This is a genomic window from Paenibacillus sp. JZ16 (assembly GCF_015326965.1).
GTDB lineage: Bacteria > Bacillota > Bacilli > Paenibacillales > Paenibacillaceae > Paenibacillus_AQ.
In genome coordinates this window covers 3,950,858-4,066,200 of sequence record NZ_CP017659.1, presented here as the reverse complement: position 1 = coordinate 4,066,200, position 115,343 = coordinate 3,950,858, and the positions used below count along the sequence as shown (strand labels likewise).

Sequence of the window (115,343 nt, the reverse complement as noted above, 5' to 3'; positions counted from 1 at the left end):
GATGGCAGCGCCGAACAGATTTTGTGCCTCCTGGTCGTACAGCTGATGGTTGGTTGTCGGATAAGAGTCTCCTCCCGCGCGGTACAGAACAACCTCCGCAATCTGGTTCTCGATCGGATTGAATACGGCCGTGCCGATACCACGGGAGGGATCTCCTTCGTTCACAATGGTGCTCCACGCCGCTTGGATGTCTTCTGGCACCTTATAATGCCGCGTGCTATAACCAAGGGATATGTGCAGCCTCTCGGCCTCGGGTGTCGCATAACCGAGGTTCTGGAGCCAATCCGATAGCTTGGAACCGCGCCCGCTTGCATCCACGACGATATCCGCATTCATATGAAGGAGCGCCGGCTCTTCGACGCTTCTGTCCCGGAACACCACACCGGTAACGGTGTTCTTGTCTGCGTCAAACAGCAATTGTTGGGCCGTCAGTTTCGGTAGAAGGGTGACGTTGGGCAATTTGGCTACTCTGCTACGCAGCGTCCACTCCAGCAGGGATCGGCTGCATCCCGCATTGGGCTCATCGGGCATTTCCAGCGTGCCGAAGCGGTTGGTCATTTTAACGGACTTATGCGCCCGGGGGTGGGCCCCGTGCTGAACCAGCTCCTCGGTTATGCCGGGGAACCATCGTTCAACAATCATCTTGCCGCGCTCAAGGAAACGGTGCGGATGATAGGCCTGCGGCGTACCCGCCCGAGTCTCCGGTCCTGCTGGAAACTCATCCCGATCCGTGATGATTACCTCTTCGTAATGCTTGGATAACACGGTTGCAGCGAATAGTCCGGCTATGCCTCCACCTAGAATGAGCGCTTTGCCTTTTGTTTTCATTCGAAGACCTCCAATATAGATTGATTTAGTCAGTCAATAATAAACGAAAAACATCCTCTGAATTTCAAATTTGGATAAAGAAGCAGGACAAATAGCGGTGAACGTCCTTAACGAATGGAGCGATGTCTCCTTTCTACTCTATATTTATGATTGATTAGGTCAGTCAATCATAAGATAAAGGTATTTATTGGATATGTCAATCCTGATTTACGTATAAGAAGCGCGAATTGCCTATAACTCCCCTTGTGTTCGCTTCGGAATTTTGGGACAATAAGGAGTGGACTATGAATAGAAAGAGGACCAATCAATGAACAAACCATCCATTTATGGATTAACATTAGATCAGTTGACGGCTTGGCTAGGCGAGCGTGGACATAAAAAGTTTCGGGCAACACAGGTATGGGAGTGGCTGTATCGGAAGCGGGTCACCGCTTTTTCCGATATGACGGATGTGCATCCGGAATGCTTGCAGCTGCTCGCGGAGCATTATACGATACTGACCTTGGAGGAGCACACCAAGCAGGAGTCTCTGGACGGAACGGTTAAGTTCCTGTTCAAGCTGGTGGACGGCAATCTGATTGAGACCGTATTAATGCGGCATAAATTCGGTTTGTCGGTCTGTGTGACTACTCAAGTCGGCTGTAACATTGGCTGCAGCTTCTGCGCCAGCGGTTTGCTGAAGAAGAGCCGGGATTTGTCCGCAGCGGAAATTGTGGAGCAGGTCATGCAGGTTCAGCTTCACTTGGATCAACAAGGCAAAAGCGAGCGGGTCAGCCATCTCGTGGTGATGGGGATCGGGGAGCCGTTTGATAATTATGAGAACATGTCGGATTTCATTCGCGTGATCAAGGATCATAAGGGGCTTGCCATTGGTCCCCGTCATATTACGGTATCGACCAGCGGGCTGGCTAACAAAATCGTCGAGTTCGCGGACAGCGATCTGGGCGTGAATCTCGCCATCTCCCTTCATGCGCCGAATGATGAGATTCGGACCCGCATTATGAAGATTAACAAAGCGATTCCGATCGAGAAGCTGATGGCAGCGATTGATTATTATCTGGAAAAAACGAATCGCCGTATCACGCTGGAGTACATTCTGCTGAAGGATGTGAACGATCAGCGGGAGCATGCGCTTGAGCTGGCAGAGCTTGTTGGCGAGCGACGCAATCTGGCGAATGTGAACCTCATTCCGTACAACCCGGTGGATGAGCACAGCCAATATCAGCGCAGCACAAAAGAATCGATTACCTCTTTTTACGATACTTTGAAAAAACAAGGCATCAGCTGCAGCGTTCGTCTGGAGCATGGAACCGACATCGATGCAGCCTGCGGGCAGCTGCGAAGCAAGCAGATCAAGAAAGCGCAGTAACAAGAATAACGCGCAATCCCAGGGGAATTTAACCGCTATGTGGATTGACCAGCTGTAAGGGCGTACCCATTCATATGGGTATGCTCTTCTTAATGAAATCCGAAGCGTTATATAAAAATTGAATCGAGAGGAAGGATGCTTTAACATGCTGGAGACACATCCAACCGTCAAAAAGCTGCAATTCAAGGACCTCGGCCAACCGGTTCTGATGCTAAACGCACCACAGGCCTTTCAAGAGGTCATCAATTCCCTGCAAGGGGAAGTTCATACGGAGCCTAAGCAAGTGCCTTACGATTTTGTGCAAGCCTTCGGGACAAGCAATGAAGAATTGCAGCGCTTAGCCAAGATCGCAGCCAGCTCTGTGACTGACAATGGCCTGCTGTGGCTGTGTTACCCCAAGAAGTCGTCCAAAACCTACAAGAATTCCGATTGCAGCCGGGAGAGTATTACGGGCATTCTTGCTGACGAAGGCTATGAGCCCGTTCGGCAAATCGCTATCGATGAGGATTGGTCCGCCTTGCGTTACCGTAAAGTGGAGTTGATCAAGTCCATGACCAGATCGTTCGCAGCAACCGCGAAGGGGAAGGAACGGACCGGTCAAGAGGACGATAAATAATTGCAAGTTCGATAGGCATACGGGAGATCGATTTTAGTGAAATTTACAGCCTGAATCAAAGAAAAATGACCCTTCGAGGGTCATTTTGTGTTCTTAATACGTCTTCTTCTTTGTTCGGTGGTCATGTCTGGATTTCCAGTCATGGTGTTTGGACTTCCAGTCGCGGTGCTTGGATTTGCGCTTACGCTGGTTGGCGTCTTTGTTAATGGCTTTGCTGCCACTGCCGCCGCCTACGGCGTGCTGCTGTCTGGTGCCGCGGCTCTCGATCGCGGAGTTGGTGCCGCCTGTGCTGTATTTGCCGGCGCCGCTTGCGATCTGCGTTGCAGACGCGTTTTGGCCTCCCTTCGGAAGCTTTACGACCTGCTTGTTAATGACGAATACCACTTCTTTTTGATTTTTTTTATGCTTGCTATGTTTCGAGTGATGTTTCGGATGATGTTTGGAGAAATGGTCCTTGTCCTTGGGGTCTTTTAATCCGAGATTTTTAGCGATTCCCCCGGCTCCGACGCTTTGTTGTTGGTACGTGTGCGGGGATTTAATGGCCGCATTGTTGCCTGCTGCGCTGCTTTTACTGGCGCCACTGGCGATTTGAGTGGTATTGGGGGCATTGGTGAATTGATCGTTCACCACAAAGACGAATCGCCCCACACCACCAAGAGGCGATGTTACGGAGAAACGTTGCTTGCCCTTCTCTACTGTGATGGTCAGATGTTCCTTCTGGGACACGCGCTTCATCTCCTCTTTTCAATGGAGTCTTATTTTATCGTAAGTGAATTCGATGCAGCTCGTAAGAGGTATGCGCTGATAGAATAGAAAATGGGGGAAGGGCCCTGAGTGCTGATAGGCAACCATTTTGCGAATAGAAAGAGTGTAAGAAGACACTCACTGTTGTGTATAATAATCAGAGTGATAGAAAGGATGGGAATATGCTGACAATCAAAGAATATAGCGTTGAACTGGTGAAGGATCCTTTTGGAATCCTGGCAGGCAAACGCTTTGAGTTTGTATGCGATTTGGACGTGCCGGAGGACGACGAGCTCTATTCGGAGCATGGCGTCTATCTGAGAGTGATTTATCTGGAAGACGAGGAGTCTTCGCGCATTGTAAAATACGACTTCTATGAGCGGACAACCGACCAGTACCTGGACTTCGATATGGAGCCCGAGGAAGAGGAAGAACTCATGACTTTTTGCAAAGAGTATTTGCAGGAAGCGTAAATAGAGCCGGAAGATGAGAACAGGCAAGTCCGGAGTGACTTGGGCATTTCTGTGCAAATCTAAACGGATGGAATCTTATTCCAAAGTAATGGGAAATATTGCCCAAATAGTCCTTGCAAACTACGAATGACTTTGGTAAAGTTATACACAACTTATAAACGAACGGAGGGTTACGTATGTTGGATTATTCCCGATTGAGATCTTTTCGCGGCTAATGATATAGCGCTAAAGAGACCTGCACAGATGCAGGGTAATCGGGATGGGTCCGTCTTTTTTACGTAACCCATTTTTATGATATGTCTATAGAAGTACACGTTTTTTCATTTGCGGGATAACGGTGTTCTCACCTTCCTGTTTTATTTGAATGTGTATTTCGAGTAGGCATTCCAGGAACGGTGGACAGCTAAGACCCGTTCCGGTTACCCAGCACAGGCAGCTCGTTGCCTGTGCTTTTTTGTTGTAATGACGGCCTTGATGCAATGAAAAATGGAAGGGGATTGATTCCTTATGACAATAGCAAAACCAAATGATGATTATACACAAGTGATCCAAGAGATGCTGGAGATTGCCGGAAAACACGGGGTAAATTTGATTCCGGAGGGAATAGAGATGAATGAATCCGGCATGGATTTCCTTGTTGGATTCGCAGAGGAAGCAGGGACTGGAGCACGGTGGATTCTGCGTAAACCGAGACGATCGGATGTGCTGGATAGAGCAGATAACGAAGCTCGAGTCCTGAAGCTGATTCAATCCCATCTTCCGGTTGATGTACCGGATTGGCGGATTTACACGCCGGAACTCATTGCCTACCCGCTGCTAAGCGGGGAGCCTGCCGCTTCCGTCAGCATGGAAGGATATGCATGGAATATGGATCATGAGAATCCGGGCGAGGGGTTTATCCGCTCACTGGCTGAGGCGCTGGTTGCCTTGCATGGCGTCGATCACGATGCAGCCCGAGCAGCAGGTCTGCAGGTAAAGAGTCCCCAAGAGGTTCGTGATGAGACGGCGCGAAATATGGAAGACATCAAGAGCCGTCTGGGTGTTTCCGATGCGCTGTGGGAGAGGTGGCAAAAATGGCTGGAGGAGGATTCCTATTGGCCAACGCATTCTGCCCTCATCCATGGCGATCTTCACCCCCCGCATATCCTGATTGATGAGCGCGTGCAGGTGACCGGACTTTTGGATTGGACGGAGTCCGAGGTAGCAAGTCCCGCCAAAGACTTCGTGTTATACTACGCTATTTATGGCGAGCATAATCTCCGTGTCCTGTTGGACCGGTATGAACAAGCCGGAGGGAAGATATGGCCGCGCATGTTCGATCATATTGTCGAACAGCATGCCGCGTATCCCGTGCTGATCGCCCAGTTCGCTCTCCTGACAGGTCAGGAAGAGTATATGACGATGGCGCGGAATGCCTTGGGTTTGACGGAGTAAGCCTCGCAGGAGGATGCAGCAAGGGGGTATTCCCGTTTGATAAGACTGCAAAGGCACAGAATACAGCGCTGAGAAAACAAAGAGCCAACCGATGCATACATTCGGTTGGCTCTTTGCATGATATAAATTAACAGAATTCAACATTATTTTGGATGAGCTGTAGGACATATAATAAAATCATGGTGAAATAAGGAGTAGGGTTAGCGGATTTTTATTACATTCGTAACGCAATTTACATACCTGTAAACCTCTTGGCAGTGTAAATATGTTATCCTAGACATACTAAACTTACATACATCATTCATTAGGGAGGGGATTGACCGTGAATATTGAGGTACGTTTATGCCCGAAGGAACAGTCATTTATTCTGCATAACATATATCCGCTGTACTTGCATGACATTGCTGAGATATGGGGGGTCCGTCCTAACCGGTTCGGTGTATTTGAAAAAGAGGATGTGCCGACCTTAAGCGAGCAGAGCAAGCAGCTCGATGTGTGGTGGGAGCAGCCATCGGTTCTTTTTCCTTATCTGATCTCCGTAGATGGTATTGCGGCAGGGCTGGCTCTGGTGGCGACCACGCCATACATCCCATCGCCGAATATCCAGTACTACTTGAATGATTTTTTTGTGCTTCGGACTTTTCGAAGACAAGGTGTAGCCCAACGAGCGGCTGAGCTTGTGTTCGATCATTTCCAAGGTGCATGGGAGCTGCAAACGAATCCGACCGAGCGCAATATGAGTACCCAGATTTTTTGGCGAAAAACGTTGAACACGTACACGGGCGGACGATATACGGAGCATGATGGCGTCCATCCGGAGAAGGGGGATATGCTGGTCTTCCGTTTTAATAACAAATGAGATGGAGTCTCCAGCCTTTCTTTATAGGTGAAATCGGCTTGACAGCTGGATGCCGCCGGGAGTAAACTGAGTTAAATTTTCGAACATGCTAGGATGAGGACGCCAGGATCGCAAATGGAAGCTGAGCCAGAGAACTGCTGGGTGGTGCGAAGCAGTCAGCGGCGATGCATGGCCATCACCTCGGAGCAGATCCGTCGATCGTTTATAACTTGAGGCGTATCCGGGTATTCCCTGCCGTTATCATGGGGCATCATTGATGGATGATGACGAGAGTGCGTATCGGCTTGTCCGGTGCGAATCAGGGTGGTAACGCGGAGACAAGGCTCCGTCCCTACAGGGGACGGAGCTTTTTTGTGTTTCTTTGGGCTGACGGAGACGCTGAAAGGCGGCGGTTCCGTGCGATCGGTCCACCACTTGTTAGAGAGAGGGAGGCTGAATCATGTTAATGAAGTTGATGCCTCAGGACGAGGTGCTGTACCAGGAAGATTTTATTCAGGATGAGGTGTCATACAATCTGATTCATCTCCTTGCCGGGTCGCCGCAGAACTTGGGGCTGAAATCGCCGGATGGACGCATGATCTTTGCGCAGTCTCCTCGTGGGAACGCATGGTTATGGATTTCCCGGAAGGTTTCCGGAGATAGGCGGCAGCACCTGCTCCAAGCGCTGGTTAGCGAGCTTAAGGAGGTGACCCTGCCTGGGGTGACCGGGGAGCCGGATGTGGCAGTGCAGTTTGCAAGCTGTTACGCTAAGAAACGTCATGAGACCTACCGTCATCATATGACGATGGAGTCTTATCATGCCCCCGCCGTGAAGCCCCCTCACTTCGTCGAGGGCGACATCAGGCAGGCCGCTGCTGAAGATACGCAGCAGGTGGCCCAGTTTCTGGTCGGATTCTCGGAGGATGCTTATGGGGTCCGCGCGAATGCGGCAAGCCAGATCGAGACAGCGCAGCGACTCATTCAGCAGGGGGGGTTAAATTTATGGATAGCCGGCGGCAAAGCGGTCTCGATGGCCAATGTTGCACACCGGTCACCACGGCACGGTCGCATCAACGCTGTATACACGCCGAGGGCTGAACGGAAAAAAGGCTATGCCGGCGCCCTGGTTGCAGAACTCGGACTTCGCTTGCTGCAGGACGGTTTGGTGCCCATGCTGTATGCCGATCAAGCCAACCCGGTCTCCAATCGATTGTATCAACATATCGGGTTTAGCCGGTGCGGGACGATTAGCGACTTCAAGTTTGTTAACAATGAATAACGAATAATGAATCTGCTAAAGCGGCACGGCTTGGACAAAGCCGGGGAAGACGAAGGGCATCAATAAATGTTATTCTATAAAGGTAGCTAAAAAATGCATAGCCCGATTGGATAGTACATGATCCCGGAGCCAGACAATACCCACATCCGACTGGAAATCAGCGCTCGTAATGGACAGTGTCCGAATGTTGGGAATCGTAAATGAGGACATCACCGACTCGGGTAAAATGGTGGCGCCGATGCCTTCCGCTACCAATGCAACGATAATGGCAACGCTGGAGCATTCGCATATGACACGCGGTTCAAGTTCGCCGCGCTTAAATTCTTGTATTACCCGCTCATGCATCCCGATCGTCTGATCGGTTTTTAAGGACAAGAACGGATATTCCGCGAGCTCGCGCATCGAGATTTCCGAATGGGAGGATACACTTTCCCAGCTGCTTGGAAGGACCGCGACGAACGGGTCGGAGGGCAAAGGCTGAACGGCATAACGCTCAGGCCCGAAGCTGGATTCGAAAGGGAGCCGGGTCACCGCGAGCTCGATATTGCGCTTGTCGAGCTGATCCGCCAGCAGGGAGTGATCGCCTTCCCGGATCTTGAAGGTGACCTCGGGATATTGCTGCCGAAAGATATGGATGCGCTGCGGCAGGAGCGAGATACAGGAGACGACGGCACCGATGGAGAGCATGCCGCGGATTCCCGCATGGATCTCCTTTACCTCGGTTAGCGTTTCATTGAACTGGTTCAGCAGGGACGCCGCTCTGTTCTGAAGCAGCTCGCCTGCGTGGGTGAGCTGAAGCTGCTTGCCGCTGCGTTCAAACAGCAGAACCCCGAGCTCTTCCTCCATTAGTTTCAGCTGACGGCTTAATGGAGGCTGCTCCATATTGAGCTGTTTTGCTGCACGCGTGATCTGCCCTTCCTGTGCAATCGTCAGGAAATATCGCAGCTGTCGAATATCCATGTTCATACCCCCTATCCATACCTTTAAGGTATGGTATCCCTATAAATCAGATATTTTTAATATAGGGTATCCATTGATATGATTCAACTAATAACGTTCGCAAAATAAGGAGATGTGTGCACATGACTTACACGATACCCGTGGAATTAACGACGACCCCGAAGACAAAGCCGAGCCACCATAAACAGGCTTTCGGCACGGTATTTACGGACCACATGTTTATTCTCGATTATGACGCAAGTCAAGGCTGGCACGATCCGCGCGTCGTTCCGTATCAGCCGATCGAACTGGACCCTGCCGCCAAGGTATTTCACTACGGGCAGACCGTGTTTGAAGGCTTGAAGGCTTACTTGACGGAAGATGAGCGGATTCTCATGTTCCGCCCGAACAAAAATATTCAGCGGCTGAACCTGTCCAACCAGCGATTGAGCATTCCGGCATTGGACGAGGAGCTCGTTATGGAAGCGCTCAAGCAGCTCGTGCTCGTGGATCGCGACTGGATTCCTTCCGAGCCTGGCACATCGCTCTATATCCGTCCATTTGTGATCGCCACCGAGCCTGTGCTTGGCGTAGCGCCATCGCTGCAATACAAGTTCATGATTATCCTATCGGTAGTCGGTTCGTATTACGCGGAAGGCATCAATCCGGTCAGCATTTACGTGGAACCTAAATACGTGCGTGCTGTAGCCGGCGGCGTAGGCAATGCCAAGACAGCTGGCAACTATGCGGCAGGTTTGAAGGCACAGGATGAAGCAACGCTGAAGGGATACTCGCAGGTGCTGTGGCTCGATGGCGTACATCGCAAATATATCGAGGAAGTCGGCAGCATGAACGTGTTCTTCAAGCTGGGTGATACGGTCGTAACCCCGGCACTGAATGGCAGCATCCTGGATGGAGTTACCCGGAACTCCGTCATCCAGCTGCTTCAGCATTGGAACATCCCGGTAGAAGAACGGGCCATCTCCATTGATGAAATCGTGGAGGCCCATCGCAGCGGATTGTTGACCGAAGCTTTTGGCACCGGCACGGCAGCGGTCATTTCACCGATTGGCTCCCTGGAATGGCAGGATGAGCAATTGAAGATTGGTGAGGGAGCAACGGGCGAACTCTCCAAACGCGTATATGACGCCATCACGGGCATCCAGCTCGGAACGGTTAAGGATCCGTTCGGCTGGACGGTGGAGCTTGCATTATCTTAATGATCCTTTCTTTAAAGACCCTGTCTCAGGCATACTGAGGCAGGTCTTTTTTTTAGTAATAGGAAGTATACCCTTCAAGTGACTTACCCTGCCTATTTTCGCAAGAGAACATCCGGGTGAGTGCGGCCTGTGTTCTGAGAAATACGTCCATAAACGTTTTAAGTATAATAAGCGCTCATGTTACGATAAGGGTAAATTGTTGATACGTTGATGTCCGAAGGCATGGAGGTGCTTTTTTAGTGAATCGTCCGCAGAGTGTCGTTCCTGATGCTATAGATTTTACGAACGCTGCCTTTCCTTTTACAGCGTCGACCACGCACGGCATATTTGCCGGAGCCCAGCGCCTGCATTGGCATCATGCTTTGGAGCTCAATTATATTCAGAGCGGGACCGGATTTATTCTGATCAACGGGATGAAGCTCCAGTTTCAGCAGGGGGATATTATTTTCATCAACAGCAATGATCTTCACCGGGCGTATGAGACTGAGAACCTGGTGATGGATGTCATTATGTTCGAGCCTTCATTATTATCCATCGACCTCAAGTTCGATCCGGATCTGATGGCTCCATTCCGTTCGCTCGGAAACATGGAGAGGCAGTCCCCCGTGCACGATGAATTGGCTCACCTGCTGGGGCGCATGATGGAGGAGTATCAAGCCCGAGGTACCGCATATATGAGCCTGATCCGCTCGGATCTTATTCGTTTCCTGAGTTTGGCGAACCGCCATCTCTCGATTCCGGCTCAAGCGAACAGGCCGATCAAGGGCAGGGGAATGCATGCGTTAAAAGAAGTCCTGCGCACGATGGAGCTTCAGCTGGACTACAGCTGGACGCTGCAGGAGCTGTCGGACTTAACGCATCTGAGCCCTTCCCGGTTCAGCGCTCTGTTCCAGCAGGCGGTCGGCACTTCACCGCACCATTATCTGATTCAGCTGCGTTTGACGCATGCCGTGCACTTGCTAGAGACGACGGACCAGAAAATTATCGAGATTGCGGAATCCTGCGGGTTTCGGAATCTGTCTAATTTCAATCGTCTGTTCAAGCAGCATGTCGGCGCATCGCCAAGCGAAATTCGGGAGCGTGCTTATGCCGGTACTCCTATAATCCCCTCCACTTCAAAAACCAAGAAACAGTAAGATAGTATCACTCCTTGATCGTATAACAGTAGATGGATGCCAGTGGAAGCGGTATCTTAAATATATACCACCACATGACGCCGCTGTATGGCGGGTAGGAGTGAAATGCATGAGTTTGTATCTGGGTGTAGATGCCGGCGGTAGTAAGACACACGCCGTGATCTGCGATGAACAAGGGAACATTCTTGGCAAGGGAGCGTCTGGGAACGGCAATCACCAGATTCACCGTGAACATGCGGCCCGTAATATTGAGGAAGCCTGCAATGCGGCTCTTCAAGAGGCTGGAGCTGCCAAAGAAGATATCAGTTATGCTTATTTCGGCTTGGCCGGAGCAGATCGGGAAGCCGATTATGAGATCCTGCGTCCGATGATCGGGGCTCTCGGTTATCCTAAGCATGATATCGCATGCGATACCATGATCGGGATGAGGGCTGGAACGAGCCGCCCGTATGGCGCTGCATTGATCTGCGGTACGGGCTTCAACAGCGCGGCCCGAAATCGTGCGGGAGAAGAGCTGCAGTATGGAGGCTTTGGCTTCTTGTATGGAGACGGCTACGCGGGCGGTTCCGGATTTGCCACGCTGGCTTTCCGGGCAGTCATTCGGGCCTGGGATGAGCGGGGACCGGCAACCTTATTGACATCGCTCGTACTGGAGCAAATGGGATACACGTCTGTAGAACCGATGTATGAGGATGTCCTCTACGGCAAGACGAAGGTTCCGCCAAGCCTCGTGAAGACCCTGTTCCAGGCGGCTGAAGCAGGTGACGAGGTAGCCACCCGAATTCTTGAGAATGAAGGCGAAGAGCTGGCCAATGCGGTATGTACGCTGATCCGGCGGCTGGACATGACGGATGAAGCCTTTGACATTGTCTATATCGGCAGTGTGCTGAACAGGCCGAACAGCTCGATCCTGACGGATGCGATCGAGCGGATCGTTGCGGTCCGGGCACCGCATGCAACCTGTGTAAGACTGACATCCGATCCGGTTTCCGGCGCGCTTCTTTGCGCGATGGACGTTGACGGTCATGCCATTGATGCACAGGCGGAGGCCAAACTGAAAGCATTTACGTTTGAGCAGGCAACCACAGCCTGATCAATTTATCATTGGATAAGAACCTGATAAATACGGATTGATATCATACCTTGGAGGCGATTAACGTGGCAGCAGGATTAAAGATAGCGGTCATCGGGGGAGGTTCCTCCTATACCCCGGAAATTGTTGAAGGTTTCATTCGCAATTATGAGCAAATGCCGATTCGCGAACTGTGGTTTGTTGACATTGAAGAAGGCAAGCATAAGCTGGAGATTGTAGGCAATCTGGCTAAACGCATGGTGAAAGAGTCGGGCCTGCCGATCGAGGTTCATCTGACGCTGGATCGCAGACAAGCGATTGCGGGTGCCGATTTTGTGACGACCCAGATGCGTGTCGGTCTGCTCGCGGCACGTAAACAGGATGAGCATATTCCGATTAAACACGGCGTCATCGGGCAGGAGACGACGGGCCCGGGCGGCATGCTGAAGGCGCTGCGCACGGTTCCGGTGATTCTGGACATTTGCCGTGATATCGAGGAGCTGGCACCGAATGCATGGATGCTGAACTTCACGAATCCGGCGGGTATCGTCACGGAGGCGGTTGCTAAGCACAGTAAGGTGAAATCGGTCGGTCTGTGCAACTCGCCGATTAACTTTCAGAAGTTCCTGGCGGCGGAGTATGGCGTGTCGGAGAAGGACGTTCTGGCCGAGTTTGTCGGGATCAACCATCTGCACTGGGTGACGTCCGCTATCGTTAACGGGGAAGAGAAGATGCCGGAGCTGCTGGATGGCGGCAAATCGTATACGGCGAAGAACGTGCCGACCTTCGGCTGGGATGCGGATTTTATCCGCTCGCTTGGAGCGATCCCGACGTATTATCTTAAATATTTCTACATGACCGATACGATGTTTGCGGATATGAAGGCATCGCTGGAGAAGAACGGAACTCGAGCGGACGTGGTCAGCCGCGTTGAGCAGGAGCTGTTTGAGCTCTACAAGGATGAGAATTTGGCCGTGAAACCGAAGCAGCTTGAGCAGCGGGGCGGTGCTTATTACTCTGAAGCGGCAGTTAATCTGATGACGTCCATCTTCAATGACCGCCATGATATCCAGACATTGAATGTCGCAAACGGCAATATCTACGACTTCCTGCCTGCGGATGCCAGCATCGAGATCAACTGCGTAGTAACAGGCCAGGGGCCCATCCCGCTTGCACCGCAGAACGTGCCTTCCCATGTGAAAGGGCTAATGCATGCGGTGAAAGTATATGAACAATTGACGATCGAAGCGGCCATTACCGGTGATCGCGGCATTGCGCTGCAAGCGCTGGTTCACCATCCGCTGGTGCCTTCCGTAAGTGTAGCGAAGCAGCTGCTGGGTGAAATGCTGGAGGCGAACAAAAAGTACTTGCCGGCTTTTTTTAAGCCGGAGGCTGTGCTGTAAGGCGGAATGAAACCCAAACGGTGCGATTTTGATATAGAGCCATGCAAAACCCCTCTTCGAAATTGAAGAGGGTTTTATTGAAGTTATCAGAAAGTATAACTTCGAAGCTTGTGACTTCCTGATATCGCATGGAAAACTTCCTCTAACTGCGTAAATCTGTCATCTGTGAAAGTGCGTCCATAGAGGTTTTTTACAGGAGTCTTGAAATCATGAATAACATGAATTTTCGGTTTGGATCTTCATTCCTGTCACATCTCGATGCCCTCGCCCGTCATACCCGTATAAAACCGAAAGGGATGATGACGGATGCTAGAATATGACGTAGCCGTTGTAGGTGGAGGCGTAGCCGGTTTAACAGCTGCAATCTATGCGGCAAGAGCCGGGAAGCAGACGATACTCGTTGAAAAGCAGGAGCGTTTAGGTGGTCGGGCCATGACCTATAAGAAGAAGGGAGCCTACTTCAATCTGGGCGGGCATGCCTTATATCATGGAGATGCCCTTTCAACCTTTCGCGAATTAGGGCTCCAATTGCCGGGTGGCCAACCTTCGATTGACGGGTACGGGATTTGGAAAGGGAAACTAAGTCCGTTACCCATGGGCGTGAAATCCCTATTCACCACCCCTCTATTATCCTGGAAGGGCAAGATGGAGCTCGGCGCCTGGCTTGCGAAATTAGGTAAACTGGATACGCAGCTGTACGACAACATGAGTCTGCGCGAATGGATTGAGGGTAACGTGCAGGATCCGATGGTACGAAATTTATTCTATTCGCTATTGCGTACAGCGAGTTATGTGGTAGCCCCTGACCTGCAGGCTGCCGGTCCTGTACTGCAGCAGCTTAAGCATGCGCTTAAGGGAGTGTTGTATCTGGATCGGGGCTGGGGGGCCATGGTCGATGAATTAAAACAAAAGGCTCTGGAACAGGGAGTTCAAATCATAACGAAGAATAAAGTCATTTCGGTTGAGCATCACGATGGAAAGGTACGGCACGTCCTTTGCGGCGATGGCATGAAAATAGAAGCAAACCATATTATTCTTACCACACCGCCAGCTGTGGCTCATGAACTGGTGCCCCATGCAGAAGAAACCGCCCTTCATACTTGGAAGGAGCAGGCGGTCGAAGTGACAGCGGCTTGCTTGGATGTAGCTCTGCGTCGTCTTCCGGAACCGAAGCAGCAGTTTGTGTACGGCCTCGATCAAACCGTCTTTCTCTCGAATCAATCCCGAGCGGCTTACCTGAGTGATGATGGCGCACAAGTCATAACCTTGCTTAAGTATCAGGGCAAGGAGAAGGATGCAAGAAGGGATCTGCAGGAATTAGAAGAAACCTTAGACTTGGTACAGCCGGGTTGGCGCAACGAGCTCGTGGAGAAACAATACCTTCCTAACATCACGGTCTGCCACGATTTTATGCATGTGAAACGTCAGGAGAACCCGGGTCCAGCCGTCCCTGAAATCGGCGGGTTGTATGTAGCGGGAGAATGGGCAGCGCATGGCGAACTCTTGGTTGATGCTGCAACTGCAAGCGCCAAGCGGGCTGTACAGCATATACTCTCGCTTGAAAGTGAGGAAAGGACCCCGAATGAGCACAGAGTTATTGTATAAAAGCTATCGATCCGCTCTGTTCTCGTTAGCTTACCGGATGCTGGGAAGTGTGATGGATGCGGAAGATATCGTACAGGAGGCCTTCATCAGCTATAACCAATTGCCCCATCCGCAGGACATTCGCAATGAGAGAGCGTTTCTGTACAAAATCGTAACGAATCGCTGCTTGGATTTGCTGCGCTCTTCTGCCAAAAAGCGCGAGCTGTACGTCGGTCCCTGGCTGCCGGAACCCTTGATCGAGAATATGGCGTCAGAGACGGACCCTTCGCTTATCGTAGAGCAGCAAGAGTCCATTTCTACAGCATACCTGCTGCTCCTTCAGCAGCTTAACGCGGTGGAAAGAGCTGTTTTTCTTCTCCGCGAGATTTTTCATTATTCCTATGACGAAATTGCTGAAATTCTGGGAAAAAGCAGTGCCAATTGCCGTCAAATCTTCCGCCGCGCTAAGAGCAGCATTCATTTTGATCCTGATCAGAGACCCTCGATCTCGGTGGCGGAGGCGCAGATCAAGGATTTTGTGGACTCCCTCTTACGGGGGAATACGAGTAAGCTGCTGGAGCTGTTAAGCGAAAATGTCGTTCTCTACTCGGACGGTGGCGGTAAAGTCAGAGCTGCGCAAATTCCTGTGGTTGGAGTCCATAAAGTGATCCAATTGCATCTGAACCTGCTTAAAATGTATGAAGGACAATATGCGTACTCTTATCTTACCGTCAATGGTCTGCCGGGAATGCGGATCCGGTTGGATAACGGTGTCCAATTCATTTATTCTTTTGCTTTTAAGAACCATCGGATCGAAACGATTTATACCGTGGCAAATCCGGATAAACTCAGGCATATACAGTTGCCGTGATGCAAAAAAACAGGGCCGATTTAAGATCATAGGATCTTAAACCGGCCCTGCTGCATAGTAATCCGTTATACGCCGGAATAAGCCATGAAGCCGCCGTCTACGGGAATCACCGTTCCGGTGACGAACCCGGAGGTCTGATCATCCACAAGCCAGAGCAGGGTGCCGAGCAGATCCTCCGGCACGCCGAACCGTCTCATGGGGGTATGGGAGATGATTTTATGAGAGCGCTCGGTTAATGAACCGTCGCTATGGGTCAGCAGATTGCGGTTCTGCTCGGTCAGGAAAAAGCCTGGCGCGATCGCGTTCACGCGAATGCCGGATTCCGCGAGATGTACGGACAGCCACTGCGTGAAGTTGTTGATGGCCGCTTTGGCTGCACTGTAAGCCGGGACCTTGGTCATCGGGCTGGGTGCGCTCATGGACGAGATATTCAGCACGACGGCCCCGGGACGTCCCAGCATCCCTTCTGCAAAGACTTGCGTCGGTATCAGCGTGCCGATGAAGTTCAAATCGAATACGCTGCGGAAGCCAGGTACGCTTAACCCGAAAAAGGTTGTCAGATCCGGCTGCCCCACATCCTCCGGACGGAAAATTTCGTTGGTTGTATTCGCGTCTTTCCGGTTACCGCCGGCTCCGTTAATGAGGATATCGCAAGGTCCGAAAGACTCGCGCACAGCCTTTTCCGCTTGCCGGACGCTTTCCACATCCGTTACATCGCAGGAAACGGCAATCGCTGTACCGCCGGCTGCCGTAATTTCATCCGCCACCTGCTGCCCTTTCTCGGCCGTACGATTCAGGACGGCGACCTTGGCACCTTGCCGGCCCAGCTCCAAAGCCATTGCCCGGCACAGCACCCCGGAGCCGCCCGTAATAACAACCGTCTTCCCGTTTAATGACGGATGAATGGGAAGGGATGACGTCACTTGTGGCGTGGATTCATGAGAAACTCCGCTTGGTCCGGGTTCAGATGTACCCGTTGCATGGATATTTACCTCACTCATTGAACAGCCTCCTTCAGCTGAGCTGCGCGTCCCGCACGCTCCCGGCTGTAAGCGTCCCACAGCCCCCAGAGATACATAATGCCGAGGGCGCGGTCATACAGACCGTAACCCGGACGGCACTGCTCACCCCAGATATGCCGCCCGTGATCGGGTCTTACATATCCGGTGAAACCGTTGTCATGATAGGCTTGCACAATGCCGGAAATATCAACGGTACCGTCCTCGGTACGGTGGGACGTTTCAATGAAGTCGCCGTTATCAAAGACGCGTACATTCCGGATGTGCGCAAATGGAATCCGGTCATGGAACTCATGGATCATGGAGACGATGTCATTATCCGGATTGGCGCCAAGCGAACCGCTGCACAGGGTCAAGCTGTTCGCCGGACTATCGTATAGCTTGAGGAATCTCCGCAGATTCTCCTGGCTGGTAATGACCCGTGGCAGACCGAAGATCGGCCAAGGCGGATCATCCGGGTGAATAGCCATTCGGATGCCGTTCTTCTCGGCAGCCGGGATGACGGCGCTTAAGAAATATTCGAGGTTGCGCCACAGATCGTCCTCGGTAACGCCGCGGTATGCTTCGAACAGGGAGGTCAGATGCGCCAAGCGCTCCGGTTCCCAGCCTGGCATCGTAAGCGTGCTGTTTCGGTTGATCGTCTGTACCAGCTCCATCGGATCAATGCCGTGGATCTTGGCCTTCTCAAAGAAGAGAGCCGTCGATCCATCGGCAGTCTGCTTATGGAGATCGGTTCTAGCCCAGTCAAACACCGGCATGAAATTGTAGCAGATGACCTTGACGCCGACCTGGCCCAATTTCTCAATCGTCCGGATGTAGTTGGCTATGTACTGATCCCGCGAGGGCAGCCCAAGCTTGATATCCTCATGCACATTGACGCTTTCGACGACGTCAATATGAAGGCCGTACGCTTTTGCCTGGTCCGCGATTTCTTCAATTCGCTCCATCGGCCATTCCTCGCCGACAGGAATATCGTGAAGTGCCCATACGATGCCCTCCACGCCGGGGATTTGTCTAATCTGATCCAGCGAGACCGTATCGTTGCCCTCGCCAAACCACCTGAATACCATGCGCATTTCTTCACCGCCTTTACAAGTTTAAGGAGTTAACGCAAAGCTGCTGGGAATTTTGCAAGTTACGAGTGCACCGCCAAGATGGAAGCCTGCGAACGGCTAAGTCTATCCGCCTGGATTGCTTTATTTAAAATAATCGGGATGCTTCTCTTTCAGCACGGCCAGATTGGAGATGATCAGGCTGAGATGCGCCTGCATTTCCCGTTCGGCATGATCGGCGTCATGACGTGAAATCGCGTCCGCGATCTCCCGATGCTGCTCGTACAGGTTGGTCCAATTCGGATCGGCGGACAACCATAACATCCGGCTCCGGTTCAGATGAGCGTTCATCTGCTGCAGCACGTTCCATGTGCCGACCTTACGGCAGCCTTCGAACAAAATACGATGAAAGGCCTCATCCAGATCAAACATATGCTTGCCGTCATGCTTCTCGATGCTCTCGCGCTGCTCGGACAGATTGTGCTCCAGCTCGGCGAATTTATCCTCGGGAAAGCTTTCGCAGGCAAGCCGGACCACGGCTTTCTCCAGCTGCTCGCGCATGAAGCGCGCTTCCTCGACCAACTCCGAATCGATGAGCGAGACACGCGTGCCGCGCTGGGGAAGCACCACAACAAGATCCTCCTGGGCCAAACGGACAAAGCTTTCCCGTACCGGCGTCCGGCTGACCTCGAAGGATAGGGAAACCTCCTTCTCGGATAGAGCCGTTCCCGGCGGCAGCTCCAGACTGACAATTTGCTGCTTAAGCTTGGAGTACACGATATTTCCGGCCGATCCTGGCTGTAATCGCAAAGATTCTACCACTGCATCACCTCCTAATGTATTCCATACTACCATACTTGTATGGTAGTATGGAACTGAAAATCGAAATAAGAATCGGAGGGCGATCACATGAGCCGTTTGGACACGGAAAACCTGCTCCTAAACAGCAACAGCGCAAAGAAACTCTTTTATGATTATGCGGAAGGGATGCCGATATTCGATTACCACAACCATTTAAACCCGAAGGATATCGCGATCAACCGGCAGTTCGACAACCTGACGGAGCTTTGGCTGGAGGGGGATCACTACAAGTGGAGGGCGATGCGCTGGCTTGGCGTCGACGAAGAGCTGATTACAGGCGGTGCCAGCGCCGAAGCCAAGTTCATGGCCTGGGCGGAATGCGTTCCGCGCTTGGTGGGCAATCCGCTCTATCATTGGACCCATCTGGAGTTGACCCGTTATTTCGGGATTCAAGAGCGGTTGACCGCTGATAATGCTAAGGAGATCTGGGAAGCTTGCAATGAGCAGCTGAAGGCTCCTGCCTTGCGGGCAGGCGGAATTCTGGAGAAATTCAAGGTCAAAGTGGCCTGCACGACAGATGATCCCGTTGATTCGCTGGAGTATCATCGGGCCATTCGGGATCATGGGGAATTGTCGACCATCGTTGCCCCTGCATTCCGGCCGGATCGGGTGCTGGATGTCACGAACCCGGATTTCACCACCTATGCACAGAACCTGGGAACAACGGCCGGTATAGCCGTGGATACCTATCAGGGATTGCTGGATGCCCTGCAGGAGCGGATTCAATATTTCCATGATCATGGCTGTCGCCTGTCGGATCACGGCTTTGGCGCGTTTCCTTTCGAACAAGCCGATGAACAAGAGGTTGCGGACATTTACGGCAAAGCGATCAGTGGGGGCAGCCTCACACCGCTTGAGGATCGGAAATATCGCACCTATACCCTGCTCAAGCTCGGAGAAATGTATCACGCCAAGGGCTGGACCATGCAACTGCACATTGGGGCGATCCGGAACAATAATGCGCGCATGTTCTCGAAGATCGGCAAGGACAGCGGGTATGACTCGATTCTCGATTTCCATCTGGCGGAAAGCCTGAACGGTTTTCTAAGCAGGCTCGACAGGAACGATCAGCTGCCGAAAACCATTGTGTACAGCCTGTATTCCTCGCATTACGAAATGATCGCTACCACGATCGGGAATTTCCAGTCGGCTGGCGTCGAGGGCAAGCTTCAGCTCGGTTCCGCTTGGTGGTTCCACGATCAAAAGGAAGGGATGCTGAAGCAGCTCACCGCGTTGTCTTCCATGGGGCTGATTAGCACCTTTGTCGGCATGCTGACCGATTCCAGGAGTTTTATGTCGTTCCCGAGGCATGAATATTTCCGCAGAGTGCTGTGCCGCCTGTTCGGGGACTGGATCAAGGAAGGGGAATTGCCCGCCGATTATGAATATATCGGTGCCATTATCCAGGACATTTGCTACCACAATGCCGAGCGCTATTTTCAAATCCATTGACAATTGCATGCGGAGCATGAACAATAGACTTACTATATGAAAGCGTTTGCTGATGGTCAGATAGAAGATATGTGACAGCAGATGTGTTTGAACAGGCGAGGGGGACATACCGTGCAAAGGAACCGGGCGATATTAGTGGATGACGAGGTGTTTACGCGCAAAGGGCTCCTGAAGCTGATTGATTGGGAAGCCTGCGGCTTTCAAATTGTAGATGAGGCGGATAACGGGGAAGATGCGCTGGAACTGATTGAACGGCTTCAACCGGATGTGGTCATCACCGATATCCGCATGCCGGTGCTGGATGGACTCGAGCTGATCAGGCATGTCGTCACGAAGGACATCGTCAAGCCGTATTTCATTATTGTAAGCGGATACGATGATTTCAATTATGCCCAGCAGGCCGTCCGCTATGGCGTGCATGATTTCATTCTGAAACCGATTGATGAGACGGAATTCAGCCATGCGCTGGTTCGGCTCAGCGAGCGGCTAAAATCAGACCGCGAGGCTCGCTTGAGAGAAGAGAGGCTGTTGTCCGGGGCCCTGATGGAATCACTCATTATAGGAGAAGCCGATGAGGCGCTGCTGCAGGAATGGGAGCAACGCCTCGAGCTTCAGCCGGAGAGTCGCCTGTTCTACGTCTTTGTCGAACGGAATGACTACCAGCAGGCTTCGGCGGCGAACGGCAATGACGATGGCAGAGCAGAATTCAAGGACAGGGTGGAGGCGGCTCTCCTTGCGATCTCGAATGGAGAACAGCCCTTCTACCTGCATGAGCACCGCAATCGAATCGGCATTATCGTTCCGGGCAGCATCCTGCACTCGTTCCAGGGGTGTCAGCGGGGATTTGCCAGACGCCTTCAGCAATCGCTTGCCGATTCGGGCCACGAACGAATCTTTGTTTATTTTGGTCAACCGGTGTTGCAGCTGTCCCGCATTCAGGAGGCATACGAAACGGCCAAAGAATCACTCCTGTACAAATATATCTATGATGAGAGCGGCATTGTGATCCATGAGGAGGCCTCCCAGCACGGCCTTAACTACATCGGGCTGGAAGAGGGGCTTTACGAGCAGTTTCTGGAGCAGATCGAGGAGCTGCATTTCGAGAAGTTGGAAGTGACGATTCGCCTGCTGTTCGAATCCTTCCGGGAGAAGTTGTATGCTCCCGAAGCGGTGAAGACGGCAATCAACCAATGCGTGCTGGGCGTGGTCCGGGTGCTCGGCAGCATGGACGGGGATCAGAGCCGGCTATCCAGTTTGGAGCCGATGACCGAATGGCATGACTGCAACTTGTCGCTTCAGGGGCTGAAGCGGTTGTTCACGGAATTCGCCATTGAGAGCGCGAACTATATCGCGCACCTTCGCAAGGAGCAGCACAAGGGCGGAATCCAGAAGATCCGGGCTTATATCGAGGCCCATTATCATGAGAATATCAGCCTGAAGGGCATCGCAGGGAAGTTCTATATGAACCCGGTGTATTTGGGACAGCTTTTCAAAAAGGCGTATGGCATTTACTTTAATGACTTCCTGCTGCAGCTGCGCGTGAACGAAGCGAAGCGATTGCTGCGCCAGACGGATCTGCGCATCTATGAGGTGGCGGAACGGGTCGGCTTCAGCAACCCGGACTATTTCGTCACGCAATTCGAGAAGCTGGAGCGAATGACGCCAAGCGAGTACCGGAGCCGCTTGATGAAGGAGGACGCGTCCCAAGGGGCGAATCGATGAAGCCAAGCTTGAATAATGTCCGTCTGCGGGACAAGATGCTGCTGATGTATTTCCTGGCCGTATTTTTGCCAATCCTGGTCACCAACCTCATCTTCTACAACGTGACATCCGGCAGCGTGAGGGAGCAGCGGATCCAGGATATAACGGTGGCGCTTGAGCAGATGAAGAATGAGTTCCGTCGTGAAGTCGAGGACGCGCTGGAGATCTCCTCCGTCTTCTACACGGACATTCAGTTGAACGAGATTATGGAGACGGTGTACGATCATCCGGCCGATTATATCGAGGCTTATGATACCTATCTCCGCCGCATTTTGAATTCGGGCAGCGCCGTGTACAATTCGGTCAGCGAGATTACGGTGTATGTGGACAATCCGACCCTGCTGTATTCCGGCGGCATTAATTATATTAGCGACCAGGTGAAGGAAGAGGCCTGGTACAAGGCAATTGCGGGCAAAAACGTAACCCAGCCGATTGTGATGCGTACGGGCAAGAATGGCCAATTGGACAGCTTCAGCATCATCCGAAGCATGAATTATTTCAGTTCCCAGGATGATCATACCAAGTATCTCAAGATTGATATGCGGATGCCCTCGATTCGGCAGATCATGAGTAATCTGAATGTGCAGGGCAAAGTGTACCTGCTGAGCGGTGCCGGAAATATCGAATACACCACGGATCCGAAGGTTGATATTATGCAGGGTTCCGTGCCGTACAGCAGCATCGTGCATGGCGACAGGTTTCTGGAGTTTCACACCGATACGTTCACGACCAACAATCTAAACACCTGGACGATCATGGCGGTGACGCCAGAGGATGTGGTGCTGCGCGACGTGCATCAGTCCTTGCGATTCGTCATTGTGCTGACCTGCCTGAACTTTCTGCTTCCGACCTTGGTGATTGTCTGGATAAGCCGTTCCCTGAACGTGCGTCTGATACGGATACTCAAGCATATGAAGAAGGTCAAGAACCAGAATTACGACACGATCCAAGAGGCTGAGGCATATGACGAGATCGGTCAGCTGACGGGTGAATTCAACCGGATGACCCTGCAGCTTAAGAGCTTGATCAATGACGTGTACGTGGCGGATATCCAGAAGAAGAATTTGGAGCTTCAGCGGCGGCATGCGCAATTGAACGCTCTGCAGAGCCAGATTAATCCGCACTTTCTCTTTAACGCCTTGGAGACCATCCGCATGCGCAGTCTGATGAAGGATGAGGATGAGACGGCAAAAATCATTCATAATATGGCTAAGATCTTCCGCAATTCCCTAGTTTGGAAAAAAGACATGGTGACACTCAAGGAAGAGGTGGAGTTTATTCACTGTTTCCTTGAAATCCAGAAATACCGGTTTGGCGACAAAATCGATTACTCGGTTCACGCCCCTGCAGAGGAAGGACATTTGCAAATACCGAAGATGGCCATCGTTACTTTTGTGGAGAATGCCAGCATTCATGGCATTGAGCCGCTCAAGCACGGGGGTCGCATTGAAGTTCAGGTTGTGCGCGAGGGCCAAAGCCTTATCTGCAGCATTCAGGATAACGGGGCAGGCATGTCCGCTGAGCAGGTGGAACGCATCTACCGCTACCTGGATACCGAGGATGAGATGGGCGAGCGGATCGGCATTCAGAACGTGATTTACCGGCTGAAGCTGTATTACGGAAGCCGGTTCCAGTTTGAAATCGACAGCTCGCCTGGACAAGGCACCCGGATAAGACTGTCCATCCCCATCGAAACCTAACAGGGCAAATCCTGCTTGGCACTCCGGTTCGGAGTGACTACAGCAGGATTTGTTCGTTAATCAGGAGGAGAGGTGCGGCGAAGGCCGCAGAGCTGCCATTTTTCACGACCATGGATACGGTTCTATAGTTTTCAAAGTATCACCTAAAGATTGACGGGTGAAAATCGCTCCTGAGCTCTCTTATAATGAAAGTGCTTACAAATTAACGAGACCGAAAGGGGTAGGTCAAGAGCATGAACAAGAAATTTTGGGTAAGCTGTCTGACCGTGGTTATGATGGTATCGCTTCTGGCGGCTTGCGGCGGCGGTAAAGAGGCAGCGGATAACGCACCGGCCGCCGGCGGCGAAGGCGTGAAGAAAGAAGAGAAGGTCACCTTCACCTATTTCAACTCCGCAGCAGGTAAAGACAAAAATACGAACGAAACCACCATCGGTAAAATTTTCGAAGACCAAACCGGCGTGAATTTTAAAATGGAGCATTTGGTAGGAGACGAGAACACCAAGGTGGGAACATTCATTGCCAGCAACGATTATCCCGATGTGATTGTGCCGGGGAGCTCGATCGATAAGCTGGTCGGGGCGGGCGCCTTCATTCCGCTCAATGACCTGATCGATAAGTACGGCCCTAACATCAAGCGTGTGTACGAGCCGTATTACAATCTGATGAAAGCCGATGACGGCAACATTTACTTCCTCCCGTTAAGTGCGGTTGTAGGAGAGTACACGTCGGCTCCCAATATCGAGCAAGGAGCCTTCTGGATTCAGCGCCGCGTCCTGAAGGAAGCGGGTTACCCGAAAATCAAGACCTTCGACGAGTACCTGAACCTGATTCGCGATTACGTGAAGAAGCATCCGGAGGAAGGCTTGACCGGATATCTGGCACTGACGACGCAGGATAAATTTTTTGCCCTGACCAATGCCCCGATGCACTTGGCCGGTTATCCGAACGATGGCGGCATCATCATCGACATGGAGACTCACGTAGCGAATGATTACGCTGACGACGACATTACGAAGCGTTACCTGCAGGAGCTGAACAAGCTGAATGCGGAAGGCCTGTTCGATAAATCCTCTTTCGTGGACAATTATGATCAATACCTTGCCAAGCTGACTTCCGGTAAGGTGCTCGGCTTCTTCGACTATAGATGGCAGGTAGGCCAGGCGATGAACAACTTGCGCGAAACAGCCAATAAATCGGGTAACGACGATCTCGAATATATGGCGCTGCCGATCGTATACGACGAGAATACCAAGGATCAATATCTGGATCCGCCATCCTTTGTGAACAACCGCGGCGTAGGGATTTCCGTCAGCGCGAAGGATCCGGAACGCATTGTGAAGTATTTCAACAACCTGCTGACGGACGAGAACCAAATTCTGTCGAACTGGGGCATCAAGGACGAGACGTATTCCGTAGATGAGAACGGCCGCTTCTACCGTACGGAAGAGCAGATTGCACAGACCAATACGGAAGCCTTCCGCGAGTCCTTCGGCTTCAAGTACTTTGAATACAACTGGCCTCGTTACGGCAACGGTTCTACGCTTTCTGACGGTAATTCCGTGGGTGCAGGACGCCAGCCTGAGGTTGCGAAAATGTCTTACTCCGAACCGGACAAGAAATTGCTTGAAGCATACGACATCGATTCCTTCTCGCAGCTGTTTGCGGCACCGGACGACCGTCCATGGTATCCGGCTTGGAGCATTCCGATCGATCAGGGGTCACCGGCCCAAATCTTCACGCAGAAGAAAAGCGATTTGCAGCGTAAATACTTTCCGAAACTGGTTCTTGCCAACCCTGCGGAGTTTGACGGCATATGGAACGAATACGTGGGCGAGTTCAGCAAGCTGGACGTGAAGGGATATGAGGATCTGATCACTGAGGAAGTAGCCAAGAAAATCGCAAATGCCCAAGGACAATAATAGATAAGAGGAGAACAGGGGCGGACCACTCGATAAGTTTGTATTCGCCCCTCCTCCTCTATAACCATTGTACGGGCTGGATAGGAAGGAGAAGAAACCGTGGATAAGGCGAACCCGATTGGACCTGCAGAGACGACGGCGCTACGTGAAACGCCGGCGGTATCGAAAGGTTTCTTCAATAAACAACGGAAAAACAATACTGGTTTGAACAATAAACCGCCATCAGGCGAAAAAAGCTTCTTCCAGAAGCTGCTGCAGCAGAAGGCGCTGGTCTTCATGTCGATCCCTTTTTTGATATGGTTGTTTGTCTTTAAGTACCTGCCGCTATGGGGCTGGACCATCGCGTTTCAGGATTTTAAACCGGCCAAGAAGATATTCGATCAGGAATGGGTAGGCTTGCAGCATTTTACCTTTCTGTTTCAGGACGAACACTTCCTCCGGGTCATGCGCAACACGCTCGCTATGAGTTTTATCAACCTTGTCTTAGGTTTTGTTACGGCGATTGTGTTAGCGATCCTGCTCAATGAGCTGCGTAATTTGATGTTCAAACGGGTCGTGCAGACGATCAGTTATTTGCCCCATTTCATCTCTTGGGTTGTGGCAGCGAGCATTATTTCGACGGCTCTGTCCGCAGACGGCGGGATTATCAATGAACTCCTCATGTGGTTCGGGATTATTAAGGAACCGATCTTATGGCTTGGGGAAGGGGAATATTTCTGGGGAATACTCGGTGTTTCGGAAGTATGGAAGAATGTCGGCTGGAACACCATTATATATTTGGCAGCCATGACGATGATCGATCCCTCGCAGTACGAGGCGGCGGAAATCGATGGCGCCGGACGCTTTCAACGGATCTGGAACATTACCTTGCCGGGTCTAAAGCCAGTATTCATCATCCTGCTGATCATGAATATCGGCAACCTGCTCGAATCCGGCTTTGAACCGCAATATTTGCTTGGTAACGGCATGAACGTGGATTATTCCGAGAACCTGGATATTTTCGTGCTGAAATACGGTATTCAGATGGGCAACTTCTCGCTCTCGATTGCAGCCGGCATGTTCAAGACGGTCGTCAGCTTCATACTCTTGTTCACGGCCAACCATATCGCGAAGAGACTGGGCGAAGATCGATTGTTCTAAGCGAAAGCTTGCGAGGACCGTTCTCTATCAGAAAACGTACAGGAGGATTCATATGGCGAAGATTTCAGATTCACCACGGGCCCACGCCCGGTTCAAGTCTCCCGCGGACCGGTTATTCGATACCTTTAACATTATGTTCATGATCTGTCTCATGATTGTCACGTTGTACCCGTTCATTAATACGCTCGCGGTTTCCTTCAACCATGCGACGGATTCGGTAAAAGGCGGCATTTATTTATGGCCGCGGGATTTCACGTGGGAGAATTATAAATATGTATTTAACGAGGCCACGATATTCCACGCTACCTTCATCTCGGTTTTGCGTACGTTGATCGGTACGATCACTTCCGTATTCTGCTGTGCTATGGTGGCCTATACCATCAGCCGTCCGGAATATGTGCTGCGCAAATTCGTATCGATTGCCTTCATCTTGACGATGTATTTCAGCGGCGGTTTGATTCCGAACTTCCTGTTGATTCGCGAATTGGGCATGCTGGGGACCTTCTCGGTGTACATCATTCCGGGTCTGATCGGCGTGTTTAACGTTATCGTCATCCGTTCCTTCATTGAAGGACTGCCGGAGGGAATTCTGGAATCGGCCCGGATCGACGGCGCCGGTGAATTCACGACGTTCATGAAAATCGTGCTTCCGCTATGCGTGCCCGTACTTGCTACGGTATCGCTGTTTACGGCGGTATCCCAGTGGAACTCCTGGTTTGACGTATTCTTGTATAACTCTTCATACAGCGAGCTTAGCACCCTGCAGTATGAGTTGATGAAAATACTCCAGAATTCCAACTCCTCGCTGAATTCGGGCAACGACTATGCAAGCCAGTTTGCAAGCTCGGAAAGCGGCGCGAACCAGGTCACCCCGACCTCTATACGGGCAACGATGACCATTGTGGCCAGCGTGCCGATCATTCTGGTGTATCCGTTCCTGCAAAAATACTTCGTGCAAGGGATGACCCTTGGCGGGGTGAAAGGGTAAGCCTGCTGGAGTCGCCAAATAAGTACATCGTGTGCACGGCTCCGTGCATGGTCTGGAGCATGCTTGGATGGCTGCTATCGACCAACCGATGTCGTTGCATCATGATCATAAACCATCAATCTTGCTATGATCTCTAAATTCAAGGAGGGATTGCGTATGTCTAACACGCAGCGAAGTGAACCCAGGCTGAAGGAAATGTTCGCGGATGACTTTCTCATTGGAGCAGCCGTGAACCCGCGGACGATCGAAACGCAGGAGGAATTGCTATCCTATCATTTCAACAGCATCACGGCGGAAAATGAAATGAAGTTTGTCAGCGTGCACCCGGCGGAGGATACGTATACGTTCGAGGATGCGGACCGGCTTGCCGCTTTCGCCCGCAAGCATGGAATGAAGATGCGCGGCCATACACTGGTATGGCATAACCAAACAACCGATTGGCTGTTCGAAGACAAGAACGGGAACCTGGTGGATAAAGCCACGCTGTACCAACGGTTAAAGTCGCATACCGACACGGTCGTAAAGCGGTACAAGGGCGATATTTACGCCTGGGACGTTGTCAACGAAGTAATTGCGGATGAAGGCGCCGAACTTCTCCGTCCGTCCAAGTGGCTGGACATTGCGGGTCCGGAGTTCATCTCCAAGGCATTCGAGTATGCTCATGAAGCCGACCCGGCGGCGTTGTTGTTCTATAACGATTACAATGAGTCCCACCCGCACAAGCGGGACAAAATCCATACGCTGGTCAAGTCGCTGCTGGATCAAGGAACGCCGATCCATGGCATAGGATTGCAGGCGCACTGGAATCTGTACGATCCGGCTCTTGATGATATCCGCTCCGCGATCGAGAAGTATGCATCGCTCGGCCTGCAGCTTCAACTCACCGAGCTCGATGTATCGATGTTCCGGTTTGAAGACAAGCGGAAGGATCTGACCGAAGCACCGGAAGAACTTCTGGAGGCTCAAGCCAAGCGGTATGAGGCGATGTTTGGCATTCTGAAGGAGTACCGGGATCATATTACGTCCGTTACCTTCTGGGGAGCTGCCGACGATTACACTTGGCTGGACAATTTCCCGGTACGGGGGCGGAAGAATTGGCCCTTCCTGTTCGATGAGCGGCATCAGCCGAAACCGGCGTTTCATCGCTTGGTGGAGCATATGGTCAAGGTGTAATCCGTCTTGGACGGATCAAGTTCATCCTAATCAAATAGAAAGCAATATATGCGATTAAGGCTCCCATCAGCTTGTCATGTTGCCGGTCCTTGTGGCCGGCATCTGTATTTTGGCTTTGACGGAAAGCCGAGGTTTAAGACAACGGCAATCCGAAGAGATGGCACTGACTTTTGGCCAAAGAAGGAGGAACTGACATTGAACAGCACTTTATATAAAGCGTGGCTGCAGTATGCGCCCATCAAGGACCGGGAGCTTGCCTCCGGATACAGCAGACTGCTCGGCACGATTGTAGCAGACCTGCAGCAGTCGCGGGTTGCGAACGCCGCCATGGAGGAACTGAAGAGGGCGTGCCAATCCATGCTGGGTATTGTCCCGGTCATCACGTCCGAGGCCCCGTCTTCATTTTACTTCGAGGTGCGCATCTCGACATCAGCCGAACCCGGCGTGGGAGAAATAGATGGAGTCGACTTAGGCGAGGACAGGAGCCGGATGGCAGCCCAGCTAGGCGCAGAAGGCTTTCAGCTGGAGCATTCAATACAAGGGCAGCAGGAAAAGCTGGTACTGACCGGTGGATCGGGCAAAGGTGTATTATATGGGGTGTTTCATTTATTGAGATTGCTGGCCTCCCACCAACCGTTAACCGGTTTGAAGATGACCGAGCTACCAGTGAATGGACTGCGGATGATCAATCAATGGGACAATGCCGACGGCTCGGTGGAACGCGGGTACTCGGGCCACTCGATTTTTTACGAAAACGGACGGTTCACCGAAAATCTGGATCGCGTAAGAGACTACGCCCGCTTATTGGCTTCCGTGGGATTGAATGCCATCTCCATTAATAACGTCAATGTGCATGAGATCGAGACGAAGTTCATTACCGCGGAATATTTGCCGACGATTGCGAAGGTCGCGGATATCTTCCGGGAATATGGCATTTCATTGTACTTGAGCATTAACTTTGCGGCTCCGCTGCATATCGGCGGCGTATCGACCTCCGATCCGCTGAGCGAAGAGGTTCGACAGTGGTGGAAGGATACGGCGGATGAGATTTATGATCATATCCCGGACTTCGGCGGCTTCCTGGTGAAGGCGGATTCGGAGCATCGCCCCGGCCCGTTTGCCTATGGAAGGGACCATGCCGATGGCGCCAATATGCTCGCTGAGGCCTTGGAGCCGCATGGCGGGCTCGTCATCTGGCGCTGCTTCGTATACAACTGCATGCAGGATTGGCGCGATCGCAGCACAGACCGAGCGCGGGCGGCCTATGATCATTTTACCCCGCTGGACGGCAGGTTTAAGGACAATGTGCTGCTGCAGATTAAGAACGGGCCCATGGACTTTCAAGTGCGGGAACCGGTGTCGCCGCTGTTCGGCAGCATGAAAGAGACCAATCAAGTGCTGGAGTTTCAGGTCGCCCAGGAATATACGGGGCAGCAGCGCCACGTATGCTATTTGGTGCCGCAGTGGAAAGAGGTGCTGGATTTCGATACCTATGCGAATGGGTCGGGGTCCGAGGTGAAGAAGATCGTGAACGGTTCGCTGCACGACATGAAATACAGCGGGATCGCCGCCGTTTCCAACATCGGAAATGATGAGAACTGGACGGGGCACACCTTGGCACAGGCGAATCTGTATGGCTTCGGACGTCTGGTCTGGGATCCGGAATTGTCCTCCGAGGGGATCGCGGATGAATGGACGAGGCTGACCTTCGGCAATGACGACACGGTGGTCCACACAGTATGTGACATGCTGATGCAATCGTGGCCGATCTATGAAAGCTATACCGCCCCGCTCGGGGTGGGCTGGATGATTACGCCGCATACGCATTACGGTCCGGATGTGGACGGCTATGAATATTCAAGGTGGGGCACGTACCATTTCGCCGATCGGGACGGGATGGGCGTCGATCGCACGGTGACATCGGGTACAGGCTATACCGCGCAGTATTTCGGGCCGAATAAGGCCCGATATGATTCACTGGCGGATTGTCCTGACGAGCTGCTGCTGTTCTTCCATCATGTGCCGTATTCCCATGTGCTGAAATCCGGCAAAACGGTGATTCAGCATATCTATGACTCACATTTTGGCGGGGCGGAAGCAGCGGCAGGACTGCTTGAGGCCTGGACCTCATTGGAAGGAAAGGTCGATCCGGAGCGCTTCGTTCAAGTGAAGGAGCGGCTCACGGATCAAGCCGAGCATGCGAAGCATTGGCGGGATGTGATCAACACGTATTTCTTCCGTAAATCTGGTGTGCCGGATGAACAGGGGCGGACGATATATTAAGTTCATTTTATAACTGAATACGAAAATATAGGGGGGTGCCCCATCAGATTTCGGAACTGATGGGGCATCTTTTTTCTTGGCTGAATACTGTTCGAATGCTGAATCTTTTGTGAGCATGCACTTTTGATGACATACTTCCCAGGTAAAAAATAGTGCCCTGTGCAAAGTTTTATATGGTAAAATCTTGTAAAAAAACTCCAAAGGAGGAGGAGTACATGATTAGATACTTCTGCTTGTTGATATTGTTGATCCTGGTCTTCGGAGGCTGCAGTGGAAGCGATGAGCCTAAAGAGAAGTTTACCGCAGAAGATATGGGAATCGTGCGGTTAGACAATGGCCAGAAGGTATACTACGGCATGAATCGTGCGGAAGCTGAAGAAGTGCTTGGGAAAGGCCAAGAGCATGCCAGGGGCGTATTTGATTACGATTCCGGCATCGCGGTGTTCTACAGAGATGATGCCGTTGTCGCGATCAGGATGGAGGAAGAATCGAAAGGTCATTATCAAACAACGCGCGGTGCTGAAATAGGAATGCAAATAGACGAGATCAAACAACGATATGGGGAGCAATATGAGCCATCACAGTCCGATGATATCCTGGATTACTTCTATGACTATAAAAAAGGAAAGTTCCTCGAGAAAAATGCGCCCGAGACAGAAGAAGAGGCGCGGAATATTTTTATCTTTTCATCCATGTTTCATGATGGGTACGCGGACACCCTTTTGTTTCTTGATAGTTACTACGCGTCCTCTGGCAAGTGATTCAGGACAGGGCGATAATCTTTGTGTGCAAAAACCAGGATCTACAGAACGGCATGCTGTTAAAGAGATGGACTTCATTTCAGAAGCTGGGCTTTATAGGGTGGGGGGCTATATGATATACTGAGAATAGGGTTAGAATAAGATGAAGTAGTGATCAAGGGGGGAATGGGTATGACAGTCGAGAAACATGTACATGATGCATGCGCAGTAACCAGTGAACGGAAGAGCCATCATTCCGATAAAACAAAAAGCAACCTCGTCAGCCGGTTGAACCGAATTGAAGGACAGATTCGCGGCGTGAAAGGCTTAATTGAGAAGGATACGTACTGTGACGATGTATTAAACCAGATCTCCTCGATTCAGTCGGCCTTGAACGGCGTCAGCAAATTGCTGCTTGAGCATCATATGAAGAGCTGTGTGGTGGAGCGCCTGCAGGAAGGCGACGATGAGGTTATAACCGAGTTGTTAACAACCATGAACAAGTTAATGAAATAATGGAATTCTGACTGGAGACGGTCTGGTTATGATGAGTTTCCATGGAGCTGCCACCTTCTAAAGGTGGCAGTAAGTGTTTATTCAGGGTGAAGAATACCGCACGGTTATGCGGTTAAATCATAGCGACGACTTATTTTTTCAAAAAAAATGAGAAAACCCATTGACTATATATAGGGTAGGGGGGTATACTAGCATCAAGAAACGAGAACAACCCGAAACTAATTCCGGGCACGCTTTTAGAAGGGCTGCTCAAAATAATTCATAACCCAAAGGAGAGATTGAACATGGAACAGGTAACAATAAAAGTTGAAGGTATGTCTTGCATGCATTGCGTGAATTCCATTGAGGGAGCTTTAAAGAATGAGAACATCGAGGGACATGTGGATTTGAAGGCAGGCACGGTCTCCGTGAAATATGACGCAGGCAAAATCAACTTGGATAAAATCAAAGAAATTATCGAGGAACAAGGATATAACGTAGTTTAATCAAACGGCACGAGGATGAAGAGGGGTGAGGAGAAGATGGGAGCAGGAACAATGGAACAGAAGAAAACGTCGCTGCAGTTAACGGGTATGACATGTGCCGCCTGTGCGAATCGGATTGAGAAGGGTCTAAGTAAAATGGAGGGCGTCCAGGAAGCGAATGTGAATTTTGCGCTGGAAAAAGCGTCGGTTACATTTGATCCGAATGTGGTTTCCGTCCAGCAGATGGAAGAGAAAATTGAAAAGCTGGGTTACGGAACGGCAAAGGAAACCGTGGACCTGCAGCTGATTGGCATGTACTGCGCCGCCTGTGCTACGAAAATCGAGAAAGTGGTAAGCAAGATGCCAGGTGTTAATCAGGCCAACGTCAATTTTGCGCTGGAGACGGCCCGGGTGGAATTCAATCCCGCAGAGGTAAGCCTTAGCGATATTCAACAGCGTGTGGAGAAGCTCGGGTATCAGGCGGTTTCCAAACAGGAGACGCTTGATCAGGAAGGTCACCGCAAGGAGGCCATCACCAAGCAAAAGCGGAAGCTGCTCCTGTCGGCGATTCTGTCGCTGCCGCTGCTCTGGGCCATGGTGAGCCATTTCTCCTTCACCTCCTGGATCTGGATGCCGGATCTGTTCATGAACCCTTGGTTCCAGCTGATCCTGGCCACGCCAGTACAGTTTTTTATCGGAAAACAGTTCTACGTGGGAGCCTATAAGGCTCTCCGCAACAAAAGCGCCAATATGGACGTTCTGGTCGCGCTCGGTACCTCGGCAGCTTATTTCTACAGTCTGTATTTAACGATCGATTGGGCCGCTGCCGGAGCAAATGCACACCATGGGCCCGAAATGTACTATGAAACGAGTGCGGTGCTGATCACGCTGGTCATTATGGGGAAACTGTTTGAATCCCTGGCCAAAGGCCGTACCTCGGAGGCTATCAAAACCCTGATGGGGCTTCAAGCCAAAACGGCGCTGGTCGTTCGTGACGGTCAGGAGATGACTATCCCGGTGGAACAGGTCCTGGTGGGTGATCTTGTATTGGTGAAGCCGGGTGAGAAAATCCCGGTGGACGGTAAAGTGGTCGAGGGCACGTCGGCGGTAGATGAGTCGATGCTGACAGGTGAAAGCATTCCGGTTGAGAAAAAAGCGGGCGACGCCGTCATCGGCGCCACCATAAACAAGAACGGGCGCTTGACGCTTGAAGCGACGAAAGTGGGTAAAGAGACCGCTCTAGCGCAAATTATCAAGGTGGTTGAGGAAGCCCAAGGTTCCAAGGCTCCGATTCAGCGGGTCGCTGATGTCATCTCCGGCATCTTCGTTCCGATCGTGGTGGGCATTGCGATTGTTGCCTTCCTCGTATGGTACTTCTGGGTAACGCCTGGTAATTTCGCGCAATCGTTAGAAATTGCCATCGCGATTCTGGTTATTGCTTGTCCGTGTGCGTTGGGTCTGGCTACACCGACCTCGATCATGGCCGGGTCGGGCCGCGCTGCAGAACTGGGCGTTCTGTTCAAGGGCGGGGAGCATCTGGAGTCTACCCATAAAATCAACACGATTATTCTGGATAAAACAGGAACGGTAACAAAAGGGAAACCTGAGTTAACCGATGTGGAAGTTCATAACTTTGATCAAGAGCTGTTCCTTCGTCTGGTCGGATCAGCTGAGAAGAGTTCCGAGCATCCGCTTGCCGAAGCGATTGTGGCCGGGATTGAAGCAAAAGGAACGCGGCTTCCGGCTGCGGAGTATTTTGAAGCCATTCCAGGCTACGGCATCCGTGCCAGCGTGGAAGGACATGAGGTGCTGGTAGGCACACGTAAGCTGATGGCACAGCATAACGTGCCGATTGATTCGATCCTCGGCAGAATGTCGGAGCTTGAAACCGAGGGCAAGACTGCTATGCTGACGGCTGTAGACGGCCAATATGCAGGTCTTGTGGCTGTGGCAGATACGATCAAGGAGACGTCCCGTGCTGCCGTAGCGAGATTGAAAGAAATGGGCATTGAGGTCATTATGATTACCGGGGACAATGAACGCACGGCACAGGCCATCGCGAAGCAGGTTGGCATCGACCATGTGCGTGCCGAGGTTCTGCCGGAAGGCAAAGCGGATGAAGTGAAAAAGCTCCAGCAGCAGGGCAAGAAGGTCGCCATGGTGGGCGACGGCATTAACGATGCGCCGGCCCTTGCGGTTGCCGATATCGGCATGGCCATCGGCACAGGTACGGATGTGGCCATGGAAGCCGCTGACGTGACGCTGATGAAGGGCGACCTGAACAGCATTCCGGATGCCATCTACATGAGCCGCAAGACGATGAGCAATATCCGTCAGAACCTGTTCTGGGCGCTGGGTTATAACTCGCTTGGCATTCCGATTGCCGCCATCGGGCTTCTGGCACCTTGGGTGGCTGGGGCCGCCATGGCACTGAGCTCTGTATCGGTCGTGCTGAATGCCCTTCGCCTGCAGCGGATGAAGGTATAACGAACGCTGGCAGACCTTTTATATAGAGTATGATTGGTAATCGAGCAAGAGAACGATATTTGGGTAACTTGATGGGAGTGTAGACATTTGGCCATGCAAAAATTTGCAGTGACACCCGGCTTTGAAGTGGGCGGAACGCTGTTCCGCCCGGATCAGCTGGCCGTATTGGGCTCCATCGTGGGCGATGACGCCCGTATTGAGATGACTACCTTTAAGCAGCTCTACGTGGAGATGGATGCAGAGCGGGTGGAAGAAGCCAAGGTGAAGCTGGAAGCTGCCGGACTTCAGGTTCATCCCGCCGGCTTTGTCTCCAAGAGCCTGATCACCTGCAACTTTTGCCGGGGAGCGGAGGATTCGGGACTGGATGTTGCTAAGATGCTGGATGAAGCAATCGCCGATCATCCTGTACCCAATCCGCTAAAGATCGGTTACGCAGGATGCGCGCTAGGCACCAGCGAACCGCTGCTGAAAGATATTGCCGTGATGAAGATGAGAAATACCTATGATATCTATGTTGGTGGAGAGCCGAGAGGGTTGAAAGCTGCTCTGGCGAAGCCGCTGCACACGGATTTAGCGCCGGATCAGCTGGCTCCGATCATCCTGAAGCTGATCGCCGTCTATCAGGAGAACGGCAAGAAGAAAGAGAAGTTCTCCCGCTTCGTGGATCGCATGACGCTCGAGCAGCTGCGTCAACTCACGCTGGATGCACGGATGGATACGGCAGGGTAAACGTAAGGCTTAACAGGCATCACCTTTCGGGTGAATAGGATACGCCGAAACGAGGATGGATATACTTTCAAGAGCACCTGAGGGTGCTCTTTTTTCTATGTAGATTAGAACACGCTAACCACTGGAATCCCTGCTTGGATCGATCTCGCGAGATCAACTCTGAACGCATTTTGTCTTCTCTAATTGCGACACGGGAGTTTTTATGTTGTTCTTTTATGGATGAGGGCAGTGGGAATAACAACCATATTGGGCATTTTTAACGTGGTTGACGATCGATGTGAAAGGGTATACAATTTATATTGTTAAAAGCTTTTAACTATTTGAATTTGTAATATATTTGTAAGGACTTCGTTGTGCATCGAGGTGATGAAACTGGATAAGAGGGAACAATTATCTAACATGGTTGCCCGTCAGATGATGACGCTTGTGGCGAACTATGCCAAGATTCTGGACAATGATTTAACCGGCCCGCAGTACTACGTGCTTCAGACTTTGGCTTATGAAGGGCAGCAGACCAGCTCATATTTTGCCAATGCCTTGAATGTTACGCTTTCGGCTGTGACCAACTTGAGCAACAAGCTGGTCAGTAAGGGTTATATCGAACGGGTGGCGTCAAGCGAGGACAGGCGTCAGGTCTATCTTAAGATTACGGAGCAGGGCCGTGAAGTTGAAGCCCGGATGATTGCGAAGTACCGTGAATTGAATGAAGGCTTATGGTCGGATTTCTCGGATCAGGAGATGGATGTGTTAATCGCTTCATACGAGAAGATGATTGAACATTTGCAGCTTAAGATCGGGCAGTCCAAAGAAGATAGCCGAACCAACGACTAAATATTCAGGAGGGTTTCCCATGGGGAGATTAGACAATAAAGTAGCAATCATTACAGGTGCAGCAGGTGGGATGGGTAAAGCTGACGCTCTTTTGTTTGTGCAGGAGGGAGCCAAGGTTGCGATTACGGACCTACAGGAAGACAAGATCAAAGACGTTGTAGCGGAGATTGAAGCCCTTGGCGGCGAAGCGATTGGATTCAAGCACAATGTAGCTTCCGAGGAAGACTGGGTTCGTGTCGTGGACGAGACCGTTCAAAAATTCGGCAAGATCGACATTCTGGTCAACAATGCCGGTGTCTCCAATGCAACACCGTTCATGGATTTGACGGTAGAGGGCTGGGAGAAGACGATGTCGATTAACGTTACGAGCATATTCCTCGGTCAGAAATATGTCATTCCGCACATGATCGAAGCCGGCGGCGGTTCCATCGTCAACATCTCCTCCATTGCCGGCCTGACAGGGGGCAGCGGCGCCGGTCCTTACACGGCAAGCAAAGGCGCGGTACGCATGCTGACCAAAGCCACGGCCGTGGACTTTGCGAAGCATAACATCCGCTGCAATTCGGTTCACCCTGGCTACATCGAAACGCCAATGACCGTGGATCTGTTCAAGGATGAGCAAATGATGCAGTGGTTCCAATCCCAGACTCCGCTTCCACGTCTGGGCAAAGCGGAAGATATCGCACGCGGCGTATTGTTCCTTGCTTCGGATGAGTCTTCCTATATTACAGGCGTTGAGCTGCCGATTGACGGCGGATATTTCGCGAAGTAAGTCATGCTTTCCATTGACCTGTATTTATAAGCTATAGACAACAGAAACGATAGGGATACAAACTCGGTTAGAACTCATTTTATATTTTTATCAAGGGGAGTGTTGTTTCATGTCCGATAACAAACAGATCGCTGTCATTACCGGCGCAGCCAGCGGGATCGGCAGAGCCAGCAGCTTGAAACTGGCAGAGAACGGTGCAGCGGTAGTGCTCGTTGATTTCAACAAGGAAGCCGGCGAAGAAACGCTGCGTTTGATCAAGGAGCAGGGCGGAGAGGGCATCTTCGTGCAAGCGGACGTGACGAAAACTGAAGATGTCCAGAACTACGTAAACAGGGCGGTCGAAGCTTACGGCCGAATCGATTTCTTCTTCAACAATGCAGGCATCGTGCAGAAGTTTTCGATGCTGGATGATATCGACGAGGACGAATTTGACCGTCAAATGTCCGTGAACGTTAAGGGTGCTTTCCTCGGCATGAAGTATGTGTTGAAAGTCATGAAGGAGCAGGGCAGCGGACATATCGTGAACACCGCTTCCACGGCAGGTATCCGCAGCGAGCACAGTGCAGCCGCTTATTCGGCAAGCAAGCATGCGGTGGTGGGCTTGACGAAGGGAGCAGCGCTGGAATACGTGAAGCAGGGCATTCGCGTGAACGCGATTTGTCCGGGAGGCGTTCAGACGCCGCTTACGGCAGCGGTAGCCAAGTCCTTCATGGAAGGGGGCTACGTGCCTGAGGAAGTGGGCAACATGCGGATGGGACGCCCGGCTGAGGCGGATGAAATCGCGAACGTGGTTGCTTTCCTGGCTTCCCCAGGCTCCAGCTACATGACAGGCTCGCTGGTTACGATTGATGGCGGATTGACGCTGTAATATATATAAAAGACCAGTCAAGCACCGGAATACCGGGTTTGACTGGTCTTTTTGGTATAGCATTTATTTGATGCCGACGACATCCGCCAGCAGCTCATAAGAACGCAGGCGCGCCTCATGATCATAGATGGCGGCCGCGACAATGATTTCGTCCGCATTCGTTGACTGCTGGAACTGCTCCAGCTGCGCGCGGACGGTTGCGGGACTGCCGATGGCAGAGAAGCTCAGCTGGCGCTTCACGATGGCCTGCTCCTGCAGGTTCCATAGATCATCCATGCTGTCCACCGGCGGACTCAGCTGGCCGGTGCGGCCGCGGATGATATTCAGGAACTGCTGGTACGGCGAGGTAGCCAGGCGCTGTGCTTCCTCATCGGTATCGGCACAGATCACGTTCACGCCGATCATAGCATAAGGCTTGCTCAGCTCGGATGAAGGACGGAAGCTGGTGCGGTACAGGTCGAGCGCGGCCATCAGATAATCCGGGGCAAAGTGGCTCGCAAAAGAGAACGGAAGCCCCAGCTGTCCTGCCAGCTGCGCACTGAAACCGCTGGAGCCGAGCAGCCAGATCGGTACATGCAGACCTTCGCCGGGAATCGCCCGGATGCGCATGGACGAGCCTGAGGTGGGCTGGAAGTAATTCCGCAGCTCGCCGAGGCGATCCGGGAAGTCCTGCCCGTCGCTGCCGGGACCGCGGCGAAGCGCCCGAGATGTGAGCTGATCCGATCCCGGCGCACGACCTAAGCCGAGATCGATCCGGCCGGGATAGAGCGATTCCAGGGTGCCGAACTGCTCGGCTATGACCAAGGGAGCGTGGTTCGGCAGCATAATGCCGCCGGCTCCGACGCGGATCTTGCTCGTGCCCCCGGCGACATGGCCAATGACGACCGAAGTGGCCGAGCTGGCGATTCCCGGCATATTGTGGTGTTCGGCAAGCCAGTAGCGGTTATACCCCCACTTCTCGGCATGCTGGGCCAGATCGAGCGTATTTTGCAGCGACTGTGCAGCGGTGCTGCCCGCTGTAATCGGGGCGAGATCCAGAATGGAAATAGGGATATCGCGAAGCGTTTTGGGCGCTGTATGATCAAGATGGGGTTCTGTCATATGGAATGACCTCCTTATTCGTGCACTGCACGGTAAGTTGTTATATAGGGAGAAGACAACCGTCTAAGTGGATGCCGGAAAAAAAGAAACCTATTTATCGATAGTTGGTATCCCTATATAACGAACATTATATACCTACTTAATCCATAAGAAAAATATACATCGAAGAACCTTCAGAGAAGACAGACCGCATTAAGAGGAAATTTTTCTTGCGATTATCGAATGGTTCAGCTTCGCTGAAAACGTAGGGCTTCGATAATCTAAAGAAAAATATACATCGCTGAATCTCCACAGAAGCCAGACCGCATTAAGAGGAAATTTTTCTTGCGATTATCGAATGGTTCAGCATCGCTGAAAACATAGGGCTTCGATAATCTAAAGAAAAATATACATCGCTGAACCTCCACAGAAGCCAGACGTATCTTCATTTACTATATGCTTCCTAAGCCTTTTCAAGTAAAAAAGATTACCCTCACTTGTGAGGGGCCGTTCGAATAGAAGGGATATTCCGGTCCAGCGGCCATGTTTGGCAAGGACAGCATAACAGACCATAGAAAATAACAAGAGGAAAGGCAGCCGGATCGCCGGCTGCCTTTATATGTCGCTACGAATGGATGGTCTCGGATGACAGCCTATAGGATCGCACCCTATTCGTACTGCAGCTTTCTTTACTCCATGACTGCATCGGCTGGCGGCTCGATTCGCTCCATCCCGTTCATGTAAGGTCGGAGCGCCTTCGGTATGAGAATCGAGCCATCGGCCTGCTGGTGGTTCTCCAGCAGCGGGATAAGAATTCGCGGCGAAGCCACGGCCGTATTGTTCAGGGTGTGGCAGTAGCGCAGCTTGCCTTCCGCGTCCCGGTAGCGGATGTTCGAGCGACGCGCCTGAAAGTCGAGCAGATTCGACGACGAGTGGGTCTCCCCATAAGCACCGCGGCTTGGCATCCACGTCTCGATGTCATATTGCTTGTACGTTTTCTGCGACATATCCCCGGTACAGACGGCAACGACACGGTAAGGCAATTCGAGCTTTTGCAGCAGCTCCTCGGCATTGGCCGTGATTTCTTGTAGAAGCTGCTCCGAGGCTTCCTCGCAGGCTTCGCAGAGAACGACCTGTTCCACCTTGGCGAACTGATGCACCCGGTACAGGCCGTGGACGTCCCGGCCGCCCGAGCCGACCTCGCTTCGGAAACACAGCGATGCTGCCGCCAGGCGAATCGGCTGTGCCACATCGACGACTTCACCGCTATAGAACGATACGAGCGGCACCTCCGAGGTACCGACGAGCCACTTATCTTGCTCCGTAATTTGAAAAGCCTGATCCTGACCAAGCGGGAAAAAGGCGGTATTCTCCATGGCCTCCGTCCTTACGGTTAACGGTACGTCCATAAGGGTGAAACCCTTGGCGACCAGCATATCCACCGCAAGCTGCTGAACGGCCCGATGCAGCATTGCGCCGATGCCGGTCAGATAGTAGCTGCGCGTGCCGGCGGTTTTGACGCCGCGGGGGATGTCGATCATCCGGTGTTGCTCGCCGAGCGTGACATGATCCCTGTATTCATAATCAAACACGGGCGGCTCGCCAACACGTCTGATCTCCACATTGTCCTCATCCGAAGCTCCGACCGGCGTATCCGGCGAAACGATATTGGGCACAAGGATGAGCAGCTGGGCGTAATCCGCATCGACCTTCCGGTACAACGCTTCCTGCTTGTCAAGCTCCATATTGATATCCTTGACCTGCTGTTTCGTCCGCTCGGCTTCTTCCTGTTTGCCTTGCCGCACGAGCGTGCTGATCTCCTGCGAGATGGCATTGCGCCGCTGCCGCAATCCCTCCACGGTCAGCAGCAGCGTCCGACGCTGGTCATCCAGCCGGACAAGTTCGGCAACCGACAGGGCAATGCCTTTCTGGTCAGCTACTCGCTGCAGTTCTTCCTGATTCTCTGTGCTTTCCCGGATCCATTTCATATCTAGCATGATCACCGCGCTCCTTTTTCTGAAAAAAATAAAAAAGCGTCCTAGTCCATATGGGACGAGGGACGCTTATGCGCTCGCGGTGCCACCCAAATTGATTGAACCGTAACCTTATCACGAAACAGGCGGGTCCGTGTTCAATCCACTTTGATTCCGCGGTAACGGGCGGGTCCGGTTAACTTAGGGGGATGGCTGATCGGTTGAAGGATCGGATCCCCTTGACGAGAACGCCTCGGAGTTGGAAGCTCTTCATCGGCCTGATGTTGATATTGTTGTTCAGTATACCGCATGAGATGTCTTTTATACAAGGGGCTCTTCGGATTTTTGTGCTTCTGTTACATCGTGGCCGCTTTGTTCGCACTTCCCTGCTTCCATCCGGCAGGATGCTCCGCATCCCAGCGGAAGGTCCATGCGGCTGCGCCGAGGATAAGGATCGTGAAGCCTGCGAGGATCAGCAGGGGCATCCAGATGCCGGAGATATTGCCTTGCGGAGAAACGGCAGTGGACATGGCATCGACCAGGTAGTGGAACGGCTGCAGTTTCCCCAGGATGACCACCCATGCAGGCGCATGTTCTAAAGTATAGAAGGCTTCACTTGTCAGCAGCATGGGAAAACTCATCAGGTTCGAGATCATGTTGACATTGCCCTCATCCCTGGACAGGTTGGCTGCCAGAAAACCGAGTGCGGTAAAACAAACGGTGCCGATCAGAAGGACAAGCAGCATCAGCGTGAGCCCAGTCAGGCTTAGCTTCACTCCGAGCCTAAATAGACTCATGAGAATGACACACACGCTGACGAGCAGTGCCAGCACGGTTCGCGCCCCCGTCATTGCGGTAATGAACGAGACGGTACGAAAAGGTGTCACCCGCAGCAGCTTATAGATGCCGCGGTTGCGCTGGGCCATGACATTAAACGCGGTAACCATCGTGGCCCCAAACAAAATGTTGGTTGTCAGCACGCCCGCGAGGAGTCGGTGAGAATAGGCGGCGTCGTTGAAATATAGTCCCAATCCGATCAGCATGGCAATGGGAAAAACGATGTTCCAGACCAGGGTATGGGTGTCGCGGAACATGCTCCGCAGCATGGTGGTCATTATGATTCGCATAGATATTCCTCCTAAGGTTTTTATTCAATCGGTCGTTATTCCTGTTCATCAGTCAGTTGGATATACAGTTGTTCGAGGCTATCTGTTTGGTAATAGCTGAGGAGCTCATCCGGCGTGCCGGAAGCTTTCACCCGCCCATCACAGATGAGCACCAGCCGGGAAGCGAGTTTATGAACCTCCTCCATGTCATGCGAAGTGAAGACGATCGAGGTGCCCTTGTCTGCCAGGGAACGGATCAGCTCCCGGATATCCCGGCGTGCCCGCGGATCCAGTGCAGCGGTGGGCTCATCAAGGAACAGCAGCTTGGGTGTATGGACTAGCGCAATGGCAATGGCGAGTCGTTTCTGTTGGCCTCCCGAGAGACGAAGCGCATCGGTTTTGGCAGCATCCGCAAGCCCGCAGCTGCTAAGGTGGTCGATGAGCACCGCATCCTTGAGCCGCTTTCCATAGAAAGCAGCGAACATTCGCAGATTCTCAAGGGCCGTAAATCCCGGAAAGAAGGGAGTGGATTGCAGCTGAAGCCCGATATGCGGGGCAGGATCCTTGGTCCAGTAGGTGACCGTGCCGATATCGGGTCGGCGCAAGCCCAGCACCAAATCCAGTGTCGTTGATTTCCCCGCGCCGTTCGGACCGATGATTGCAAGCACTTCACCTTCCCGTATATCCAGAGCCACATCATGTACGACCGTTCGCTGACCATAAGTTTTTCTTAAACCTTTCGCTTGAATGAGAGTAGGTAACATCATCTCGTGTTCACGCTCCTTATTAACCAATATTATATATCCAATGTTGGATATTGATCGGAAATGAAAGCCGCAGCTGATGCTGAGGCTTATTCTTGAACGAGTGTTATGATCTTGTTGAGAAAGGCGATGTCTTGTTCCAGGATCGAGATCGCATTGTCGAAGGTGGCCAGGGCGATTTTGGATAAGCCGTACTGCCCCTTGATTTCTTTACCTGAACGCCACTGTGCAAGCGATTCTTCCACCTGCTTGAGGTTCTGCTGCAGCAGTTCAACCGCTTCCTGCTTCGGAACGCTCTCGATCCAGACCAAACCGAGTGAGAAGTCGGATTTGACGGTGTGGGGAGGAAGCGTCAAGGTTTCACGGATCATCTTCTGAAATAACTTCTCGCCTTCATCCGTAATACTGTAAATTTTGCGAAGTCTCGCACCGGTCCGCTCTTCAGCAGTGGCTGCAATCAGACCGTCGCTTTCCATCTTGTTAAGTGCATAATAGATGGAGCCGGACAGTATATTCGTCCATATGTCCATACGGCTGGCCTGAATAAGCTGCTGAATTTCGTAGCCGTGCATCGGACGCTGGCGCAGGAATGAGAGCAGGATGAGGTTGGTCATGTTGGGTCACTTCCTTAGGATGTGTATGTGAAGAAGAACTTCATAACTGGATATCCAACGTTGGATATATATTGATAGTTATTATAGAGTCGATGGAATGAATTGTCAATAACCTGCGGAAAAATAGGTAAATGTCCCAAATGGATTGAATGAAAGCGATTTAACGTTTAGTCTAGTAGTGTGAACTAGTATGGCAGTTGGATGAGGAGGCTATAACGTCGATGAATTACAGACAATTGGGAAATACGGAGCTTCACATTAGCGAGGTCAGCTTCGGCACATGGGCGATCGGAGGCTCATGGGGGCAGACCGATGATCAGGAAGCCTTGAAGGGATTGGACCGTGCCATCGGCGAGGGCGTGAACTTCTTCGATACCGCCGACGTTTATGGCGATGGGCATGCCGAGGATTTGCTCGCGCGCGCAACCAAAGGGAGGGAAGATTCCGTGCATGTCGCCACCAAGTTTTGCCGAGCGGGTGATATTCACGATCTTCAGACCTATTCCGAAGCGTCGATCCGTCGTTATTGCGAGAACAGCCTGAAGCGGCTGCAGCGTGAACGGATTGATCTCTATCAGGTTCACTGCCCTCCCTTCGCGGTGTTGAAGGACGGGCGAGTGTTTGAAGTGCTGGACAAGCTGCAGGCCGAGGGGAAAATCCGGCATTACGGCGTCAGCGTGGAGACGGTGGAGGAAGGTTTGTTTTGCCTGGGGGTACCTGGCGTAAGGTCGCTGCAGGTTATCTTCAACCTGTTCCGCCAAAAACCGCTGGCCCAGCTGCTCCCGAAAGCCAAAGCGTCGGGCGTCGGCATTTTGGTGCGCTTGCCGCTTGCCAGCGGTCTGTTAACCGGGAAATTTACGGAGACCACCACCTTCAACGAAGGGGATCACCGGAATTTCAATGCGAACGGGGAGCAGTTTAACGTGGGCGAGACCTTTGCCGGCCTGCGGTTCGAAAAAGGGGTTGAGCTCGCCAGAGAGCTCGCTTGGATTGCCGAGGGCCGAGGCGACATGGCCCGTGCATCCATGCGATGGATTCTGGACTGTCCCGAGGTCACCGCCGTGATTCCCGGCTTCCGCAACGTTCGCCAGATCGAAGACAATCTGGGCACGCTGGACGTGCCTTCGTTCAGTATGGAGGAGAAAGAGCGCCTTGCGCTTTTTTATCAGGAGCAGGTAGCCATGCACATCCGCGGTGCCTATTAAGCCGAAATCCGAGGTAAATCGTAGAGAAGCTCCCCGATCATTCGGGGGCTTTTTGTGTAGGAGGAGGGCTTTGTACAGAACGAATGCAGCTGCCGCAGTGCTGCTTTAAAGCATATCCTATGCTTGATCATGGTAATGATACTATAATATAGGCAAAGAATTCTGAATCGGAATGTGTTCAGCAGGAGGATTGCCGTTTTGAATGACTTGTTGAAGCGGGAGCATGACATCATCAAGGTTTGCTTGTTAGCAGGAAAAATTATGTTGCAAAGCGGTGCGGAAACCTATCGGGTCGAGGATACGATGATGCGGATCGCTGCGGCTTTCGGCGTAGAGAACAGCCACAGCTATATGACTCCGACCGGGATTATCTTCTCGGTGGAGGAGCCTCAGCATATTACGCGGCTCATTCGTATTTCGGATCGGACAACCAATCTCGATAAGATCCATCAGGTCAACAGCGTGTCTCGGAGCATAAGCCTCGGTGAGCTGACGATTGAAGAGGCACACAGGGCGCTTGAGAAAATCGAGCATGAACAGGCGATTTATCCGACATGGCTGTTGATTCTCCTGTCCGCGATCGCAAGCGGCTGCTTTCTCATTATGTTTCGCGGCATCTGGCCGGATTTCGTACCGGCGGCCATAGCGGGCGGTCTTGGCTTCTCCTGCTTTGTATTCATGCATCGGGTCATACCGGTGCGATTCTTTGCCGAATTCTCTGGAGCGCTGGTCATCGGCATAACCTCCGTATGGATGGTCAGATACGGACTCGGCCATCAGCTGGATACGATCATTATCAGTTCCGTGATGCCGCTGGTACCGGGCTTGCTGATCACGAATGCTATCCGCGATCTGATGGCGGGGCATTTGATATCCGGCTTGTCCAAAGGCGCGGAGGCATTTGTTACGTCCTTTGCCATCGGTGCAGGTATTGCATTTACGTTGTCATTCTAAGAGATGAGTGAGTGGAGGTGAAGATGGTGGCAACCTTTTATATACAGCAGCTCATCACGAGTTTCGTTGCTTCGGCGGCCTTCGGGATCCTATTTAACGTACCCAAAAAAGCACTGCTGCAGTGCGGGTTTGCCGGCATGGTGGGCTGGCTGCTCTACATCCTGCTGCAGAACATGATGGTTGAGCCGGTGACGGCTACCGTGTTTGCGGCTTTTTGCGTGACAATGATCAGCCATTTTTTCGCCAAAAAATACAAGACTCCCATTATCGTGTTCAGCGTGTCAGGGATTATTCCGCTCGTGCCGGGCGGTGTTGCCTATAATGCCCTTCGCCATGTAGCCCAGAATCAATTCGATCAGGCCGTCCAGCTGGGGGCGCAAGCGTTCATGATTTCAGGCGCCATCGCGCTAGGTTTGCTGCTATCGGAGGTGACCAATCAGGTCATCCGGAAATGGTCGATAACCCGGAGAAGAGCCGGAAAACCCAATTCGACCGGCTCATCGTAGGATCTTGCGATTTAGAGAGACCTAACTAACACATCAGGATGCTGAACAGATTCGGATGGTTTGGCTTGCAGCTGCTTACTGGCCGTATCTTTCGCTTAACTGCGGGGGATGCGGTTTTTTTTGAGTGCACTGAAGGGTATGTCCCCTGCGTGAATATTTTTACATAAGTTTCATGTTATTCCTTTTTATTGTCCAAATCCTCGCTGTGCTATATAATCTTTACTGCATGAAATGAAACCGCATTCAATTCTATTCAATCTATCGATATCGTACACTGACCGTCAGATGAAGATTCCTAGTCCATCAAAGAAGAGGGATGTCCATGCAGGAGTTGACGCTGCATCTGTTCGAACGGATGGGCATGCTGCTCATCCTGACGTTTATACTGACGAGAATTCCGCTGTTCCGCCAATTGCTGGACCGCAAAGAGATGTCCGGCACGCGGATGTTCATCTATTCTTGTCTGTTTGGCCTCTTCGGCATCCTCGGGGTGTATGCAGGCGTTGTCGTGGAGAATAGCGAATCAAGCTCCTCCTTCTGGCTGATGCGGCTGACGGAGGAGCAGGCTCTGGCCCATTCCGCCCTGGTCGGCGTTGTGATTGGCGGGCTGATTGGCGGGCCCCGCGTTGGCATCGGGGGCGGACTTCTGGCAGGAGCCCATCTCCTGTATATCGGCGGCTACACGGGGCTGGCTGGAGCGATCGCCGTACCGCTTACGGGCGCCCTGGCCGGGGGCGTAGCCCGATTCTTCTCGCAGGAGCGGGTGATCTCGCCGGCAAAAGCGTTATTCGTCGGCATGTTCGCCCCGATCCTGCACATGGGAGTTATTTTGATCTGTGCGGATGAGCCGGACCGCGCGGTTGAGCTGGTCAACCTGATCGGTCTGCCGATGGTGCTGACCAACAGCATATCGATTGCGATCTTCACGACGATGCTGCGCGTTGCGCTCACCGAGGAGGAGCGGGCAGCCGCGTACGAGACGGAGAAGGCATTCCATATCGCGGAAGCGGCGCTGCCCCATCTGAAGCAGGGCTTAACGTACCGAACGGCTCAGGCCGTGGCCACCTTGCTGCTGCGCGAGCTGAAAACAACGGCCGTCGCCATTACGGATACGGAGCGGTTCCTGGCCCATGCCGGTGCCGCCAGCCGTACCATTGATCCCGGAGAAGAGATCGCATCCGACTTGACCAAGAATGTCATTGCGACCGGCGAGCTTCGGATCATAGAGAATGCGGAAGATATTCAGCCTCGTCATCCGGCGCTCGGCGCCGCCATTCTTGTCCCGATGATCGAGGGTCACGAGATCGTGGGCGTCATTCAGTTCTATTTCAAGCGGCCCCAGGATATTCGGCGCGTCGAGCTGGTGATGGCCCAAGGGCTTGGACAGCTCATTTCCTATCAGCTCGGGGCCACGGCTCACGAGAAGATGAGCCATTTAATGAAAGAGGCGGAGCTGAAGCTTCTGCAGGCGCAGATCAATCCGCATTTTCTGTTCAATACGCTCAACGCGATCCATTCGTTGATCCGGAGCGATCCGCTGCTGGCAAGGCATGCCACGATGCAGCTGGGGGCGTTCATGCGCTTGAACGTCAAGGTCATGGCCTCCCGCAGAACGACCATTCGTGAGGAAATGGAACTTTTGAATGCTTATCTGGACATTATTCAAATCCGGTTCGAAGATCAGTTCACGTTTGAATGCCAGCTGGATCCGGTGCTTGGCGAGCTTATGATTCCGCCTGCAACGCTGCAAATGCTGGTGGAGAACAGCATTAAGCACGGCTTGCGCGATAAGGCGAGCGGGGGCATCATCCAACTGACCCTAAAGCGTGCGGGCGATCTGGCGGTTGTACAACTGCGGGACAACGGGGCAGGCATCTCGCCCGAGGTGCTGGACAGTCTCGGCGAACAGCCGATCATCGGCAGCGAGGGTACGGGAAACGGCATTTACAATATCAATCAGCGTTTAATCAGCATGTTTGGCAAGGAGGCCAGACTCATCGTAGAAAATCTTGCAGAGGGCGGATGCAGCATATCCTTCAGCATCCCCTGCAGTCTATCGGAAGGGAGCCGGTACCGTGAAGCGAATTAAAGCGATGATAGCCGAAGACGAACGATTGGCAAGGGAGGAGCTGGCTTACCTGCTGGAACAGGAGCCTGATATCGAGCTGCTTCCTCATGCCGCAAACGGCCGGGAACTGCTTGAGCTGGTTCCCTTACGGCAGCCGGATGTCGTCTTTCTCGACGTTCATATGCCGGAACTGGAAGGATTGCAGGCTGCGCGAATGCTGAAAGCCTCCCCGATCTCCCCCTTCATTGTGTTTACGACAGCCTATGACGAGTATGCTGTCGAGGCGTTTGGTCTGAATGCGATTGACTATCTGCTGAAGCCTTACAGCCATATGCGATTAAAGGAAACCCTGCAGCGAATACGCAGCAGGGTTCATGAAGGGCAAACCCCGCAAAAGCAGGAAGCTTATGATGTCATCCCACAGGCAGCCTCGTATCCTTCCACTGAGGCTGCTGCCCGCAGCATGCGCGGAAAGCTGCTGTTCGATGATGGGGACAAGCATGTGCTCGTCGATCCCGAGGCGATACTGTACGCGGTGCGCGAGGAGCGGGTCATCCGCATCTGGACGGCGGAAGGCCAGCGGATTACGAGCAAGAGCACGCTGCAGGAGTTGGAGGAGAAGCTGGCAGGTTACTCGTTCTTTCGTCCTCATCGCAGTTACCTGGTTAACGTGAACCGGATTGCAGAGCTGTCCCCTTGGCAGAACGGCGCTTACAATATTGTGCTAAAGGATGAGCAGCGGACGATGATTCCCTTGTCGCGGGAAGCTGCCCGGGATTTGTTCCGGTTGCTTAGGGAGGCATAGGGGGAAGCGCGGAAGGACGGTGATGGTCTCCCGGTTCAGGTGGCATATCCGCCCTTTCGCACACCCTATCGGACGTTTCGCGCAGGAGCTGTGGTCGCGGGCAATCCTCCTGTATATAATCATTCTAAAGCGCTTTCATTCATGGGAGACGCCATAGAATCCTGATCGTTAATGGAGGGAAAGGCAATGGAAGAAAAAAGCTATACCGAAGTATGGCATTCTGAAAAATTCAAAACGCTGCTCTCCCGCAAGAAACGGTTCATTATTCCGATGACCGTCTTTTTTCTTCTGTTTTACTTTGCGCTGCCGATTCTCACTTCGTACACCGACGTGTTGAACCACCCTGCGATCGGCCCGATCACGTGGGCATGGGTATTTGCATTCGCGCAGTTTGTCATGACATGGGTCTTGTGCATCCTGTACTCCCGCAAGGCGGCCCAGTTCGATCGTATGGTGGACGATATTAAAAAGGATATGGGGGCGTAATCGACTATGGCTATCGCGTTGTTTTGCGGAATTGTATTGCTCACGCTGATCATAACGTATTACGCTGCCAAGAAAACAACCAACACCAGCGACTTCTATACGGCAGGCGGAGGGCTCAAGGGCTGGCAGAATGGGACAGCCATCGCCGGCGACTATATGTCTGCTGCCTCCTTCCTTGGCATCGCAGGCTCGATCGCGTTAGTCGGCTTTGACGGATTCTTTTATAGCATCGGTTTCCTTGTAGCTTACCTGGTGGTGCTGTACCTTGTCGCCGAGCCGCTTCGGAACCTCGGGAAGTATACGGTGGCGGATATGATTGCCGCTCGTTTCTCCGACAAGAAAGTGCGCGGCGTTGCAGCGCTGAACACGATTTCCATCTCCATCTTCTACATGATCGCGCAGCTGGTTGGGGCAGGCGCACTGATTAAGCTTTTGTTGGGACTGGACTATGTCACGTCCGTGCTGATTGTCGGCGTGCTCATGACGATCTATGTTGTCTTCGGCGGCATGCATGCCACGAGTTGGGTTCAAATCTCGAAGGCCGTGCTGCTCATGGCTGGCACGTTCATCATCTCGCTGATCGTATTCGCCAAATTCGATTTCAGTCTGACCCAGATGTTCCATCATATGAAGACGGCTACGCCGCTGCAGGAGGCATTCCTGAACCCGGGGAATAAATACAAAATCCCGCTGGAGACGCTGTCGCTCAATCTTGCGCTCGTACTCGGCACGGCAGGTCTGCCGCATATTTTGACCCGATTCTTTACCGTTAAGGACGCCAAGACGGCACGCAGCTCCGTGGTATACGCTACCTGGATTATCGGCATCTTCTATGTCATGACGATCTTTCTCGGTTTTGGGGCTGCCGCCTTTGTAGGCGCGGCGGATATTACCGAGGTCGATAAAGCGGGTAACATGGCTGCCCCGCTCCTGGCCAAAGCGATTGGCGGCGATTTCCTGTTCGCGTTCATCTCGGCGGTTGCGTTCGCGACAATCCTCGCCGTGGTGACGGGGCTTGTGCTGTCCGCGGCATCCGCCTTCGCCCATGATTTCTACGGCCAAATCGTGCGCCGCGGTGAATCGTCGGAGAAGGAGCAGCTGAAGATGGCACGGTACGCATCGATTGGCGTATCCATTGTCTCCATTCTGCTCGCGCTGTTCGCTCAGAAGATGAACGTAGCATTCCTTGTCTCGCTCGCTTTCGCTGTTGCGGCCAGCGCGAATTTACCTGTCATCCTGTTCACGGTGTTCTGGAAGAGGTTTAATACGACAGGCGCAGTGACCGGGATGCTGACCGGGCTGATCAGCACGGTGATTCTTGTGGCGCTTAGTCCGAATATATGGGATCCGGCCGGAAAGGCCATTTTGATTGGCGATCCGATCTTTCCGATGAGCAACCCGGGCATCATCTCTATTCCGCTTGGCTTTCTGGCAGCTTATATCGGCACGCTGTTATCCTCCTCCAAGGATGAAGCGAAGTATGCCGAAGTGCTGGTCAAGGCCAATACGGGCGCGTAATCCGGATTCGATTCTTTGACCAAAAAGGGTGTATCCAGCTGCTTGGCAGCACGGGGGATCGCCCTTTTTTTGTCATTTTATCGTAAAATAAAGATATAACATGACTTTCAGGCTGAAGCGGAAGGAGGCATGCAAATGAACATATCCGGCATCGTTTTTTTTCTGGCGATTGTGGTCGGCACGTTAATGATTACGTATTATGCTGCCAGGCGGACAACGAGCACGAATGATTTCTATGCAGCGGGCAATCGTCTGAGCGGGCTGCAAAACGGCTTGGCCATTTCCGGTGACTATATGAGCGCGGCGTCCTTCCTTGGCATCGCGGGCTCCATTGCGGTGTACGGCTTCGACGGCTTTTTCTATTCGATCGGCTTTCTAGCCTCCTATGTGATCGTGCAGTACATCATAGCCGAGCCGCTTCATAATCTGGGCAGGTATACGATGGCGGATGCGGTGGCGGTCCGGTTCAGCGAGAAACGGCTGCGCGGATGTATCGCCGTCAACAACATGATGATTACGGTGTTCTACATGATTGCCCAGCTGGTCGGTGCCGGGTGGCTCGTGCATTTGCTGTTCGGGCTGGAAACGTCGCTCGCCATCGTGCTGGTCGGAGGCTTAATGACCATTTACGTCACGTTCGGCGGCATGCTCGCGACTTCCTGGGTGCAGATCGTCAAGTCCATATTGCTGGTGAGCAGCACTTTTATCGTGAGTCTCATCGTGCTGGCAAGATTCGATTGGGATCTGCTTGGTTTATTCGAATCCATGAAGCGGGCGACCCCGTTGCAGGAGCAGTTTCTGATGGCGGGCAATATGTTCGACCACCCGCTCGACATGCTGTCGTTTAATATGGCGCTGGTGTTAGGGACAGCGGGACTTCCGCATATTATTGCGCGCTTCTACACGGTAAAAGACCCGCGTACGGTCCGTTCTTCGGTCAAAACGGCAACGTTCACGATCGGCATCTTTTATGCTATGACCATTTTTCTTGGATTTGGGGCGGCTGCCTTCGTCGATTGGTCCGTTTTGTCGGAGCGGGTTGAGCTGGCGGCGCCGCTTCTCGCAAGCGCATTGGGTGGTGAATTCTTAATGGCCTTTGTATCGGCCGTTGCTTTCGCAACCATATTGGCTGTGATCTCGGGGCTTGTGCTGACGGCATCCTCCGCATTTGCGCATGACGTCTATAGCAGCATTTTCCGCAGAGGACGGGCGACCGAGGCGCAGCAGATGAGAGTGGCCAAGCTTTCGGCCATTGGGGTTGGCACTGCTTCGATTGTGCTCGCCCTCGGCGCGCAGAAGCTGAATGTGGCATTTCTTGTTTCGTTTGCGTTCGCGGTTGCGGCTTCGGCTAATCTGCCGGTGCTGCTGTTCACGCTATTTTGGCGGAGATTTAATACGTATGGGGCCATGTCGAGCATTGCCGCCGGATTGATATCCTCCTTGCTGCTCATGGCCGTGGGGCCTAACGTCATGGATCCCGGGGCCGGCTGGATCCGGGCGGAAGCGATTTTCCCGCTCAAGCATCCGGGTATCGTGTCCATTCCGATTGGTTTCGCTGGCGGTATTCTCGGTACCCTGCTATCCGGCAAAGTCGGCTCAAGCGGCCGATTCGAGACGATGCAGGCCATTGCCCATGTGGCCCCGGATGAGATTCGTACCCGCGAGCCGGGGTGACGCTTCATACCTCGGGATTATCCCTTTCGATGCTTCTTGCTTTATTTAATGCCAAGCCGCATGCGGTAGCTGAGCATAACGGGAAGTGTCCGCCCTTGGAAGTGCTCCTCGACCAGCGCATGGAACTGTGCGATTTTATCGTTCAATTCGGTTTGTTTCAGCTTGAACACGGTCTGGATACCGCCTTGACTGACGGCAAGGCCGGTATATCGTTCGGCGGTGAACGGCTCTATATGATGGAATACGATCTCCTTGGAAAACCGGAACACTCCGCTCTCCCGGATATGCTTCAGATGCTCGTTCTTATTCCCTTTATAGGCCTTTTCCTGTGCCTCCACATGGCGGTCGATGGTGGCCTCTGCCCATTCGATCAGCTCATGGTAGGATTGCTCGACCTTCCAGGTCAGGCTCGGCGGCCAATCACAATCATATACCGCGAATATCCCTTCCTCACGCAGAACGCGGGAAACCTCCTTCAACGTGCTGGCCGGGTCCATCCAGTGGAAGGATTGGGAACAGGTGATGATGTCCGCGGACTGATCCGGGAGCGCCAATTGGTTCGAATAGCCGGAGACAAACCTGATGTCGGCAAGCTGCACACCGTGGCTGCCGTCAGCCTCTTCCTGCAGCGACTGCAGTTTGGCCATGGCCTTGCCCCGCATATCGTCATTCGGTTCAACGCCGATGATCTGGTCCGCTGCGTCTTTCCATGCAAACGAGGATAGTCCCGTTCCGCATCCCAAGTCGACAACGAGAGAGGGCTTGCGCTCCAAATAGCCTGTCAGCAGGGTGACAACCTCCTGGGGAGCTTCGGGGCGATGCTGGTCATAGGTATCCTCAAAGCCGGTGAAACGATCCACGTTGCTGGCACGGTTGCCATCGGGAACGAAATCCTTACTCCACACTTCGGTCATATCCTTGGTCATCATTATTCATCTCCTTATCCGGGTACATAAATCGGGCCTTGCAATTGGAGGTCTTGGCTGCTGCGAGTCAGGATTCATGCTCCAGTTGATGTGTCCTGCCGCTCTAATTCCATCATATCATAGGAAAGGAACTTATTAACAGATAGGCTTGACCCGGGTGGTGCCGATGCGGGTACAATAGAGAGATCGAATGAGGAAGAGGGATGCGTATGAAGACACCAATATCACCGAAGGGAATCTTCTTCGATGTGGATGATACATTGTATGACCATCTGGCGCCTTTTCGCGATGCCGTTCAGAAGGTTGCCCGCCCTGATGGCACGTTTCCATATGAAGCCGCTTATCATCGGATGCGTTATTACAGCGACAAGCTGTCTGTAGAGCTCGGAGGGGCTGGCACGGCGGCATACGGGGAAGCGGTTGAGGATATGCGCAGACGTCGGTTCCAGTTAGCGCTGGCTGAATTCGGCGTAGGGCTGACCCTTGAGGAGGCGGAAACCGTACAGCAAGCCTACCTGGAGCGGCAGTATAACATCACGATGTTTGAAGGCGCCCGGGAGCTTCTTAAGAAATTGACGGATGCCGGGCATGTCGTTGGCTTGATCACCAATGGTCCGGCAGAACACCAGATGAACAAAATCGCGGCTATGCAGCTGGGTGACCTCATACCGGAGGAGCGGTTGTTCGTATCCGGTGCGGTGGGCTGGGACAAGCCTGATCCACGGATATTCCACCATGTGAACCGGCTGACCGGCACGGAGCCGAAGAGCTCCTATTACATCGGCGATTCGTGGCGCAATGATGTGGTTGGCGCATTGGCTGCAGGCTGGCATGTGATTTGGTTCAATCACCGGAGCGTTGGGCCGGAATCGGAGCATCAACCGCAGCATACCGTGGCGAGTTATGGCGAGCTGGAGCGGCTGCTGGATGAGGTTATCGGATAAAACATGCTGCGGCGAACGTAAGTGTCACCGGAGCAGGACTATGTTAAAGAATTATCGCGGCCAGGCCCTTTAAGTATGAGGGTTTGGCTTTTTTTATTGCTTAATATTCAACCGGTTGGTTGACTTTATGAGTTCCATCCATTATATTTAACCATATGGTTGAACATAATGACGAAGAACAACTGGATCACATCTTCCACGCATTGGCTGATCCGACCCGAAGAGAGATGGTGCGCATGATCGCATCGCAGGAACGGACGGTATCTGAGTTGGCTGAACCGTTTGACATGTCGCTTGCGGCAGCCTCCAAGCATATCAAGGTGCTGGAGCGCTCCGGCCTGCTCGAACGGTCCATCCATGGACGGACGCATACCTGCCGTCTGAACCCGAGTGTCATGTCCAGGGCGCTGGAATGGCTGCAATTCTACGAACGATTCTGGACCCGGCAATTTGATGTGCTTGAACGCGAGCTGAACAAAGCGAAGAGGGGGGAGCACTAGAAGAATCCTTAGGAATACCGCTGAACATCCTGGACAACGATGAGTAACGTAGGGAAATAGACGCAATACCACTTTTGATAAGAGAAGGATGATTGACATTGGAGGATGCCTCTACAACCACGCTGGTCATGAAACGTCAATTTGAGGTAGCACCGGAAAGAGTATTTGATGCCTGGTTAAACCCGGACATGATGCGTAAATGGTTGTTTACGCTGGAAGCGACGAACAAAATCGCCCGTAACGATCCGCGCGTGGGCGGAACCTGGGAGATTGTTGATGTGCGGGAAGGCAAGGAGTACCGGGCCATTGGAGAGTATCTGGTCATAGACCGGCCGCGCAAGCTGGTGCTCACCTTCAAGATGCCCCAGTTCAGCGACACTGTGGACCGCATTACGGTGGAGTTCAAAGCCGTGGACGCAGGATGCGAAATGACGTTCTCCCAGGAGATCGTTGTCCCTCATGAGGAAGACTGGACCGCAGAGGATATTGAGAAAGCGCTGACCGAATACCATGACCAAACCGAGCATGGTTGGGGTTATATGTTTGAGGGGCTGAAGCAGCTGTTAGAGACAGGGAAGATAAACTATCCATCCTAAACCAATGAATAAGGGAGCGTGTGTATCGATGAAGAGTGTGACCCCGTTTTTAATGTTTCAGGGCAACGCGGAAGAAGCCATGAACCATTACATTTCCATTATTGAGGATTCCGAAATCATCAGCATTACCCGTTATGGCCCCGATCAGCCGGGAGCCGAGGGAAGCGTCATGCATGCCACCTTTTCGTTGAAGGGACAAACGTTCATGTGCATCGACAGCAACGTGAAACATGAGTTTACGTTCACGCCTTCCTTCTCCATCTATCTGACTTGCGAATCCGAAGCCGAGATCGAGAAGGTGTACGGAGCACTAATCGATGGCGGAGGTGCGATGATGCCGCTGGACAACTATGGATTCAGCCAAAAGTTCGGCTGGATCGCGGACAAGTTCGGCGTATCCTGGCAGCTTAACCTGCCAAGCGAAGCGTAGTCTTGAGCAGGTGATTCAGGTATAGGGACGGGCCCGGAAGGGGCCTGTCCCTTTTTACGCTGAGCCGCAAGGAAGGCATTGCCCAGCTCGATGCTCTCAATCAAGAGCCGTGCTGTCCCTCACCCTCACCGCCACCCGAACGGAAGAATATAACAATGCGGAGCCCCAAATCCCATGCCGCGGCTTACTCCGTGTACTGCTTTCGGAATTGCAGCGGCGATAGGCCGAAACGTGCGGAGAAGCGGCGGGAGAAATAGGGCGGATATTGAAATCCCACATGCTCCGCGATTCGAGCCATGGACCACTGGGTGGTCAGCAGCAGCCGCTTGGCCTGGTCCAGGCGGTATTGAAGCAGGTATTCCGTAGGCGTTACGCCGTGCGATTCCTTCATGCAGCGCGTCAGGTAGTTGTAGTGGAAATGCAAGTCGGACGATAAACGTGCGTTGCTGATGGGCTCGCGGTAATGCATTTTGATATAGGACTCCACCTGCTCCGCGACTTTGCGTACCCGCGATTGTTCCTGATCCGATCTCGACGGGTCCAGCAGCTCCAGCAGCTCGATAAACAGCGTTTGTTCGCGCCAAAATGCCGTGGACCTCGGTTCCGTTGCCAGCAGGTGCAGGGAATCGAACAGCTGATAGGCTTGCTCCGGATAAGGGATAAGGCCATGCCTCGGCAGCTTTATGTTGTGTGAGATCGAATCATCGCGGGCTGCGCCTGATGCTGCGGTCTGAAAATGCAGCCAATAAAAGGCGGTTTCCTCCTGACACCCCTGTACGGCGTAATGGTATGCATCCGGTAATAATACAACGCAATCCCCTGCGCCAAGCGCCCACTGCATATCCTCCTCGCCCAGGAACAAGCAGCCGCATTGAACCAGGATGAGATCGTAGACGCCAAGGTTTCTCCGGTTGGGATGCGACTCGCCCGGCATATAATGCGTTTTTCCGGATTCAAGGAAGTAGGGGAGCGGCGGTGAAGGAATGGAAAGAACACTCCGTTCTGTCATGGTATCCCCTCCAGGTAAGTGTGAAATCGTATAAGAATTTAGGTCATTTCTGTTATCGTTTTCATCCTATCATAGAACGTAGAATGGGAAGTGTCGAGGCTTTATCATTCGAATCCCAAAGGAGTGTATATCCAAGATGATAACTCTTACTTCGCGTTCAGCTGCCGTCCCCCTTAAGCAAGTGAAATTGACGGACCCTTTCTGGTCCCGTTATATAGAGCTGGTAAGGGAAGTGGTGATCCCATACCAGTATGAAGCCCTCCATGATCGAATTCCGGGCGTGGAACCGAGTTATGGCGTGTCCAATTTTCGAATTGCCGCCGGCAGGGAGGAGGGGGAATATGGCGGTATGGTATTTCAGGACAGCGATGTCGCCAAATGGCTTGAGGCTGCGGCTTATTCGCTTGCCATTCATCCGGATCCGAAGCTGGAGGAGCAGGTGGATGAGCTGATCGATCTTGTGGCCGCTGCCCAGCAGCCGGATGGCTATCTGAATACATATTTTACGGTGAAGGAGCCGGAGAAGCGCTGGACCAATCTGACGGATTGCCATGAGCTGTACTGCGCCGGCCATATGATTGAAGCCGGAGTTGCGCATTACCGGGCGACGGGCAAGCGGAAACTGCTGGACGTGGTATGCCGCTTGGCGGATTACATCGATACCGTCTTTGGACCCGAGGATGGCAAAATCCATGGGTTCGACGGCCATCAGGAGATTGAGCTGGCACTGGTCAAATTGTACGAGGTAACCCAGGAGCCGAGATATTTGAGTCTGAGTCAGTATTTTATAGATGAGCGCGGGACGGAACCCCACTTCTTTCTTCAGGAGTGGGAACAGCGAGGGCAGAAGTCATTCTACCGCTCTGTACTGCATCCGCCGCATTTGGCTTATCATCAGAGCCACCTGCCAGTCAGGGAACAGAAGGATGCGGTCGGGCATTCGGTCCGCGCGGTTTACATGTATACGGCGATGGCCGATTTAGCTGCCAGAACGAAAGACCCTGCTCTGCTTGAGGCTTGCGTTAATCTGTGGCATAACATGGTCCGTAAACAGATGTACATTACCGGCGGGATCGGCTCCACCCATCACGGCGAGGCGTTTACCACGGATTATGACCTGCCGAACGATACCGTATACTCGGAGACCTGCGCATCCATCGGGCTGATCTTTTTTGCCCAGCGCATGCTGCAGCTGTCACCCAAATCGGAGTATGCGGACGTGATGGAGCGCGCGCTGTTCAACACGGTCATTGGTAGCATGGCTCAGGACGGGCGTCATTTCTTCTATGTGAATCCGCTTGAGGTATGGCCTACGGCCTGCCGTCATAATCCGGGCAAGTTCCATGTGAAGCCGGTTCGGCCGGGCTGGTTCGCATGCGCCTGCTGCCCGCCGAATGTGGCGAGACTGCTGTCGTCGCTGGGTGAATACGTGTATACGATGAATGACGATACGCTGTATACCCATCTGTACATTGGAGGCGAAGCCGAGGTCCGTCTCGGGAACGTGCCAGTGAAGGTAACCCAGACCAGCGCGCTGCCATGGGATGGGAATGTTACGCTTACGATTCAGCCTGAGCAGGCAGCCGAGTGGACCGTCGCTCTTCGCATTCCGGACTGGTCGCGCGGCAAAGCCGTTATGCGGGTGAACGGGCAAGAGGTGACCGTGGAGGATATTACCCAAGACGGCTATGCCTACGTGAAGAGAGTGTGGGCACCGGGAGATACCGTGGAATTGGCATTCTCCATGGAGATCCATCAAGTAAGAGCCAATCCCAACATACGGGGGAATGCCGGCAAGGCCGCGATTCAGCGCGGGCCGCTGGTATATTGCTTGGAGAGCGTCGATCATGGAGCGCCGGTATCCTCGCTGTCGCTCGCAGGCGATCCGAAGCTTCATTCCCGATTCGATCCGTATCTTCTTGGCGGAGCCGTTGTCATTGAAGGGGAGGGATGGCTTGAAGAGTCTGATGATTGGGGCGATGAACTGTATCGTTCCTCTCCGAAAAAGAGGCTTCCCGCATCATTAAAGGCCATTCCTTACTATTTATGGGGCAACCGCGGCGAGAATGAAATGGCCGTCTGGGTGCGCGAGCTGCCGCACACGGTGTAAGATCGTACAGCCCGGCTCTCCCGAATAGGGAGTTGACCGAGGAGCCAGCATACAAAGGATGCAACGGCAAAGCATGGACGATGCCGAACCACATAACATAAAGGGCTTGCCCAAGGTCGATGGACCTCGGGCAAGCCTTTTTTTATCCGAATCGGCTGCCTGCATTTATAACAGCTTCTTGATATCCTCTTCTATTTTTTCCGGAGTATCCGTAGGCGCAAAGCGCTTGACCACTTTGCCGCTGCGGTCCACAAGAAACTTGGTGAAGTTCCATTTAATCGCTTTAATGCCGAGTGCGCCGGGCGCTTCCCTCGTCAGATGCCTGTAGAGCGGATGAGCGCTTGTGCCATTCACATCAATTTTGGAGAATAGGGGGAAGGTGACGCCATGATTGAGCTTGCAGGCCTCCTCGATCGCGGAGTCCTCCTCCAGCTCTTGATTCATGAACTGACTGCTTGGGAAACCGAGAACGGCCAATCCTTGATCGCGGTAGGCTTGGTGCAGCTTCTCCAGGCCGTCGAATTGAGGAGCAAAGCCGCATTTGGTTGCTGTATTGACAATGAGCATGACGTCGCCTTTATAAGACTCCAGCGTTTGGGACTCGCCGCGTATCGTTTTTACTTCATATTCATAGATGGACATCGCCGTAGAACCTCCTCCAATGAGATGTATATACAATCAGAGTATATTCTTTCGCTGTAGATTGCAATTTGCTAGAAACGGCAGCGGCAATTATATGCTATTTGTATGACAAAAGATGGAATGCAATACATGATGCGGAAATATCAAAAGTAAAATTTTGTATTTTCATCTGGACTTATTTAGGAGATGTATGATAGTAGTAGAATAAGTGCTTAATCGAATGAACCAATAGGGGTACTGCTGAAATCATGTGTGGGAGGACGGTATGAGATTAAAAACGCAAATGCTCACAACGACGGTGACTAGCCTGCTGGCTTTTATGTTCATCGTCCTCATCGTCCTGGTGCCGAGGGATTTGAATCTGTCGGTGGACGGCTATTTAGTGGTGGCAAACTATTCCTTTGACATGGGTGAGTATGTTACGTATATTCGCGATTTTTTTGCAAATGCCATTCAGAACGGGACACTGGGAGAAACACGGTATATCGGCCAGACCTCGGAAGCGGCTGCTTTCGGAGCCGTCGGCAAAAGCCTGCTGGTTATTGTATCCGCTTTAATCCTTGGATTTGTGTTTGGCATTCTGAAGGGAGTCCTCGACTATAAATTGTCCAAGACCAAATTCAGTGTGCTGGGGCACTGGACCACATGGCTGTTCCAATCCGTTCCGGATTTTTTCCTGATGCTGATCGCCCAGTGGGTGCTTATTAAGCATGTTCCGGCTATCCGCTATTTTGCGGTTGACGGCTGGGAGGCCTTTGTGCTGCCATCGCTGCTCGTGTCGATTTACCCGATTTTCTTCATTGCCCGAATCACTTCGGCTTCTCTGCTTGCGCAGGAGGGCAAGTTATACATACTGCTGGCTAAAGCCAAAGGGCTGAGTGACCGAAAAGTCGTATACAAACATATGCTGCGCAACGGTATCGCGACCATCCTGACCCATCTTCCGGGCCTGCTCGTCTTCATCTTGTCCAATCTGCTCGTGGTGGAATATTACCGCAATTATCCGGGGGCGGCATGGAGACTGTTTCAGGCGCTGGACTTCAACACGTTCAGTGGAACCGGGTCCAATTATGAGCCGGGTGTCATTATCTATATTGCGTTTTCTTTCATGGTGCTGTTCATGATCGTCCAATGGATCAGTCAATCGGCACGCAAGTACTTTGATCCCCGATCAGAAATGAGGTGAGTCGACTTGAAGAATATCCCTTTATGGATTGGCGGCACGCTGCTTGCCTTCTTTGTTTTTGTTATGCTGGCGGGGCCGTATATGCCCTTTATCGACAAGGATTTGAAACAGGAAACCTCCAGATGGGTGATGAAGGACGGGAAGCAGAAGCTGACGCTTCCGCCCTATAAGCCTTCTTCGAAGAACTGGCTGGGATCGGATAAGAAGGGGGTCGATAATCTGAGCAAGCTGGTTGTGACCGCCAAGGATACGATCCTGCTTGTGCTGGGGATTACGGCTGTTCGATATGCGATAGGCGTGCCCCTGGGATTGATCGCCCGTAAGAAAAAAGGCTTCGTCCACCGGTTCATTACCTTCTGGAACCAGCTGTGCTCCTATTTGCCGCCGGTCTTCGCTTCGGCTCTGCTGCTTGCGCTGCCATTCTTTCTCTTCTCCCAGCAGCGGATGGGCTGGGCCATTCTGATTCTGGCCGGCGTTGAGGCCGGGCGGGTTGCGATTACGATACAGCAGCAGGCCCACAAAATGGCAAGTGAGCCTTACATGGAGGCCGGAACCGCGTTAGGACTTCGGACGAGAACGTTGACAAAGAATTATTATATTCCGGTCTTGTTCCCCGAGGTGATCGTCAACTTCTGCTTGGATATGGGGAAGGTCATGCTCCTGCTCGGCCAGCTTGCCATCGTGAACATCTTCCTCGGTCATGAATGGAAGGAAGTTAATTATTATGTCATGGAATTCGTGGAGACCGGGTATAACTGGGCGACCATTCTGTCCAAGCATCGAGCGGACATATGGTTAGGGAAGTTTCAATTCGTTGTGTATCCCGCATTTGCCATGATGCTGTTAATCATCACGTTCAACCTGTTAGGCGAAGGCCTGCGCCGTCGTTTTCAGGTTAAAGGCTGATCGGTACGTGGCCGCTAACGCGAATAACCGGAAGGATGAGAGTTTGCGCCAGGTGCTTTCCTATTTATTAGGACTGCCAGTGTCTGGTGAAACCGATCCTTCCGGTTTTTTTGATTGTGTAAAATGCTGCTGTTTACGCTTCTACAGGAATATCCGGGTGAGCCCAGACGGACACGCTGCCGCCGTTCACCGGAAAAAGAGCGAACCCATCCTTGCCGATCGTAATCCGATCCTGCCGTGTACGGGTCAGATCCATCCATATCTCCCCGGCTCGATGCTCGCCGACAAACATCCGCTTATCCCCGGCTTCGCCATTGGCGATGACCACCGCGCAGCCGGAAAACTCGATTTCCGGGATGCCGCGGCGGACCCAGCCGATCGTATTCGGGTGGTCAAAATAATCGTCCTGCTGGCCATACGCCCGATTCGCTCTGGCATACAGCAGCGGGTCAATCGCTTCCTTTTTGCCGGGAATGGGTTTCTCGCCGCCGATTCCGTAATAATCGCCATAGAAGACGGAAGGATAACCGTCCTTTCGCAGCAGGATCAACGCATAAGCGCTCTGCTTGAACCAATCCTCCACCCAGGATTCCAGCGATTCCTGCGGCTGCGAGTCGTGATTGTCCACAAACGTGACAGCATTCATCGGGTGCGATTGGACAAGCGTATCGTCAAAGATCGTCCGCAGGTCGAAGGAACGGCCGGCTTTGGAAGCCGCTTGGAGTTTATAATGAAGAGACACGTCAAACAGATCGATCCTGTAATCCACCGTATCCAGAAAGTCTCGGCAATCCTGAAGCTCGGGATTCCAAAACTCGCCCACGATGTAAAAATCATCTCCGCGCTTTTTCTTCATGGCAGTGGCAAATTCTTTAATGAAGTCATGGTTAATATGCTTGATCGCATCCAGCCGGAATCCGCTGCACTGCAGCGTATCCACCAGCCACTTGCCCCATGCGAGCATTTCCTTGCGTACATCCGGATGGCTGTAATCAAGGTTGGCAAACATCAGGTAGTCGTAATTGCCGAATTCATTGTCAACGTTATCGCTCCATGATTTGTTCTCGCCGACGATCCGGTAAATGCCGGAACGTTTGCTGATTTCGTCGTAATCGGTACCGTTAAAATGAGTGAAATTCCACTGGAACGAGGAGTATTGATCCCCTCGGCCGGGGAAAGTGAATTTGGTCCAACCCTCAATCTCGAATGGCTTTGATATATCCTTGGTCCGATCCATCTCGTCGACCTGTACCACCCGAAACCGCTCGGTTTCATCTGCGCCCGCCTTATGGTTCATGACCAGATCGACATAGACGGCAATTCCGTGCTTGTGGCAGGCCGCGATGGCATCAATCAATTCCTGCTTGGTTCCATATTTCGTGCGAACCGTTCCTTTCTGATCGAACTCTCCCAGATCATAGAGATCGTATATGCCGTAGCCATTGTCCTCTGCGGACGTAGCTTTTGTCACCGGAGGAATCCATACCGCATCGATTCCCGCCTTGCTCAGCTCCGGGGCTGCGTTCTTGAGTCGGTTCCAGTGCGAGCCATCGGCTGCAACATGCCATTCGAAGAATTGCATAATCGTATGATTTCGCTGCATACTTCCATCTCCTCTATCATGATAGCTCTGCATGTTTACTGCATACTAAGCTCAAATACCCAAGAAAGCAGGGGAGCTAAACCTTCCACCCGAAATGGGCGGACCGTCTCCATTTAGTTTTACCCTAAAATGGAAAGAAAAAGACGGGGGTTGTCGTATTGCGGCCATCCTAATATGGCTTGGATCCAGCTATTCACCACAAAAAAACCATCCCCTGCCGAGAATCTATCGCAGGGGATGGTTTTCCGTTTTGTACACTTTGGCTGCCTTTCGCTTACTTATGCCATGGCATAAGTAAGCAGAATCAGCAGCACGGTGGTGATGGACATGGCCAGCAGCGGCCGCCAGGCGCCGCGCACATCCTTCAAGTGGACATTCAGGCCAAGTCCGACCATCGCCATGGCAAGAATGAAGGAGGCTGCCTGAGAAATCGAATCTTTGATCGGCAGGGGAATGATCGGTTGTCCGGTAAATTCCCAGCTTCCCAGTACACTCGCTGCCATGAAGCCCAGCAGAAACCAGGGAAACTCCATCCGTGTATGACTCTGCATACGCCCGGTGCGCTTCATCCAGACCATAAGCGCGATACTGAGCGGTACGAGCAAGAATACGCGTCCCAGCTTCGCGAGCAGGCTAATCGCAAGGGCGTCCTCACCTGCTGGAGCAGCTGCCAATGCTACATGGGCGATTTCATGAAGACTGACACCCGACCACACGCCGTATTGGGTGTCTGTTAAGGGAAGCAGCGGCTGGACGAGGGTATAACCGATAGCAACAATGGTTCCAAGAAAGGCAATCAGCCCCGCACCTAGCGCAGTGTCCTTCTCCTTCGCCTTGAGGATCGGGGACACGGCGGCGATGGCCGCCGCACCGCATACACCGGTTCCAATGCCAAGCAGAAGGGACAAGGACATATCGGCTTTCAGCCATTTGGCAATCAGCAGAGTGAGCGCGATGGCAAATATGACGCTGATCACATCCCTCATCATTAAACCCAGGCCTTGCTGGAACACGATGCCGATATTCAGCTTAAGGCCATATAGAATAATTGCTAGACGCAGCAGCCGCTTGGCCGTGAATTGGATTCCTATGCGCAGTCTCTCCGGGTAACCTCGCAGCTGTCGATATACTGCGGCGATGAGAATCGCCCAGGCGAGCTGGCCAAGGTAGCCAAGGCCCGGCATGCTTGCTAATACGTAACCGATGAGAGCGATGACAAAGGTAAAGGCAATGCCGCCTGCTGTGGCGGGCAGCGTATGCTGTGTCCATCGAACCAGACGATGGACGTGTTCTTGTGATTTGGAATAGGCTGGCTCTGTCATTAGATGTAACCTCCGATTCGTTCGGTTGGTCTGAACCCATCGTATCCCATTCCAATGGATAAGAAAAATAAATCATTATAATGATCATCATAAGTAATATGTTATGGTGAATATAACTCATAACCATTCGTGGACATTGCGAAGAAGGAGGCAAAAAGCGTGGATCAACCATTGGAGGTATTCGTTACGGTGGTAGAGAAGGGGAATTTTACCCGTGCGGCGGAGGAGCTGCTGATGACACAGCCCGCGGTAAGCCAATATATCCAAGCGCTCGAGCGGTCTGTGGGCACCAAGCTGCTGGAGCGAACCAATAAATATGTCCGGCTAACCAAAGCCGGAGAGATCGTATACCATCATGCGAAGGACATTCTGGGCCTGTACACCCGCATGAACACGCTTGTGGACGATTTGATGCATCGGGCGAGCGGCAATCTGTCCATTGGCTCAAGCTATACCTTCGGGGAATATATGCTGCCGCATTTGATCGCTTATATGAGGGAACATTATCCCTTGATCCGCCCATCGATTATGATCGGGAACACCACGGAAGTGGCGGAGATGATACTGCGCCATGAGGCGGATATCGGCATTGTGGAGGGAGATTATCAGGATGATAAGCTGCATATCGAGGCCTTTGCCGAGGATGAGATGCTGGTGATGGTTCCCCGGGACGGGCGGTATGATCATCTGCAGGAGCTATCGCTCTCCGAGCTTGCGCATGAGACCTGGATTGTCAGGGAAGCCGGATCGGGCACCCGCGAGGCAACGGAGCGGATGTTCTCACGGTATCATATTCGCCCTCAGCATATCGTGGAGTTCGGAAGCACCCAGCTGATCAAGGAATCCGTGGAGGCAGGCCTTGGCGTCACGCTGCTGTCGCGATGGGCGGTGCGCAAGGAGGTGCAACTCGGAACGCTGCATATGCTGGTACCGAATGGCAGACCGGTGGCACGGCAGTTCTCATGGATTACACAAAAAACACCTTATCATACCAAGGCCGTAGAGGTGTTTCTCGAGCTTTTGCATCATAAACGCGGTTTCCCCAAGGGGGTCTAAAGGAAGAGAATGACCCGGTGCAAGAGCATCCCCGTTAAGGGGATGTTTTTTTGTTCGGACATGATTACATACGCCATAATTGGTTAAAAATAGATACTAAAATCATAGATGAACAAACATGTAACGAATGATGTGAAAATCGGACGTAAGGAGGGTTAAACGATGAGAACATTTAATACAATAGCTTTGCTGTTATTGATTGTTGGAGGCATTAACTGGCTTCTGGTCGGCCTGTTTCAATACGACCTGGTAGCTGCATTGTTTGGTGGACAGAGCTCCATCGGCTCCCGCATCATCTATACGATTGTCGGTCTGTGTGCATTGTACTCGATCCGCTTCTTTGGTGATGTTACGAATGACGACCGAAATACAGCCAGATAGGTTACATTTAATCACATAAAAATGACATAGTTTTCGAGAAATATCCATATCCTCATAGATAAAAAAAGCCTTTCCGTGTTCAGGAATGGCTTTTTTTCTGTCCGAAATCCAAGATTGTCAGTGAATTGTAATCCTCATGTCAGGTGCAAGATCAACATATACAGTATGAAATTTCCAGTGTTTATGAGGCTTTGCATGCTCTATAGTTAAAGATAAAAACGACATATTTACGGGATTTGGAAGGAACTCATAGAATAAAGCCAAGCCATTGCAGCGCAGCAATCGGAAGTTAATGGCATGATAGGAAACATAACGTGATATCTGTCGGCATCCTCCGTGTTGCGTAAACAATGAAATGAAAAGGACTCCTTCACCATTAGGAAAGAGTCCGAACGAATAGCGACATAAAGACACCTGGAGGGGAGTGAAACTGTTACAACTAGGCGGTCCCCACTCTGTTTTATGAGTGGAATGCCTTATACATGGCATCCAGCAGGCTGTGTGTCGCATCACAGCTGTATTCCCAGAACATAATACCAGCCAAGCCTTGATCCTGTACGTATTTGCATTTATGAGTCAGAGATTCAGCATCATCGTAAGTAATGAAGCTGCTGCCATCGAATAAATAAGGCGCTTTGGCTTCGTCGTCCCAGTACCGCTTATAGGAAGGATTGCTAAAATACTCGGCAGCGAGCTGGGTATAGGTCGGACCATAACCACCGGAGGATGGAGCGATCTGGAGGTAGCCGTTGTTCACATCCGGCACATCCTTCCACTTTCTGGAGTAAAATGCGGCCCCGATCACGATTTTCTCATGTGGCACGCCGGCAAGCGTGAACAGGCGGACGGAGGCATCGACGCTGATTCGGAACAGATCGCCAGTTGAGGTGTACAGGTTGGCGTGATGGCCCGTCAGCGTCTGGAATCCGCCGCGCATGTCGTACGTCATCAGCTGAATGAAGTCGAGATAGGGGTGAATGTCACGGATATCGGTGCCATCTATATAATATTGATCGGCCCCGGCTGCGATCGTGAGCAGATAGTGTGTCTCGTCCCGCCCGTACTGATCCAATGTTTCCCGAAGCTCCTTCAGCAGCATCGTGAAGTTCTTCTTGTCATTTGGCGATGCGGTCGTTCCTGCGATCGAGTAGCATGGATACTCCCAGTCCAGATCAATGCCGTCGAATGGAAACTCTTGCAGCAGCTTGATTGCCGATTCGCACGCGCTTTGTCTCCCTGCGGACGTTGCTGCCGCTCTCGAGAATCCGTCGGAGCCCCAGCCGCCAACGGACAGCAGGACGATTAATTCGGGATTGACGGCTTTCAGGCGATGGATCTCGTGGATGGTGTTCGTATCGGTATACGTAATCTTGTCTTCTCGGATATGGGCGAAAGCGATATTCAAGTGAGTGAGCCGCTTGGCATCTTCGGTCGTGACCTCGGATAAGACCTTGCGCCCTGCGTAGCCGGCTAAAATCCAGGAGGATGGCTGCATGCGTAATCCCTCATTTCTTTTAGAATATGTCAGTTTTGCTTTTGCGGTTTATTTTTCCAACTTACGGTCAGATATGACATCTGTCAAGGCTCATCCCATTGGCCTGAATGACAATTTATCGGAGGAGAAGGGGTCAAAAACCACATGTTTTCCTGCTTGAAAACGACAATGACAGAAGTGGGTGGGACGTGAAAAGCCCGTCATACCAGCACATTAGGCTATTTTGAACAGACAATAGAAATGACATATTTACGGATCATGCGGCAGTCCATACACTTGGGATGTAAGCGTTAACAATTCTGAAGCGGGCAAGCCGCACGCTAAGGATGTGTGGTCAGGAAGGCTCTTTCTTTTACATTGAACAGGGGTGCTTTTCCGAAAAAACATGGCCGGATTTTCATTAGAAAAGGAGGGGGCAACCTATGCAGCAAGATGGTCAATCCGCCCTGACACAAAGCGTATCGGTTAACACGATGCCGAATCGTAAGAAAAATACATTATGGAGGAGGATGATTCGAAACTGGGAGCTGTATTTGTTTATCGCTCCGGCATTTCTGTATTTTGTCATTTTCCATTATGGGCCGATGTACGGGATCCAAATCGCCTTCAAAAACTTCATCCCGACGTTGGGAATAACGGGAAGCCCGTGGGTCGGATTCGACCATTTCGAACGCTTCTTTAACTCTTATTACTTCTGGGACTTGCTCTGGAATACCTTGAGCATCAGCTTGTATGAGCTGGCCATCGGGTTTCCGCTGCCCATCATTCTGGCATTGGCCTTCAATGAAGTGAAGGATTCATTCTTTAAGCGTACGGTACAGACCGTCACGTATGCGCCACATTTTATTTCAGTCGTTGTTATGTCCGGTATGATCATTACGTTCTTGTCGCCTTCGTCCGGCATGATCGTAAATTTTGTGGAAATGCTGGGCTTTCAGCCGCCGCAGTTCCTGACAGATCCCGCTTGGTTTAAGACTGTGTACGTGCTGTCGGGCGTCTGGCAGAGCGCGGGCTGGGGTACCATTATCTATCTGGCCGCTTTGTCGGGTGTCGATCCGCAGCTGCATGAGGCTGCCGTCGTGGACGGTGCGAGCCGATTCAAACGCATCCTGCATATTAACATTCCGGCGATTGTACCAACGATCACCATTCTGTTGATCCTGAACATGGGCAGCATTTTGGGCGTCGGATTCGAGAAAATCCTGCTCTTGCAGAACCCGCTGAATATGAGCTCTTCCGATGTCATCTCGACTTTTGTTTATCGCTCCGGTCTGGTTGACGCACAGTACAGCTTCTCTACCGCCGTCGGATTGTTCAATTCGGTCATTAATGCGATTCTGCTGATTGCGGTGAACCAAATCGCTCGTCGCACCAGCGAAAACAGCCTGTGGTAGAAGGGGGAATAACATATGTCATCCACGGTAAGGGAAAGCAAAGGGGATAAATTATTCCTGCTATGCAACTACATCTATCTGACGATTGCACTGATCATCGTGCTGTACCCGCTGCTGTACATTGTCAGCGCCTCTATCAGTGATCCGAAGTACGTAAGTTCAGGTGAAATGTGGCTGATTCCGAAAGGGATAACTTTTGATGGATATGCCCGGGTGTTTGAGAATGCCAACATTTGGATTGGCTACAAGAACACGATTATTTATACAGTGATAGGTACGATCGTGAATCTGATTGTCACGCTGCCTGCAGCCTATGCGCTAAGCCGCTCAGATTTTGTGGGCAGAGGATTTTTTATGGCGGTGTTCCTGGTTACGATGTTTTTCGGCGGGGGACTGATTCCGAGTTACCTGCTCGTGAAAGATCTTGGCATGGTCAACAGCATGTGGGCTCTTATTCTGCCGGGAGCTGCGTCCATATGGAATATAATTGTGTCCCGGACGTTCTTCCAATCGACCATTCCGAAGGAGCTTCAGGAAGCGGCCCATATCGACGGCTGTACGAACTTCCGGTTATTCATCAAAATCGTATTGCCGCTCTCGATGCCGATTATTGCCGTCATGGCACTTTTCTACGGCGTCGGACATTGGAACAGTTACTTCAGTGCCATGATTTATCTGAATGATGCCGCGAAGTACCCGCTTCAGCTCTTCCTGCGTCAAATCCTGGTACTTCAGGAGATGGCGGCACAGGGCGGCGGGGCGATTGACGCCTCATCCGCAGCAGCGATGAATTCCAAAGCGGAAATTGCCGCACTGGTCAAATATGCGGTCATTATCGTTGCGACACTTCCGGTTATTGCTGTTTATCCGTTCCTTCAACGTTATTTTGTGCAGGGTGTTATGATTGGTTCCGTTAAGGGCTGATCTTAAACCATACAATCCACACCAAAAAAGGGGAGTTGTTGTCATGAAAAAGCTTCGCAAGGCATCATCTATTTTACTCTGCCTCACCCTCTCAGCAACAATGCTTGCAGCCTGTGGTTCACCTAAAGGAGATGGCGCTGCTACAGCACCGTCCGGGACAGCCAGCACGGAAGGGGTAAAGAAGGAAGGTTTCCCGATTGTGGATGAGCCGATCACGCTGACGGTCATGTCACAGGATGCCGGTGTAGCCGATTGGAATACGATGCCCGTACTACAAGAGATGGAGAAATTGTCAGGCATCAAGCTGGAATATCAGCTTTCTCCGATTGACAGCTTTGAAACAAAGAAAAATCTGGTGTTTGCGAGCGGCGATTTGCCCGATATGTTCTATGCGGCGGATCTGAAGCCGGCTGAGCAGGTAACTTACGGCAGCCAAGGCATCCTCATTCCGCTGGAGAAGTACATTGACGAAGGTTATGCACCGAACATCAAAAAGATATTGGATGAGAACCCGGATGTCCGCAAATCCTTCACGACCCCGGACGGACATATGTATGCCCTGCCGTTCGTCGACAAGGCTGCTGTATGGTACAGAGGCCCGATGTGGTATAACGGCAAATTCTTAAAAGCGCTCAACGTGTCCGAGCCTAAGACTACTGAGGAATTATATACATTCTTGAAACGCGTCAAGGAAGAAGATCCTAACGGAAATGGAAAGAAAGACGAGATTCCGCTGACTTCCGTCAAGCTGGATGACCTGCGCATGTACTTCTTCGGCTTCTGGGGCATGTACAACGAAGGCATCTATTCCGACAAGGATGGGAAAGTACACTACCCTTACCAGGAAGAAGGCTACAAAGGCTATCTGACGTTCATGAACCGTCTGTGGAAGGAAGAACTGCTGGATCATGAAACCTTCTCGCAAACAGGCGATCAGAAAAAAGCCAAGGGAGAAAACAATCAGCTGGCTCTGTTTAACGACTACCATGCGTACTTCACGCTTGGCGGCGAGCCTAGCAGCGAGCATCCGCTCATGACGCCGGTGAAGAGTGAAATCGCCGACTCTCCGGTATACGGCATGCATCCTGGTATGTCGGCAAGAGGCACATTCGCCATTTCGAGCAGCAACCCGGCTCCGGAAGCGACCATGCGCTGGATCGATTACCTGTACAGCTATGAAGGCGCTACGCTGTTTAACCAAGGACCGGAAGGCACCCTATGGAAATTCAAGGATGAGGCTAACCGCGTGAAAGAATGGCTCCCAGTGCCAGGCGGCGGTGATCGTGAGGAGTATCGCGGCAAAATCACGCCGAACTACGGTATTTTGACACCTGGCGTCAATGATCCGGATGTTGCGAAAGGTCTTCGCACCGAATTCGATGAGTGGATCGATCAGCAGAACCAAGAGAAGCTGGTGCCGATCGGCAAATCGCCATTCCCTAACGTTTATTTGACGAATGAAGAGCAGAGCGAGGCAACTGCGCTGTTGTCCGATTTGGAAACGTACGTGAAACAGATGGAAGCCAAATTCGTAACAGGCCAAGAGCCGCTTGAGAATTGGGATAAATACGTCGCACAAGTCAAGAAAATGGGCAGCGACCGTCTCATCGAGCTTTACCAAGGCGCGTATGATCGCTGGAACGCCGAGCAATAATCAGATGCATATATGAAAAACAAAGAGCCAACGTATCCCGGTCGCTTCATGACCGGGGGTTGGCTATTGTTTTTAAGGGGCAGGCGAAGCCCGTTCCAATGATCTTCAAAAATATCGTTATCAACAAATGACTATTGGAGGTACACCATGTCGGAGAACAAGCTGGTTGAGGAAGAGCAAGCGGTAGTGGAGCAGGGCGTGCACAATTTCAGCAGTGAGGACAAATGGGTCAAGCCGGAGGATCCGCTGCTTCTGGAACGCTTGGAATGGTTCAAGGACCAGAAGCTGGGCTTGATGATGCACTGGGGGCCGTATTCCCAGTTGGGCCTTGTTGAATCTTGGGCGCTGAGCGATAAAGACGCGGACTGGTCGCGAGACGGCATTGACTGGGACATCGATGCGGAGGAGCTTAAGCGGCAGTATTTTGATCTGAACAAGACCTTCAACCCGCTTCGCTTTCAGCCTGATCTGTGGGCTGACCTGGCAGCCGATAACGGCTTCAAATATTTGAACTTTACTACCAAGCACCATGACGGATTCTGCATGTGGGATACGCATACGACCGATTACCGTGTTACGGGACCGGAATGTCCGTTCCATAGGCATAAACACGCCGATATTACGAAGGAGCTGTTCGATGCATTCCGTGCCAAGGGGCTCGGCATCTCCGCCTATTTCTCCAAGGCTGATTGGCATACCCCGTACTACTGGGCGCCGGGAATGGAAGCGGGGAGCTTCACTTCTCGCGGCCCTAGCTACGATCCGAAGAAATATCCTTGGCTGTGGGAACAGTTTGTCCAGTTTACCCATGAGCAGATCATGGAGCTGATGACCCGTTACGGCCGTATCGATGTGCTGTGGCTGGATGCAGGCTGGGTGAACGATTACCGGGATCAGAATATCCGATTGGGCGAAGTGGTAGAGAAGGCGCGTGAGATTCAGCCTTGGCTTCTCTCGGCGGACCGCACGGTCGGCGGGCCTTACGAGAATCTGATCACGCCGGAGCAGACCCTTCCTGAGCGTGCCCTTCATGTGCCTTGGGAGAGCTGCATCACGATGGGAACTTCCTTCTCCTTCCGCTACGAGGATCGTTACAAAACGGTGCGTCAGCTCATTCACCTGCTGGCCGAGATCGTGGCCAAAGGCGGAAATCTAGCGCTCAATGTGGGCCCGCAGCCGGACGGAAGGCTGCCCGAGACGGCCATTTCACGAATGAAGGGCATGGGAGAGTGGCTGAAAGTCTATGGGGAGGCCATCTATGGGACCCGTGTCTGTGAGCCGTATTCCTCCGGCGCGGTCCAGTTTACCCAAAAAGGCGATACCACCTACGCCATTTATCTGTATCGAAATGAGCAAGAAGCCGTTCCTGAGGAGCTGCACATTCCGATTCAGACGGCGTTCAGCCGCATAGATCTGGTCGGGGGTCAGGAGGCGCTGGATTATCGCCGCACGGACGATGGCGTCGCGGTCCGACTTCCGGATCAGGAGCGTCAGGGGCTGGCGCCGATCGCGCATGTATTGCGGTTTCGTTAAGAGGCGGGTTATATAAAGTGTGTGTTCAAAAAGGTCGATTTTCAGCACCGAGAAGGTTGGATGAAGCTAGGGGGTGAGGAGCGGAGCGTACGTTTTGGGTACGTGAGCACCGGAAGGCCCGGCTGAATTCAAGATTCGATGCCGAGTTGCTTCCTGATTCGCTTCGTGATCAAAAGCGGACTTTTTGAACAACCTCATAAACGTATTTTTCACGTACAAGGACTTAAGAAGAGGTGTGGACAGACATGCAGAAATGGTTCGAAGAAGCCAAGCTGGGCATCTTCATTCACTATGGCATCTATGCCGTGGACGGAGTCTCGGAATCTTGGTCCTTCTATAACGGGAGGATCACGTACGACGAGTACATGAAGCAGCTGGACGGTTTTACGGCATCGAAATTCAATGCGGAGAAATGGGCGGATTTGATCGAGAAATCCGGCGCCCGGTATGCCGTGCTGACAACGAAGCACCATGATGGCGTTGCGCTGTGGGATACGCAGTACAGCGATCTTAACGTGGTCAAGCGGACGCCGGCCAATCGGGATATCGTGCGGGAGTATGCGGAAGCGATCAGGGAGAAGGGTATTCACCTAGGCATGTACTTCTCTCTAATCGATTGGTCGCATCCGGATTATCCAAGCGTGTTTGAAGGAGGCCGGGTACCGGAGGATCTCAGCAGCGTCAACCCGCACACCAGTCCCGTGGACGGTGTTCAGGATCAGGAGAAGTGGCAGAAATTCCTGGAGTTTAATAACAACCAGCTGCGGGAGATCCTGACGAATTACGGGAAGGTGGATCTGCTGTGGTTCGATGGCGACTGGGAACGGAGTGCCGAGCAGTGGAATCTGCCGGAGTTCAAGCATTACCTGCAATCCTTTAATCCGGATATCATCATCAACTCACGTCTGCAGGGCCACGGTGATTACAAAACGCCGGAGCAGGGCATTCCGATCACGAGACCGGAGGGGCCTTGGGAATTCTGCACAACGATCAACAGTTCGTGGGGTTATGTGCCGACCGATCATAAATACAAATCATTGAACCAGATCATTCGGATGTTCTGCGACTGCATCTCGATGGGCGGCAATATGCTGCTGGATATCGGTCCGCGCGAGGACGGCACCATCGATCCAAGGCAGGAGGACATTCTGCTTGGGCTGGGCGCGTGGATCCGGACCCATGAGGAGGTCGTATTCGGAACGGGCGAAGGCATTATGACCCGCTATTATCTGGGGGGAAGCACGATTTCCGAGGACAGAAAGACATTGTACCTGTTTGTCTATGACGATCCGAAAGAAAATGTGTGCATCAAGGGGCTGTGCAACCCGATCAAGAAAATTACCGTGCTGCATTCGGGCAAGGAGCTTACCCACGAGATCCATGGGGGCGTGCCTTGGTTCAATATCCCGGGGACGACGTGGATTAAGATGACTCCTGAAGACGCGCATGAGCAGGTGACGGTTCTTAAGCTGGAGTTTGACGAAGAGCTGGAGATGTACGGCGGCTCGGGAGCCGTTGTCACGCATAACTAACCATCACGGGGAGGGACGCGCTTAATAGGTGCCAAGCCTCCCTCATGAAGCGGAGAGAATGACATGAACAGAAGTGGTGTGCCGGAGCCAAGGATTGAGTATGCTCCCAAGCATTATATATGCAAGCGTGCGGGGCAGCCGCTCGTGCTGGACGGCCGCGTGGATAAGGCGTTCTGGGATGCGGCGGAGTGGACCGATGATTTCGTAGATATCGAGGGGGATCTAAGGCCGAAGCCGGCCAAGCGGACCCGGGTCAAAATGCTGTGGGACGACGAGTATTTCTATTTTGCCGCGGAGCTGATCGAGGATCAGATATGGGCGACGCTGACGGAACGCGATTCGGTTATTTTCTATGATAATGACTTTGAAATATTCATTGATCCGGACGGAGACAGCCATCAATATTATGAATTCGAGATCAATGCGTTGAACACGGTGTGGGACTTGCTGCTCGTGAAACCGTACCGGGATGGCGGACCTCCGGTCAACGGCTGGGACATCAGCGGTCTTAAGACGGCGGTGTTTATCGACGGGGAGCTGAACCGACCGGGCGCCGATAACCGGAAATGGAGCGTGGAGGTGGCAATTCCTTGGGCTAGTCTCAAGGAATGTGCCGAAGGCGGCCGCCGTCCTGCACCAGGTGAGTTCTGGCGCGTCAACTTCTCGCGCGTGGAATGGCAGACCGAGATACAAGACGGCGAATATCGCAAGGTGCTGAATCCGGAGACAGGCAAGCCTTATCCGGAGGACAATTGGGTATGGTCGCCTATGGGCATCATCAATATGCATTACCCGGAGCTGTGGGGTTACGTCGTATTCGCCGATGGCGAGGAACGCCAGCCGTTTGCGCTTCCGGAAGACGAACGGATCAAGTGGGAGCTGCGGAGACTCTATTACCGGCAGCGAAATTATTATGAAGCCCAGGGTGAATTTACGAAGGATGCACAGCAGCTCATGGGCGAGGATTCATGGAGCATCCAGCCTGTGATTGAAACGACCCGCAGCCTGTTCCAGATTAGCGCCCCTTCGTCGGACGGCACGGCTCTAATCTGCATTCGGGAAGACGGAAAGCTATGGAAGGAGTGAGATTAAGGATGACCAGCCAAACCGCGGTGTTCTCGCTGGATTCGCAGACACAAGAGCGGATCAAGCAAAAGTTCCGGGAGAAGGTAGTCTTTGCGGAAGCCCGCAAAGATCAGCTGTTTCATGTTTTTGAGCAGGAGCTGACCGAAGAAGAAACTTGGGCTCTGAAATATTTGTTTGCCTACATGCCGGTGAACGACATGGCCGACTATGATGGGGAATTGTTCTTGAGTCATGTGCGTCAAGCATTGGACATCCGTAAGCGCGTGCCTTGGGGCGAGCGTGTGCCGGATCATTTGTTCCTGCACTTTGTGCTTCCTTACCGGGTCAATACGGAGAATATTGAGGATTTCCGCGGTATTCTCTACAACGAACTGGCCGAACGGACGGCGAAGTTATCGATGGCGGATGCCATTCTGGAAACCAATTATTGGTGTCATGAGAAGGCGACCTATATCGGCAGCGATCTGCGGACGATTTCGCCGCTGACGATGATCCGGAACGCACGCGGACGCTGCGGCGAGGAGTCCACGCTGGCGGTGGCCGCGCTTCGAAGCATCGGGATCCCCGCGCGTCAGGTTTATACGCCGCGCTGGGCACATTGCGACAGCAACCATGCCTGGGTGGAAGCATGGGCGGACGGCCAGTGGTATTACATCGGGGCATGCGAACCGGAGGCCCGTCTGAATCAAGGCTGGTTCAGTCCGCCGGCCCGCAGGGCGATGCTGATCAATACGCGAATTTTTGCCGATTATCCCGGACCGGAGGATATTACCCTCAATGAAAAGGGATTTACAGAGATTAATTTACTGGAGAACTATGCGCCGGCCCGCACCCTTTACGTCAGCGTGAAGGATAAGCAGGGAGAGCCCGTATCCGGCGCAAGCGTTCGATTTGAGCTGTATAATATGGCTGAATTTTACCCGATTGCCGAAATCAAGACCGATGAGGAAGGGAAGGCTTCCTTTAAAACCGGTTATGGCGACCTCTTGGTTCGCGCGGTCAGCGGCGGCAAATGGAGTGAAATCCTGTTCAAGACTCAGGACGGCGAACATATCGAATTTGTGCTTGATTCATCCGAACAGCCGTCAGGGATTGTGGATTTCGATATGGTTCCTCCGCCGGAGGGAGAAGGAGATGCCGCGTCGGCGCTGCCGGAAGAGAAGATCCGGGCTCATAACCGTCGTCTGGAGGAAGGGACGAAGGTCCGGACCGAATATGAGGGTACATTCCTGAGCGAAGAAGAGGCATTCACGCTGGCTCAGTCACTAGGACTGCCTCCGGAGCGGGTATGGGACGTTCTTCAAAAAGCCAGGGGCAACAGCAGGGAAATCGCCGCATTCCTGGAGGAGCGTACCGGCGATTATGGCGAGTGGCCGCTGCGGCTTCTGGAGTCGCTGAACGAAAAGGATTTGATTGATACCTTCCGGCAGACGCTGGATGATCATCTGATGGGTGCGCTCGCTCAGCGTGGAGAGTGGGATGAGGATACCTTCGTGAAGTACATTCTGTGTCCGCGGGTTTCTTATGAAATGCTGGTTCCGTATCGACGCGTATTCGGCGATGCCTTTACGGCTGCAGAAGCAGCGGCATTCAGGAAGGATCCTTCTGCGCTTGCCGGACGTTTGGAGAAGGGTTATGCATATGCAGACGATCTTCCTAACCTGAAGGGTAAGGGGAATCCGGCAGGCACATACAGTCTCATGAAGGGAGACGAGCAGTCGCTGGACATCCTGTTTGTGGCGGTATGCCGCAGTCTGGGGATTCCTGCCCGACTGCATCCGAGCGAGCAGAAGCCGCAGTACTTATGTGCTGGAGGCTGGGAAGATGCAATCTTCCGTCTGAACTCGTCGCGGAATCAGGAGAGCTCAAGCTGGGGGATGCTGCAGCTCCTCAGGGATCCGAAAGGCTCGCAGGACACGCCGGCTGCATCCTATGCCGAGAACTTTACTTTCGCCCGCCTGGAAGACGGCGTGTACAAAACGCTCGTGTATCCTTATGGCAGCACCGATGTTTACGATGAGCCATATGAGGTTGAACCGGGTTCGTACCGCCTAACGTCGGGCATCCGGCTGAAGGACGGAACGGTAAGAGTGCGCTTCACGTACTTTACCGTGCGTGCCGGAGACACCGCGCGCGTGGCGCTGACCTATCGTGAGACGGCGGTTGACATTCCGGTGCTGGGCACACTGTCTCCGGGCAGTACGCTTACCCGATTGGACGGAACGGGAGCCAATCTTAAAGATCTTCTGGGATCCGAAGGTGCTCTTGCTGCCTGGATCGAACCGGAGCGGGAGCCGACCAAGCATCTTCTCCGCGAGCTCAGCGAGCTGGCCGAGCCGCTGGATAAGCTGGGCCTGCCGATTGTGCTGATAATCGGGAATGCGGAGTGGACGGCTTCCTTTGATCCGGCAAGCTATCCGAAGCTGCCGGCCCGCACCGTTTTTGTACGGGATTCCAGTTATGCTTCCTTGTCGGGCTTCATCCCGAATCCAGCAGCCCATGAAGCCGGTTATCCTCATCTGTTCGTCCTGGACAGTGAGGATCAAATCCGTTATTCGGCTTCCGGATATAAGATCGGCACCGGGAAGGAAGCCCTGCAGATTGCGACCGCGATATTACAACCCTAGAAGGGATCGGAGTGAAGAGTAATGACGAAGTATATTGTGGCGGGTTACGCCGTCGATTCGGTTCTTCCCGATATGACGCAAGAGGATTTGCTGAAGTTGACGCATCTGAACGTAGCCTTCGGTCATGTAAAAAATGATGAGATCACCACCGAGCATTTGAAGAACGGCGAAGTTGTCCGGAACATCAAACGGGATCACCCGAATCTTACGGTGCTTCTGTCGGTTGGCGGCTGGAGCGCCGGTGGTTTCTCAGAAGCCGCCTCAACCGAAGGCGGAAGGGCGCGAATGGCCGCATCCGCCGTACGGGTGCTGGAGGAATATCCTTTTGACGGGATCGATCTGGACTGGGAGTATCCTTGTTACGGTGAGGCCGGCATAGGGTCGAGTCCTGACGATAAACGGAATTTCACCCTGCTGCTGAAGACGATCCGGGAGGCGCTGGATGCCAAGGGCTCCCGGGATGGCCGTCATTATCTGCTCACGATAGCGGCAGGGGCTGACCAGTACTATGTAGACGGTACGGAGATGGCTGAGGTGCAGCAGTACCTCGATTTCATCCAGCTGATGACCTATGATATGCGCGGCGGGTTTCAGGTTCTGACCGGACATCATACGAATCTGTACACGCCAACCGGTGATCTGTTCCGAATCAGCACGGATGCTTCCGTGAACCTGTTTGTTCGCGCCGGTGTTCCGAAGGAGAAGATCGTCATCGGTGCCGCATTCTATTCCCGTGTATGGAACGAGGTTCCGGACCGGAACCACGGCCTTCACCAAATGGCCGGCAGCACGGGCGGTTATGGGCCGGCCTTCGCCGAGCTGGCTGCGGATTACATCAACAAGAACGGCTACATTCGTTATTGGGATGAGGAAGCCTGTGCACCGTACCTCTTTAATGGCTCCAGCCTGATTTCATATGACGATGAGGAATCGATTCAGTGCAAATGCGATTATGTGAAGGAACAAGGCTTGGCTGGGATCATGTTCTGGGAATACGGGTGTGATTCGACCCATCGCCTGTTGGGTGCTATGCATCAAGGACTTCAAGACAATTTAGCCGGTAAATAGGAATAGTGACGGGTCCCTGTGGATCTGATGACTCGGATATGAGTTTAAAACATACGAAAACCTCCCCTGAACAGTGCCGCTCAGGGGAGGTTTCTATTTATGCGGCGGAACCGCTACCGGATGCACACTTCTTAGCCATTGTCCGAAACCGTTATCCGATATACTCCTTCAGGCCAATCGTCCAAATCGGTTTACCCGATGTACTCCTCGTCGTCGTCATCCGTGGAAACGGCGGCGCTGTCGGGGCTATGCATTTTGCGGTATTGACCGGGCGTGTATCCCGTCTCTTTCTTGAATTTGCGGATGAAGTTCGGCGTGTCCAGGTAACCGACCCGGGTGATGATATCCTTTAATGGATCGGTGGTGTGCAGCAGCAGTCGGATCACCTCGTCCATCCGTTTCTGCCAGATGTACTGGGTGAAGTTCATGCCGATCTTCTCCTTGAAGGAACGGCTGAAATACGATGAAGAGATGGAGAATTTAGACGAGATCGTACCCAGACTGAGGTCATAATCCGTAAAATTGGCGTCGATATAAGCGACGATTTCGTCCATCAGGGAGCTTTCTTCCGTCTCGCTCTTCGCCTCGACATGGGCGCAGATTTCAGCGGCAAGGCCTGCCAGCTTCTTCTCCAAATCCTCCAGCGAGTCATAGGAAGTGACACGCGGCAGCTGATTGACCACATGATGGATGCCAAGCTCCGAGGCCGTCTTCAGCATCGTATTCAGAATATCGAAGCAGATGCAGCGCAGCAGCGGTACGGACGGCATTTCCGTCTTCAGGTTATTCAATGCGGTGGATACCATCTGAACCGCCACGTCGTAACTGCCCTGTTTCAAGCTCTGAACCAGCTTCAGCAGCACATCCTTAGGGACCCAGAAGGATGAATCCTGTGCGCCGGAACCGGAAAGCGCGTTAAAGAAGGTGCTGCTGCCCTGTCCGTGCAGCATGGATGCCTCCAAAGCGGTTGATGCTTCAATGAAGGATTGATTCAGCTGCTCCGGATAACTGTAGCGGTTGCCTACCCCGATCGCAGGAGAGACGCCTGTGTGCTCTGCCGCCATCGATTGCAGGGCAAGGGCGATCGGCTCCATACGGGCGTTAAGGCTCGCTTCATGCCCGGTTTCCGCATCGAATCCTACAATGAGGGCCAGCTGATCGGGCTGTGGAAGCTCCACTCCAAAGGCATAGGCGGAGAAGGCCGGCAGGTCCACATCGTTCATTAACTGCATCACGGGCCGCCGCTCCGGATTGTCGCCAATGGGAAGGGCGTGCGACTCCCACCCCATGGTCACGACAAAATAATGGGACCGGCTGAAGCGAATGCCCAGCTTCTCGGTGAATTCGAAGGGGAATTCACCGGTATGGCCATGCTTCAGCAGCATGAGCAGAATATGATTCCGCGCATAGGGCTCTTGGAGATCGACGCGCTGGCTGTAGTCGTGCAGCGTTTTCTTGATCCATTCCAGTTCGTTGCTGGATGTGGACGGTTCCGGGTCATTCTTCAACCGGATGAACTCCATTAAGTCTGAAATCGGATGGTATTGTCTGCGGGCCAGCATAATAGCAAGAATGGTGCCCATCACCACCACGAAGGAGAATACCAGAATTACAAAGGTACGAATATGAACGATGCGGCTGAAAAATTGATTGCTTGGCATCGCGGTGACATAAGTCCAGCCCGCATCGGATTTGACGGATACAACCGAATGCGGCTCTTGGTTCAAGGAAAGGCTGTGCGTTCCGGGCTCAAGCGCGAACAGTGCGCTGACTTCCTGCTCGGTAATGGTTTCGCCTTGGTAGTTGGCGGCCAGCACTTGCCCGTAGTTATCGAATATATAAGTCATCCCATGGTAGTCGCTGAGGATGGAGTCGATCAATCCGGTCAGATTGGATTCATGAATCAGGTACATGACGGTTCCATGGGCGGGCGTATTGTTAGGTGCGATCGGCACAAGGTAGGCCAGCATGGAATTTTGGATTTTGGTTCCCTGAACCACTTGCTCCGCCGGACGCATGGTCGGAATCGGGACGGAGTTTAAATCGCGGACCATCTCCGTTTCGTTCCAGCTGTTGAATTTGTAGCGGTCGGTGAAGACGTTCAGATTCTCAAAGCCCTGTGACGAATAAATGCTGTTATCCCCGCGGAAGAACAGGAACAGCTCATCAATGATGGAACTGGTGGCTTTGTATTTGACCAAGGCCCCGATAGATTCGCGGCTGTAATAGGGATGGTGAGTCCAATAACGGGTCAACTGCTCATCGTAGGCGATTCGAAAGGCAATGTCCTGCAGTTCTTTCATGCGCTCATCGATGACCGTTTTAGCCTGGGTCAATTGATTGACGTTGGTCTGCTCGATCTCGGAACGGAGTGTATTCACGGCATTGTGATAAATAATAATAGTTAATATAACAAGAGGTATCAGAAAAATGGAGATGTAGGACAGTGTGTATTTAAGCAGAAGCTTGGACTTGAAGTGATTCCATTTCATATCTGCAACCTCCCGTTTTTAGATTATAGAATGATAAGATTTGAAACTGAACAAATTCTATAATCGCAAGAAAAACTTCCTCTAATCGCAGTCTGTATTGTGTAAAGTCCGTTAATAGACGTGTTTCTTTAAGATATCAGAAGTCTTAAACTTAGAGCATGGCCTGCCTGATATCACAAGAAAAACAACATCTAAACGCGGTCTGTCTTCTCTAGAATGAAAGTCGATAGTCGTTTTTTCTTGTAGAAACTGGTAGCGCTATCATAAATGACGGCGAAGTGATGGCCCAAATGCCAAACCGTTAGATGTGTCTACTAAAAATACTAGGAGAACTCGACTAATAAATCAATGGATCATTTCTAAAAATAAGTGGAATCATGCCAAAAGTCTCAGCTCAGGGATTGATGTAACGAGCCCATGGATGCAGATGAATAGGAGAGGCAAAGGATGGAGCCAAGGGATTTCGGTAGATGATTCGAATGTAATTATTCATAACATATATATGACAAATTATACTCAATATGGAAGATATCCTAGGATATAATACATAATCGTCGTGATATATAAGATGAATTCTTTACTATAAAGTAAAACTATAGCAATGTATCCAAGGTGTCAATCCATTTTTACTAGATACCTCATAATTGGCGTCACATTATCTAACGTGACGAATATAAAAGAGAACCCGTGACTGACAACCTGCTTGCTTAGGTTGTCAGTCACGGGTTCTTCAAGGTTCCGTCCTGCATCGGGGGAAACGGACGTGTATTAGGTTGCGCTGCCCTCTGCTTGAGAGAGCTGCAGCTGCTTGCGATAGATGAATCTGGAGATCGAAACGCTGATTTCGTACAGCAGGAACAGCGGGACGATCACGATCAAATCGGACATGATATCCGGCGGCGTAATAGTGACGGCCACGATGCAGAGCAGGAAGTAGGCTGATTTGCGCATCTTGGCCAGCCGATGCGGATTCACGATGCCGAGCTTCGTCAGAAAAACGACGATGGCGGGCATTTCGAACAGGAATCCGAATGGAACGGTCATATGAATCATGAACGTGAAGTATTTTTGCGCGGTGTACATCGTTTGGAATGCCCCTTCGGCCATACGCTGCATGAACTCCAGCACCATCGGGAACAGCACGAAGTATCCAAAGCAGATGCCGGCAATGAATAACACGCTGATCACGGGAATGAGCAGTACGGCCGAGCGGTGAGTCCCATCCGGCAGCGCCGGCTGCACGAACCGCCATATTTGATAAGCGGCAATGGGAAGTGTGACGGTGACGGCCACAACGCCCGCAATGATCATATACACCCACATGACTTCGGAGGGACCGAGCAGAACGAGCTGCTTGTCCATACCTCGTACCAGCCAGTGATAGATCTTCTCGACGTAGATGAAGGCAGCCACCATTGCGACGAGAAACGCAATCAGCGTGCGGATCAGGCGCTTCCGCATTTCTTCCAGATGCTCGATCGCGCTCTGGTCGTTCGGATTAGCTGTTCTGCTTATTGACCGCTGCAGCAGGTTGCGGAGCATCGTCTTTTTTTCCATTCTCGTCGTCTCCGTTCATCAAGCCACGGGTTGCGCCCTTGAATTCGCTTAAGGTCCGCCCGAATGCGCGACCGAGCTCAGGAAGCTTGGATGGACCGAATATGATGAGTGCGATAATCAAGATAAGAATTAAACCGCCAATTCCGATATTGCCAAACGGCATGATCCTCGCTCCTTTCGATTGGTATTATTCCAGTTTGAAGCCGCTAATTGCCACGACAGCGCAGCGCGCCATGTTTTCGCCGGAGCGGTGAGGCCATGTGCTGGTTGGTTTGCTGAGGTCCTCCGTATTCTCGCCCGGGTGCTGAACGGACAGGAAGAGCGTCTGCTCGTCGGGGGTGAAGAATGGGCCGGTAAGCTCGGACTCTACCGGACCGGAGGCGAATTGAAGCGCGACTCCTTGATCCGGCCCGCTTGTTGGAATTACAAACAGTCCGTTGTTCATAAAGGATTTGTGAACACCTTTGTTCTGGCTGCTGCTGGAGATGTCCGTTACGACCCACAGATCGCCGTTTGAATCGAACGCCAGGTTGTCCGGCGAGCTGAAGCCGGATTGGCGTCCGCCGGCCGCAAAGATTTCAAAGTCGAACTCCATCGCGGCCAGATCGTTGCCCGCTTCAAAAATGCGTGTAATATGGCCATGAATGTTGCCATGATTGTCGTTGTTCGTATGGCAGACAAACACCGTGTTATCAAACGGCGAGATTTCGATGTCCTCCGGACGGTCCGTCGGTGTTCCGCCGACAAGACGCGCAGCTTCCTGACAGTAAGTGACTACATCGCCTTGGGATTTGAACTTAGCTTGGGCCTCTTTATCTTCTGCGGCGGCCTTGTTTACAGCTTCCAAGGTGACCGGCATCCATTTGCCTGACTTCAGGTTGGCAACGTACAGGGTTCCGTCTTCCAGAAGCGCGGAATTGGCACGGCCTTTGCTCTTGTCATACTTGTTGTTGCTGATGAATTTATAGACGCAGGCATCCTTCTTGTCGTCGCCCATATAGACAACGACCCGGCCGTCTGCGGCAAGTCCCATGGCGGTATTCTCATGATTGAATCTACCGAGGGCGGTGTGCTTCTTCAGGAAGGATTTATCGAATGGATCGACTTCGACGACCCAGCCGTAATGCGTATCCGGCAGGTTCGAAACCGCCGCGGTGTCCTCGAAGTTCTCTTCGCAGGACAAGACCGTGTTCCACAGCGTGACGCCGCCGGAGCAGTTGGCGAACGTACCGGTAGCCGTCGTGGCGCCTTTCAGGGCAGGGATGCCTTTGGCCGGGCCGGTGATATCGAATTTGCTGAAGCCGTTGATGCGGCGGGCATGAGTGGAGGTGGTGTCCATTTTCCATACACCCTTCTCGTCACGGTATACTTCAATGACCGACATGCCTTGGTAATACAGGTTTTTATGGATTTGATCTGCCGTCATCTTCCCATCCTTCACAGGGCCGATCGAGAAGATGGTGGAGTACTCGTGATTGTTGACCAGGAGGCCGCGGACATTGGAGCCCTTAATCGGGAAAAATGCGTTGTAATCGCAGCCGGAGCCGAATTTTTCGCCAGCCGGATTGATCACGTCATCGAAAGCCGCAATGACATCATATTTAAAGTTTTTAGGCAGGACGAGCTGGTCTGCTTTGGTTGGTTCGATTGGCTCGAAGTAGCCGCTGACCCGATTCGTTTTGAATCCGAACAGATGATTTGCGGTTCCGGACATGGCGGAGGCCTTTCCTTCCAGTACGCCTAAGCCTGCGGAAGCGGCTGCCAATGCGGTTGCGCCCGTACCCAGATAAGACAGAAACGTTTTGCGGTCCATCGTTTTATTCAAGCTTATCCACCCCTAATGTATAAATTGCCATCAGGACAAGTTTATAGGGGAAGTGTTAAGGGAATATCATCGGTGAATGGTGGAATTGTAAAAATAAAGTAATCCAGGTATGTTTCACGGTTCTAATTAATAACTTGGCCTAACCGCCAGATGATGGTGCCAAGATGAACAATTCAGTTATTTGGGTCCCTAGGGTGAATTGATTGGATTGAATTGATGGATGGATTGTGTGGATCGACTGAACGGCCGATCGATTCGTTACGATCAACCTGCTGTGTCGAACGGATAGAATGAATCGAAGGACGCGAATGGATTGATGGACGGATTGTATCGATGAACGGATGGTATCGATAGTGCGCGGTTTATTGGTCCGCGGAATACCAGACCCTGCATGAGTGTGTCAACAGTTGCAATGATATGAGGACAGAGGTTCCGCTATTACGCCAGAATTGGTGGGTTGAGGGTTAAATGAGGACACCAGATCCGCTATTACATAGAATATGGCTGTTATTCGTGGTATTTATAGTAGATAGCGGATTCTGAGTCCGGAAGTACGGGGAAAGTTGCTGTTTTTTTTGAAATAACGGATCCAGTGTCCATTAGTTAATTTATACATCTCTTAGATATTCTGCAAGAACAGCAAGCACTGCAAGAACTGTTGCATGCTCCCGTCAGTACTACAAAATGAAAGAATATAAAGAACCATACAGACTGATTAATCAGCCTATATGGTTCTTTATTTTGTTTAATTAAGGTTATACCGCTGCCGCATTTGCTCAGCCATATTACGAATCTCCTCAGAGCCTGGCATCGTAAACCTGGAAGCGGCCTCTGTCAGCTCCTTGCCTGACTGCCAGCTGCGAATGACCTCTTTTACCGCGGCTATAAACGTGTGCACGGCGTTCTGGCCGGTGCCGATACTCGTAAGCTCTTCAAGACTGGCGGTGCTGTTGGCTTCTACCAGAGGATACTGCTTGGGGTCTGCTCCCGCAGCGGCAATATCATAGAAGGAACGAACCAGCCGGGCGCGCTCGCTGCCTGACCCTTCGGCGATGATAAAAGCTTGGATAATGAACGCTTTACGTTGCCGCCGCTGGGCAATACCGCAGAATTTAAGGCCGCCTATGCTTAAATCGAACGTTCCCGGACAGAAGGCACCGGCAATTTCGCCGGTATCTACGTTCTGCCCGGTGCCGCGGAGGGCTTCCCGGATCAGCTCCACCATGATTTCAAAGTCCTGATGAAAGTCAGGTGCCGGTCCCGCAGAGGAAAAGGGGAGGATGAGGGACAGGTTCACCACGCCAGCGTCCAAGGGTACGGCAGCACCGCCCGAATGGCGGACGGCGGTGTCATAGCCGAGAGAGCGAAGCATGGCTTCCCCTTGCGGCGCATAAGGGAGGCGGCTGTCGCGCACGCCCATCACAAAGGCGCGCGGATGCCGCCACAGATGACAGATGGCAGGCCCGCCATCTCCGGTCAGCCTGCACAGGAGCTCGTCCAGCGCAAAATGGTACAGTACGTCCTGGTGCGCTAAATCATGGGTCCGGTCGAGCAGCAGAACGGGTTGATCTTCAGGTAGTGACAGCGGAATATTCACGCTTTCTTGCGCCTCCTCTAACATGCGGATCGTGCACAAGACCATGGAAGAAATTTGTCTTCCGAGGGGGAGCCCGATCGTTATTTTCTTTGGATAGCATACCATAAATTCATACGGAAGCGGCCAGCCTGGCCGGCGAGAAATACATCAACTAAACGCGGTCTGTCATCTGAGAATGTACGTCGAATGACGTTTTTGTTAAGATACCAGAAAGTATAAACTTTCAAGCTTGTAGCTTCCTGATATCGCAAGAAAAACTTCCTCTAAACGCGGTCTGTCATCTGGGAATATACACCGGAGAACGTTTTTGTTATAATCCGAGTAAGCTTATTGTCTTTATAGAAATTCGGATTGGTGGAGAATGATTTCACTTCATATATAAAGGAGAGTTTCAACATCATGGAGATTTATAACAGTGTGGTGGATATGATCGGTCGGACGCCCATGGTGAAACTTCAGCGCCTAGTGCCTCCAGGAGCTGCGGATGTCTATGTAAAGCTTGAGAGATTCAATCCTTCCGGCAGCGTGAAGGACCGCGCGGCGTACAACCTGATTCATACCGCCGAGGAACAAGGACTCCTCCAGCCGGGCGGTACCATTATTGAGCCGACAAGCGGGAATACCGGCATTGGCCTGGCGATGATTGCGGCCGCCAAGGGTTACCGGGCTATCCTGATTATGCCGGACAATATGTCCAAGGAACGGATCAATATATTGAAGGCGTACGGTGCGGAGGTCGTGCTGACACCGAGCAGCGAACGCATGCCGGGTTCGATTTCCAAGGCGCTGGAGCTCAAGGAGCAGATTCCCGGAAGCTTCATTCCGCAGCAGTTCGAGAATGCGGCCAACCCGGACATTCACCGGGTGACTACGGCGCCGGAAATATTGGAGCAGATGGAAGGTCGGCTTGACGCCTTCGTGGCGACGGCGGGAACGGGCGGTACCGTAACCGGAACCGGGGAAGAGCTGCGAAAGTCCTTGCCGGACCTGCACATCGCGGTAGTCGAGCCGAAGGGCTCGCCCGTGCTCTCCGGCGGTCAGCCTGGACCGCACAAGCTGGTGGGCACGAGCCCGGGCTTTGTACCGAAGATTCTGAATACGGGCGTATATGATGAGATCATCCAGATCGCCGACGAGGATGCGTTGCAAACGGTGCGGGACTTGGCTCGCAGGGAAGGCATTCTGGTAGGGCCGTCCTCCGGCGCATCGGTATTCGCTGCTCTTCGCGTAGCGAAGCGGCTGGGGGAAGGGAAGCGGGTTGTCTGCATTGCTCCGGATACGGGAGAGCGGTATTTGAGCATGGATATTTTCTAAGTCAGAAGGACCTCTGGTTAACCGGAGGTCCTTTCTTGCTGTTCTATGGGCGACCTCCAATGTTCGAGCCGTTGTTTAAGCTGTTTGAGATCGTTTACGACGACGACTTTGCCGGGATAATCTTCGAGCGTATCCTGAATCTGATATCTGCCTTCCCGCTGATAAGCTGCGCTCCATGCGAACATTTTTTTGAACATGTCCCAGGTGGGGGTGTAGTGGGCCTGTTCAAGTCGCAGTCGCTGCTTGATGAACCTTGTGATGATTCGGTAGGTTATTGTTGAATAAGAGGGGTTCAGGAATACGATAAGATCTGCACGGCAGAAGCTGGGGCTGACCCATTTGAGGTGAGCGCCTTCGATGATCCAGCATTTCTTGTTGACGATACTTAGTAACATCGCATCCCTGTCTGCTTCACTCCTCCGAATATCGTTCGGCTCGGCTCGCTCCCACACCACATTGTCGAGCTCGTAATAAGGAATGTGCAGTTGGGCGGACAGTGTCCTGGCGAGTGTCGTTTTACTGCTTCCGACGGAGCCGATTATATGAATCCGGTTCGGAATTTTCATATTCATAGAAGATCACCGCATTCATGAGAAATGGTAGTTCATCATTTCGGTATCGATGCGGCGATCTCCTGTCTTATTATTCGTAAAATTCCAGAGCATCCTGCGGCGAATCGCGGAGCAGCTTGAAGAATGCCATGATTTGCTCGGCAATCTGGGCCGGTTGTTCCGCTGCAATGAAGTGTCCGCCTGCATTTAGATCCTTCCAGTGGATCACATTCGGGAAGATCCGTTCCACATAGGATCGGGGAGGACGCTCGTTCCGTTGAGCGTTTAAGGTGACACCATGCGGTACAGGAGAACCTTCTCCGGGCCCCGGCCACCTCGTATGCTTGCCTTCAAAATAATAGCGGTTCGAGGCGTTGATGCTCTGGGTCAGCCAGTAGATGGAGACGTTGGCCATGAGCTGCGCCTTGCTGAAATGCTGCAACACATCACCCTCCTCGGGAGATGTCCAGTAGTGCCATTTTTCCAGAATGAATGCGGCCAGCGCAACGGGTGAATCATGCAATCCATAGGCTGTCGTCTGCGGCCGTGTGCCCAGTATATGGGCGTAAGCGCCCTCCTCGCGCCCCCATTGCTTCTGATAGTCGAGGAACTCAGCCTCCTCGGCCGAAAGCGTGGAGTTTGAATCCACATAGGGACTGGGGTTCCCTGGCGATGTAGTGTGATAGCCGATGAACCGGTCGGGATGGTCGAGACACATGAGCCCCAGAATGCTGGCTCCGATATCATAGCCGTGTGCGCCGAATCGTTCGTAACCGAGCCCCGTCATGAGTTTCATGAGCAGTTCCCCTGCCTGGCGATCTTCAAAGCCCGGACGCAGTTCGATACCTGAGAATCCATGGCCCGGGATCGATGGGATGACAATGTCGAAGACTGTTTCCGCATGGCCGCCAAATTGCTCAGGATTCGTAAGGAAAGGGACAAGTTCCAGCATTTCATAGAAGGAGCTGGGCCAACCGTGAGCGATGAGGAGCGGGATGGGGTGTTCGCCGCTGCCCTTAATATGTATGAAGTGAATGTCGACTCCATCAATTTCAGCGATATAATTCGGAAAGGCATGAATGGAACGCTGGAAGGCTTCCCAATCGAACTCATGTCTCCAGTAGGCGGCCATATCCTTCATGAAATCAAGGGGAATTCCATAATCCCATTGTCCGCCGGGGATTTCGTCAGGCCATCGGGTCATGTCCAGGCGCCGATATAAATCATCAATGGCAGCGGGCTCGATTTGAAAAGAAAACGGTTGGATCTTCATTCGTATCACCTCTTGGAAAGAATGGGAGTCTGGTATACTGATAACAACAAACTTGCGGTAGATAGGTAAATGAAGCCATAGGGCTAGGGCTTTCCTATATTGCGAGTGACCTTTAAAAATATATAACTGGTTAGCTAACCGATAAATACACTTTACTGGTTTGTTATGGAGAAATCAATAGGAGGTTTGTTTGTTGTGGGACATGAATTTGATCAACTCGAAATCATCGCGGATTTTATCAACACCCATGATAAACGCATGCGGTATGAGGGGGATCCGGGTGTGGAGCTCCTTCAGTCCGCGGAGGATCTGCGCATGTGGCTGTTAAGCAACGGCTTTATTCTGGAGCAAGACACCGTATCCGAAGAGGACCTGGTTTTGGCCCGTGAGCTGCGGGGCGGCTTGCGAGCAGCCATTCCGAATAATATACATGATCATCAGGGAGCTGGCTTCCAAGCGTTAAACCGTGTAGCCGGTCAGTACCGGTTCTTCTGCCGTTTCGGTGAAACCGCAGACGCCATGGAGCCAGTGGATACACAAGGAAGAGGGGGGATGGCCCGGCTGTTGATTATGGTATTTCGGCTTCGTGAAAAGAATATGTGGGGCAGATTGAGAGTGTGTACGGCCGACGATTGTCAGTGGGTATTCGTTGACCGCTCGCGGCCGGGAACGGGAAAATGGTGCTCGATGAAAGCCTGCGGCAATCGGGCGAAGAATAAAACATATCGGGAGCGAAGTAAGTCCATGGGATGAATCGCAGCCATGGTACCTGTTTTGAATCAGTCCATCGACCAATCAAGCGTTTTGCCTTGATTGGTCTTTTTTTCATGGCGCCGAATTTTTTAACAGGAATACACGGCCCAGCAACGAAATGGTTGTAACCTATTATTTTTTAAAAAATGTTGACGCCTTTGTCGATTAGGGGATTCTCTATTCGTTGGTTAAGCATAGAACGAAAATTTTAAGTTTAATCTTGATAACCAGGAGGGAATAAGAATGAGATTTATGATGATTGTAAAGGCAACCGAGGATTCCGAGGCAGGCGTGCTGCCAAGCGCGGAGCAATTGGATGCCATGATGAGGTACAACATGGAGCTGGCCAGAGCTGGCGTGCTCCTTGCTGCCGACGGGCTCCATCCAAGCTCGGGCGCCATTCGGATATCTTATCCAGAGCCGGGGGGCAAGCCGAAAATTACCGACGGTCCCTTTACGGAAGCGAAGGAACTGATCGCGGGGTATACCTTGATCGAAGTAAAGACGAGGGAAGAGGCGATCGAATGGGCTAAACGCATGCCGGATCCGCACGGCTTCGGTGCGGGCCAGATCGAGCTCCGCCAGGTCTTTGAACCGACAGAGTTGACGCAGGATCCGGAGGCGCAGGCTAAACAATACGAAATGCGTGAACACATTCAAAGGCAGAATCCATAATGTCAGCTGAAGATACCCATCGTACGATCGATGCCATCTGGAGAATCGAATCCTCCAAAATCATTGCCTACCTGACTCGAATGGTTCGTGACGTCGGGATCGCCGAGGATCTTGCTCAGGATGCGCTAATCGCTGCGCTGGAACACTGGCCGATGGACGGAATACCGGATAATCCCGGTGGATGGCTCATGACCGCTGCGAAGCGCAAAGCGCTGGATCTGCTGCGCCGGAATAAGGTACGCGATCAGAAGTATGAGCTGCTCGGACGCGAAATGGATTCCCGGATGGATTCGGATATGGAGGTGCCGGAGGCGGGGGAAGTGAACGATGATCTGCTGCGGCTGATCTTCATGACCTGCCATCCGGTTCTTTCCCCTGAGGCGCGCGTAGCTCTGACGCTGCGTTTGCTCGGCGGATTAACGACAGCGGAGATTGCTCACGCCTATCTTGTGCCTGAACCGACGATCGCGCAGCGAATCGTTCGTGCCAAACGGACGCTGTCGGCGACCCGGGTGGCATTCGAGATTCCTCAGGGAGCCGAGCTTAAACCGCGGTTGTCATCGGTTCTTGAGGTCATCTATCTCATGTTTAACGAGGGGTATGCAGCGTCTTCGGGCAGCCAGTGGATTCGTCCCCTGCTGTGCCAGGAAGCGCTTCGGATCGGGCGGGTGCTGGCAGAGATCGCGCCGACGGAGGCCGAGGTGCATGGATTGGTTGCGTTAATGGAATTTCAATCCTCTAGGTTCAAGTCCCGGGTCAATGCGGAGGGGGAGCCTGTCCTGCTCATGGATCAGAATCGGGCCTTGTGGGATCATTTATTGATTCGGCGCGGTTTTGCCGCTCTGGATCGGATCGAGCGGTTGGGTGGAATGACGGGACCTTACGCTATACAAGCTGCCATCTCCGCTTGTCATGCCGGAGCGCCCACTGCAGCAGAGACCGATTGGATTCGCATCTCCGCGTTATATGAGGCCTTGGCCCAGGTTTCTCCTTCGCCCATCGTGGAATTGAACCGGGCCGTGGCCCTCTCCATGGCTTTCGGTCCGGAGATCGGGCTTGAGATCGTGGATGTTTTACGTGGCGAGCCGGCCTTGAAGGGATACCATCTCCTCCCGAGCGTAAGGGGAGACCTGCTCTTCAAGCTGGGACGTCTGGACGAAGCCTGCGCGGAGTTCAAGCTGGCCGCATCGCTAACGGATAACCTGAGGGAACGTGCTTTGCTGCTTGACCGTGCGGCAGAATGCCTGTCAGCGGAGTCCTAAGACAAACTAAAGAAACTTTTTAAAAAAACTTTTTAAAAAAATATGAAGATGTGTCGATTACATAAAATCTCGTTCGTCATTTAGATATAAAACAAAAAAACCGAGAGGAAGATGAACATGCAAGCACAAATGGTACCTTTTATTATTTCGGAGGATGCAAGAGGTCAGGCGAATTTTTACATGCAAGCGCTGGGTGGAGAGATCGATTTGCTGACTACCTTCAAGGACATGCCGGGCATACCGGAAGTCCATCAGGATAAGGTTATGCACATGTCGTTAACGCTGGCCTGCGGCAACAAGCTGATCCTCACCGATGCGTTTCAGGAAACTGGCAAGAGCACGAGCATGGGTCTGGCCATCACGTTCGATAACGAGGAAGACGCCCGGGCTGCCTATCGCCATCTCAGCGATGGGGGTACTGAGAAATATCCTTTTGCTCTGCAGCCTTGGGGAGCCTACTACGGTGAAGTGGTGGACCGGTTCGGCATGACTTGGCAGATGGTTCATCAGGGCTGAGTTGAAAAAATACCATACTACGATACAGAGGGAGCCAATAAGATGAATCAAGAAGTTACGGATTACATTGCAGCCATTAGTGATACCTGGAAGGTGGAGGTCAGCGAGCGGCTTCGGGAGCTTGTGCACGGCACGATCCCGGACGTTTCGGAACGGCTTCAATACAAAAAGCCCCATTTTCTGAAAAACGGAAAATATGCAGCCGTGATCAGCGTCGCGAAGAGCGCCGTAAGCTTTACGATTTTCAATGCGGATGGCCTGGATTGGCCTGAAGCGTCGTTTGAAGGACCGCCTGAGCGAAAGACCATCAAAATTTCGTCCGGGCAGCATGTCGATTATGATGCGCTCGGATCCTTGTTGAAGCAGGCATCCGACGGACTGTAAATCATATGTAGTAGGAAGCACGGATAACCGGTGTTCGAACCGTTGCTGATATCATACCGCGATCCTGTGAGGATCGCGGTATGCGTCATTACTTCTTGGTGCCGTGCTGCTTGGTCGGCAGCTTGTCGCTTGGCGTTCCTTTGCCATGATTTTCCTTGTTGCGACGGGCCTTCTCCGCATTCTCGTTCATTTTTTCCACAAAATCGTGCGTGCTTTCCATATGACGTAAGCTCCTTTTGCTCAGAATGTATGGCTTTGCCTGATCGTGCTTAATATAACCATTTCGCCCTGATCATATTTGGTGACTTTGGAGTGGATACAGATGGTGAGATTTTCGTTTGGGGGGATGAAGGGTTGTCCAGTAAGCTCGCGTTCATCATGATGGTTGGAATTATCGTTGTTCTGAGCATGGTCGGCTGCAGCGGATTTGACGAGGATGCGGGGTCTGCAGACAAGAGCTTGTACTCCGTCAAGAAACTGATGAAGCTGGATGCAGCGAAGGTGAAGGCCATTCATGTGGTTTATGGGGATGGCACACGGATGGTGCTGGATCAGAAGCAGGACATAGAACCGGTTATGGAGCGAGTGGACAATCTTCAAGCCAAGCGGATCACGGCTAACGAGAAACCGGGATTTCTGTTCTTTATGGACGTCGTGCAGGGCGAGCAGGAGGTTCGCGTGGCGAACGAGTTCGAGGTGGATGGACAATTATATGTGCTGGCGGGTCCCGAGTTGAACGATCTGAACAAGTACATGGTCGAGCTGGGTCGATCCCACAACCCTGAATTGCTGCCGGGGTACATGATAAACGATCAGGGGCCTTGAGGATGTCCCTATTGGTTTCACAGGGATCGTGAACGGAATGAAGGGAGAAGGCATTATCATCCCACGGCAAAAAAATACCCTGCCACAGGCAAACGCCCGGGCGGGGTATTTAGGGTGGGAACCCGTTCCATATTACTTCTTATGACTGATCAACAGCTCATATTTGTTTAAGGAAGCGCCTAAAATATTTTCGTTTCGGCCCCGACCGTGAGATTGCCTGAACGATTCACTGGAAGTCCAGCGTTTGAACGCTTCCTCGTCTTCCCATACCGTAGAGACCTTCAGTTCCTCTGCCTCTGCGCCTTCTTTGGCTTCGTGCCATACTTCCATCCGCACGAATCCCTCAATCTCCTGGACACCCTTCGCTTCAGCGAATCGCTGCGCAATTTCTTGTCCGAAGCCCGGTTTAACCTTAATCGAGTTTGTAACAACCAGCATGCAAGATTCCTCCTTCGATGATGACCGGATAAATTCCAAAAATGTCTAGCCCTTGCCTGTATGTCCATTATACCTGAACGGAAGGGCCGATTTCATCTTGGGTGCTAGGGAGCCACAAGAGCCACAAGAGCCACAAGAGCCTCGTAGCTGGGGCTCCCCGGCTTTAAGCCAAAGCTGCGGCATAATTAATTAAGTCACCGGAGGACCTTCTGCCGGAAACTCTGCCGCAGGTACGGCTGCAGCCGGCGTCATGACTTTGGGTTTCGCCCTGCCGCTCCATGACCAATAGGTGCCGATGCGCAGCAGCCGTTCAACGGGTCCGCTGCGGAACCGTTTCAACCAGAGCAGGCTGCCCGTTGCCAGTACAGCATAGATCAGGACGGCCAGCAGCGCTCCTTGCAGCACGCCGAGCTTGCCGAACATACCCAGCCCGAATCCGTAGAATATCAGTACGCACACAACGCTTTGCGTTAGATAGTTGGTTAGCGACATCCGTCCAACCGCTTCAAACGCCCGCATGATGACCGATTGTTTAGAAGAGAAGGCATATAGGGAAGCGAACAGATGTATATAACCCAGCGCGAGCAGAGGTCCGCCAAGCATCGTAAGTACGCCGCTCCAGCCGTGGGTGGATCCGAGCATAACCCCTGCTGTCTTTAGTCCAAGCCCGACCGGTATGAGCAGAGACCATCTTAGATACAGCTTGATCTCCATGGAGGGATGAAGGAAGCGCCCGCGTTTGGCGGCGACCATACCAAACAGGAACATTGGCGCGCTCATCAGCGGAGCAATCAGAATGACCAGCAGCATCAACCAATCCGGAAGGTCGATGGGCATTTCCTCAGTTGAACGAAAGTTCAGAATCTCGCGGTACGTGCCATTGCCGTACACCTCAATAGACTGCTTCACATAATTCTCCATACGCTCGGTTTCACCTGCCGTAGGCTCCATGGAGCCATATCCGAGGAGGGACATCAGCGCCAGTAAGAGGATCCCCCAGATCAGGATTGTTTTGGCCTTCCGTTTCACAAACAGCACCAGGAAGAGTCCGATCGCTCCGTAAAACAGCAGAATATCGCCTTCCCAGATGAATGTCGAATGGAGCAAACCGAGAACGATCAGCAGCACGGACCTGCGGAAAAAGCTGCGTCCGTATTTGAGCCCTTTGCCGATCAGGCTTTCCCGCATCTTGATCATGCTGTAACCGAACAGGAACGTGAAGATCGGCATGAAGCTGCCCTCTACGAATACTTTCAGCATGTCATGGCTGATCAGATCCAGCGTGGATGGCTGGAAGAAATGCAGCTCGTCTTTGCCGAACATGCCGTATTGAAAAATAAGCATATTGGCCATCAGGATGCCGAGCAAGCTCAAGCCGCGAATCGCATCCACGGCCGTGGAACGTTTATTTGAATTCATGTCAATCACCTCTGACACCAAGTATAAAGCTCGAAATGAAATAACTCGGAAACGGCAACCTAACTTTTTCTTAACTCTTCTAGCATTTGTTTAACTCCTGTTAAGGTTGTTGTGCTAGCATAAATGTCGGGTGAGGATAAAATGGATCAAACACGAATTTTAATTGTAGATGACGAACCTTCCATTGTGAAAATGCTGCAGATGGTGCTGCGCAAGGAAGGCTTTAACCGCATATATACGGCTTCCAGCTGTAAGGAAGCGCTTAGCGAAATCGCTGCACATGGAGCGGATATCGTGCTGCTCGATGTCATGCTGCCGGACGGCACGGGATTTGATCTCTGTCCGCAGATTCGCTCCTATGGCAGTCCGCACATTCTGTTTCTGACGGCCAAAGCGTCGGATCTGGATGTGCTGACCGGTTTTGCGATGGGCGGGGACGATTATGTCACCAAGCCCTTTAATCCGCTGGAGATTGCCGCAAGGATCAAGGCGCGTCTGCGCCGTGGCGGCATCGGGGCCACCGTGTCGGCCGAGCAGCCGGTGATACAGCGTGCATGGGATTTCGGCCGGTTTAAGGTCGATGAATCCGCCGGGGAGCTGACGGTGCTGGGAGAGCCTGTGCCTTGTCCGGCGCAGGTCTTTCAGCTGCTGCTTTATTTTTGCAAGCATCCGGGGGTCGTATTCTCCAAGTCTCAGCTGTACGAAGCCGTGTGGGGCATCGACGGCATGGGCGAGGACAACACCGTCATGGTACATATCCGCCGCATCCGTGAACGCATCGAGGAGGATCCGAGCAACCCGCAATATTTGTTGACGGTCCGGGGGCTCGGCTACAAGCTGGTTAAGGAGAAAGCCCGATGAGACTGCGCAGAAGGCTGGCCTTTCATTTTACGTACCAATTGATTGCGTTCTCGGCGTTTATGTTTTGCTTCCTGATCGTGCTCTTATTCTTCCTGATCAAACATATCAGCGAGGATGAGATCAAACGGAACTTTCCGACAGGTGTCCTGAACAGCATCGTGACCGAGACGGTGACGGAGAATGGGGAGGTCCTGCTGCAGGAACAGTGGAAGCTCCTGCTTCAAGAGAAGGAGATGTGGCTGCAAGTGGTGGATATGGACGGAAACGTGATTCTTTCCACCAATACGGCTCCGGATGTTCCGTCGGAGTACTCGGTAAGCACCTTGCTCGAGATCAAGGAGGAGCGCCGTCTCGGCGAGTACACGATGGATTGGCAGATGGATCTGACCTATGAAGAACCGCTGCTGTATCTGATCGGACGTATCGATGAGGGTTCGGACCATCTTCGGGAATGGTATGCCCATTACCAGAACGGCGGCAGGGTGAGGCCGGAGGATGAAGCGGAGCTTGAACGCGAATTAGCCGGTCTAGGCGGTTATTTGCATGTCATTGACCGGGAGGGCCGCGTTGTCCAAGCGATTGGAACAGATTCAGACAATAAGGTAAGCTACCACCCGCTGGAGATCATTACGATGCAGGAGCAGCCGGGCACGTATTCCACGCATATCGCGGTTTATCGCGATACGGACAGCGGCAACACCTGGGTATATCATACGCCGCAGGACGGGGCGCTGGAAAAAAGACCGATGATGAACGAGCTGATCCGCGTGGCGTTATGGACGATGGTCTGCGTGCTTGTGCTGTCGCTAGGGGTCGCCATATGGCATGGATATCGGTACAGCCGGCCGCTGCTGCTGTTTACCGGGTGGTTTGAGCGGATGGGGAGCGGAGCTTACGAGGAAGTGCTGACGCCGAAGGACCGGAAGCGGGTATTCCGTAAGAACGGAAAGCTGCGCACGCGCTTCAAGCTGTACAAGGAAGTGATTCATTCGTTTTACAAGATGGCGGAGCAGCTTGCCGAGACCGAGAGGGAACGGGAGCGGCTCGATCGTAACCGGGAAGAATGGATGTCCGGGATATCGCATGATTTGCGTACTCCGTTGTCCTCCATCCAGGGTTACGGCTATATGCTTGAGAATGCACCGCAGGATTGGAGTCAGGAGGAACTGCGGGAGATGGGAACGGTGATTCGGGAAAAAGGGGACTACATGCTGGAGCTGATCAATGATTTCTCGCTCGTCTTCCGTCTGAGAAGCGAGATCCGCCCGCAGGAGCTGACCCGGCTTGACCTGAATGAGCTGGTGCGCCGCTGCGTGCTGAAATACGTCAATGATGCTACGCTGGATGCGAATTTCAACTATATCGGCGGCGATGAGGCGCTGCTCGTCGACGGCAATGCCAAGTGGCTGCAGCGGTTGATGGATAACCTGATCACGAATGCCGTGAAGCATAATCCGGATGGGGTAAACGTTGAGGTCCGGGTGGAGAGACGTCCGGGCGGTGCGGCGATCGTGGTTGCGGATCAAGGCGTGGGGATGGACGAAGAGACCCGCTGCAATCTGTTCGAGCGTTACTACCGGGGAACGAATACTGAAGAGAGCATGGACGGCTCGGGACTCGGGATGAGTATCGCCAAGGCGATTGTCGAAGCACATCGGGGCCGGGTAAAGGTGTGGTCTGAAGTGGGCCGAGGAACCACCATCACCGTGCTATTGCCTGAGGCTGGCTTACAAGAAGGTGAGGGGGCTGCTGAGCGCGGCAAGGAGTAACCTTGCTGATTGGATCGGCATTTCCCGAATCGCCTCAAAAATCCTTCAACATTCCTATCCTGCTGCAGGCCCGGTTGCGCTATAATGGCTAAGCAACGACTACACTTCAGGTCCGGAGGATATTATGGGTTCTACTTCGTTTCGGCAATTGACTGGCAATGCGCGGGGCTGTCTCGTTTACGAGCCGCTGTTTCTTATTCCTTACAGTATGTTCACGACGTACACCTCGATCTACATGTACCAACTTGGGGTAACCGAGACGGGAATCGGCTGGATTACCTCCATCGGTTTGCTTGTGCAGGTGCTTTCTTCGTTTCTCAGCGGGTATTTAACGGACCGTTTAGGCAGAAAAAAAGCGCTGCTGTACTTCGACGTACTAAGCTGGACCGTGGCTACGCTGCTCTGGGCGGTTTCGCAGAACTTCTGGTTTTTTGTGATCGCGGCGGTCATCAACGGCTTTCAGAAGGTGCCGCATACCGCCTTTTACTGTCTGCTGGTGGAGGACACCGCGCCGAAGGAGCGGACCTATGTCTTTACGCTGCTGCAGCTGATTAGCGTTGTCGGCGGCTTGTTTGCACCGATCGGCGGGCTGCTGGTGTATCATTTCACGCTTGTGCCCGGGGTGCGCATCATGTTCGTGTTGGCCTGTATCCTGATGACGATCCAGTTCATCGGGCGCCACTATGCGACAAGGGAGACGGATATCGGTTACCGCAAGATGAAAGAAACGAAGGCAATGAGCCTGCGGGAGGGGATGTCCGACTATGCTTCGGTGATGAAGAGCATGCTCGGAAACCCGCTGCTGCTGATGATCTTCGGGGTGTATATATTATTTAATTTTCAGATGACGGTGAAGACGACCTACGTCTCCATTTTCATGGTGGAATATTTGCATTTGGGGAGCGGCCTGATCTCCGTCTTTCCGGCATTCTCCTCCGTAATTATGCTCATATTCATGCGGTGGATCATGCCCCGAATCGGAGAGCAGCATGTGCACCGGACGATGGTATGGGGGTTCGTTATATCGGTATTGTCCAATGTCATACTGGTGTTTGCGCCGCAAGGGGATCTGCTGGTGCTGAGCTTGAGTACCGTCATTGCCGCAATCGGCACCATGATGACGTACCCATACTTGGAGACTGCGGTGGCCAACGCCATTGACGATGAGAATCGCGCCAAAATATTCGCGCTGCTCCAGGTGCTCATCCTCATTGTCATTTCGCCATCCGGCATCATTGGCGGCTGGGCATATGGAGTTGATCCGAGAATTCCCTTCTTGCTAGTTGCCGGGGCATTTGTGATCAGCATCCCGCTTATGCTGCTGTACGGCAAAAAGGTAAAGGCGGCGCCTGTTGAAGCCGGAGCTTAAGATAGGCATGAGATTGAGCTCATGGTTAAAAAAGGTTGGGTGTGCATTTTAAGCGGCGAAAAGCGAAGAAATATGAATGGAGAGGCACTCCGGGCGAGGAGGAGCCTCTTTTTTGCGTTGGTTATTGCAATTTGGTTAGCGTTCACTTATGATATGAGCATGAAAAAGAAACCACATTTCGATAGCAAGAAGAAGGATATTTTGCAGGCTGCCATGAAGCTCTTCGCGGAGAAGGGCGTGGACGGCGTATCGGTGAAGGAGATCGGCGCGGCGGCGGGCGTAACGGATGCGGCGATCTATAAGCATTTTACGAATAAGGATGCCGTGGCAGCGGAGGCGTTCGAGGAATACTGCAGCAGCTATACGCGTCTGGTGGATGATTATGCGTCCCGCCCCGGCTTGTTTACAGAGCGGCTGTCGGCGCTCGTCACCCGGGTGCTGGCTTCGTATGACGAGGATAAATACGGCTTGCTGCTCTTGTCCCAGCATCACGAGCTGTTTACGGAGGTGCTCAAGAGCAGAGGACGCCAGCCGCTGGACGCCTTGCATGATCTGCTTGAGCAAGCGGTCTTGCAGCGGGATATTCCGCCGCAGAATACGCGGTTAACCTCCGTGTTGATCATCGGTGCATTCAACCAGTTGGCGATCGCAACGATGCAAGGGGAGCTGGAGGAACCTTTGTCGCCGCTGGCATCTGAAGTGACGGCGCATTTATTGGCATTAACAGGTTTGGGAAAAGGTCCGGCGTGACCTTTTCTTTTTACCATTAGGTTAGTGTTTGTTAACCAAATTACGAGGGGGAAGAAACATATGAAAAAGGTTTTAATTATTCAAGGCAATCCCATTGCGAACAGCTATGGCAGCCTGCTGGCCGAGGTCTATGCGAGGGGGGCGGCCGAATCTGGGGCGGAGGTGCGGGAGCTGGTGCTTGCGGAGCTGGAGTTTGACCTGAATCTCTCCGGCGGCTATGAGGGTAAACAACCGCTGGAGCCGGATCTGCAAAAAGCGCAGGAACTGATCTCTTGGGCGGATCACCTGGTATTTGTGTACCCGAATTGGTGGGGCGGCATGCCGGCACTGCTCAAAGGGTTCATCGACCGGGTGTTTCTGCCGGGCTTTGCCTTTAAATACCGCAAGAACTCGCCCTTGCCGGAGCAGCTGCTCAAAGGGAAGACGGCCCGTCTGATCGTCACGATGGATTCGCCGTACGTCTACTACCGTTTCTATCTCGGCCAGCCGGGGCATCAAATGATGAAACATTCCATTCTGAAGTTTTGCGGCGTAGGCAGTGTGCGTGCCACGAACATTACGCAGCTTCGCAAAATGCCTGAAGTGGCAAGAAAGCAATGGCTTGAGCGTGTACACAGAATGGGACGGAAATTGGCCTAAAGCTGGCAGAGTGTGTGATGTACAGTTCCTTCCAATGGCTTGACTTCTCGGGCAGGAGGATTATAATTCATACAACAAATGAAACGAAAAGAATGGAAGGGTACGTTTTTTCAAAATCAAATCTTGATGTATATGCCGGGGAATAGGGCCCAGGCGTTTCTACCAGGTTACCGTAAATGACTTGACTACATGAAGGTTGAGAATCCCACCACCTAGCTAAAGCTCCGCAATTATGGAAGCCGGGCTGGAAAATCATCTTGATTGGAATCCGGCAGGTTTTAACGGATGAGGTGATGTGCAGACTAGATAGCATACCATTGCTGATGCACGGGACTTCTCTTCCTCTATGGATATAAGTACAGGCACCCCGGGCAGATACGCTGCCCGGGGTGTTTGGCGTGTTATACAGCGGATCGATTTTGTATTCTTACCGTTCATTAAAAAAAAGGGGAGCGTGCAATCATCATGAGTTCAATCCAGAGACAGAAACGATACGAGGTCAGCCGGCAGCTGGGGAAGGTTGCCTTAGGACAGGAGCCAGCCGATCTGGTCATCAAGAGCGGCACGCTGGTAAATGTGTTTACAGGCGAGCTTCAGGAGCGAGTGGACGTGGCCATGGCCTCCGGGCGCATTGCTTATATCGGCAACGCGGATCACACGATCGGGGAGGGGACTCGGGTCATCGAAGCGAATGGCCGATATATCTCGCCGGGCCTGCTCGACGGCCATATGCATGTGGAGAGCACGATGCTCACCGTGACCGAGTTTGCCAAGGCGGCTATCGTTAGCGGAACGACAGGGGTATATATGGATCCCCATGAGATTGCCAACGTATTCGGCATGGAGGGCGTGCGCTGGATGCACGAGGAAGGGCAGCAGCTGCCGATGAAGGTGTTCACCACCATACCTTCGTGTGTGCCGTCAACCTTCGATCTGGAGGATGCCGGGGCGCAGCTGGGCGTAGCCGACATTGAGGAAGGGCTGACATGGCCCGGTGTTGCCGGGCTTGGCGAAGTGATGAATTTCCCGGGCGTCGTGTATGGCGATCCGACCATGAGCGGGGAGATCGAAGCCACGCTGCGTGCAGGCAAGACGGTGACCGGGCATTTTCCGGCAGAGGACGACCGGATGCTGCAGGCATATATGGCAACCGGCGTAAGCTCCGACCATGAGACGGTAACCCGGGAGCAGGCTTTGGAGAAGGTTCGCCTCGGCATGCACCTGATGATCCGCGAGGGTTCGGCTTGGCAGGATGTGAAGGAAGTTGTTAAGGTCATAACGGAAGATAAGGTGCGCACAGACAATATTTCTCTGGTTACGGATGATGTGTATCCGCAGACGCTGTTGAGACTCGGACATATGAACCATGTGGTCCGCCGCGCTATGGAAGAGGGCGTGGACCCGGTTACGGCGATCCAGCTGGGAACGATCAACGTGGCTCGTTATTTCGGGATGGACATGGAGCTTGGCAGCATTTCACCTGGCAAAACGGCGGATATATTGCTGATTGATGATCTGTTGAGCATGGTCCCTTCCGTTGTGATCACGGATGGCGAAGTGGTTGCAGAGAACGGCCGACTCGTGAAGGCGTTCCCTGTATATCAATACCCGGAAAAAGCCTTTAACTCGGTCAAACTGCAGCGTTCGCTTACTGCGGATGACTTTCTGCTGCGCAGCAAATTCGATGCAACTCGCACGGAAGTGAACGTGGTGCGCGTCATCGAGAACAGCGCCCGTACCGCTAAAATGACGGCGGTGCTCTCCGTGGAGCAGGGCGTCATCCAGCCAGACCTGGATCAGGACGTGGTTCAGCTGGCATGCATTGAGCGCCACGGCACGACGGGACAAATCTCGCTCGGTTTTGCGAGCGGCTTCGGACTGAAGTCCGGCGCAGTTGCGTCCACGGTAGCGCATGACAGCCACAATCTGCTTGTGATGGGCACAAATGCCGAGGATATGGCACTCGCGGCGAATGAGCTGGCGGCGTGCGGTGGCGGCATGATCGTAGTACGGGACGGCAAGGTGCTGGCGAAGGTGGCGATGCCGATTGCCGGTTTGCTGGCGGACCGTCCGGTTGAGATCGTAGCGGAGGAGGTCGCTGCCTTGGAGGAAGCTTGGAAGGAGCTCGGATGCTACATTCATGCCCCGTTCATGACCTTCTCGCTCATTGCGCTGCCGGTGATTCCGGAAATCCGCATAACCAACCGCGGGATCGCGGACGTAACGGAATTCAAGCTCATCGAGACCGAGATTGGCGCGGTTCAATAAGGGCGCAGATACACCGAAGCAGGCTGGCCTTCATGTCAGCCTGCTTTTTATATTGTAAATACAGGCTTTTAAATCGCGAGCAGAGGCAGCGAGTCCTTTCCATTTTCCTCGATGTGCACAAAATCGCAATTCACTTAGTGATTTTCGTCACAAATTTATAACTTTTTGCTCCAGTTTCAGTCCTGATATTGTGATGTTTATCACAATCCTTTAGGGCGTGGTCTGCGACAATACAAAAAGAATCAAATTTGAAGTGATCACGTGAGCTAAAGGAAGGGGTATCTGATATGGATCCGGTTATGCTGGCGCGAATTCAATTCGCATCGACAACCATTTTTCACTTTATTTTCGTACCGTTGTCCATCGGGTTGGCGTTTCTGATTGCCATCATGGAGACGATGTATGTTGTTAAAGGCCAGGAAGTCTACAAGAAAATGGCGAAGTTCTGGGGAAAGCTGTTCCTGATTAACTTTGCGGTCGGGGTTGTGACAGGGATTCTGCAGGAATTCCAGTTCGGCATGAACTGGTCGGATTACTCAAGGTTTGTCGGGGACGTATTTGGCGCACCGCTTGCCATTGAAGCATTGCTGGCGTTTTTCCTAGAGTCGACGTTTATTGGACTGTGGATATTCGGTTGGGACCGTTTATCAAAGAAGGTCCATCTGCTTAGTATCTGGCTGGTGTCCTTCGGCACCCTGATGTCCGCATTCTGGATTCTGGCAGCGAATTCGTTCATGCAGCGTCCCGTCGGATTCGAGATGAATAATGGGCGGGCGGAGATGAATGATTTCTTCGCACTGATTACGAACGGTCAGCTGTTGGTGGAGTTCCCGCACACGATCTTCGGGGCACTGGCAACCGGGGCGTTCCTCGTTGCAGGTGTGAGTGCCTACAAGCTGATGAAGAAGCAGGATCTGGATTTCTTTAAGAAATCATTTCACATCGCCATCGTGATTGGCCTCATTACCTCTATTCTGGTTGCGGTATTCGGTCACCAGCAGGCGCAGTATTTGGTGGATACGCAGCCGATGAAGATGGCCGCTGCGGAGAGCCTGTGGGAAACGAGCGATGATCCTGCGCCTTGGACGGTCATTGCGGCCATCGATCCGGATAAGCAGGAGAACACGATGGAGTTTAAAATCCCGTATTTGCTCAGCTTTTTGTCCTACAGCAAGTTTTCCGGTGAAGTCATCGGGATGAAGGAGCTGCAGGCGCAGTACGAACAGCAATATGGTCCTGGAGACTATATTCCGCCGGTTCGTACCACCTTCTGGAGCTTCCGGATTATGGTGGCCGCTGGCAGCGTCATGATTCTGCTGGGATTGTACGGAGCGTGGCTGATGCTGCGCAAAAAGGTCGAGAAGGCCGGCAAATGGTTCCTCAGACTGATGCTGCTCGGCATTTCGCTGCCGTTCATCGCCAATACGTCGGGATGGATCATGACGGAGATCGGACGCCAGCCTTGGACGGTATTCGGACTGATCACTACGGAGAACAGTGTTTCACCGAACGTCAGCGCAGGCTCGATCCTGTTCTCGCTGATCATGTTTACTGCCATTTATGCGGTGCTGGCAGCCGTTATGGCGTATCTATTTATCAAAGTCATTAAGAAAGGACCGTATGCGGCGGAGGAAGAGGACCACCACGCAAGCGATCCGTTTAATAAGGAGGGCTACAATGCTGTCTCTTAACGAACTGTGGTTTGTGCTCGTTGCCGTCTTGTTTATAGGGTTCTTCTTCTTGGAGGGTTTCGACTTCGGGGTCGGGATGTCCACGCAGCTGCTGGCCAAAAATGATACCCAGCGCCGGGTGCTGATCAACTCGATCGGCCCGTTCTGGGACGCCAACGAGGTCTGGCTGCTGACGGCGGGCGGCGCCATGTTCGCCGCCTTCCCGAACTGGTATGCGACGCTGTTCAGCGGCTTCTACATTCCGCTTGTCTTTCTTCTGCTGGCCTTGATCGGGCGCGGGGTGGCCTTTGAATTCCGCGGCAAGGTGGGCGATGTTCGCTGGAAACGGGTGTGGGACGGTGCGATCTTCACCGGCAGCGTGCTTCCGCCATTTCTGCTCGGCGTTGTCTTTGCCTGCCTGATTCAGGGGCTCCCCATTAACGAGGAGATGCAGCTGCATGCCGGATTGTTTGATGTTGTGAATGGCTATACTGTGGTTGGCGGACTGACGATGGTGATGCTCTGCCTGCTGCATGGCTTGATGTTCACAACACTGCGCACGATGGGGGATCTTCAGGAACGGGCGCGCCGTATGGCCCGGAGACTCCTGCTTCCCGTAGCGGCCCTGTTCGTGGCATTCGGGGTGATGACGTATTTCATGACCGATATCTTCGTGAAGCGTGGCGTGGCGTTAACCGTGCTGCTGGTGCTGGCTTTGCTCGCATTCCTGCTGGGCGGATATTTCATGAACATCAAGCGGGACGGCTGGGCTTTCGGGATGACCGGGGCGGTTATCGCCCTGCTGGTAACGTCCGTGTTCGTGGGCTTGTTCCCGCGCGTGATGGTCAGCTCCATCCATTCCGCATTTGACCTGACTATTTATAATGCGGCCTCCGGACCGTATTCCCTCAAGATTATGACGATTGTGGCGGTCACGCTGCTGCCTTTCGTATTGGGCTATCAAATTTGGAGTTACTTCGTTTTCCACAAGCGGGTACATGAGAAGGAGCATTTGGAGTACTGATGGGAAAAGATCTGCTGGGATACAAAGGCGCCAAGACGGTATTCTTCCTTGTCGCCGTATGTACCCTGGCACAGAGCATGGCCATCCTCCTGCAAGCCAAGTGGCTGGCGGAAGCCGTATCCGCCCTGTTTGCGGGATCAACGCTGCAGGAGCAGGGGGAGACCATTGCCTTGTTCCTGCTTGCATTTCTGGCACGCCACGGCATCTCGGCTGTGCAGCAAGGATTCGCACAGCGCTTTGCCGAGGAGACGGGCACGAGCCTGAGGAAGCAGCTGCTGGATGAGCTGTTTCGGAATGGGCCGTCCTTTGTCCGGTCGGAAGGAACGGGCAATGTGGTTACGCTTGTGCTGGAGGGCATCGGCAAGTTCCGCAAATATGCGGAGCTGACCATACCGCGTTTGATGGGGGCGAGCATTACCCCGGCGCTGGTATGGCTGTACGTGTTCATGACGGACCGGATATCAGGCATTATTCTGCTGGTGACCATGCCGATTCTGATCGTATTTCTCATCCTCGTAGGGCTTGCCGCGAGAAAGCAAACTGAGCAGCAGCTGGATTCCTACCGAATGCTGTCCAATCATTTTGTGGATTCGCTGAGAGGGCTCACTACCCTGAAGTTTTTGGGACAGAGCCGTAAGCACAGCGAGAGTATACAGCAGGTCAGCGAGGGATATCGTGCAGCTACCATGCGGACGCTGCGCGTGGCGTTTCTGTCGTCCTTCGCACTGGATTTCTTTACGATGCTGTCCGTGGCATCTGTTGCGGTAAACCTGGGCTTGCGCCTCATAAACGGCAGCCTGGAGCTGCTGCCCGCGCTGCTCATCCTGATCCTGGCACCGGAGTATTTCCTACCGGTGCGCATGGTCGGGGCGGACTTTCATGCCACGCTGGACGGCAAGCAGGCAGGGGAAGCGATGCAATCCATGATTCAAGAGGCCCGGAAAGGGCGTTTGGGTGGAATCTCGGGTTCTGTTGCTGCGGAGGGTTCGGTCAATGGAGCAGGTCCATTCGAGCCAACTGGAGCGCTTGAAACCCCGGCGGCAGGAACGATGGAACGGACCTCAACGGGCTTAACATTTAAAATTCAAAATAATTTCTCTAATTCCAGCCTCAGACCGCAGCCGCGATTCCAATGGGATCACCAAAGCGTGCTGGAGCTGTCCGGAATCGGCCTCAGGCACGAAGAGTTGGGGCCGGCCTCCTTGGAGGATGTCAGCTTCCGGATACCGGGTCAACGCAAGATCGGCATCGTCGGGGAGAGCGGGGCCGGCAAATCCACGCTCATCGAGCTACTGGGTGGATTTATGGCGCCTACATCTGGCGTGATGGAGCTAAACGGCGTGAAGCTGGAGGACAGAAACCGGCGGGCGTGGCGGACCGAGGTCACCTATATGCCGCAGCAGCCGTATTTATTCGGTGCTACCTTGGCGGATAATGTGCGCTTCTATGCACCGGAGGCGTCCACAGCGCAAGTCGAAGCAGCGGTAGAAGCGGCGGGACTGTCAGATCTGGTGAAGAGCTTGCCTGGCGGACTTGAAGAGATGATCGGCGGCGGCGGGCGCGCTTTAAGCGGCGGTCAGGCACAGCGCGTGGCCTTGGCCAGAGCGCTGCTCGGCGACCGGCGGGTTCTGCTGCTGGATGAGCCGACGGCCCACTTGGATATCGAGACGGAATACGAGCTGAAGGAGACGATGCTTTCCCTTTTTCAAGATAAGTGGGTATTCCTCGCGACGCACAGACTGCACTGGATGCAGGATATGGATTACATCATCGTTCTGCATCAGGGGCGGGTGGCGGAAACGGGAACCCATGAGGAGCTTATCGCTCGGCAAGGCGTCTATTATGGGTTGATTACATCGCAGATGGAGGGAGTACAATGAAGCAGGAATCGTGGTTTCGGCCTTATGTAACGGCAAACTTCTGGCGCTTTCTGCTGATTGTGTTGCTTGGTGTGCTCACGATCCTGTTCGCCGGGATGCTGATGTTCACATCCGGGTATTTGATCTCCAAGTCCGCCCTACGGCCGGAAAATATCCTGATGGTATACGTGCCGACCGTAGGGGTTCGGACCTTCGGCATCGGACGCGCGGTCATCCATTACGTGGAGCGCCTGGTGGGGCATGACACGATTCTCCGCATCCTGTCCCAGATGCGCCTGCGGCTGTACCGCATTCTGGAACCGCAAGCCCTCCGTTTATCCTCCCGGTACCGCACCGGGGATCTGCTGGGCGTGCTCTCCGATGATATCGAGTATTTGCAGGACGTCTATATTCGTACGGTCTTTCCATCGATTGTTGCGCTTGTGTTATACGCCGGGGTCATTCTGGCCGTCGGCCTGTTTGATCCGGCATTTGCCCTTCTGCTCGCGCTGTATGCAGCCGTGCTGATTCTGGTACTGCCGCTCGTTTCCCTGCTGCTCACCAAGCGGAAGAACCGGGAAATGAAGCAGGCCCGAAGCAACCTCTACCAGAAGCTGACCGACGCGGTACTGGGCATTCATGAATGGTATGTCAGCGGCCGGCAGGCGGAATTCCTGACCGGATATGAGGCGGATGAAGCGGAGGTCGACCGGACCGATCGCTCTCTCAAGCGCTGGTCGCGTCTTCGGGCTTTTATCGGCCAATGCGTGGTTGCCGTGACGGTGGTATCGATGGTGTATTGGTCAGGAAGGCAGTATGCGGACGGCTCGATCGATGTTACGCTGATCGCGGCTTGCGTGCTGGTTGTGTTCCCGTTAATGGACGCATTCCTGCCGGTATCCGAAGCCGTGGAGCGGATTCCGCAGTACGGCCAATCGGTCGCAAGACTTCAGGCGATAGAAAGCGCCGAAACATCTGAAGGGAAACGGAATCGGGGTCAACAGCTCAATAAGGGAGAGATCGAATCTGTCATAAGCAGCGGTGTCCAAGTGAAGGCGGATGGCGTCAGCTTCCGTTATGATCAGGCGGCAGGCGGCAAATCCGGGCTGGAACGATCCGGTATGAATGGGGAAGGGGCTACGTTAACGGATGTATCCCTGGATATTCCTCCTGGGGCCAAGGTAGCCATTATAGGGCGTTCAGGTGCTGGCAAATCCACCCTGCTGCAGCTGATTCAGGGTGTGCTGGCACCCTCAGGGGGCAGCCTGACTTTAGGCGGAGTGGATTCCGTGCGGTTTGGCGATGAGATATCTTCCGTTATTTCGGTGTTGAACCAGAGTCCGCATTTGTTCGATACGACGCTAGCAAACAACATCCGGCTCGGACAGCCGGATGCCACGGAAGCGGAAATACGGGACGCGGTTGCATTGGCACGGCTAGAACCGTTGGTGGCTTCCCTTCCGGAAGGTCTTCGCACCCGAATGCAGGAAGCCGGGCAGCGTTTCTCCGGAGGAGAGCGCCAGCGTGTGGCTTTGGCCCGAATCCTGCTGCAGAAAACACCCGTTGTCATTCTGGATGAGCCTACGGTCGGGCTGGATCCCAAGACCGAGCGGGAACTGCTGTCCACCATATTCGCCAGCCTGCAGGACCGGACCTTGATCTGGGTGACGCATCATCTGGTCGGCGTGGAGCGCATGGACGAGATCCTTTTCATGGAAGACGGTCAAATCGTCATGCGGGGTACCCATGATGAGCTGATGCAGCGATATCCGCGGTATCGGAACCTGTACCGTTTGGATCGTCCGGCGATATAGACAGCGATAGCGATTTGCCAGCAGAAGAACCGGCCTTTTCAGGAGGGCGGTTCTTCTTTTTGTTGCCTTCTTTTTTTCTTATAAGCCCGATAAAAGATCAGAATCCACGCGCCTTCTGGAAAGATGTAACATTAGTCTTAAGCAGGATAAAAGGTTAATTACAACGTTAGGGGTGTGGTGTAGGGTGGATTCGAAACAGTTGGTGAACGTGTTTCGTCATTTTGCTGAACGGGAATGTCCGGGATCCAGTGTGTTCTATGAGTACTTGGCTGGCCATATAGCCGATGATGAAGAGCTGCTGCAAGTCGCTGCGTATGTTCCTGCAGGCCAGCCTGTCCCCAATATGCTGTTTGGCGCCGTCCAATATTTGCTGCTGCAGGGTGAGGGGCCGGATCTGAGGGCGTATTACCCGGGTCTAGTGGAGCATCCGAAGGAAATAAGCTCCTGTTATCCCTATTTTCGTTCATTTGTGCTGAAGCATCAGGCAGCCATTATCAGGATCCTGGAGAGTAAACGGGTACAGACGAACGAAGTCCGCCGCTGTGCGTATTTGTACCCGGTGTTCTGCTCGATCTATGATAAGGTCCGTAAGCCGCTTGCCTTGGTGGAGCTTGGAACCAGTGCCGGATTGCAGCTGCTGTGGGATCAGTACAGCTACTCCTATGGAGACGCGATTCGTTACGGCCTAGCGGGGTCGAAGGTTCATATTACATCGGAGATCAGGGGAGGTCGGATGCCGTTCCTGCCAGCCTCCATTCCCCCGGTGGTCTATCGGATGGGGATCGATCTGCATGTGAATGACGTGCGGAACCCGGAGCACTTTTTGTGGCTGCGGTCTTTAATCTGGCCGGGTAATCACGACAGGGTATCCATGCTGGAGCATGCGGCGGAGGTATTGAAGCAGCAGTCCGGGATACAGTTCCGGGAAGGGGACGGGACCGAACTGCTTCCCGATATCGTGAAGGGCGTCCCTGAGGAGGCCGTCATTTGCGTATTTCATACGCATGTGGCTAATCAGATCCCGGAGGCATCCAAGCAAAAGCTGCTGCATCACTTGAATGAAATCGGAAGCGTCCGCGATATCGTCCATGTCTACAACAATATGCAGGATGGCGATCTTCATGCGGACTATATCCTCGGGGGCGAGCGATGCGAGATTACGGTCGCGCGGACGGATGGGCATGCTCGCTGGTTCCAGTGGCTGTTGTGAATTGGCAATAGTGCCGTTAGCTTGATTGAAGAAGCACAGCGAATCGTGAGGCACCTGCCATTGTTCCGTGTGAGGTGACGGCGAGCAAGCGAGCCTGGAAATCAGCCGAATCAAGGCTGTACGTATGGAAGTCGCAGCTGTTCATCCGGTCTGTTTTTTTCTTGGGCAAGTCTATGTCATAATAGGGGAGATGGAATAATAAGCGCTTAAATTCAAGGAAGCCAAAGGAGGAAGTTGGGATGGATTATCGTATTGAGAAGGATACCCTGGGTGAGGTTAAAGTGCCTGCGGATAAGCTATGGGCAGCGCAGACACAGCGCAGTTCCGAGAATTTCCGGATTGGAACCGAAACGATGCCGAAGGAAATCATTCGGGCGTTTGCGATATTGAAGAAAAGCGCGGCTATCGTGAATGGCAAGCTCGGCAAGCTGGAAGCAGACAAGGTCGATGCCATTACGACCGCCGCCGATGAGATTGTGGCCGGCAAGTGGGATGAGCACTTTCCGCTGGTGGTTTGGCAGACCGGCAGCGGCACGCAGTCCAATATGAACGTGAACGAAGTCATTGCGAATCGGGCCAATCAGCTGCTTGAGCAAAAAGACAGCGCCCTGCGCGTTCATCCCAACGACGACGTCAACAAATCCCAAAGCTCTAACGATACGTTTCCGACAGCGATGCACATGGCCGCGGTCGTGGCCGTGGAAGATCATGTGCTGCCCGCGCTGCGCCGCTTGAAGAAAACGCTCGAGAAGAAAAGCGATGAATATAAGGACCTGATCAAAATCGGCCGCACGCATCTTCAAGATGCCACACCGCTGACCCTCGGACAGGAAATCAGCGGCTGGCACCGGATGCTCGAGAAGTGTGAATTGATGCTGGCTTCCGCCGTAGAACCGCTGCGTGAGCTGGCTATTGGCGGTACTGCCGTCGGCACCGGCATTAACGCACATCCGAAATTCGGAGAAATGACGGCTGCTGAAATCAGCATGCAAATTGGAAAAAGCTACACGTCAGCCAGCAACAAGTTCCATTCGCTGACCAGTCATGACGAGATTGTATTTGCCCATGGGGCGCTGAAGGCGCTGGCTGCCGATCTGATGAAGATCGCCAACGACGTTCGCTGGCTGGCAAGCGGTCCCCGTTCCGGGATTGGCGAGATCTCGATCCCTGCCAACGAACCGGGCAGCTCGATCATGCCGGGGAAAGTGAACCCAACCCAGAGCGAGGCACTGACGATGGTAGTCTGCCAAGTGATGGGCAACGATGCCACGATCGGTTTTGCAGCAAGCCAGGGTAATTTTGAGCTAAACGTCTTTAAACCGGTCATCATCTATAACTTCTTGCAGTCCGTACGCCTGCTGTCGGATGCGATGGATTCATTCGACCAGAATTGCGCGGTCGGCATCGAAGCCAACCTTGACGTTCTCCGTACGAACATGGAGCGGTCGCTGATGCTGGTGACAGCGCTGAATCCGCATATCGGATATGAGAATGCAGCGGCCATCGCAAAAAAAGCGCATAAAGAAGGGACAACGCTTCGCGAGGCGGCTCTGGCAAGCGGGCTGTTAAGCGGAGAGGATTTTGACCGGATCGTTCGTCCGGAAGAAATGATCCATCCGAAGGAGTAAGGGCGTATGTTTGGAGCTTGATCGGAAAACATGCCTCGGTTGACCCAAAACCCATTTCACCACGGTGAAATGGGTTTTGGTTTTTAGATTTTTTCTTTTCCCAAGCTCCGCAGCGGTTATAATAGGGTGTCAGGATATTGACCATGATTGATAAACCATTTGCATGAAGGACGGATGATAACTTGAAGAAACATCAATGGATTGCCACGCTGCTCTCTCTGATATGCACCGGGCTCGGGATGTTTTATATCGGGACGCCGGGTATGATTATAGGCGGAACGCTGCTTATGGCGTTTCAGGGAGCGGCTTTGTTTATTTTTTTCATGACATTGGGATTTTTGGGCCTGATTATTGGTCCGCTCGCTATTGGACTACATATTATAGGTCTGATTATACCGGTTATTTATTTCAACTACCGATCACCCAAGAAACCGATGTTCGACGAGAAGCGGAAGCGCCAACTCGCCTCTCCTTGGAAAATCGTCTTGCGGACGGTGATTGGACTTGCCCTGTTCGCCGGGTCCATCTACTCGGGGTATACCTGGGGATCGGCTCCGTTCATGAAGACGGCCGCCGAGAAACGAGAGGTCCAGGAGGCGGCAGAGTCCTATTTGGAACAGAAGTACAACGAACCCTTTAAAGTTACGGACGTGGACTATACCTGGGCCATCGGCTCATACAATCTGAGAGCCCATCCGGTACAGTCGCCTGAGCTGGAATTCACGCTTAGCAGCAATGAAGCCAGCCCTCCCAGCATATCGAATGATACATATTTGAATCTGCTGTGGGGACAGCAGCTGAGAGACCGGCTGAAACCTCTGCTGGCCGAGCTTTATCCGGACCAGGCGTTTGCGAATGCTTATGTTAACTCCGATTTCGACACCATCGAGCGTGATTATAACCAACTCGTAAATACTGACGGGAATATCAGTCAGAATATCAGTTTAATCGTATTCGCGGATCTGACGGCAGACAATCTGGCGCAAGAGAAGGAACGGGTGCTGGAGCTGATTCGGCGGCTGCCTTCGGTGGCGGTACCGGGGGAGACGGACCTTCACATTGAATATTATGGGGCGGATTTGAAGACGCCGGACCGTGTAAAGAAGCTAGAGCAGGATTTTGATATGAATGGGAAACAGAGCACCCATATTTTCAGGGAGTTTGATATTTCGAAAATCACGTCCACGGATGACATTGAAATCAGAGGACTGGAATGAGGAGTATGGAAAAATTGAAGGATTGGATTGCCTCTATTCCGATTAAAAGCCAGGCGGAGTTCGTGACTCTGCCTGGCTTTTTCAAGTATTCGTTAGGGGGAAATGGGAGCTTCAGCGCTGGGACAGATGAATGATGCGCCCTTTCT

The 115,343-nt window shown here is 52.6% G+C and carries 101 protein-coding genes and 1 riboswitch (2 of these 102 running past the window's edge); of the genes, 73 read left to right on the top strand and 28 right to left on the bottom strand.

What is annotated here, in order from left to right; translation table 11 throughout:
• On the bottom strand, window positions 1–828 hold the 5' portion of the coding sequence (locus BJP58_RS18520) for an FAD-dependent oxidoreductase (protein WP_194540086.1). It extends 654 nt beyond the left edge of the window; 828 of the gene's 1,482 nt are visible here — the first part of the coding sequence; the start codon lies at window positions 826–828; its stop codon lies beyond the left edge, outside the window.
• A 307-nt stretch (window positions 829–1,135) separates the two neighbouring features.
• Here BJP58_RS18520 and rlmN point away from each other — a divergent pair, with 307 nt between their 5' ends.
• Together rlmN and BJP58_RS18510 are read left to right on the top strand one after the other, a co-directional pair.
• Window positions 1,136–2,197: a dual-specificity RNA methyltransferase RlmN gene (gene rlmN, locus BJP58_RS18515; RefSeq protein WP_194540085.1), complete on the top strand. Its 1,062-nt coding sequence runs from the start codon at window positions 1,136–1,138 to the stop codon at window positions 2,195–2,197.
• 145 nt (window positions 2,198–2,342) lie between these two features.
• Window positions 2,343–2,813, top strand: coding sequence for a DUF3052 domain-containing protein (locus BJP58_RS18510; protein WP_194540084.1), 471 nt, complete (start codon window positions 2,343–2,345; stop codon window positions 2,811–2,813).
• Window positions 2,814–2,906: 93 nt separating this feature from the next.
• Here BJP58_RS18510 and BJP58_RS18505 read toward each other — a convergent pair whose 3' ends face one another.
• Window positions 2,907–3,539, bottom strand: a complete 633-nt coding sequence (locus tag BJP58_RS18505; protein ID WP_233354686.1) for a hypothetical protein — start codon at window positions 3,537–3,539, stop codon at window positions 2,907–2,909.
• Between the two features lie 200 nt (window positions 3,540–3,739).
• Here BJP58_RS18505 and BJP58_RS18500 point away from each other — a divergent pair, with 200 nt between their 5' ends.
• The 4 genes from BJP58_RS18500 to BJP58_RS18485 all read left to right on the top strand — a co-directional run bounded on the left by BJP58_RS18500 (window position 3,740) and on the right by BJP58_RS18485 (window position 7,581).
• Window positions 3,740–4,030 carry a DUF6509 family protein gene (locus tag BJP58_RS18500; protein WP_194540083.1) on the top strand — a complete coding sequence of 97 codons (291 nt, stop codon included), beginning with the start codon at window positions 3,740–3,742 and terminating at the stop codon, window positions 4,028–4,030.
• A gap of 507 nt (window positions 4,031–4,537) precedes the next feature.
• On the top strand, window positions 4,538–5,464 hold the full coding sequence (gene mphI, locus BJP58_RS18495; protein ID WP_194540082.1) for a macrolide 2'-phosphotransferase MphI: 927 nt from the start codon (window positions 4,538–4,540) through the stop codon (window positions 5,462–5,464).
• Between the two features lie 322 nt (window positions 5,465–5,786).
• Window positions 5,787–6,323: a GNAT family N-acetyltransferase gene (locus BJP58_RS18490; RefSeq protein WP_071218703.1), complete on the top strand. Its 537-nt coding sequence runs from the start codon at window positions 5,787–5,789 to the stop codon at window positions 6,321–6,323.
• 439 nt (window positions 6,324–6,762) lie between these two features.
• Window positions 6,763–7,581, top strand: a complete 819-nt coding sequence (locus tag BJP58_RS18485; RefSeq protein WP_194540081.1) for a GNAT family N-acetyltransferase — start codon at window positions 6,763–6,765, stop codon at window positions 7,579–7,581.
• Between the two features lie 69 nt (window positions 7,582–7,650).
• On the opposite strand, the gene BJP58_RS18480 is transcribed toward BJP58_RS18485, so the two are convergent.
• On the bottom strand, window positions 7,651–8,541 hold the full coding sequence (locus tag BJP58_RS18480) for a LysR family transcriptional regulator (protein ID WP_113057843.1): 891 nt from the start codon (window positions 8,539–8,541) through the stop codon (window positions 7,651–7,653).
• 122 nt (window positions 8,542–8,663) lie between these two features.
• Here BJP58_RS18480 and BJP58_RS18475 point away from each other — a divergent pair, with 122 nt between their 5' ends.
• The 6 genes from BJP58_RS18475 to BJP58_RS18450 all read left to right on the top strand — a co-directional run bounded on the left by BJP58_RS18475 (window position 8,664) and on the right by BJP58_RS18450 (window position 15,806).
• Window positions 8,664–9,740 (top strand): branched-chain amino acid aminotransferase, encoded by a 1,077-nt coding sequence (locus tag BJP58_RS18475; protein ID WP_194540080.1) that lies wholly within the window; start codon window positions 8,664–8,666, stop codon window positions 9,738–9,740.
• 239 nt (window positions 9,741–9,979) lie between these two features.
• A complete protein-coding gene (locus BJP58_RS18470; RefSeq protein WP_194540079.1) occupies window positions 9,980–10,876 on the top strand; it encodes a helix-turn-helix domain-containing protein in 897 nt (298 codons plus the stop codon).
• A gap of 109 nt (window positions 10,877–10,985) precedes the next feature.
• Window positions 10,986–11,969, top strand: coding sequence for an N-acetylglucosamine kinase (locus tag BJP58_RS18465; protein WP_194540078.1), 984 nt, complete (start codon window positions 10,986–10,988; stop codon window positions 11,967–11,969).
• 65 nt (window positions 11,970–12,034) lie between these two features.
• Entirely contained in the window at window positions 12,035–13,351 is a 1,317-nt protein-coding gene (locus BJP58_RS18460; protein WP_194540077.1) for a 6-phospho-beta-glucosidase, read from the top strand.
• Window positions 13,352–13,657: 306 nt separating this feature from the next.
• Complete coding sequence (locus tag BJP58_RS18455; RefSeq protein WP_194540076.1) at window positions 13,658–14,956, top strand: phytoene desaturase family protein; 1,299 nt, start codon at window positions 13,658–13,660, stop codon at window positions 14,954–14,956.
• On the top strand, window positions 14,934–15,806 hold the full coding sequence (locus BJP58_RS18450; protein WP_194540075.1) for an RNA polymerase sigma-70 factor: 873 nt from the start codon (window positions 14,934–14,936) through the stop codon (window positions 15,804–15,806). The genes BJP58_RS18455 and BJP58_RS18450 overlap by 23 nt, the downstream gene beginning before the upstream one ends.
• A 65-nt stretch (window positions 15,807–15,871) precedes the next feature.
• Here BJP58_RS18450 and BJP58_RS18445 read toward each other — a convergent pair whose 3' ends face one another.
• The 3 genes from BJP58_RS18445 to BJP58_RS18435 form a co-directional block, all read right to left on the bottom strand.
• Window positions 15,872–16,807 (bottom strand): SDR family oxidoreductase, encoded by a 936-nt coding sequence (locus BJP58_RS18445; protein ID WP_233354685.1) that lies wholly within the window; start codon window positions 16,805–16,807, stop codon window positions 15,872–15,874.
• Window positions 16,804–17,901, bottom strand: coding sequence for a mannonate dehydratase (gene uxuA, locus BJP58_RS18440; RefSeq protein WP_194540074.1), 1,098 nt, complete (start codon window positions 17,899–17,901; stop codon window positions 16,804–16,806). The genes BJP58_RS18445 and uxuA overlap by 4 nt, the downstream gene beginning before the upstream one ends.
• Before the next feature lie 120 nt (window positions 17,902–18,021).
• A complete protein-coding gene (locus BJP58_RS18435) occupies window positions 18,022–18,699 on the bottom strand; it encodes a GntR family transcriptional regulator (RefSeq protein ID WP_194540073.1) in 678 nt (225 codons plus the stop codon).
• A gap of 87 nt (window positions 18,700–18,786) precedes the next feature.
• On the opposite strand from BJP58_RS18435, the gene uxaC reads away from it, so the two are divergent.
• From uxaC to BJP58_RS18355, 16 genes are all read left to right on the top strand, one after another.
• Window positions 18,787–20,190: a glucuronate isomerase gene (uxaC, locus tag BJP58_RS18430; RefSeq protein ID WP_194540072.1), complete on the top strand. Its 1,404-nt coding sequence runs from the start codon at window positions 18,787–18,789 to the stop codon at window positions 20,188–20,190.
• A gap of 111 nt (window positions 20,191–20,301) precedes the next feature.
• The gene (locus tag BJP58_RS18425; protein WP_194540071.1) at window positions 20,302–21,912 is read left to right on the top strand and encodes a response regulator transcription factor; all 1,611 of its coding nucleotides are present in this window, start codon (window positions 20,302–20,304) and stop codon (window positions 21,910–21,912) included.
• Window positions 21,909–23,651: a sensor histidine kinase gene (locus BJP58_RS18420; RefSeq protein WP_194540070.1), complete on the top strand. Its 1,743-nt coding sequence runs from the start codon at window positions 21,909–21,911 to the stop codon at window positions 23,649–23,651. Before BJP58_RS18425 ends, BJP58_RS18420 begins: the two co-directional genes overlap by 4 nt.
• Before the next feature lie 233 nt (window positions 23,652–23,884).
• Window positions 23,885–25,570, top strand: coding sequence for an ABC transporter substrate-binding protein (locus tag BJP58_RS18415; protein WP_194540069.1), 1,686 nt, complete (start codon window positions 23,885–23,887; stop codon window positions 25,568–25,570).
• 99 nt (window positions 25,571–25,669) lie between these two features.
• Entirely contained in the window at window positions 25,670–26,710 is a 1,041-nt protein-coding gene (locus BJP58_RS18410) for an ABC transporter permease (RefSeq protein WP_162487525.1), read from the top strand.
• 52 nt (window positions 26,711–26,762) lie between these two features.
• Window positions 26,763–27,698 carry a carbohydrate ABC transporter permease gene (locus BJP58_RS18405; RefSeq protein WP_194540068.1) on the top strand — a complete coding sequence of 312 codons (936 nt, stop codon included), beginning with the start codon at window positions 26,763–26,765 and terminating at the stop codon, window positions 27,696–27,698.
• Window positions 27,699–27,854: 156 nt separating this feature from the next.
• Window positions 27,855–28,871: an endo-1,4-beta-xylanase gene (locus BJP58_RS18400; RefSeq protein ID WP_194540067.1), complete on the top strand. Its 1,017-nt coding sequence runs from the start codon at window positions 27,855–27,857 to the stop codon at window positions 28,869–28,871.
• A gap of 195 nt (window positions 28,872–29,066) precedes the next feature.
• Window positions 29,067–31,154, top strand: a complete 2,088-nt coding sequence (locus BJP58_RS18395; protein WP_194540066.1) for an alpha-glucuronidase family glycosyl hydrolase — start codon at window positions 29,067–29,069, stop codon at window positions 31,152–31,154.
• Window positions 31,155–31,369: 215 nt separating this feature from the next.
• Window positions 31,370–31,915 carry a hypothetical protein gene (locus tag BJP58_RS18390; RefSeq protein ID WP_194540065.1) on the top strand — a complete coding sequence of 182 codons (546 nt, stop codon included), beginning with the start codon at window positions 31,370–31,372 and terminating at the stop codon, window positions 31,913–31,915.
• Window positions 31,916–32,086: 171 nt separating this feature from the next.
• The gene (locus BJP58_RS18385; RefSeq protein ID WP_071218722.1) at window positions 32,087–32,410 is read left to right on the top strand and encodes a metal-sensitive transcriptional regulator; all 324 of its coding nucleotides are present in this window, start codon (window positions 32,087–32,089) and stop codon (window positions 32,408–32,410) included.
• A 284-nt stretch (window positions 32,411–32,694) separates the two neighbouring features.
• A complete protein-coding gene (locus tag BJP58_RS18380; RefSeq protein ID WP_194540064.1) occupies window positions 32,695–32,895 on the top strand; it encodes a cation transporter in 201 nt (66 codons plus the stop codon).
• Between the two features lie 36 nt (window positions 32,896–32,931).
• Complete coding sequence (locus tag BJP58_RS18375; protein ID WP_194540063.1) at window positions 32,932–35,361, top strand: heavy metal translocating P-type ATPase; 2,430 nt, start codon at window positions 32,932–32,934, stop codon at window positions 35,359–35,361.
• Window positions 35,362–35,448: 87 nt separating this feature from the next.
• Window positions 35,449–36,090: an NAD(P)/FAD-dependent oxidoreductase gene (locus tag BJP58_RS18370; protein ID WP_194540062.1), complete on the top strand. Its 642-nt coding sequence runs from the start codon at window positions 35,449–35,451 to the stop codon at window positions 36,088–36,090.
• Window positions 36,091–36,489: 399 nt separating this feature from the next.
• On the top strand, window positions 36,490–36,921 hold the full coding sequence (locus BJP58_RS18365) for a MarR family winged helix-turn-helix transcriptional regulator (RefSeq protein ID WP_194540061.1): 432 nt from the start codon (window positions 36,490–36,492) through the stop codon (window positions 36,919–36,921).
• 19 nt (window positions 36,922–36,940) lie between these two features.
• Window positions 36,941–37,693, top strand: a complete 753-nt coding sequence (locus tag BJP58_RS18360; protein WP_071218727.1) for an SDR family NAD(P)-dependent oxidoreductase — start codon at window positions 36,941–36,943, stop codon at window positions 37,691–37,693.
• A 109-nt stretch (window positions 37,694–37,802) separates the two neighbouring features.
• Window positions 37,803–38,561, top strand: a complete 759-nt coding sequence (locus tag BJP58_RS18355; RefSeq protein ID WP_071218728.1) for an SDR family NAD(P)-dependent oxidoreductase — start codon at window positions 37,803–37,805, stop codon at window positions 38,559–38,561.
• A 63-nt stretch (window positions 38,562–38,624) separates the two neighbouring features.
• Here the strand turns inward: BJP58_RS18355 and BJP58_RS18350 are convergent, their stop codons facing one another.
• The 5 genes from BJP58_RS18350 to BJP58_RS18330 all read right to left on the bottom strand — a co-directional run bounded on the left by BJP58_RS18350 (window position 38,625) and on the right by BJP58_RS18330 (window position 44,098).
• Window positions 38,625–39,662, bottom strand: a complete 1,038-nt coding sequence (locus BJP58_RS18350; RefSeq protein WP_194540060.1) for an LLM class flavin-dependent oxidoreductase — start codon at window positions 39,660–39,662, stop codon at window positions 38,625–38,627.
• A gap of 668 nt (window positions 39,663–40,330) precedes the next feature.
• Window positions 40,331–41,638: a serine--tRNA ligase gene (gene serS / locus BJP58_RS18345; protein ID WP_194540059.1), complete on the bottom strand. Its 1,308-nt coding sequence runs from the start codon at window positions 41,636–41,638 to the stop codon at window positions 40,331–40,333.
• A 332-nt stretch (window positions 41,639–41,970) separates the two neighbouring features.
• A complete protein-coding gene (locus tag BJP58_RS18340) occupies window positions 41,971–42,741 on the bottom strand; it encodes an ABC transporter permease (RefSeq protein WP_194540058.1) in 771 nt (256 codons plus the stop codon).
• Window positions 42,742–42,776: 35 nt separating this feature from the next.
• Window positions 42,777–43,487, bottom strand: a complete 711-nt coding sequence (locus tag BJP58_RS18335; RefSeq protein WP_194540057.1) for an ABC transporter ATP-binding protein — start codon at window positions 43,485–43,487, stop codon at window positions 42,777–42,779.
• Window positions 43,488–43,573: 86 nt separating this feature from the next.
• Window positions 43,574–44,098 (bottom strand): PadR family transcriptional regulator, encoded by a 525-nt coding sequence (locus BJP58_RS18330; protein WP_194540056.1) that lies wholly within the window; start codon window positions 44,096–44,098, stop codon window positions 43,574–43,576.
• 221 nt (window positions 44,099–44,319) lie between these two features.
• On the opposite strand from BJP58_RS18330, the gene BJP58_RS18325 reads away from it, so the two are divergent.
• The 8 genes from BJP58_RS18325 (at window position 44,320) to BJP58_RS18290 (ending at window position 53,314) form a co-directional block, all read left to right on the top strand.
• Window positions 44,320–45,303: an aldo/keto reductase gene (locus BJP58_RS18325; protein ID WP_194540055.1), complete on the top strand. Its 984-nt coding sequence runs from the start codon at window positions 44,320–44,322 to the stop codon at window positions 45,301–45,303.
• A 198-nt stretch (window positions 45,304–45,501) separates the two neighbouring features.
• Window positions 45,502–46,257: a threonine/serine exporter family protein gene (locus BJP58_RS18320; protein ID WP_071218735.1), complete on the top strand. Its 756-nt coding sequence runs from the start codon at window positions 45,502–45,504 to the stop codon at window positions 46,255–46,257.
• A gap of 23 nt (window positions 46,258–46,280) precedes the next feature.
• Window positions 46,281–46,763, top strand: coding sequence for a threonine/serine exporter family protein (locus BJP58_RS18315; RefSeq protein WP_071218736.1), 483 nt, complete (start codon window positions 46,281–46,283; stop codon window positions 46,761–46,763).
• A gap of 322 nt (window positions 46,764–47,085) precedes the next feature.
• On the top strand, window positions 47,086–48,852 hold the full coding sequence (locus tag BJP58_RS18310) for a LytS/YhcK type 5TM receptor domain-containing protein (protein ID WP_194540054.1): 1,767 nt from the start codon (window positions 47,086–47,088) through the stop codon (window positions 48,850–48,852).
• Entirely contained in the window at window positions 48,839–49,636 is a 798-nt protein-coding gene (locus BJP58_RS18305; RefSeq protein WP_194540053.1) for a LytR/AlgR family response regulator transcription factor, read from the top strand. Before BJP58_RS18310 ends, BJP58_RS18305 begins: the two co-directional genes overlap by 14 nt.
• Window positions 49,637–49,822: 186 nt before the next feature.
• The gene (locus tag BJP58_RS18300) at window positions 49,823–50,122 is read left to right on the top strand and encodes a DUF485 domain-containing protein (RefSeq protein WP_009593006.1); all 300 of its coding nucleotides are present in this window, start codon (window positions 49,823–49,825) and stop codon (window positions 50,120–50,122) included.
• A 6-nt stretch (window positions 50,123–50,128) separates the two neighbouring features.
• On the top strand, window positions 50,129–51,640 hold the full coding sequence (locus tag BJP58_RS18295; RefSeq protein ID WP_194540052.1) for a solute symporter family protein: 1,512 nt from the start codon (window positions 50,129–50,131) through the stop codon (window positions 51,638–51,640).
• Between the two features lie 135 nt (window positions 51,641–51,775).
• Window positions 51,776–53,314, top strand: coding sequence for a solute symporter family protein (locus BJP58_RS18290; RefSeq protein WP_194540051.1), 1,539 nt, complete (start codon window positions 51,776–51,778; stop codon window positions 53,312–53,314).
• 41 nt (window positions 53,315–53,355) lie between these two features.
• Here BJP58_RS18290 and BJP58_RS18285 read toward each other — a convergent pair whose 3' ends face one another.
• Window positions 53,356–54,240, bottom strand: a complete 885-nt coding sequence (locus BJP58_RS18285) for a class I SAM-dependent methyltransferase (RefSeq protein WP_194544980.1) — start codon at window positions 54,238–54,240, stop codon at window positions 53,356–53,358.
• A gap of 203 nt (window positions 54,241–54,443) precedes the next feature.
• Here BJP58_RS18285 and BJP58_RS18280 point away from each other — a divergent pair, with 203 nt between their 5' ends.
• The 4 genes from BJP58_RS18280 to BJP58_RS18265 all read left to right on the top strand — a co-directional run bounded on the left by BJP58_RS18280 (window position 54,444) and on the right by BJP58_RS18265 (window position 56,710).
• Window positions 54,444–55,184: an HAD family hydrolase gene (locus BJP58_RS18280; protein WP_194540050.1), complete on the top strand. Its 741-nt coding sequence runs from the start codon at window positions 54,444–54,446 to the stop codon at window positions 55,182–55,184.
• 155 nt (window positions 55,185–55,339) lie between these two features.
• Entirely contained in the window at window positions 55,340–55,684 is a 345-nt protein-coding gene (locus BJP58_RS18275; protein ID WP_194540049.1) for an ArsR/SmtB family transcription factor, read from the top strand.
• Between the two features lie 98 nt (window positions 55,685–55,782).
• Entirely contained in the window at window positions 55,783–56,280 is a 498-nt protein-coding gene (locus BJP58_RS18270) for an SRPBCC family protein (RefSeq protein WP_194544979.1), read from the top strand.
• A 28-nt stretch (window positions 56,281–56,308) separates the two neighbouring features.
• A complete protein-coding gene (locus BJP58_RS18265; protein ID WP_194540048.1) occupies window positions 56,309–56,710 on the top strand; it encodes a VOC family protein in 402 nt (133 codons plus the stop codon).
• A 184-nt stretch (window positions 56,711–56,894) separates the two neighbouring features.
• Here the strand turns inward: BJP58_RS18265 and BJP58_RS18260 are convergent, their stop codons facing one another.
• Entirely contained in the window at window positions 56,895–57,719 is an 825-nt protein-coding gene (locus BJP58_RS18260; RefSeq protein WP_194540047.1) for a helix-turn-helix transcriptional regulator, read from the bottom strand.
• Window positions 57,720–57,855: 136 nt separating this feature from the next.
• On the opposite strand from BJP58_RS18260, the gene BJP58_RS18255 reads away from it, so the two are divergent.
• Window positions 57,856–59,829, top strand: coding sequence for a glycoside hydrolase family 127 protein (locus BJP58_RS18255; protein WP_194540046.1), 1,974 nt, complete (start codon window positions 57,856–57,858; stop codon window positions 59,827–59,829).
• A gap of 165 nt (window positions 59,830–59,994) precedes the next feature.
• Here BJP58_RS18255 and BJP58_RS18250 read toward each other — a convergent pair whose 3' ends face one another.
• On the bottom strand, window positions 59,995–60,471 hold the full coding sequence (locus BJP58_RS18250; RefSeq protein ID WP_194540045.1) for a glutathione peroxidase: 477 nt from the start codon (window positions 60,469–60,471) through the stop codon (window positions 59,995–59,997).
• Window positions 60,472–60,736: 265 nt separating this feature from the next.
• Here BJP58_RS18250 and BJP58_RS18245 point away from each other — a divergent pair, with 265 nt between their 5' ends.
• Complete coding sequence (locus BJP58_RS18245; protein WP_194540044.1) at window positions 60,737–61,657, top strand: ABC transporter permease subunit; 921 nt, start codon at window positions 60,737–60,739, stop codon at window positions 61,655–61,657.
• Window positions 61,658–61,663: 6 nt separating this feature from the next.
• Entirely contained in the window at window positions 61,664–62,563 is a 900-nt protein-coding gene (locus tag BJP58_RS18240; RefSeq protein WP_194540043.1) for an ABC transporter permease subunit, read from the top strand.
• 133 nt (window positions 62,564–62,696) lie between these two features.
• On the opposite strand, the gene BJP58_RS18235 is transcribed toward BJP58_RS18240, so the two are convergent.
• Both BJP58_RS18235 and BJP58_RS18230 read right to left on the bottom strand, forming a co-directional pair.
• Complete coding sequence (locus tag BJP58_RS18235) at window positions 62,697–64,166, bottom strand: alpha-amylase (RefSeq protein ID WP_194540042.1); 1,470 nt, start codon at window positions 64,164–64,166, stop codon at window positions 62,697–62,699.
• A 278-nt stretch (window positions 64,167–64,444) separates the two neighbouring features.
• Complete coding sequence (locus BJP58_RS18230; RefSeq protein WP_194540041.1) at window positions 64,445–65,488, bottom strand: YeiH family protein; 1,044 nt, start codon at window positions 65,486–65,488, stop codon at window positions 64,445–64,447.
• A 159-nt stretch (window positions 65,489–65,647) separates the two neighbouring features.
• Between BJP58_RS18230 and BJP58_RS18225 the strand changes: the two genes are divergently transcribed.
• Together BJP58_RS18225 and BJP58_RS18220 are read left to right on the top strand one after the other, a co-directional pair.
• Window positions 65,648–66,544, top strand: coding sequence for a LysR family transcriptional regulator (locus BJP58_RS18225; RefSeq protein WP_194540040.1), 897 nt, complete (start codon window positions 65,648–65,650; stop codon window positions 66,542–66,544).
• Between the two features lie 162 nt (window positions 66,545–66,706).
• A complete protein-coding gene (locus BJP58_RS18220) occupies window positions 66,707–66,925 on the top strand; it encodes a DUF378 domain-containing protein (protein ID WP_071218753.1) in 219 nt (72 codons plus the stop codon).
• A gap of 460 nt (window positions 66,926–67,385) precedes the next feature.
• On the opposite strand, the gene BJP58_RS18215 is transcribed toward BJP58_RS18220, so the two are convergent.
• Complete coding sequence (locus tag BJP58_RS18215) at window positions 67,386–68,420, bottom strand: glycoside hydrolase family 18 protein (RefSeq protein WP_194540039.1); 1,035 nt, start codon at window positions 68,418–68,420, stop codon at window positions 67,386–67,388.
• A 422-nt stretch (window positions 68,421–68,842) separates the two neighbouring features.
• On the opposite strand from BJP58_RS18215, the gene BJP58_RS18210 reads away from it, so the two are divergent.
• The 8 genes from BJP58_RS18210 (at window position 68,843) to BJP58_RS18175 (ending at window position 80,238) form a co-directional block, all read left to right on the top strand.
• Window positions 68,843–69,814, top strand: a complete 972-nt coding sequence (locus BJP58_RS18210; RefSeq protein ID WP_113057797.1) for an ABC transporter permease — start codon at window positions 68,843–68,845, stop codon at window positions 69,812–69,814.
• A gap of 15 nt (window positions 69,815–69,829) precedes the next feature.
• Window positions 69,830–70,738, top strand: a complete 909-nt coding sequence (locus BJP58_RS18205) for a carbohydrate ABC transporter permease (protein ID WP_071218756.1) — start codon at window positions 69,830–69,832, stop codon at window positions 70,736–70,738.
• A 43-nt stretch (window positions 70,739–70,781) separates the two neighbouring features.
• A complete protein-coding gene (locus BJP58_RS18200) occupies window positions 70,782–72,392 on the top strand; it encodes an extracellular solute-binding protein (RefSeq protein ID WP_194540038.1) in 1,611 nt (536 codons plus the stop codon).
• Window positions 72,393–72,539: 147 nt separating this feature from the next.
• Window positions 72,540–73,925, top strand: coding sequence for an alpha-L-fucosidase (locus BJP58_RS18195; protein WP_194540037.1), 1,386 nt, complete (start codon window positions 72,540–72,542; stop codon window positions 73,923–73,925).
• A 245-nt stretch (window positions 73,926–74,170) separates the two neighbouring features.
• Window positions 74,171–75,457: an alpha-L-fucosidase gene (locus BJP58_RS18190; RefSeq protein ID WP_194540036.1), complete on the top strand. Its 1,287-nt coding sequence runs from the start codon at window positions 74,171–74,173 to the stop codon at window positions 75,455–75,457.
• A 63-nt stretch (window positions 75,458–75,520) separates the two neighbouring features.
• The gene (locus BJP58_RS18185; protein ID WP_194540035.1) at window positions 75,521–76,543 is read left to right on the top strand and encodes a carbohydrate-binding family 9-like protein; all 1,023 of its coding nucleotides are present in this window, start codon (window positions 75,521–75,523) and stop codon (window positions 76,541–76,543) included.
• A gap of 8 nt (window positions 76,544–76,551) precedes the next feature.
• On the top strand, window positions 76,552–79,170 hold the full coding sequence (locus tag BJP58_RS18180) for a transglutaminase domain-containing protein (protein ID WP_194540034.1): 2,619 nt from the start codon (window positions 76,552–76,554) through the stop codon (window positions 79,168–79,170).
• Window positions 79,171–79,191: 21 nt separating this feature from the next.
• The gene (locus tag BJP58_RS18175; protein WP_194540033.1) at window positions 79,192–80,238 is read left to right on the top strand and encodes a glycoside hydrolase family 18 protein; all 1,047 of its coding nucleotides are present in this window, start codon (window positions 79,192–79,194) and stop codon (window positions 80,236–80,238) included.
• Window positions 80,239–80,429: 191 nt separating this feature from the next.
• Here BJP58_RS18175 and BJP58_RS18170 read toward each other — a convergent pair whose 3' ends face one another.
• The 5 genes from BJP58_RS18170 to BJP58_RS18150 form a co-directional block, all read right to left on the bottom strand.
• Window positions 80,430–82,730 (bottom strand): helix-turn-helix domain-containing protein, encoded by a 2,301-nt coding sequence (locus BJP58_RS18170; RefSeq protein ID WP_194540032.1) that lies wholly within the window; start codon window positions 82,728–82,730, stop codon window positions 80,430–80,432.
• 768 nt (window positions 82,731–83,498) lie between these two features.
• A complete protein-coding gene (tatC, locus tag BJP58_RS18165; protein ID WP_194544978.1) occupies window positions 83,499–84,272 on the bottom strand; it encodes a twin-arginine translocase subunit TatC in 774 nt (257 codons plus the stop codon).
• On the bottom strand, window positions 84,229–84,450 hold the full coding sequence (gene tatA / locus BJP58_RS18160; protein WP_071218765.1) for a twin-arginine translocase TatA/TatE family subunit: 222 nt from the start codon (window positions 84,448–84,450) through the stop codon (window positions 84,229–84,231). The genes tatC and tatA overlap by 44 nt, the downstream gene beginning before the upstream one ends.
• Before the next feature lie 24 nt (window positions 84,451–84,474).
• Window positions 84,475–86,100 carry a PhoX family protein gene (locus BJP58_RS18155; RefSeq protein WP_194544977.1) on the bottom strand — a complete coding sequence of 542 codons (1,626 nt, stop codon included), beginning with the start codon at window positions 86,098–86,100 and terminating at the stop codon, window positions 84,475–84,477.
• A 757-nt stretch (window positions 86,101–86,857) separates the two neighbouring features.
• Window positions 86,858–87,709: a lipoate--protein ligase family protein gene (locus tag BJP58_RS18150; protein ID WP_194540031.1), complete on the bottom strand. Its 852-nt coding sequence runs from the start codon at window positions 87,707–87,709 to the stop codon at window positions 86,858–86,860.
• A gap of 399 nt (window positions 87,710–88,108) precedes the next feature.
• Here BJP58_RS18150 and cysK point away from each other — a divergent pair, with 399 nt between their 5' ends.
• Window positions 88,109–89,023 (top strand): cysteine synthase A, encoded by a 915-nt coding sequence (gene cysK / locus BJP58_RS18145; RefSeq protein WP_194540030.1) that lies wholly within the window; start codon window positions 88,109–88,111, stop codon window positions 89,021–89,023.
• A 17-nt stretch (window positions 89,024–89,040) separates the two neighbouring features.
• Here cysK and BJP58_RS18140 read toward each other — a convergent pair whose 3' ends face one another.
• Complete coding sequence (locus BJP58_RS18140; RefSeq protein ID WP_194540029.1) at window positions 89,041–89,595, bottom strand: P-loop NTPase family protein; 555 nt, start codon at window positions 89,593–89,595, stop codon at window positions 89,041–89,043.
• A gap of 70 nt (window positions 89,596–89,665) precedes the next feature.
• Window positions 89,666–90,847: an epoxide hydrolase family protein gene (locus BJP58_RS18135; RefSeq protein WP_194540028.1), complete on the bottom strand. Its 1,182-nt coding sequence runs from the start codon at window positions 90,845–90,847 to the stop codon at window positions 89,666–89,668.
• A 195-nt stretch (window positions 90,848–91,042) separates the two neighbouring features.
• Here BJP58_RS18135 and BJP58_RS18130 point away from each other — a divergent pair, with 195 nt between their 5' ends.
• The 5 genes from BJP58_RS18130 to BJP58_RS18110 all read left to right on the top strand — a co-directional run bounded on the left by BJP58_RS18130 (window position 91,043) and on the right by BJP58_RS18110 (window position 94,437).
• A complete protein-coding gene (locus BJP58_RS18130; RefSeq protein WP_194540027.1) occupies window positions 91,043–91,600 on the top strand; it encodes a CGNR zinc finger domain-containing protein in 558 nt (185 codons plus the stop codon).
• A 243-nt stretch (window positions 91,601–91,843) separates the two neighbouring features.
• Complete coding sequence (locus BJP58_RS18125; protein ID WP_009590355.1) at window positions 91,844–92,275, top strand: YciI family protein; 432 nt, start codon at window positions 91,844–91,846, stop codon at window positions 92,273–92,275.
• A complete protein-coding gene (locus BJP58_RS18120) occupies window positions 92,275–93,537 on the top strand; it encodes an RNA polymerase sigma factor (RefSeq protein WP_194540026.1) in 1,263 nt (420 codons plus the stop codon). Before BJP58_RS18125 ends, BJP58_RS18120 begins: the two co-directional genes overlap by 1 nt.
• A 117-nt stretch (window positions 93,538–93,654) precedes the next feature.
• On the top strand, window positions 93,655–94,053 hold the full coding sequence (locus BJP58_RS18115) for a VOC family protein (protein WP_194540025.1): 399 nt from the start codon (window positions 93,655–93,657) through the stop codon (window positions 94,051–94,053).
• Between the two features lie 42 nt (window positions 94,054–94,095).
• Window positions 94,096–94,437, top strand: a complete 342-nt coding sequence (locus tag BJP58_RS18110; RefSeq protein ID WP_194540024.1) for a DUF1801 domain-containing protein — start codon at window positions 94,096–94,098, stop codon at window positions 94,435–94,437.
• An 88-nt stretch (window positions 94,438–94,525) separates the two neighbouring features.
• Here the strand turns inward: BJP58_RS18110 and BJP58_RS18105 are convergent, their stop codons facing one another.
• Window positions 94,526–94,657 (bottom strand): DUF4023 domain-containing protein, encoded by a 132-nt coding sequence (locus BJP58_RS18105; protein ID WP_009590359.1) that lies wholly within the window; start codon window positions 94,655–94,657, stop codon window positions 94,526–94,528.
• A 134-nt stretch (window positions 94,658–94,791) separates the two neighbouring features.
• On the opposite strand from BJP58_RS18105, the gene BJP58_RS18100 reads away from it, so the two are divergent.
• A complete protein-coding gene (locus BJP58_RS18100; protein WP_194540023.1) occupies window positions 94,792–95,262 on the top strand; it encodes a hypothetical protein in 471 nt (156 codons plus the stop codon).
• Window positions 95,263–95,394: 132 nt separating this feature from the next.
• Here the strand turns inward: BJP58_RS18100 and BJP58_RS18095 are convergent, their stop codons facing one another.
• Together BJP58_RS18095 and BJP58_RS18090 are read right to left on the bottom strand one after the other, a co-directional pair.
• Window positions 95,395–95,700: an antibiotic biosynthesis monooxygenase gene (locus tag BJP58_RS18095; RefSeq protein WP_194540022.1), complete on the bottom strand. Its 306-nt coding sequence runs from the start codon at window positions 95,698–95,700 to the stop codon at window positions 95,395–95,397.
• Window positions 95,701–95,889: 189 nt separating this feature from the next.
• A complete protein-coding gene (locus tag BJP58_RS18090; protein ID WP_194540021.1) occupies window positions 95,890–97,119 on the bottom strand; it encodes a DUF418 domain-containing protein in 1,230 nt (409 codons plus the stop codon).
• 141 nt (window positions 97,120–97,260) lie between these two features.
• Between BJP58_RS18090 and BJP58_RS18085 the strand changes: the two genes are divergently transcribed.
• From BJP58_RS18085 to BJP58_RS18025, 13 genes are all read left to right on the top strand, one after another.
• Entirely contained in the window at window positions 97,261–97,980 is a 720-nt protein-coding gene (locus BJP58_RS18085) for a response regulator transcription factor (protein ID WP_194540020.1), read from the top strand.
• On the top strand, window positions 97,977–99,749 hold the full coding sequence (locus BJP58_RS18080; protein WP_194540019.1) for a sensor histidine kinase: 1,773 nt from the start codon (window positions 97,977–97,979) through the stop codon (window positions 99,747–99,749). The genes BJP58_RS18085 and BJP58_RS18080 overlap by 4 nt, the downstream gene beginning before the upstream one ends.
• 124 nt (window positions 99,750–99,873) lie before the next feature.
• Window positions 99,874–101,118, top strand: coding sequence for an MFS transporter (locus BJP58_RS18075; protein ID WP_194540018.1), 1,245 nt, complete (start codon window positions 99,874–99,876; stop codon window positions 101,116–101,118).
• Window positions 101,119–101,277: 159 nt separating this feature from the next.
• Window positions 101,278–101,868, top strand: coding sequence for a TetR/AcrR family transcriptional regulator (locus BJP58_RS18070; protein WP_194540017.1), 591 nt, complete (start codon window positions 101,278–101,280; stop codon window positions 101,866–101,868).
• A 60-nt stretch (window positions 101,869–101,928) separates the two neighbouring features.
• On the top strand, window positions 101,929–102,507 hold the full coding sequence (locus BJP58_RS18065) for an NAD(P)H-dependent oxidoreductase (protein WP_194540016.1): 579 nt from the start codon (window positions 101,929–101,931) through the stop codon (window positions 102,505–102,507).
• Window positions 102,508–102,613: 106 nt separating this feature from the next.
• A riboswitch (purine riboswitch) is annotated at window positions 102,614–102,715 on the top strand.
• Between the two features lie 257 nt (window positions 102,716–102,972).
• Window positions 102,973–104,775 (top strand): adenine deaminase, encoded by a 1,803-nt coding sequence (gene ade, locus BJP58_RS18060; protein WP_194540015.1) that lies wholly within the window; start codon window positions 102,973–102,975, stop codon window positions 104,773–104,775.
• Window positions 104,776–105,062: 287 nt separating this feature from the next.
• On the top strand, window positions 105,063–106,466 hold the full coding sequence (locus BJP58_RS18055; RefSeq protein ID WP_071218780.1) for a cytochrome ubiquinol oxidase subunit I: 1,404 nt from the start codon (window positions 105,063–105,065) through the stop codon (window positions 106,464–106,466).
• Window positions 106,453–107,469, top strand: coding sequence for a cytochrome d ubiquinol oxidase subunit II (gene cydB / locus BJP58_RS18050; protein WP_194540014.1), 1,017 nt, complete (start codon window positions 106,453–106,455; stop codon window positions 107,467–107,469). Before BJP58_RS18055 ends, cydB begins: the two co-directional genes overlap by 14 nt.
• Window positions 107,469–109,349 carry a thiol reductant ABC exporter subunit CydD gene (gene cydD, locus BJP58_RS18045; protein WP_194540013.1) on the top strand — a complete coding sequence of 627 codons (1,881 nt, stop codon included), beginning with the start codon at window positions 107,469–107,471 and terminating at the stop codon, window positions 109,347–109,349. Before cydB ends, cydD begins: the two co-directional genes overlap by 1 nt.
• On the top strand, window positions 109,346–111,142 hold the full coding sequence (gene cydC / locus BJP58_RS18040) for a thiol reductant ABC exporter subunit CydC (protein WP_194540012.1): 1,797 nt from the start codon (window positions 109,346–109,348) through the stop codon (window positions 111,140–111,142). The genes cydD and cydC overlap by 4 nt, the downstream gene beginning before the upstream one ends.
• 184 nt (window positions 111,143–111,326) lie before the next feature.
• Window positions 111,327–112,352, top strand: a complete 1,026-nt coding sequence (locus BJP58_RS18035; protein ID WP_194540011.1) for a DUF2332 domain-containing protein — start codon at window positions 111,327–111,329, stop codon at window positions 112,350–112,352.
• A 239-nt stretch (window positions 112,353–112,591) separates the two neighbouring features.
• The gene (fumC, locus tag BJP58_RS18030) at window positions 112,592–113,980 is read left to right on the top strand and encodes a class II fumarate hydratase (RefSeq protein ID WP_194540010.1); all 1,389 of its coding nucleotides are present in this window, start codon (window positions 112,592–112,594) and stop codon (window positions 113,978–113,980) included.
• A gap of 182 nt (window positions 113,981–114,162) precedes the next feature.
• Window positions 114,163–115,197, top strand: a complete 1,035-nt coding sequence (locus BJP58_RS18025) for a hypothetical protein (RefSeq protein ID WP_194540009.1) — start codon at window positions 114,163–114,165, stop codon at window positions 115,195–115,197.
• Window positions 115,198–115,308: 111 nt separating this feature from the next.
• On the opposite strand, the gene BJP58_RS18020 is transcribed toward BJP58_RS18025, so the two are convergent.
• On the bottom strand, window positions 115,309–115,343 hold the final stretch of the coding sequence (locus BJP58_RS18020) for a hypothetical protein (RefSeq protein ID WP_233355145.1). The gene runs 520 nt beyond the window's last position; only the last 35 of its 555 coding nucleotides appear in the window; its start codon lies beyond the right edge, outside the window; it ends in the stop codon at window positions 115,309–115,311.

What these genes read in the sequence shown, in the direction of transcription:
- uxuA (WP_194540074.1), bottom strand. Translation starts at nt 17,901, where the DNA reads ATGCGCATGGTATTCAGGTGGTTTGGCGAGGGCAACGATACGGTCTCG.
- BJP58_RS18250 (WP_194540045.1), bottom strand. Translation starts at nt 60,471, where the DNA reads ATGTCCATCTATGAATATGAAGTAAAAACGATACGCGGCGAGTCCCAA.
- ade (WP_194540015.1), top strand. Translation starts at nt 102,973, where the DNA reads ATGAGTTCAATCCAGAGACAGAAACGATACGAGGTCAGCCGGCAGCTG.
- BJP58_RS18095 (WP_194540022.1), bottom strand. Translation starts at nt 95,700, where the DNA reads ATGCTGGTTGTTACAAACTCGATTAAGGTTAAACCGGGCTTCGGACAA.
- BJP58_RS18185 (WP_194540035.1), top strand. Translation starts at nt 75,521, where the DNA reads ATGAACAGAAGTGGTGTGCCGGAGCCAAGGATTGAGTATGCTCCCAAG.
- BJP58_RS18260 (WP_194540047.1), bottom strand. Translation starts at nt 57,719, where the DNA reads ATGACAGAACGGAGTGTTCTTTCCATTCCTTCACCGCCGCTCCCCTAC.
- BJP58_RS18275 (WP_194540049.1), top strand. Translation starts at nt 55,340, where the DNA reads ATGGTTGAACATAATGACGAAGAACAACTGGATCACATCTTCCACGCA.
- BJP58_RS18280 (WP_194540050.1), top strand. Translation starts at nt 54,444, where the DNA reads ATGCGTATGAAGACACCAATATCACCGAAGGGAATCTTCTTCGATGTG.
- BJP58_RS18360 (WP_071218727.1), top strand. Translation starts at nt 36,941, where the DNA reads ATGGGGAGATTAGACAATAAAGTAGCAATCATTACAGGTGCAGCAGGT.
- BJP58_RS18390 (WP_194540065.1), top strand. Translation starts at nt 31,370, where the DNA reads ATGATTAGATACTTCTGCTTGTTGATATTGTTGATCCTGGTCTTCGGA.
- BJP58_RS18355 (WP_071218728.1), top strand. Translation starts at nt 37,803, where the DNA reads ATGTCCGATAACAAACAGATCGCTGTCATTACCGGCGCAGCCAGCGGG.
- BJP58_RS18365 (WP_194540061.1), top strand. Translation starts at nt 36,490, where the DNA reads ATGGTTGCCCGTCAGATGATGACGCTTGTGGCGAACTATGCCAAGATT.
- BJP58_RS18325 (WP_194540055.1), top strand. Translation starts at nt 44,320, where the DNA reads ATGAATTACAGACAATTGGGAAATACGGAGCTTCACATTAGCGAGGTC.
- BJP58_RS18195 (WP_194540037.1), top strand. Translation starts at nt 72,540, where the DNA reads ATGTCGGAGAACAAGCTGGTTGAGGAAGAGCAAGCGGTAGTGGAGCAG.
- BJP58_RS18475 (WP_194540080.1), top strand. Translation starts at nt 8,664, where the DNA reads ATGACTTACACGATACCCGTGGAATTAACGACGACCCCGAAGACAAAG.
- serS (WP_194540059.1), bottom strand. Translation starts at nt 41,638, where the DNA reads ATGCTAGATATGAAATGGATCCGGGAAAGCACAGAGAATCAGGAAGAA.
- BJP58_RS18175 (WP_194540033.1), top strand. Translation starts at nt 79,192, where the DNA reads ATGACGAAGTATATTGTGGCGGGTTACGCCGTCGATTCGGTTCTTCCC.
- BJP58_RS18445 (WP_233354685.1), bottom strand. Translation starts at nt 16,807, where the DNA reads ATGAGTGAGGTAAATATCCATGCAACGGGTACATCTGAACCCGGACCA.
- BJP58_RS18110 (WP_194540024.1), top strand. Translation starts at nt 94,096, where the DNA reads ATGAATCAAGAAGTTACGGATTACATTGCAGCCATTAGTGATACCTGG.
- cydC (WP_194540012.1), top strand. Translation starts at nt 109,346, where the DNA reads ATGAAGCAGGAATCGTGGTTTCGGCCTTATGTAACGGCAAACTTCTGG.
- BJP58_RS18485 (WP_194540081.1), top strand. Translation starts at nt 6,763, where the DNA reads ATGTTAATGAAGTTGATGCCTCAGGACGAGGTGCTGTACCAGGAAGAT.
- BJP58_RS18340 (WP_194540058.1), bottom strand. Translation starts at nt 42,741, where the DNA reads ATGCGAATCATAATGACCACCATGCTGCGGAGCATGTTCCGCGACACC.
- BJP58_RS18140 (WP_194540029.1), bottom strand. Translation starts at nt 89,595, where the DNA reads ATGAATATGAAAATTCCGAACCGGATTCATATAATCGGCTCCGTCGGA.
- BJP58_RS18220 (WP_071218753.1), top strand. Translation starts at nt 66,707, where the DNA reads ATGAGAACATTTAATACAATAGCTTTGCTGTTATTGATTGTTGGAGGC.
- BJP58_RS18205 (WP_071218756.1), top strand. Translation starts at nt 69,830, where the DNA reads ATGTCATCCACGGTAAGGGAAAGCAAAGGGGATAAATTATTCCTGCTA.
- BJP58_RS18400 (WP_194540067.1), top strand. Translation starts at nt 27,855, where the DNA reads ATGTCTAACACGCAGCGAAGTGAACCCAGGCTGAAGGAAATGTTCGCG.
- BJP58_RS18065 (WP_194540016.1), top strand. Translation starts at nt 101,929, where the DNA reads ATGAAAAAGGTTTTAATTATTCAAGGCAATCCCATTGCGAACAGCTAT.
- uxaC (WP_194540072.1), top strand. Translation starts at nt 18,787, where the DNA reads ATGAGCCGTTTGGACACGGAAAACCTGCTCCTAAACAGCAACAGCGCA.
- BJP58_RS18350 (WP_194540060.1), bottom strand. Translation starts at nt 39,662, where the DNA reads ATGACAGAACCCCATCTTGATCATACAGCGCCCAAAACGCTTCGCGAT.
- BJP58_RS18290 (WP_194540051.1), top strand. Translation starts at nt 51,776, where the DNA reads ATGAACATATCCGGCATCGTTTTTTTTCTGGCGATTGTGGTCGGCACG.
- BJP58_RS18085 (WP_194540020.1), top strand. Translation starts at nt 97,261, where the DNA reads ATGGATCAAACACGAATTTTAATTGTAGATGACGAACCTTCCATTGTG.
- BJP58_RS18115 (WP_194540025.1), top strand. Translation starts at nt 93,655, where the DNA reads ATGCAAGCACAAATGGTACCTTTTATTATTTCGGAGGATGCAAGAGGT.
- BJP58_RS18265 (WP_194540048.1), top strand. Translation starts at nt 56,309, where the DNA reads ATGAAGAGTGTGACCCCGTTTTTAATGTTTCAGGGCAACGCGGAAGAA.
- BJP58_RS18070 (WP_194540017.1), top strand. Translation starts at nt 101,278, where the DNA reads ATGAAAAAGAAACCACATTTCGATAGCAAGAAGAAGGATATTTTGCAG.
- BJP58_RS18375 (WP_194540063.1), top strand. Translation starts at nt 32,932, where the DNA reads ATGGGAGCAGGAACAATGGAACAGAAGAAAACGTCGCTGCAGTTAACG.
- BJP58_RS18210 (WP_113057797.1), top strand. Translation starts at nt 68,843, where the DNA reads ATGCAGCAAGATGGTCAATCCGCCCTGACACAAAGCGTATCGGTTAAC.
- fumC (WP_194540010.1), top strand. Translation starts at nt 112,592, where the DNA reads ATGGATTATCGTATTGAGAAGGATACCCTGGGTGAGGTTAAAGTGCCT.
- BJP58_RS18190 (WP_194540036.1), top strand. Translation starts at nt 74,171, where the DNA reads ATGCAGAAATGGTTCGAAGAAGCCAAGCTGGGCATCTTCATTCACTAT.
- cydD (WP_194540013.1), top strand. Translation starts at nt 107,469, where the DNA reads ATGGGAAAAGATCTGCTGGGATACAAAGGCGCCAAGACGGTATTCTTC.
- BJP58_RS18330 (WP_194540056.1), bottom strand. Translation starts at nt 44,098, where the DNA reads ATGACCAACCTCATCCTGCTCTCATTCCTGCGCCAGCGTCCGATGCAC.
- BJP58_RS18465 (WP_194540078.1), top strand. Translation starts at nt 10,986, where the DNA reads ATGAGTTTGTATCTGGGTGTAGATGCCGGCGGTAGTAAGACACACGCC.
- BJP58_RS18315 (WP_071218736.1), top strand. Translation starts at nt 46,281, where the DNA reads ATGGTGGCAACCTTTTATATACAGCAGCTCATCACGAGTTTCGTTGCT.
- BJP58_RS18310 (WP_194540054.1), top strand. Translation starts at nt 47,086, where the DNA reads ATGCAGGAGTTGACGCTGCATCTGTTCGAACGGATGGGCATGCTGCTC.
- rlmN (WP_194540085.1), top strand. Translation starts at nt 1,136, where the DNA reads ATGAACAAACCATCCATTTATGGATTAACATTAGATCAGTTGACGGCT.
- BJP58_RS18510 (WP_194540084.1), top strand. Translation starts at nt 2,343, where the DNA reads ATGCTGGAGACACATCCAACCGTCAAAAAGCTGCAATTCAAGGACCTC.
- BJP58_RS18105 (WP_009590359.1), bottom strand. Translation starts at nt 94,657, where the DNA reads ATGGAAAGCACGCACGATTTTGTGGAAAAAATGAACGAGAATGCGGAG.
- BJP58_RS18120 (WP_194540026.1), top strand. Translation starts at nt 92,275, where the DNA reads ATGTCAGCTGAAGATACCCATCGTACGATCGATGCCATCTGGAGAATC.
- BJP58_RS18200 (WP_194540038.1), top strand. Translation starts at nt 70,782, where the DNA reads ATGAAAAAGCTTCGCAAGGCATCATCTATTTTACTCTGCCTCACCCTC.
- BJP58_RS18405 (WP_194540068.1), top strand. Translation starts at nt 26,763, where the DNA reads ATGGCGAAGATTTCAGATTCACCACGGGCCCACGCCCGGTTCAAGTCT.
- cysK (WP_194540030.1), top strand. Translation starts at nt 88,109, where the DNA reads ATGGAGATTTATAACAGTGTGGTGGATATGATCGGTCGGACGCCCATG.
- cydB (WP_194540014.1), top strand. Translation starts at nt 106,453, where the DNA reads ATGCTGTCTCTTAACGAACTGTGGTTTGTGCTCGTTGCCGTCTTGTTT.
- BJP58_RS18090 (WP_194540021.1), bottom strand. Translation starts at nt 97,119, where the DNA reads ATGAATTCAAATAAACGTTCCACGGCCGTGGATGCGATTCGCGGCTTG.
- BJP58_RS18300 (WP_009593006.1), top strand. Translation starts at nt 49,823, where the DNA reads ATGGAAGAAAAAAGCTATACCGAAGTATGGCATTCTGAAAAATTCAAA.
- BJP58_RS18455 (WP_194540076.1), top strand. Translation starts at nt 13,658, where the DNA reads ATGCTAGAATATGACGTAGCCGTTGTAGGTGGAGGCGTAGCCGGTTTA.
- BJP58_RS18055 (WP_071218780.1), top strand. Translation starts at nt 105,063, where the DNA reads ATGGATCCGGTTATGCTGGCGCGAATTCAATTCGCATCGACAACCATT.
- mphI (WP_194540082.1), top strand. Translation starts at nt 4,538, where the DNA reads ATGACAATAGCAAAACCAAATGATGATTATACACAAGTGATCCAAGAG.
- BJP58_RS18380 (WP_194540064.1), top strand. Translation starts at nt 32,695, where the DNA reads ATGGAACAGGTAACAATAAAAGTTGAAGGTATGTCTTGCATGCATTGC.
- BJP58_RS18180 (WP_194540034.1), top strand. Translation starts at nt 76,552, where the DNA reads ATGACCAGCCAAACCGCGGTGTTCTCGCTGGATTCGCAGACACAAGAG.
- BJP58_RS18170 (WP_194540032.1), bottom strand. Translation starts at nt 82,730, where the DNA reads ATGAAATGGAATCACTTCAAGTCCAAGCTTCTGCTTAAATACACACTG.
- tatC (WP_194544978.1), bottom strand. Translation starts at nt 84,272, where the DNA reads ATGCTCCGCAACCTGCTGCAGCGGTCAATAAGCAGAACAGCTAATCCG.
- BJP58_RS18230 (WP_194540041.1), bottom strand. Translation starts at nt 65,488, where the DNA reads ATGACAGAGCCAGCCTATTCCAAATCACAAGAACACGTCCATCGTCTG.
- BJP58_RS18125 (WP_009590355.1), top strand. Translation starts at nt 91,844, where the DNA reads ATGAGATTTATGATGATTGTAAAGGCAACCGAGGATTCCGAGGCAGGC.
- BJP58_RS18450 (WP_194540075.1), top strand. Translation starts at nt 14,934, where the DNA reads ATGAGCACAGAGTTATTGTATAAAAGCTATCGATCCGCTCTGTTCTCG.
- BJP58_RS18215 (WP_194540039.1), bottom strand. Translation starts at nt 68,420, where the DNA reads ATGCAGCCATCCTCCTGGATTTTAGCCGGCTACGCAGGGCGCAAGGTC.
- BJP58_RS18295 (WP_194540052.1), top strand. Translation starts at nt 50,129, where the DNA reads ATGGCTATCGCGTTGTTTTGCGGAATTGTATTGCTCACGCTGATCATA.
- tatA (WP_071218765.1), bottom strand. Translation starts at nt 84,450, where the DNA reads ATGCCGTTTGGCAATATCGGAATTGGCGGTTTAATTCTTATCTTGATT.
- BJP58_RS18075 (WP_194540018.1), top strand. Translation starts at nt 99,874, where the DNA reads ATGGGTTCTACTTCGTTTCGGCAATTGACTGGCAATGCGCGGGGCTGT.
- BJP58_RS18255 (WP_194540046.1), top strand. Translation starts at nt 57,856, where the DNA reads ATGATAACTCTTACTTCGCGTTCAGCTGCCGTCCCCCTTAAGCAAGTG.
- BJP58_RS18480 (WP_113057843.1), bottom strand. Translation starts at nt 8,541, where the DNA reads ATGGATATTCGACAGCTGCGATATTTCCTGACGATTGCACAGGAAGGG.
- BJP58_RS18420 (WP_194540070.1), top strand. Translation starts at nt 21,909, where the DNA reads ATGAAGCCAAGCTTGAATAATGTCCGTCTGCGGGACAAGATGCTGCTG.
- BJP58_RS18385 (WP_071218722.1), top strand. Translation starts at nt 32,087, where the DNA reads ATGACAGTCGAGAAACATGTACATGATGCATGCGCAGTAACCAGTGAA.
- BJP58_RS18285 (WP_194544980.1), bottom strand. Translation starts at nt 54,240, where the DNA reads ATGACCAAGGATATGACCGAAGTGTGGAGTAAGGATTTCGTTCCCGAT.
- BJP58_RS18135 (WP_194540028.1), bottom strand. Translation starts at nt 90,847, where the DNA reads ATGAAGATCCAACCGTTTTCTTTTCAAATCGAGCCCGCTGCCATTGAT.
- BJP58_RS18245 (WP_194540044.1), top strand. Translation starts at nt 60,737, where the DNA reads ATGAGATTAAAAACGCAAATGCTCACAACGACGGTGACTAGCCTGCTG.
- BJP58_RS18500 (WP_194540083.1), top strand. Translation starts at nt 3,740, where the DNA reads ATGCTGACAATCAAAGAATATAGCGTTGAACTGGTGAAGGATCCTTTT.
- BJP58_RS18335 (WP_194540057.1), bottom strand. Translation starts at nt 43,487, where the DNA reads ATGATGTTACCTACTCTCATTCAAGCGAAAGGTTTAAGAAAAACTTAT.
- BJP58_RS18080 (WP_194540019.1), top strand. Translation starts at nt 97,977, where the DNA reads ATGAGACTGCGCAGAAGGCTGGCCTTTCATTTTACGTACCAATTGATT.
- BJP58_RS18155 (WP_194544977.1), bottom strand. Translation starts at nt 86,100, where the DNA reads ATGGACCGCAAAACGTTTCTGTCTTATCTGGGTACGGGCGCAACCGCA.
- BJP58_RS18235 (WP_194540042.1), bottom strand. Translation starts at nt 64,166, where the DNA reads ATGCAGCGAAATCATACGATTATGCAATTCTTCGAATGGCATGTTGCA.
- BJP58_RS18415 (WP_194540069.1), top strand. Translation starts at nt 23,885, where the DNA reads ATGAACAAGAAATTTTGGGTAAGCTGTCTGACCGTGGTTATGATGGTA.